The organism is Bradyrhizobium sp. IC4060, from assembly GCF_020193715.1.
In the GTDB taxonomy this organism is placed as follows: Bacteria; Pseudomonadota; Alphaproteobacteria; order Rhizobiales; family Xanthobacteraceae; genus Bradyrhizobium; species Bradyrhizobium yuanmingense.
Genome location: NZ_JADYVJ010000001.1, coordinates 392,694 through 501,569, shown reverse-complemented (window position 1 = coordinate 501,569; position 108,876 = coordinate 392,694). Strand labels below are relative to the sequence as shown.

Annotated in this window: 117 protein-coding genes and 2 pseudogenes (1 of these 119 cut by a window edge); 57 read left to right on the top strand and 62 right to left on the bottom strand. The window is 64.4% G+C overall.

The genetic code is table 11. The annotated features are described in order from the left end of the window. The 4 genes from ppx to I6F16_RS02430 all read right to left on the bottom strand — a co-directional run. Positions 1-1,344 carry the 5' portion of an exopolyphosphatase gene (ppx, locus tag I6F16_RS02445; RefSeq protein ID WP_225114154.1) on the bottom strand. The gene continues 159 nt to the left of window position 1, outside the view, so the window shows 1,344 of its 1,503 coding nt (coding positions 1-1,344); it begins with the start codon at positions 1,342-1,344; its stop codon lies beyond the left edge, outside the window. A 15-nt stretch (positions 1,345-1,359) separates the two neighbouring features. Beyond that, complete coding sequence (locus tag I6F16_RS02440) at positions 1,360-3,549, bottom strand: RNA degradosome polyphosphate kinase (RefSeq protein ID WP_036000566.1); 2,190 nt, start codon at positions 3,547-3,549, stop codon at positions 1,360-1,362. A gap of 146 nt (positions 3,550-3,695) precedes the next feature. Further along, positions 3,696-4,373 carry a DnaA/Hda family protein gene (locus I6F16_RS02435; protein ID WP_225114160.1) on the bottom strand — a complete coding sequence of 226 codons (678 nt, stop codon included), beginning with the start codon at positions 4,371-4,373 and terminating at the stop codon, positions 3,696-3,698. A gap of 92 nt (positions 4,374-4,465) precedes the next feature. Then, positions 4,466-5,008, bottom strand: coding sequence for a CDP-alcohol phosphatidyltransferase family protein (locus I6F16_RS02430; RefSeq protein ID WP_025035876.1), 543 nt, complete (start codon positions 5,006-5,008; stop codon positions 4,466-4,468). A gap of 156 nt (positions 5,009-5,164) precedes the next feature. Between I6F16_RS02430 and purM the strand changes: the two genes are divergently transcribed. Both purM and purN read left to right on the top strand, forming a co-directional pair. Further along, positions 5,165-6,238 carry a phosphoribosylformylglycinamidine cyclo-ligase gene (gene purM, locus I6F16_RS02425; protein ID WP_036000563.1) on the top strand — a complete coding sequence of 358 codons (1,074 nt, stop codon included), beginning with the start codon at positions 5,165-5,167 and terminating at the stop codon, positions 6,236-6,238. Between the two features lie 14 nt (positions 6,239-6,252). Beyond that, positions 6,253-6,906, top strand: a complete 654-nt coding sequence (purN, locus tag I6F16_RS02420; protein WP_225114159.1) for a phosphoribosylglycinamide formyltransferase — start codon at positions 6,253-6,255, stop codon at positions 6,904-6,906. 300 nt (positions 6,907-7,206) lie between these two features. On the opposite strand, the gene I6F16_RS02415 is transcribed toward purN, so the two are convergent. After that, complete coding sequence (locus I6F16_RS02415; protein ID WP_027576280.1) at positions 7,207-7,413, bottom strand: cold-shock protein; 207 nt, start codon at positions 7,411-7,413, stop codon at positions 7,207-7,209. 379 nt (positions 7,414-7,792) lie between these two features. Between I6F16_RS02415 and I6F16_RS02410 the strand changes: the two genes are divergently transcribed. Next, entirely contained in the window at positions 7,793-8,959 is a 1,167-nt protein-coding gene (locus tag I6F16_RS02410) for an autotransporter outer membrane beta-barrel domain-containing protein (RefSeq protein WP_225114153.1), read from the top strand. Positions 8,960-8,976: 17 nt separating this feature from the next. Here I6F16_RS02410 and I6F16_RS02405 read toward each other — a convergent pair whose 3' ends face one another. Continuing rightward, positions 8,977-10,017, bottom strand: coding sequence for a LysR family transcriptional regulator (locus I6F16_RS02405; protein ID WP_036000552.1), 1,041 nt, complete (start codon positions 10,015-10,017; stop codon positions 8,977-8,979). Between the two features lie 68 nt (positions 10,018-10,085). Between I6F16_RS02405 and I6F16_RS02400 the strand changes: the two genes are divergently transcribed. The 5 genes from I6F16_RS02400 to I6F16_RS02380 all read left to right on the top strand — a co-directional run bounded on the left by I6F16_RS02400 (position 10,086) and on the right by I6F16_RS02380 (position 13,679). Then, the gene (locus I6F16_RS02400; RefSeq protein WP_036000548.1) at positions 10,086-10,703 is read left to right on the top strand and encodes a hypothetical protein; all 618 of its coding nucleotides are present in this window, start codon (positions 10,086-10,088) and stop codon (positions 10,701-10,703) included. After that, the gene (locus I6F16_RS02395) at positions 10,690-11,310 is read left to right on the top strand and encodes a GNAT family N-acetyltransferase (RefSeq protein WP_036000546.1); all 621 of its coding nucleotides are present in this window, start codon (positions 10,690-10,692) and stop codon (positions 11,308-11,310) included. The genes I6F16_RS02400 and I6F16_RS02395 overlap by 14 nt, the downstream gene beginning before the upstream one ends. A gap of 25 nt (positions 11,311-11,335) precedes the next feature. Continuing rightward, a complete protein-coding gene (locus I6F16_RS02390) occupies positions 11,336-11,899 on the top strand; it encodes an isochorismatase family protein (RefSeq protein ID WP_036000543.1) in 564 nt (187 codons plus the stop codon). Positions 11,900-11,929: 30 nt separating this feature from the next. After that, entirely contained in the window at positions 11,930-12,100 is a 171-nt protein-coding gene (locus I6F16_RS02385) for a hypothetical protein (protein WP_167361657.1), read from the top strand. 196 nt (positions 12,101-12,296) lie between these two features. After that, entirely contained in the window at positions 12,297-13,679 is a 1,383-nt protein-coding gene (locus I6F16_RS02380) for an aspartate aminotransferase family protein (protein ID WP_036000540.1), read from the top strand. 167 nt (positions 13,680-13,846) lie between these two features. On the opposite strand, the gene rnd is transcribed toward I6F16_RS02380, so the two are convergent. Next, positions 13,847-14,995: a ribonuclease D gene (gene rnd, locus I6F16_RS02375; RefSeq protein WP_225114152.1), complete on the bottom strand. Its 1,149-nt coding sequence runs from the start codon at positions 14,993-14,995 to the stop codon at positions 13,847-13,849. 351 nt (positions 14,996-15,346) lie between these two features. Further along, on the bottom strand, positions 15,347-16,246 hold the full coding sequence (locus I6F16_RS02370) for a LysR family transcriptional regulator (protein WP_225114151.1): 900 nt from the start codon (positions 16,244-16,246) through the stop codon (positions 15,347-15,349). A 103-nt stretch (positions 16,247-16,349) separates the two neighbouring features. Between I6F16_RS02370 and I6F16_RS02365 the strand changes: the two genes are divergently transcribed. Further along, entirely contained in the window at positions 16,350-17,339 is a 990-nt protein-coding gene (locus tag I6F16_RS02365) for a zinc-dependent alcohol dehydrogenase family protein (protein ID WP_225114150.1), read from the top strand. A 76-nt stretch (positions 17,340-17,415) separates the two neighbouring features. On the opposite strand, the gene I6F16_RS02360 is transcribed toward I6F16_RS02365, so the two are convergent. The 4 genes from I6F16_RS02360 to I6F16_RS02345 are packed head-to-tail and all read right to left on the bottom strand — an operon-like array spanning position 17,416 to position 21,429. Beyond that, the gene (locus tag I6F16_RS02360) at positions 17,416-18,747 is read right to left on the bottom strand and encodes an ABC transporter substrate-binding protein (RefSeq protein WP_225114149.1); all 1,332 of its coding nucleotides are present in this window, start codon (positions 18,745-18,747) and stop codon (positions 17,416-17,418) included. A gap of 12 nt (positions 18,748-18,759) precedes the next feature. Then, entirely contained in the window at positions 18,760-19,629 is an 870-nt protein-coding gene (locus I6F16_RS02355; protein ID WP_057028987.1) for a carbohydrate ABC transporter permease, read from the bottom strand. Then, a complete protein-coding gene (locus tag I6F16_RS02350) occupies positions 19,626-20,576 on the bottom strand; it encodes a sugar ABC transporter permease (protein ID WP_225114148.1) in 951 nt (316 codons plus the stop codon). Before I6F16_RS02350 ends, I6F16_RS02355 begins: the two co-directional genes overlap by 4 nt. A 1-nt stretch (position 20,577) precedes the next feature. Continuing rightward, a complete protein-coding gene (locus tag I6F16_RS02345) occupies positions 20,578-21,429 on the bottom strand; it encodes a phosphodiesterase (RefSeq protein WP_225114147.1) in 852 nt (283 codons plus the stop codon). 251 nt (positions 21,430-21,680) lie between these two features. Here I6F16_RS02345 and I6F16_RS02340 point away from each other — a divergent pair, with 251 nt between their 5' ends. Then, a complete protein-coding gene (locus tag I6F16_RS02340) occupies positions 21,681-22,691 on the top strand; it encodes a M23 family metallopeptidase (protein ID WP_225114146.1) in 1,011 nt (336 codons plus the stop codon). 4 nt (positions 22,692-22,695) lie between these two features. Here the strand turns inward: I6F16_RS02340 and I6F16_RS02335 are convergent, their stop codons facing one another. From I6F16_RS02335 to I6F16_RS02320, 4 genes are all read right to left on the bottom strand, one after another. After that, a complete protein-coding gene (locus I6F16_RS02335; protein WP_225114145.1) occupies positions 22,696-22,947 on the bottom strand; it encodes a hypothetical protein in 252 nt (83 codons plus the stop codon). Continuing rightward, positions 22,944-23,273, bottom strand: coding sequence for a hypothetical protein (locus I6F16_RS02330; protein ID WP_225150934.1), 330 nt, complete (start codon positions 23,271-23,273; stop codon positions 22,944-22,946). Before I6F16_RS02330 ends, I6F16_RS02335 begins: the two co-directional genes overlap by 4 nt. A 101-nt stretch (positions 23,274-23,374) precedes the next feature. Next, complete coding sequence (locus I6F16_RS02325; RefSeq protein ID WP_225114143.1) at positions 23,375-23,947, bottom strand: hypothetical protein; 573 nt, start codon at positions 23,945-23,947, stop codon at positions 23,375-23,377. A 12-nt stretch (positions 23,948-23,959) separates the two neighbouring features. After that, positions 23,960-25,432: a protein adenylyltransferase SelO gene (locus I6F16_RS02320; RefSeq protein ID WP_225114158.1), complete on the bottom strand. Its 1,473-nt coding sequence runs from the start codon at positions 25,430-25,432 to the stop codon at positions 23,960-23,962. 197 nt (positions 25,433-25,629) lie between these two features. Between I6F16_RS02320 and aspS the strand changes: the two genes are divergently transcribed. Next, entirely contained in the window at positions 25,630-27,402 is a 1,773-nt protein-coding gene (gene aspS / locus I6F16_RS02315; protein ID WP_225150929.1) for an aspartate--tRNA ligase, read from the top strand. A gap of 165 nt (positions 27,403-27,567) precedes the next feature. On the opposite strand, the gene I6F16_RS02310 is transcribed toward aspS, so the two are convergent. Then, on the bottom strand, positions 27,568-29,532 hold the full coding sequence (locus I6F16_RS02310) for a hypothetical protein (RefSeq protein ID WP_109143973.1): 1,965 nt from the start codon (positions 29,530-29,532) through the stop codon (positions 27,568-27,570). Positions 29,533-29,771: 239 nt separating this feature from the next. Between I6F16_RS02310 and I6F16_RS02305 the strand changes: the two genes are divergently transcribed. Continuing rightward, positions 29,772-32,081 carry an NADP-dependent malic enzyme gene (locus I6F16_RS02305; protein ID WP_225114141.1) on the top strand — a complete coding sequence of 770 codons (2,310 nt, stop codon included), beginning with the start codon at positions 29,772-29,774 and terminating at the stop codon, positions 32,079-32,081. Between the two features lie 352 nt (positions 32,082-32,433). Then, positions 32,434-32,886: a DoxX family membrane protein gene (locus I6F16_RS02300; RefSeq protein WP_036000486.1), complete on the top strand. Its 453-nt coding sequence runs from the start codon at positions 32,434-32,436 to the stop codon at positions 32,884-32,886. Positions 32,887-32,889: 3 nt separating this feature from the next. Here I6F16_RS02300 and I6F16_RS02295 read toward each other — a convergent pair whose 3' ends face one another. From I6F16_RS02295 to I6F16_RS02275, 5 genes are all read right to left on the bottom strand, one after another. After that, entirely contained in the window at positions 32,890-34,005 is a 1,116-nt protein-coding gene (locus I6F16_RS02295; protein ID WP_225114140.1) for a helix-turn-helix domain-containing protein, read from the bottom strand. A gap of 298 nt (positions 34,006-34,303) precedes the next feature. After that, complete coding sequence (locus I6F16_RS02290) at positions 34,304-34,855, bottom strand: dihydrofolate reductase (RefSeq protein ID WP_225114139.1); 552 nt, start codon at positions 34,853-34,855, stop codon at positions 34,304-34,306. A 9-nt stretch (positions 34,856-34,864) separates the two neighbouring features. Beyond that, the gene (locus I6F16_RS02285; protein WP_225114138.1) at positions 34,865-35,887 is read right to left on the bottom strand and encodes a polysaccharide deacetylase family protein; all 1,023 of its coding nucleotides are present in this window, start codon (positions 35,885-35,887) and stop codon (positions 34,865-34,867) included. Between the two features lie 179 nt (positions 35,888-36,066). Next, positions 36,067-36,636, bottom strand: coding sequence for a glutathione peroxidase (locus I6F16_RS02280; protein WP_036022762.1), 570 nt, complete (start codon positions 36,634-36,636; stop codon positions 36,067-36,069). An 89-nt stretch (positions 36,637-36,725) separates the two neighbouring features. Further along, on the bottom strand, positions 36,726-38,249 hold the full coding sequence (locus I6F16_RS02275; RefSeq protein ID WP_225114137.1) for a L,D-transpeptidase: 1,524 nt from the start codon (positions 38,247-38,249) through the stop codon (positions 36,726-36,728). A gap of 208 nt (positions 38,250-38,457) precedes the next feature. On the opposite strand from I6F16_RS02275, the gene I6F16_RS02270 reads away from it, so the two are divergent. Beyond that, positions 38,458-39,006 carry a CreA family protein gene (locus tag I6F16_RS02270; protein WP_036000425.1) on the top strand — a complete coding sequence of 183 codons (549 nt, stop codon included), beginning with the start codon at positions 38,458-38,460 and terminating at the stop codon, positions 39,004-39,006. A gap of 12 nt (positions 39,007-39,018) precedes the next feature. Here the strand turns inward: I6F16_RS02270 and I6F16_RS02265 are convergent, their stop codons facing one another. Beyond that, complete coding sequence (locus I6F16_RS02265; RefSeq protein WP_311735374.1) at positions 39,019-39,228, bottom strand: hypothetical protein; 210 nt, start codon at positions 39,226-39,228, stop codon at positions 39,019-39,021. 415 nt (positions 39,229-39,643) lie between these two features. Here I6F16_RS02265 and I6F16_RS02260 point away from each other — a divergent pair, with 415 nt between their 5' ends. Both I6F16_RS02260 and I6F16_RS02255 read left to right on the top strand, forming a co-directional pair. Continuing rightward, positions 39,644-39,808 carry a hypothetical protein gene (locus I6F16_RS02260; RefSeq protein WP_167361658.1) on the top strand — a complete coding sequence of 55 codons (165 nt, stop codon included), beginning with the start codon at positions 39,644-39,646 and terminating at the stop codon, positions 39,806-39,808. 32 nt (positions 39,809-39,840) lie between these two features. Continuing rightward, on the top strand, positions 39,841-40,203 hold the full coding sequence (locus I6F16_RS02255) for a hypothetical protein (RefSeq protein WP_036022768.1): 363 nt from the start codon (positions 39,841-39,843) through the stop codon (positions 40,201-40,203). A gap of 10 nt (positions 40,204-40,213) precedes the next feature. Here I6F16_RS02255 and I6F16_RS02250 read toward each other — a convergent pair whose 3' ends face one another. Next, the gene (locus tag I6F16_RS02250) at positions 40,214-40,459 is read right to left on the bottom strand and encodes a DUF6719 family protein (RefSeq protein WP_225114136.1); all 246 of its coding nucleotides are present in this window, start codon (positions 40,457-40,459) and stop codon (positions 40,214-40,216) included. 67 nt (positions 40,460-40,526) lie between these two features. Then, a complete protein-coding gene (locus I6F16_RS02245) occupies positions 40,527-41,996 on the bottom strand; it encodes a PLP-dependent aminotransferase family protein (RefSeq protein ID WP_225114135.1) in 1,470 nt (489 codons plus the stop codon). Positions 41,997-42,070: 74 nt separating this feature from the next. Here I6F16_RS02245 and I6F16_RS02240 point away from each other — a divergent pair, with 74 nt between their 5' ends. The 7 genes from I6F16_RS02240 to I6F16_RS02210 all read left to right on the top strand — a co-directional run bounded on the left by I6F16_RS02240 (position 42,071) and on the right by I6F16_RS02210 (position 48,564). Continuing rightward, a complete protein-coding gene (locus tag I6F16_RS02240; RefSeq protein ID WP_225114134.1) occupies positions 42,071-42,796 on the top strand; it encodes a pyridoxamine 5'-phosphate oxidase family protein in 726 nt (241 codons plus the stop codon). 54 nt (positions 42,797-42,850) lie between these two features. Then, positions 42,851-44,128, top strand: coding sequence for an ArgE/DapE family deacylase (locus I6F16_RS02235; protein ID WP_225114133.1), 1,278 nt, complete (start codon positions 42,851-42,853; stop codon positions 44,126-44,128). A 244-nt stretch (positions 44,129-44,372) separates the two neighbouring features. Then, positions 44,373-45,185 carry an alpha/beta hydrolase gene (locus tag I6F16_RS02230; RefSeq protein ID WP_225114132.1) on the top strand — a complete coding sequence of 271 codons (813 nt, stop codon included), beginning with the start codon at positions 44,373-44,375 and terminating at the stop codon, positions 45,183-45,185. A gap of 32 nt (positions 45,186-45,217) precedes the next feature. After that, a complete protein-coding gene (gene kynA / locus I6F16_RS02225) occupies positions 45,218-46,057 on the top strand; it encodes a tryptophan 2,3-dioxygenase (RefSeq protein ID WP_036033884.1) in 840 nt (279 codons plus the stop codon). An 8-nt stretch (positions 46,058-46,065) separates the two neighbouring features. Next, positions 46,066-47,268, top strand: coding sequence for a kynureninase (gene kynU / locus I6F16_RS02220; protein ID WP_225114131.1), 1,203 nt, complete (start codon positions 46,066-46,068; stop codon positions 47,266-47,268). A gap of 140 nt (positions 47,269-47,408) precedes the next feature. After that, a complete protein-coding gene (locus I6F16_RS02215; protein WP_225114130.1) occupies positions 47,409-47,807 on the top strand; it encodes a PaaI family thioesterase in 399 nt (132 codons plus the stop codon). 151 nt (positions 47,808-47,958) lie between these two features. Continuing rightward, positions 47,959-48,564, top strand: a complete 606-nt coding sequence (locus I6F16_RS02210) for a GNAT family N-acetyltransferase (RefSeq protein ID WP_036000398.1) — start codon at positions 47,959-47,961, stop codon at positions 48,562-48,564. Positions 48,565-48,644: 80 nt separating this feature from the next. Here the strand turns inward: I6F16_RS02210 and I6F16_RS02205 are convergent, their stop codons facing one another. The 4 genes from I6F16_RS02205 to I6F16_RS02190 form a co-directional block, all read right to left on the bottom strand. Further along, positions 48,645-48,944, bottom strand: a complete 300-nt coding sequence (locus I6F16_RS02205; RefSeq protein WP_036000395.1) for a hypothetical protein — start codon at positions 48,942-48,944, stop codon at positions 48,645-48,647. 95 nt (positions 48,945-49,039) lie between these two features. Then, positions 49,040-49,726: a DUF2161 family putative PD-(D/E)XK-type phosphodiesterase gene (locus I6F16_RS02200; RefSeq protein ID WP_057029000.1), complete on the bottom strand. Its 687-nt coding sequence runs from the start codon at positions 49,724-49,726 to the stop codon at positions 49,040-49,042. A 98-nt stretch (positions 49,727-49,824) separates the two neighbouring features. Continuing rightward, the gene (locus tag I6F16_RS02195; RefSeq protein WP_225114129.1) at positions 49,825-50,505 is read right to left on the bottom strand and encodes an SDR family oxidoreductase; all 681 of its coding nucleotides are present in this window, start codon (positions 50,503-50,505) and stop codon (positions 49,825-49,827) included. Positions 50,506-50,529: 24 nt separating this feature from the next. Further along, a complete protein-coding gene (locus I6F16_RS02190) occupies positions 50,530-51,273 on the bottom strand; it encodes a tyrosine-protein phosphatase (RefSeq protein WP_036022792.1) in 744 nt (247 codons plus the stop codon). 86 nt (positions 51,274-51,359) lie between these two features. On the opposite strand from I6F16_RS02190, the gene I6F16_RS02185 reads away from it, so the two are divergent. Beyond that, positions 51,360-51,686, top strand: a complete 327-nt coding sequence (locus tag I6F16_RS02185; RefSeq protein WP_225114128.1) for an MliC family protein — start codon at positions 51,360-51,362, stop codon at positions 51,684-51,686. Positions 51,687-51,796: 110 nt separating this feature from the next. On the opposite strand, the gene I6F16_RS02180 is transcribed toward I6F16_RS02185, so the two are convergent. Further along, the gene (locus tag I6F16_RS02180; RefSeq protein WP_036022780.1) at positions 51,797-52,000 is read right to left on the bottom strand and encodes a DUF2735 domain-containing protein; all 204 of its coding nucleotides are present in this window, start codon (positions 51,998-52,000) and stop codon (positions 51,797-51,799) included. A 539-nt stretch (positions 52,001-52,539) separates the two neighbouring features. Between I6F16_RS02180 and I6F16_RS02175 the strand changes: the two genes are divergently transcribed. The 3 genes from I6F16_RS02175 to I6F16_RS02165 all read left to right on the top strand — a co-directional run bounded on the left by I6F16_RS02175 (position 52,540) and on the right by I6F16_RS02165 (position 55,360). Next, positions 52,540-53,574, top strand: a complete 1,035-nt coding sequence (locus tag I6F16_RS02175) for a glutamine synthetase beta-grasp domain-containing protein (protein WP_036000382.1) — start codon at positions 52,540-52,542, stop codon at positions 53,572-53,574. Positions 53,575-53,767: 193 nt separating this feature from the next. Further along, on the top strand, positions 53,768-54,469 hold the full coding sequence (locus I6F16_RS02170; protein ID WP_225114157.1) for a GrlR family regulatory protein: 702 nt from the start codon (positions 53,768-53,770) through the stop codon (positions 54,467-54,469). A gap of 69 nt (positions 54,470-54,538) precedes the next feature. Beyond that, complete coding sequence (locus I6F16_RS02165) at positions 54,539-55,360, top strand: tetratricopeptide repeat protein (protein ID WP_225114127.1); 822 nt, start codon at positions 54,539-54,541, stop codon at positions 55,358-55,360. Positions 55,361-55,462: 102 nt separating this feature from the next. Here I6F16_RS02165 and I6F16_RS02160 read toward each other — a convergent pair whose 3' ends face one another. After that, complete coding sequence (locus I6F16_RS02160; RefSeq protein ID WP_036022783.1) at positions 55,463-55,915, bottom strand: hypothetical protein; 453 nt, start codon at positions 55,913-55,915, stop codon at positions 55,463-55,465. Between the two features lie 303 nt (positions 55,916-56,218). On the opposite strand from I6F16_RS02160, the gene I6F16_RS02155 reads away from it, so the two are divergent. The 3 genes and pseudogenes from I6F16_RS02155 to I6F16_RS02145 form a co-directional block, all read left to right on the top strand. Then, on the top strand, positions 56,219-56,923 hold the full coding sequence (locus I6F16_RS02155) for a hypothetical protein (RefSeq protein ID WP_225114126.1): 705 nt from the start codon (positions 56,219-56,221) through the stop codon (positions 56,921-56,923). A 324-nt stretch (positions 56,924-57,247) separates the two neighbouring features. Then, positions 57,248-57,865 carry a class I SAM-dependent methyltransferase gene (locus I6F16_RS02150; protein ID WP_225114125.1) on the top strand — a complete coding sequence of 206 codons (618 nt, stop codon included), beginning with the start codon at positions 57,248-57,250 and terminating at the stop codon, positions 57,863-57,865. Positions 57,866-57,904: 39 nt separating this feature from the next. Next, a pseudogene (locus I6F16_RS02145) lies at positions 57,905-58,126 on the top strand (GrlR family regulatory protein); the annotation flags it as partial. 60 nt (positions 58,127-58,186) lie between these two features. On the opposite strand, the gene I6F16_RS02140 reads toward I6F16_RS02145, so the two are convergent. From I6F16_RS02140 to I6F16_RS02130, 3 genes are all read right to left on the bottom strand, one after another. Continuing rightward, positions 58,187-59,119, bottom strand: coding sequence for a dienelactone hydrolase family protein (locus I6F16_RS02140; RefSeq protein ID WP_225114124.1), 933 nt, complete (start codon positions 59,117-59,119; stop codon positions 58,187-58,189). A gap of 253 nt (positions 59,120-59,372) precedes the next feature. Further along, on the bottom strand, positions 59,373-60,338 hold the full coding sequence (locus I6F16_RS02135; RefSeq protein ID WP_225114123.1) for an ABC transporter substrate-binding protein: 966 nt from the start codon (positions 60,336-60,338) through the stop codon (positions 59,373-59,375). 208 nt (positions 60,339-60,546) lie between these two features. Next, complete coding sequence (locus I6F16_RS02130; RefSeq protein WP_225114122.1) at positions 60,547-61,299, bottom strand: hypothetical protein; 753 nt, start codon at positions 61,297-61,299, stop codon at positions 60,547-60,549. Between the two features lie 432 nt (positions 61,300-61,731). On the opposite strand from I6F16_RS02130, the gene I6F16_RS02125 reads away from it, so the two are divergent. Beyond that, the gene (locus I6F16_RS02125; RefSeq protein WP_225114121.1) at positions 61,732-63,135 is read left to right on the top strand and encodes a DUF305 domain-containing protein; all 1,404 of its coding nucleotides are present in this window, start codon (positions 61,732-61,734) and stop codon (positions 63,133-63,135) included. A gap of 179 nt (positions 63,136-63,314) precedes the next feature. Here the strand turns inward: I6F16_RS02125 and I6F16_RS02120 are convergent, their stop codons facing one another. Then, a complete protein-coding gene (locus I6F16_RS02120) occupies positions 63,315-64,049 on the bottom strand; it encodes a DUF3750 domain-containing protein (RefSeq protein WP_036000436.1) in 735 nt (244 codons plus the stop codon). 163 nt (positions 64,050-64,212) lie between these two features. Between I6F16_RS02120 and I6F16_RS02115 the strand changes: the two genes are divergently transcribed. Continuing rightward, positions 64,213-64,467, top strand: coding sequence for a hypothetical protein (locus I6F16_RS02115; protein ID WP_036022803.1), 255 nt, complete (start codon positions 64,213-64,215; stop codon positions 64,465-64,467). 564 nt (positions 64,468-65,031) lie between these two features. Here I6F16_RS02115 and I6F16_RS02110 read toward each other — a convergent pair. Continuing rightward, complete coding sequence (locus I6F16_RS02110; RefSeq protein ID WP_036022807.1) at positions 65,032-66,279, bottom strand: glycosyltransferase; 1,248 nt, start codon at positions 66,277-66,279, stop codon at positions 65,032-65,034. A gap of 258 nt (positions 66,280-66,537) precedes the next feature. Next, a complete protein-coding gene (locus I6F16_RS02105) occupies positions 66,538-67,338 on the bottom strand; it encodes a class I SAM-dependent methyltransferase (RefSeq protein WP_225114119.1) in 801 nt (266 codons plus the stop codon). A 66-nt stretch (positions 67,339-67,404) separates the two neighbouring features. Between I6F16_RS02105 and I6F16_RS02100 the strand changes: the two genes are divergently transcribed. Continuing rightward, positions 67,405-67,863 carry an Rrf2 family transcriptional regulator gene (locus tag I6F16_RS02100; protein WP_036000430.1) on the top strand — a complete coding sequence of 153 codons (459 nt, stop codon included), beginning with the start codon at positions 67,405-67,407 and terminating at the stop codon, positions 67,861-67,863. A gap of 74 nt (positions 67,864-67,937) precedes the next feature. On the opposite strand, the gene I6F16_RS02095 is transcribed toward I6F16_RS02100, so the two are convergent. From I6F16_RS02095 to I6F16_RS02075, 5 genes are all read right to left on the bottom strand, one after another. Next, positions 67,938-68,108, bottom strand: a complete 171-nt coding sequence (locus tag I6F16_RS02095) for a hypothetical protein (RefSeq protein WP_157284651.1) — start codon at positions 68,106-68,108, stop codon at positions 67,938-67,940. Then, positions 68,105-69,505 carry an amidase gene (locus I6F16_RS02090; protein ID WP_225173415.1) on the bottom strand — a complete coding sequence of 467 codons (1,401 nt, stop codon included), beginning with the start codon at positions 69,503-69,505 and terminating at the stop codon, positions 68,105-68,107. The genes I6F16_RS02095 and I6F16_RS02090 overlap by 4 nt, the downstream gene beginning before the upstream one ends. A 31-nt stretch (positions 69,506-69,536) precedes the next feature. Then, entirely contained in the window at positions 69,537-70,886 is a 1,350-nt protein-coding gene (locus I6F16_RS02085; protein ID WP_036000352.1) for a TRAP transporter large permease subunit, read from the bottom strand. Further along, positions 70,883-71,485 carry a TRAP transporter small permease subunit gene (locus I6F16_RS02080; RefSeq protein WP_025035930.1) on the bottom strand — a complete coding sequence of 201 codons (603 nt, stop codon included), beginning with the start codon at positions 71,483-71,485 and terminating at the stop codon, positions 70,883-70,885. Before I6F16_RS02080 ends, I6F16_RS02085 begins: the two co-directional genes overlap by 4 nt. Before the next feature lie 114 nt (positions 71,486-71,599). Beyond that, positions 71,600-72,727 carry a TRAP transporter substrate-binding protein gene (locus I6F16_RS02075; RefSeq protein ID WP_036000349.1) on the bottom strand — a complete coding sequence of 376 codons (1,128 nt, stop codon included), beginning with the start codon at positions 72,725-72,727 and terminating at the stop codon, positions 71,600-71,602. A gap of 415 nt (positions 72,728-73,142) precedes the next feature. Here I6F16_RS02075 and I6F16_RS02070 point away from each other — a divergent pair, with 415 nt between their 5' ends. After that, positions 73,143-74,423 carry an amidohydrolase/deacetylase family metallohydrolase gene (locus I6F16_RS02070; RefSeq protein ID WP_225173414.1) on the top strand — a complete coding sequence of 427 codons (1,281 nt, stop codon included), beginning with the start codon at positions 73,143-73,145 and terminating at the stop codon, positions 74,421-74,423. Between the two features lie 60 nt (positions 74,424-74,483). Here the strand turns inward: I6F16_RS02070 and I6F16_RS02065 are convergent. Then, positions 74,484-74,588, bottom strand: a pseudogene (locus I6F16_RS02065) (DUF3750 domain-containing protein); the annotation flags it as partial. 117 nt (positions 74,589-74,705) lie between these two features. Between I6F16_RS02065 and I6F16_RS02060 the strand changes: the two are divergent. Further along, a complete protein-coding gene (locus I6F16_RS02060) occupies positions 74,706-76,328 on the top strand; it encodes an ABC-F family ATP-binding cassette domain-containing protein (RefSeq protein ID WP_225173413.1) in 1,623 nt (540 codons plus the stop codon). Positions 76,329-76,494: 166 nt separating this feature from the next. Here I6F16_RS02060 and I6F16_RS02055 read toward each other — a convergent pair whose 3' ends face one another. The 3 genes from I6F16_RS02055 to I6F16_RS02045 form a co-directional block, all read right to left on the bottom strand. Next, positions 76,495-77,028, bottom strand: a complete 534-nt coding sequence (locus I6F16_RS02055) for a transposase (RefSeq protein ID WP_225173412.1) — start codon at positions 77,026-77,028, stop codon at positions 76,495-76,497. A 180-nt stretch (positions 77,029-77,208) separates the two neighbouring features. Then, the gene (locus I6F16_RS02050; protein ID WP_225173411.1) at positions 77,209-78,261 is read right to left on the bottom strand and encodes a type II asparaginase; all 1,053 of its coding nucleotides are present in this window, start codon (positions 78,259-78,261) and stop codon (positions 77,209-77,211) included. A gap of 292 nt (positions 78,262-78,553) precedes the next feature. Continuing rightward, a complete protein-coding gene (locus I6F16_RS02045; protein WP_036000331.1) occupies positions 78,554-78,802 on the bottom strand; it encodes a hypothetical protein in 249 nt (82 codons plus the stop codon). Between the two features lie 201 nt (positions 78,803-79,003). Here I6F16_RS02045 and I6F16_RS02040 point away from each other — a divergent pair, with 201 nt between their 5' ends. Next, positions 79,004-79,465 (top strand): cupin domain-containing protein, encoded by a 462-nt coding sequence (locus I6F16_RS02040; protein WP_036000328.1) that lies wholly within the window; start codon positions 79,004-79,006, stop codon positions 79,463-79,465. Positions 79,466-79,471: 6 nt separating this feature from the next. Here I6F16_RS02040 and I6F16_RS02035 read toward each other — a convergent pair whose 3' ends face one another. After that, the gene (locus I6F16_RS02035) at positions 79,472-80,434 is read right to left on the bottom strand and encodes an alpha/beta hydrolase (RefSeq protein WP_225114114.1); all 963 of its coding nucleotides are present in this window, start codon (positions 80,432-80,434) and stop codon (positions 79,472-79,474) included. Positions 80,435-80,550: 116 nt separating this feature from the next. Here I6F16_RS02035 and I6F16_RS02030 point away from each other — a divergent pair, with 116 nt between their 5' ends. Both I6F16_RS02030 and I6F16_RS02025 read left to right on the top strand, forming a co-directional pair. After that, positions 80,551-81,228 (top strand): nitroreductase, encoded by a 678-nt coding sequence (locus I6F16_RS02030; RefSeq protein WP_225114113.1) that lies wholly within the window; start codon positions 80,551-80,553, stop codon positions 81,226-81,228. A 133-nt stretch (positions 81,229-81,361) separates the two neighbouring features. Continuing rightward, the gene (locus I6F16_RS02025) at positions 81,362-81,565 is read left to right on the top strand and encodes a hypothetical protein (protein ID WP_036000317.1); all 204 of its coding nucleotides are present in this window, start codon (positions 81,362-81,364) and stop codon (positions 81,563-81,565) included. A gap of 26 nt (positions 81,566-81,591) precedes the next feature. On the opposite strand, the gene I6F16_RS02020 is transcribed toward I6F16_RS02025, so the two are convergent. The 3 genes from I6F16_RS02020 to I6F16_RS02010 are packed head-to-tail and all read right to left on the bottom strand — an operon-like array spanning position 81,592 to position 84,203. Then, positions 81,592-82,710 carry an HD domain-containing phosphohydrolase gene (locus I6F16_RS02020; protein ID WP_225114112.1) on the bottom strand — a complete coding sequence of 373 codons (1,119 nt, stop codon included), beginning with the start codon at positions 82,708-82,710 and terminating at the stop codon, positions 81,592-81,594. Between the two features lie 51 nt (positions 82,711-82,761). Then, the gene (locus I6F16_RS02015) at positions 82,762-83,094 is read right to left on the bottom strand and encodes a PilZ domain-containing protein (RefSeq protein ID WP_036000311.1); all 333 of its coding nucleotides are present in this window, start codon (positions 83,092-83,094) and stop codon (positions 82,762-82,764) included. Next, positions 83,091-84,203, bottom strand: coding sequence for a DUF2336 domain-containing protein (locus I6F16_RS02010; RefSeq protein WP_225173513.1), 1,113 nt, complete (start codon positions 84,201-84,203; stop codon positions 83,091-83,093). The genes I6F16_RS02015 and I6F16_RS02010 overlap by 4 nt, the downstream gene beginning before the upstream one ends. A 296-nt stretch (positions 84,204-84,499) precedes the next feature. Here I6F16_RS02010 and I6F16_RS02005 point away from each other — a divergent pair, with 296 nt between their 5' ends. Then, entirely contained in the window at positions 84,500-85,447 is a 948-nt protein-coding gene (locus I6F16_RS02005; RefSeq protein WP_225141708.1) for an AraC family transcriptional regulator, read from the top strand. A gap of 50 nt (positions 85,448-85,497) precedes the next feature. Then, positions 85,498-86,088 carry an NAD(P)H-dependent oxidoreductase gene (locus I6F16_RS02000; protein WP_225125624.1) on the top strand — a complete coding sequence of 197 codons (591 nt, stop codon included), beginning with the start codon at positions 85,498-85,500 and terminating at the stop codon, positions 86,086-86,088. Between the two features lie 103 nt (positions 86,089-86,191). Here the strand turns inward: I6F16_RS02000 and I6F16_RS01995 are convergent, their stop codons facing one another. The 3 genes from I6F16_RS01995 to I6F16_RS01985 form a co-directional block, all read right to left on the bottom strand. Then, on the bottom strand, positions 86,192-88,273 hold the full coding sequence (locus tag I6F16_RS01995; RefSeq protein ID WP_225173410.1) for a HAMP domain-containing methyl-accepting chemotaxis protein: 2,082 nt from the start codon (positions 88,271-88,273) through the stop codon (positions 86,192-86,194). Between the two features lie 85 nt (positions 88,274-88,358). Continuing rightward, on the bottom strand, positions 88,359-89,144 hold the full coding sequence (locus I6F16_RS01990; protein WP_225128566.1) for a fumarylacetoacetate hydrolase family protein: 786 nt from the start codon (positions 89,142-89,144) through the stop codon (positions 88,359-88,361). A gap of 14 nt (positions 89,145-89,158) precedes the next feature. Next, positions 89,159-89,746: a helix-turn-helix domain-containing protein gene (locus I6F16_RS01985; protein WP_225173409.1), complete on the bottom strand. Its 588-nt coding sequence runs from the start codon at positions 89,744-89,746 to the stop codon at positions 89,159-89,161. A 296-nt stretch (positions 89,747-90,042) separates the two neighbouring features. Here I6F16_RS01985 and I6F16_RS01980 point away from each other — a divergent pair, with 296 nt between their 5' ends. Next, entirely contained in the window at positions 90,043-90,357 is a 315-nt protein-coding gene (locus I6F16_RS01980; protein WP_225173408.1) for a hypothetical protein, read from the top strand. A 139-nt stretch (positions 90,358-90,496) separates the two neighbouring features. Further along, complete coding sequence (locus tag I6F16_RS01975; protein WP_225187077.1) at positions 90,497-91,168, top strand: crotonase/enoyl-CoA hydratase family protein; 672 nt, start codon at positions 90,497-90,499, stop codon at positions 91,166-91,168. Positions 91,169-91,178: 10 nt separating this feature from the next. Here the strand turns inward: I6F16_RS01975 and I6F16_RS01970 are convergent, their stop codons facing one another. Then, positions 91,179-91,619, bottom strand: coding sequence for a DUF1810 domain-containing protein (locus tag I6F16_RS01970; protein WP_225173406.1), 441 nt, complete (start codon positions 91,617-91,619; stop codon positions 91,179-91,181). Positions 91,620-91,825: 206 nt separating this feature from the next. Between I6F16_RS01970 and I6F16_RS01965 the strand changes: the two genes are divergently transcribed. From I6F16_RS01965 to I6F16_RS01930, 8 genes are all read left to right on the top strand, one after another. Next, the gene (locus I6F16_RS01965; protein ID WP_036000297.1) at positions 91,826-92,776 is read left to right on the top strand and encodes a DUF2778 domain-containing protein; all 951 of its coding nucleotides are present in this window, start codon (positions 91,826-91,828) and stop codon (positions 92,774-92,776) included. 66 nt (positions 92,777-92,842) lie between these two features. Next, positions 92,843-93,100 carry a hypothetical protein gene (locus tag I6F16_RS01960; RefSeq protein WP_036000273.1) on the top strand — a complete coding sequence of 86 codons (258 nt, stop codon included), beginning with the start codon at positions 92,843-92,845 and terminating at the stop codon, positions 93,098-93,100. 94 nt (positions 93,101-93,194) lie between these two features. Then, positions 93,195-93,695, top strand: a complete 501-nt coding sequence (locus tag I6F16_RS01955; protein ID WP_225173405.1) for an SMI1/KNR4 family protein — start codon at positions 93,195-93,197, stop codon at positions 93,693-93,695. Positions 93,696-93,880: 185 nt separating this feature from the next. Beyond that, positions 93,881-94,972: a substrate-binding domain-containing protein gene (locus I6F16_RS01950; RefSeq protein WP_057029026.1), complete on the top strand. Its 1,092-nt coding sequence runs from the start codon at positions 93,881-93,883 to the stop codon at positions 94,970-94,972. A 259-nt stretch (positions 94,973-95,231) separates the two neighbouring features. Beyond that, positions 95,232-95,930, top strand: a complete 699-nt coding sequence (gene minC, locus I6F16_RS01945; RefSeq protein WP_036022835.1) for a septum site-determining protein MinC — start codon at positions 95,232-95,234, stop codon at positions 95,928-95,930. 21 nt (positions 95,931-95,951) lie between these two features. Next, a complete protein-coding gene (gene minD / locus I6F16_RS01940) occupies positions 95,952-96,767 on the top strand; it encodes a septum site-determining protein MinD (protein WP_036000262.1) in 816 nt (271 codons plus the stop codon). After that, on the top strand, positions 96,764-97,045 hold the full coding sequence (gene minE / locus I6F16_RS01935; RefSeq protein WP_036033781.1) for a cell division topological specificity factor MinE: 282 nt from the start codon (positions 96,764-96,766) through the stop codon (positions 97,043-97,045). Before minD ends, minE begins: the two co-directional genes overlap by 4 nt. A 176-nt stretch (positions 97,046-97,221) precedes the next feature. Continuing rightward, positions 97,222-97,407: a hypothetical protein gene (locus I6F16_RS01930; RefSeq protein WP_036000257.1), complete on the top strand. Its 186-nt coding sequence runs from the start codon at positions 97,222-97,224 to the stop codon at positions 97,405-97,407. A 21-nt stretch (positions 97,408-97,428) separates the two neighbouring features. Here I6F16_RS01930 and I6F16_RS01925 read toward each other — a convergent pair whose 3' ends face one another. Next, positions 97,429-97,677 carry a hypothetical protein gene (locus tag I6F16_RS01925; protein WP_057029327.1) on the bottom strand — a complete coding sequence of 83 codons (249 nt, stop codon included), beginning with the start codon at positions 97,675-97,677 and terminating at the stop codon, positions 97,429-97,431. A gap of 107 nt (positions 97,678-97,784) precedes the next feature. After that, entirely contained in the window at positions 97,785-98,177 is a 393-nt protein-coding gene (locus tag I6F16_RS01920; RefSeq protein ID WP_036000295.1) for a hypothetical protein, read from the bottom strand. A gap of 127 nt (positions 98,178-98,304) precedes the next feature. Here I6F16_RS01920 and I6F16_RS01915 point away from each other — a divergent pair, with 127 nt between their 5' ends. Beyond that, positions 98,305-99,087 (top strand): SDR family oxidoreductase, encoded by a 783-nt coding sequence (locus I6F16_RS01915; protein WP_225173404.1) that lies wholly within the window; start codon positions 98,305-98,307, stop codon positions 99,085-99,087. 1 nt (position 99,088) lies between these two features. On the opposite strand, the gene I6F16_RS01910 is transcribed toward I6F16_RS01915, so the two are convergent. Continuing rightward, on the bottom strand, positions 99,089-99,319 hold the full coding sequence (locus I6F16_RS01910; RefSeq protein ID WP_057029028.1) for a hypothetical protein: 231 nt from the start codon (positions 99,317-99,319) through the stop codon (positions 99,089-99,091). A 489-nt stretch (positions 99,320-99,808) separates the two neighbouring features. After that, positions 99,809-100,882 (bottom strand): hypothetical protein, encoded by a 1,074-nt coding sequence (locus I6F16_RS01905; RefSeq protein ID WP_225173403.1) that lies wholly within the window; start codon positions 100,880-100,882, stop codon positions 99,809-99,811. A 343-nt stretch (positions 100,883-101,225) separates the two neighbouring features. Here I6F16_RS01905 and I6F16_RS01900 point away from each other — a divergent pair, with 343 nt between their 5' ends. Beyond that, on the top strand, positions 101,226-101,822 hold the full coding sequence (locus I6F16_RS01900; protein WP_167361659.1) for a L,D-transpeptidase: 597 nt from the start codon (positions 101,226-101,228) through the stop codon (positions 101,820-101,822). Between the two features lie 42 nt (positions 101,823-101,864). Here the strand turns inward: I6F16_RS01900 and I6F16_RS01895 are convergent, their stop codons facing one another. Beyond that, a complete protein-coding gene (locus tag I6F16_RS01895) occupies positions 101,865-102,296 on the bottom strand; it encodes a hypothetical protein (protein WP_036000243.1) in 432 nt (143 codons plus the stop codon). A 118-nt stretch (positions 102,297-102,414) separates the two neighbouring features. Then, positions 102,415-102,879 (bottom strand): MarR family transcriptional regulator, encoded by a 465-nt coding sequence (locus I6F16_RS01890; protein ID WP_036000241.1) that lies wholly within the window; start codon positions 102,877-102,879, stop codon positions 102,415-102,417. Between the two features lie 100 nt (positions 102,880-102,979). Between I6F16_RS01890 and I6F16_RS01885 the strand changes: the two genes are divergently transcribed. The 3 genes from I6F16_RS01885 to I6F16_RS01875 all read left to right on the top strand — a co-directional run bounded on the left by I6F16_RS01885 (position 102,980) and on the right by I6F16_RS01875 (position 105,745). Then, positions 102,980-104,902, top strand: a complete 1,923-nt coding sequence (locus I6F16_RS01885) for an FAD-binding monooxygenase (protein ID WP_225113945.1) — start codon at positions 102,980-102,982, stop codon at positions 104,900-104,902. 225 nt (positions 104,903-105,127) lie between these two features. Further along, positions 105,128-105,409 (top strand): hypothetical protein, encoded by a 282-nt coding sequence (locus I6F16_RS01880; protein WP_036000293.1) that lies wholly within the window; start codon positions 105,128-105,130, stop codon positions 105,407-105,409. A 129-nt stretch (positions 105,410-105,538) separates the two neighbouring features. Further along, a complete protein-coding gene (locus I6F16_RS01875) occupies positions 105,539-105,745 on the top strand; it encodes a hypothetical protein (RefSeq protein ID WP_036000235.1) in 207 nt (68 codons plus the stop codon). Positions 105,746-105,787: 42 nt separating this feature from the next. On the opposite strand, the gene I6F16_RS01870 is transcribed toward I6F16_RS01875, so the two are convergent. After that, the gene (locus tag I6F16_RS01870; protein ID WP_036000232.1) at positions 105,788-106,132 is read right to left on the bottom strand and encodes a multidrug efflux SMR transporter; all 345 of its coding nucleotides are present in this window, start codon (positions 106,130-106,132) and stop codon (positions 105,788-105,790) included. Positions 106,133-106,256: 124 nt separating this feature from the next. Here I6F16_RS01870 and pdxY point away from each other — a divergent pair, with 124 nt between their 5' ends. Beyond that, positions 106,257-107,072: a pyridoxal kinase gene (pdxY, locus tag I6F16_RS01865; RefSeq protein ID WP_225113947.1), complete on the top strand. Its 816-nt coding sequence runs from the start codon at positions 106,257-106,259 to the stop codon at positions 107,070-107,072. A 4-nt stretch (positions 107,073-107,076) separates the two neighbouring features. Here the strand turns inward: pdxY and I6F16_RS01860 are convergent, their stop codons facing one another. Beyond that, the gene (locus I6F16_RS01860; RefSeq protein WP_225113948.1) at positions 107,077-108,396 is read right to left on the bottom strand and encodes a hypothetical protein; all 1,320 of its coding nucleotides are present in this window, start codon (positions 108,394-108,396) and stop codon (positions 107,077-107,079) included. A 241-nt stretch (positions 108,397-108,637) separates the two neighbouring features. Between I6F16_RS01860 and I6F16_RS01855 the strand changes: the two genes are divergently transcribed. Next, entirely contained in the window at positions 108,638-108,841 is a 204-nt protein-coding gene (locus tag I6F16_RS01855) for a hypothetical protein (protein ID WP_025035973.1), read from the top strand. Positions 108,842-108,876: the final 35 nt, after the last annotated feature.

Below are 108,876 nucleotides of genomic sequence, written 5' to 3'. Positions count from 1 at the left end.
ACGTGCGGCCGAGATCAGATGCGCGACGCGGAACGCGGCGCCCAGGAGGCGCGCGCGTTCGAGCTGGGCCGGCGTCAGCAGCTCCTGCATGGTGACCGGCGGCTGGTTTTCCTCGCTGAGGCCGGCATAGCGATAGAACACCGACAGGCCGACGAAGGCGCGTTCGGTGTGGGTGATCGCGCCGAAATTGCCGTTGACGACGAGGCTGAGCGTCTGCTCGCCGCGATGATCGGGATGCACGCGCCAGCCGATGTCGGAGAGCAGGCACGCGGTGTGGCGGAGGCGGCGGTCCACTTCCGTCTCGCGCAGCTTGACGACGCGCACCAAGCGGTCGGTCCAGGCAATCAGCTCGCGCGCGTGCCTGGCCGAACGCGACAGCAGCTGGTTCAGCTCCTCCGCCGCGCAGATCAGCCCGTCCTTGTTGCGTTCGGTCTCGGGCAGCTTCTCGTGCAGCAGGCCCTCGCGCACGCCGAAGGTGGAGAACACGATGTTCTTTGGCTTCGCGACGCGGATGATGTGCTCGAGCACCAGCGCCGCATAGGTGAGGAGAGGGCGCCGCGCATCGGCGACGATCTCGATGTCGGCAAGCATGTCGGCGGCGGCGAGGCGCCGCAGGCGGCGCGAGAAGTCGAGCGCCTCGGCAGCCGGAATGGAATAGCCGTGCATCACCTGGAGCGGATAGCCGCTCTGGATGATGTGGATGCGCGCGAGCGCGCGCCAGGTGCCGCCGACGGCATAGAAGGTGCGACCGCGGCCGGCAGTGAGTAACTGGACCCCGTCGATCTCCTCGCGCACGATGCGGTCGGCGCGCTTGAGCGATTTGTGGGCGAGGTCCTGCAGTGCGAGGCCGCCGAGCGGCAACGTCACGCCGCTGCGTACGGCGTTCCTGCGCACGTCGATCAGCTCGAGCGAGCCGCCGCCGAGGTCGCCGACGATGCCGTCTGGATGGTGGATGCCGGAGATCACGCCGAGCGCGGACAGTCGTGCTTCGCGCGAGCCCGACAGGATCTCGATCTTCACCGCGCAGATCCGCTCGGCCCTGGCGATGAAATCGGGGCCGTTGGAGGCGTCGCGGCATGCGGCGGTCGCGATCGCGAACACGCGTCCGACCTTCATCACCCGGCACAGCGCGCGAAACCGTTTCAGCGAGGTCAGCGCCTTGTCGATGGCGTCGGGCGCGAGCAGGCCCGTGCTCTGCACCTCGCGCCCGAGGCCGCACAGCGTCTTCTCGTTGAAGATCGGAATCAGGCTGCGCGCCAGCGCCTCGTAGACGACGAGGCGGACCGAGTTGGAGCCTATGTCGATAACCGCGACGCTCGAGCCGCGCTTGCGCGGCCGCTTCACGTCGCAAATCCCCGATCAGGATTGATGACGTTCGTTCCGGCGCGTGAGACGACGCGGCGAGGATTCCTTGAGCGACTTTCCACGGCCAGACAGACTCGGATTCGTCATGAAGTAGTTGTGGACGTTGAAAGGCTCCTCGCCCTTCGCGGTCTTCATACGCGTTGAAGACCCATCCGGCAACAACTGCCAGCTCTGCTCATTGTCCTTCAGGTTCGCGACCATGATCTGTTCGAGAACCTGCTGATGCACCGTCGGATTTTGCAGCGGACACAGCACCTCGACGCGGCGGTCGAGGTTGCGCGGCATCATGTCGGCGGACGAGATATACACAGCCGCTTTCGCGCTCGGCAGTCCCTGGCCCATGCCGAAGCAGTAGATTCGGCCATGTTCCAGGAAGCGGCCGATGATCGACTTGACGCGGATGTTCTCCGACAGACCGGGAATGCCGGGCCTGAGGCAGCAGATGCCGCGCACCACGAGCTCGACCTGGACACCGGCCTGCGAGGCCTCGTAGAGCGCGTCGATGATATCAGGATCGACCAGCGCGTTCATCTTCATCCAGACCGCGCCGGGACGGCCATGCCGCGCATGTGCGGTCTCGCCCTGGATGTGCTCGATGATGCGCTTGCGCAAGGTCAGCGGCGACACCGCCATCTTTTCCAGATCGCTCGGCGCGGCATAGCCGGTGATGAAATTGAACACGCGCGCGGCATCGCGGCCGATCGTCGGGTCCGAGGTGAAGTAGGAGAGATCGGTGTAGATGCGCGCGGTGACCGGGTGATAATTGCCGGTGCCGGTATGGACGTAGGTCGTCAGGCTGCCGCCCTCGCGGCGCACCACCATCGAGAGCTTCGCGTGCGTCTTCAATTCGAGGAAGCCGTAGACGACCTGCACGCCGGCGCGTTCGAGATCGCGTGCCCAGCGGATGTTGGCTTCTTCGTCGAACCGCGCTTTCAGCTCGATCAGCGCGGTGACTGATTTGCCGGCTTCGGCCGCTTCGGCCAGCGCGCGCACGATCGGTGAATTGTTGGAGGTGCGGTAGAGCGTCTGCTTGATCGCAACGACGTCGGGGTCGCGCGTGGCCTGCTGCAGGAATTGCACCACCACGTCGAACGACTCGTAGGGATGGTGGACGATCAGGTCCTTCTGCCGGATCGCGGCGAAGATGTCGCCGCCATGCTCGCGCACGCGTTCGGGGTGGCGCGGCACGTAAGGGGTGAATTCGAGGTCGGGCCGGTCGAGGCGGGTGAGCTGCGAGAGCTCGTTCATCGCCTGCACGCCGTCGACCAGGAAGATCTCGTCGTCGGCGGCGGAGAGCGCGTGCTGCACGAAGCTGCGCAGCTGCTCCGGCATCTTGGCGTCGATCTCGAGCCGGATCACCGATCCGCGGCGGCGGCGCTTCAGCGCGGTCTCGAACAGGCGGACGAGATCTTCGGCCTCCTCCTCGATTTCGAGCTCGGAGTCGCGGATGATCCGGAAGGCGCCTTGGCCGTGCAGATTGTAGCCGGGGAACAGGCGGTTGATGAACAGGGCGGTGGCCTGCTCCAGCGAGATCAGGCGCACCGTGCCATCCGCCGGCAGGCGGATGAAGCGGTCGATCTTGCCGGGCATGCGGATCAGCGCGTTCATCTGCTTGCCGTCGGCAGCGCGCGTGAGCTGCAGTGCGATGGTGAAGCCGAGGCTCGGAATGAACGGGAAAGGGTGGGCCGGATCGATCGCCAGCGGGGTCAGGAGAGGGAACACGTTGTGGAGGAAGTAGTCCTCGATCCAGGTTCGTTCCGCCTTTGTGACGTCCTTGCCGTCGACCAGCACGATGCCGACCTCGGCCAACGTGGCGCGCAGGTCGCGCCAGATCGCCTGCTGGTCGGAGGCGAGCTGGGAGACGGTGCGGTTGATCAGCGCGAGCTGTTCGGACGGCGTCAGGCCGTCGGGGCTGCGCTCGGCGATGCCCTCGCGGACTTGGGCCTTGATGCCGGCGACGCGAACCATGAAGAACTCGTCGAGGTTATTGGCCGAAATCGACAGGAATCGCACCCGCTCCAGCACGGGGTGGCTCGGGTTGACCGATTCCTCCAGGACGCGGCGGTTGAAATGCAGCCAGGACAGCTCGCGGTTGATGAACCGCTCGGGACTGGACGCGATCGCCGGAAGGCTCTCGGTTTCCGGGGCTTTCTCTTTGGTTTCAACAGCTTGCGCAGAGTCCATCAGAAGTCGGTCCATCCAGTTCACCCCAATTGCGACTCAAGCGCAAAAATCGGCGGGAGCATGTGTTAGAGCGATGACGTTTCGATGACATTGATGTTCCGCCCCCGCGCCGCGTCAAGCGGACTTCGGGGAGGCCTGCGAGCCTGTCAGGCGTCCCGGAGCAGCTCGGCGGCCAGCGCCCGGGTGACGGGACGGCCGAGCCGCAGGGCTTCGCTGTCGAGCAGCTCGACGGCCCGCCGGGCGGCGGCCGAGGACCGTTCCAGGCGCGTCGCGAGGTAGCCGACCACGCTCTCGTCCACATTGAGCTGGCGGTCGGCGCAGAACTTGACGATGAGGCCGCGGAACAGCTGGTCGTCGGGCGGCATCAGTGTGACCGTTGGAACGGCCCGCAGGCGCGAGCGCAGGTCGCGAAGCTCGATCGGAAGCGCGGCCGGCGCCTCGCGGCCGGTGAACAGGACGTAGGCGCCGTCCTCGCGGGCGAGGTTCATCAGGTGAAACAGGGCACGCTCGTCGAATTCCCCAGCCTTGAGATCCTCGACCACCAGCGCGCCGGTGGCGAGCGCGCCGGGCACGTCCGTCGCGGTCAGCGCATTGGCGGTGGTCGAGCGGGCGCCGGCTTCCTCGGCCCAGATCGCGGCGAGATGGCTCTTGCCGCTTCCTTCCGGGCCCGCCAGCGACATGATCCGGTTCGGCCATTCCGGCCAGCCGTCGATGAGGCCTAGACCGGCCGCATTGGCGGGGCCTTCGAGGAAGTTGTCCCGGCTGAGGCTCTCCGCATGCGGAAGCGCAAACGCCAATTGTCGGGGATGAACGCGGCCTGCCACGCTTGCTCTGCTCCATGCCGGCGCGCCGGCCCGCTTGTAGAGATTCGACTTGATGGTGCGGGACTTGGCCTTTTGCTGGGCTGCTTCCTCGCTCATTTGGCCTCGATCGTGCTCATGTGCCGCAGCCACTCGACGAGATAGAGCGACACGGAGGAGAGCGTGAAGACCGTGACGAGACCCATCAGGATGATATCATAAGGCGCGGGCTTGAAGCCGAAGGCAAGCGCCGCCAGCACCAAAGCTGCGAATGCCACTTGTGCCACCGTGTTGAGCTTGGAGACTTTCGACGGCTTCATCTCGACCGGCCGGTCGAACAACCAGGACACGATCACGGCGGCGACAATCATGATGTCGCGCGAGACCACCAGGATCACGATCCAGCGCGGGATCGCGCCCCAGATGCCGAGCGCCATGTAGATCGAGACCAGCAGCGCCTTGTCGGCGAGCGGATCGAGCAGGGCGCCGAGCTCGCTCGTCATGTTGAAGCGCTTGGCCAAAAAGCCGTCCACGGCATCGCTGATGCCGGCGATCAGGAAGACGGCGAACGCCACCTCCATTTGGCTCGACACGATGGCCCAGACGATGATCGGGACCAGCATGATGCGGCCCAAGGTAATGATATTCGGAATACTCACGAAAGCGCTTCCCGGCACCGGTTCTGACCTCAAATCCGGCCCGTTGCAGGCTGAACCGGTTGATATGTCTACATAGTATAGCGGGGAGCGCCATGCGAGCCATTGCGCGTCCCCGGAATTCAACGTAACCAGCCGCAAACCCACTGGAAATCGGGCATGACCGACCGCAAAAACGGCCTCACTTACGCCGATTCAGGCGTCGATATCGACGCGGGCAACCGCCTGGTCGACCTGATCAAGCCGATGGTGCGCGCCACCGCGCGGCCGGGCGCCGATGCCGAGATCGGCGGCTTCGGCGGCCTGTTCGACCTCAAGGCGGCCGGCTTCAAGGATCCGGTCCTCGTGGCCGCGACCGACGGTGTCGGTACCAAGGTCAAGATCGCGATCGAGACCGGCCTGCATGGCGGCATCGGCATCGACCTCGTCGCCATGAGCGTCAACGACCTCGTGGTCCAGGGCGCCGAGCCGCTGTTTTTCCTGGACTATTTCGCCTGCGGCAAGCTCGACCCCGAGGCCACGGCCGCCATCGTCGCGGGCGTTGCGGAGGGATGCCGCGAATCCGGCTGCGCTTTGATCGGCGGGGAGACTGCCGAAATGCCCGGCCTCTACAAGGACGGCGACTACGATCTCGGCGGCTTTGCCGTCGGCGCCGCCGAGCGCGGTACGTTGTTGCCGCGCAAGGACATCGCCGCGGGCGATGCCGTGATCGGTCTCGCTTCGTCCGGCGTGCATTCCAACGGCTTCTCGCTGGTCCGCAAGATCGTCGAGCAGTCGGGCCTCGGCTTCGAGGCGCAGGCGCCGTTCGCGCCGGTGATGACGCTCGGCGGCGCGCTGCTGACGCCGACCAGGCTCTACGTCAAATCCTGCCTGCGCGCGATCCGCGAGACCGGGGCGGTGAAGGGGCTCGCCCACATCACCGGCGGCGGCTTCACCGACAACATCCCGCGCGTGCTGCCGAAGCATCTCGGTGTCGGCATCGACCTGGCACGCCTGCCGGTGCTGCCGGTGTTCAAATGGCTGGCGGCCCAAGCCGGCATCGCCGAGCTGGAAATGCTGCGCACCTTCAATTGCGGCATCGGCATGATCGCGATCGTCGAGCCCGACAAGGTCGACAAGGTCGTCGAAGTCTTCACCGACGCCGGCGAGACCGTGGCGCAGCTCGGCACCGTGATTCCGGCCGAGGGCGAGCACCGCGTCGTCTATAACGGCCATCTCGACATGGCGCTATAATGACTGGCGCCGTGATGAAGCGCCGCGTCGCCATCCTGATTTCCGGGCGCGGCTCCAACATGGCTGCGCTGATCAGGGCAGCCGCCGCCGCGGATTTCCCGGCGGAGATATCGCTCGTCATCTCGAACAAGGCGGATGCGCCCGGGCTCGAACGTGCCAGAGCGAGCGGCGTGACCACCGAGGTGATCGAAAGCAAGCCGTTCGGCAGGGACCGCGCCGGCTTCGAGACGGTGCTGCAGGCCGCGCTCGACAAGCACGGCATCGAGCTGATTTGTCTCGGCGGCTTCATGCGCCTGTTCACGGCCGAGTTCACCAAGGCCTGGTACGGGCGGATGCTCAACATCCATCCCTCGCTGCTGCCATCGTTCCCCGGCCTCGACCCGCACGGCCAGGCCCTGCGCGCCGGCGTCAAGCTCTCCGGCGCGACGGTCCACTTCGTCATTCCCGAGACCGATGCCGGCCCGATCGTGATGCAGGGCGCGGTTCCCGTCAGCGACCACGATACCGCGGAGACGCTGTCCGAGCGCATCCTCGAAGTCGAGCACCGCATCTATCCCGAGGCGCTGCGGCTGCTCGCGGCCGGCAAGGTCCGCATCGAGGGCGATGTCTGCAAGACGGCGGGAAGCGCAGCGTCGGAGAATTTTTTGGTATCGCCGGTGGTGAGTTAGACAGCTCGGGACTCAAGAGCCGTAGAGCAGTCGATCGACCAGTCTGCCGACTTGCCGGGGGTGATCGAACACACCCGCGAATGCCTCGTCGGGAAGGTCCGAGCCGAAAACATCGAACGGCGTGAGTGCCTTCTCGTCGCACGACGAAGCTGGGCGTTGGAGTTCGTCGGCCGTCGTCTCTGGTCGATTGGTGGTGATATTCGTTTCTCCAGCTACGCGCTGTTTTGCTGCAGTTCGAAACAAAATCCCCCGGCAGAGCCGGGGGGCAACGTCATGATCGCTCGCATGCCGCGAGAGACATCAGGAAACCTTGAGGTTCTCCGCGGATGATTTGCCGCGGTTCTCCACGAGGTCGAATTCAACCACCTGATTCTCGTTGAGGGTAGAGAGTCCGGCACGCTCGACGGCGGAGATGTGGACGAACACGTCCTTGTCGCTGCCATTCGGCTTGATGAACCCATAGCCCTTTGTCGGGTTGAACCATTTGACGGTGCCCTTTTGCGGCATCGCTCGTCTCCTCCACTAGATATAAAAACGACGCGGCCGCTTTTTCGCGTGCCACGCCACAAACGGGCTCCCGGAAGTCTGTTCGAGTCTTGAGGCGCAATGTCGCGAAACGCACAGCAAACGGCCAATTCCGATTGTGACCGATATTGCAACATGAAATTCGCCGGCTAGCAAGCCGCGCGCGGATTTCAAGACCAAGCCGGGTGCCTTCAAGCGCAATTTGCGACCTGTGGCAGCAGAACCACAATCGGTGCAATAGCCTCGGCCGTTATGCGCCAACCGGTTGACCCCTCGTGGCAGTTCGGCCCAAATCGCCGCAAGCGCCGCAGACCGTGTTGCATTTTTGCGCGCCGCCACTTCGCTTTCGGGATTCATCGTCATGCGCTGCGCCGCGCAGCTCTCCGGGAGACGGCAGACGATCGGGCTGGACCGCGTCCGGCGGATCGTGGCTGCGCTCGCGATGGCGTTTGCGCTGGTCGTGACGATGGCGGCCGTGAGCCCCGGCTTCGCGCAAAGCACGCCCACACCGACCCCGACGCCCACGCCGACACCCACGCCGTCACCGACCCCGATTCCGTCGCCGACCTCGACCAATCAAAATCAGTCAGCCGGCAACAGCATGCTCAATTTCGGCTCAGGCTTTCTGGAGCGGCTCGGCAATCAGGCCTCCGGCGGCGTCAACCGGGCGTTCCGCACCAATCCGGGCGGCGGCGGCGCCTCGGTGGCTGCGGAAGATCCGCGCTACCGCACCTGGTTCGAGGGCTATGGCCTTTCGGTCCGCACCGATGCGCAAGGCGACTTCGTCGGCGACAAGCGCAAGACCTTCGGCGGCGTTGCCGGCTTTGGCGCGCGGCTCGCACCCGGCGTCAACATCGGATTCTCCGTCGACCACAGCCACACCGACATCGACGTGCCGCTGGCGCTGCAATCCGCAACCCTCGATCTCACCCAGCTCGGCTTCAGCGGCTCCGTCGACAAGGGCCCGTGGACCTGGGCCTTTGCCGTGGTGCACGGCTTCGGCAAGGTCCATTCCAGCCGCGATACCGGCCTTGGCCTTGCGACCGCGCGCTATCGCGCCGCCGTGGACGGCGCGCTGACCGAGATCAGCTATTACTGGACCAAGGACGAGATGCGCATCGTGCCCAAGGGCGCGCTGGAATATGTGCGTGCCACCAGCGCCGCGTTCCAGGAGACCGGCGGGCTCGATCCGCTCAACGTCGGCTCGTCGGCGCTCTCGCGCGCGCGCATCATGCTCGGGGCCGAGGTCGGCCGCTATTTCATCATCGACCAGAAGATCCTGGACCTCTCGGCCTACGGCAAGTTCGTCGACAATTTCCACCAGGACCTCGGATCCATCCAGGTCAGTCTGGGCGCCCAGAACGTCATCGTCCCCGGCATCGGCGAGAGCCGTTACGGCGCGGATGCCGGCGCCTCGGCTTCGCTCAGCCTGACCAACGTGGCGAGGCTCTACGTCAATTACGACGGCAAATTTCGCAACGAGCTCACCTCGCACCAGGGCACGCTCGGCTTCGAATACAAATGGTGAGCTGACGCTCGCCTGCGTTAAGTCGGCGCCGTCGCCACGTATCCCGCCAGGCCAAAGCCCTCGCGCGCCGCCGTCATCATCGGCACCAGCGCGTTCGGATGGATGAACTCGTCGCGGAAGCAGGGATAGGTCCTGGCATCGAAGATCTTCTTCAGCCAGTCGACCACGATCTTGTGCCGCTCGGAGCTGCGGAACTCCTTGTGATAGGTGAGCCAGAGATCGGCGTGATGGCTGACGCCGAGATCGACCGCAACGAGCGGCGCACCGAGCGCGATCGACACCGTCGGCAGGAAGCCGATGCCGGCGCCGCGCTCCACCGCGTAGAGCACGCCCACCGACGAATTGGTCTTGATCCCGACGATGCCTTCGAGCGACTTCAGCCCGAGCACGCGGGCATAGGCGCCGTCGTCGACCTGCGGCGCGCTCTGCTTGATGATGCGGTGATTGTTCAGTTCGGCGAGCGTTGCCGGCACGCCGTAGAGGCTTTCATACTCCTTGGAGACGAAGGGATAGATGTGGAGGCGGCCGAGCTTGGCGACGATCAGATCGGGATTGGTCGGCGGCTCGAGCTGGATCGCGATATCGGATTCGAGCCGCGCGACGTCGGCCTGCTCCATCGCGCAGCGCAGATCGACCGTGATCTTGCGGTACGTCTTCTGGAAGTCGATCAGCCGCGGCAGGATCCAGAAATTGCCGGGGCCTTCCGTCACCGCGACGCGAACGGTGCCCGAGGTGTCGTTCGAGGACCGCGCCGCGCGGCGGAAGACGTTGAAGGCATGACGCTCCATATGCGTGACGTCGGCGATCATCGCAGCGCCTTCGTCGCTGAGCGTCAGCCCGCTCTGGTCGCGCAGGAACAGCTTGCACCCAATGCTCTCCTCGAGCCGGTCGATGCGGCGCATCAGCGTGGTGGAGGTGAGGCCGAGCTCTTCGGCGGCATTCCGAAAACTTTTAAATTTTGCGCACGCTAAAAACAGCTTCAAATCATCCCAGGACGCGCCCAGGGCTTCTTCACGGTGCTGCATCATCGCAGCACCCCGGTGCAATAACTGCTGCATACTCCTGATCCCCAACCGCTAAGCTCGTCGTAGCGGGGCATGAAAGCCTCGAACGATAGAGGCGCGACATGAGTATGGAAAGGGGCACGTTTGCCGCAAGGCATGATTTCGATGCCTTGCCGCTGAGCCCGGACGTCGACGTCCGCTGTGCGCAATTTTCCGAAATTGGAGCGCTTTCGGAGATGGCGCACCGGCTGGTGCCGGGCGTGCAGATCGGGACGGCGGAGCTTGCCAAATATTACGTCTTCGATCCCCAGAGCATCCTGACATTCAGCCGCAAAGGCAAGCTCGTCGGCGGCATGGCCTTCCTGTTTCTCAATGACCGCGGACATGACGCGCTGCTGCTCGACGAGATTTGCCTCACCGCGCCCGAGACGCGTTATCTCGCATCGGCAGACGAAGACGTCGCTGCCATCTACATCTGGGCGATCGCGGCGACGGGCCGCGGCATCGCCGGTCTCGGTAAGGCCGCGGCTCATCTGCGGCAGATAAGGTTTCGCGATGCGGATTGCTATGCGCAGCCGTCAACGGTGGCCGGACGCGACATCATGAAGGCAACAGGCTTTGCGCCCGTCCCGAGCTTCCAACCCGACCTTTGGTGCTACGAGCGGCCCTGGCATCGACAGCCGATGCGCATGCCGGGAGCGATCATCCAATCAAGGAGCTTTGCAGATGCACGGTACTAGGATTCCAGTCGCCAAGCCCTGTTCCCGCGCCATCACCATCCGCCTCGCGCGCGACCCAAGCGATCTCATGCTGGTGACCGCCATCCGCTCGGCGGTCTACCTCGCCGAGCAGGATTGTCCGTTCGAGGAGGAGTTCGACGGCAACGACATGGTCGCGGCGCATTTCATCGGCTTCGTCGGCAACGAGCCTGCGGGCTGCCTGCGGGTGCGCTTCTTCGGCGATTTCGCCAAGGTGGAGCGGCTTGCGGTGCGTCACCAATATCGGCGCTCGCGCGTCTCGTTCAAGCTGGTGCAGGCCAGTGTCGATTATGTGAAGCGCAAGGGCTTTCGCAAGATCTACGGCCAGGCGCAGGACCGGCTGGTCGATTTCTGGGCCCATTTCGGCGCCAAGCCGCTCGGTCACAACCGCAAGATCACGTTCTCGGATTTCTCCTACACGGAGATGCTGCTGGAGATCGAGCCGGGCCCGGACGCCATCACGCTGGATAGCGATCCCTATGTGATTATTCGTCCCGAGGGCGATTGGGACCGTCCTGGCGTGCTCGATGCCTCGGCCGGGCGGGCGGTGACCTCGCCGCTGCGGGACCTCGCGCTCGCCGACCGCTGAAACAGGTGCAGCTGCGCGCAACTCGATGCTGGTTTCAATGCACGATGATCCGCCGATCCTGGTCTGTGCGGATCTTCAGGTCGAGTACCTGACTCCCGGCCGCCGTCACGTTATCCGCGACGGCGATGCGACGGCGGCGCGCTGCCTGGAACTCCTGACGCTGTGGCGCAGCAATCTATGGCCGGTGATGCATCTGAAGCGCATCGCGCAGGCGGCCTGGTTCAATCCGTCATCCAGACTGACCGATTGGATCGCGGAGACCAGGCCACAACCGGGCGAGATGACGTTCGAGCACCCGCTGCCGTCCGCCTACAGCTCGTCGCGGTTTGGCGGCCACATGTCCGCTATCCGCACCACACGCTGCATCCTGATCGGCTTTTCCCTGGACGAGACCATCCTGGCCACTGCCGTCGAGGGGTTTCACCGCAGTCATCGCTACCATGTGATCACCGACGCGGTGGCTTGCCGGCAGCCGGGCACGGACGATGCCGCGGCCTACCGGCATGCGGTAGTGGATGTCATTGCGAATTTTGCCACAGTCCAGTCCAGCGCCGAACTGATCAGAACCAGCGGCGCCGTTGCGGTGTAGGCGGCCGCGGCCGGTCGATGGGGTTGAGAATTGTCGCGGGGAGACGAGCTCAAGGAGCTGGCGAGCGATCTGTCGCATGCCGCCGAGAAGGCGCGCAGGCTTGGGCTGCCTACCACGGTCTACTTGCTCTCGATGGCGCTGATGGAGGTGAGGGAAGCCGTTTCCGCCACCGACGAAGTGGACGACGACGGCGCGGCGTGAGAGCTGCCCAGCCCGATTCTGCGATCCGCGGTCCTGTCATGTGCGGCTTTGTGCATCGCTGCTGAGCGCTTGCCGCCGACGAATTGGCATTGCAAGTTTTGCGTCGTGGCAATAGCCAAGTACTTGAGACAAGTACTCGCCATCGAGTGATGACGCCGGCCCGCCGGCGGCGTGACGCTTTTAGGGATCATCGCAAATGTCCATGCTGCCCAATTCGCAAGAGGCCCGGGATGTGGCCTATCAGCTCCATCCCTACACCAATGCGCGCACGCATCAGCAGGCCGGTCCGCTGGTGATCGAGCGCGGCGAGGGGCCTTACGTCTTCGACGCGTCGGGCAAGCGCTATTTCGAAGCCATGGCGGGCCTGTGGAGCGTCGGGCTCGGCTTCAACGAGAAGCGACTGGTCGAGGCGGCGCACAAGCAGATGCAGGCGCTGCCGTTCTACCATACGTTCTCCGCCAAATCGCACGGTCCGTCGATCGACCTCGCCGAGAAGCTGGTCGCGCTCGCGCCGGTGCCCATGAGCAAGGTGTTCTTCACCAATTCCGGCTCGGAAGCGAACGACACCGTGTTGAAGCTGATCGCCTATCGCTCCAACGCGCTCGGCCAACCGCAGCGCAAGAAGGTGATCAGCCGCCTGCGTGCCTATCACGGCGTCACCATCGCATCCGCCAGCCTCACGGGCCTGCCGAACAACCATCGCTCGTTCGACCTGCCGCTGCCGAACATCCTGCATACGGGCTCGCCGCACTTCTACAAGGACGGCGCCCCCGGCGAGAGCGAGGAAGCCTTCGCCACGCGCCGGGCCGAGGAGCTCGACGCCCTGATCCAGAAGGAAGGGCCGGATACGATCGCGGCGTTCTTCGGCGAGCCGGTGATGGGGGCGGGCGGTGTCGTGGTGCCGCCGGCGACCTATTGGGACAAGATCCAGAAGGTCCTGAAGAAGTACGACATTCTCCTGGTCGCCGACGAGGTGATCTGCGGTTTCGGCCGCACTGGCAAGATGTTCGGCTGCGAGACCTACGGCATCAAGCCCGATGCGATCGTCGTCTCCAAGCAGATCACATCGAGCTATTTCCCGCTCTCGGCGATCATCCTGAACGACCGCATGTTCGAGCCGATCGCGGACGAGAGCAACAAGATCGGCGTGCTCGGCCACGGCTTCACCGCGGGCGGCCATCCGGTCGGCTCGGCGATTGCGCTGGAGAACCTCAAGATCATCGAGGAGCGCGGCCTCGTCGCACACGCGGCCGAGCTCGGTGGCTACATGCAGGGCCGCTTGCGTGAACTCGCCAGCCACCCGCTGGTCGGCGAGGTCCGCGGCGTCGGCATGATCGCCGCGCTCGAGCTCGTGCTCGACAAGGCGCGCAAGACCGCGGCGGCAACGCCGGGCGCCGTCGGCGGCATCGCCAGCCGCATGCTCCAGGAGCGCGGCGTGATCTCGCGCAACATGCTCGATGCCATCGCGATCTGCCCGCCGCTGATCACGACCAAGACCCAGATCGACGAACTGGTGGACGCGATCTCCGGCGTGCTGAACGACATGAAGAGCGAAGTGGCGAAGCTGACGCCGGCGTAAGGCTTCGTCGCTCTCTCCGTCGTCATTGCGAGGAGCTCTTGCGACGAAGCAATCCAGACTGTTTCCGACGAGGGATTCTGGATTGCTTCCCTGAACCTGTCATCGGGCCGCGCTTCGCGCGGAGCCGTTGGCTCGCAATGACGGGAAATCGGCGCGACAGCGTGCCCCTACGCCCGCTGCACCCCGATCACGCGGCCTTTCTCGATCGCGAGCGCGAGCTCGCCGCGCTTGAGCTTCAGCGCGGCGTCGCCGAACAGCTCGCGGCGCCAACCGCGCAAGGCGGGCACGTCGGCCTCATCGTCCGCCGCGATCTCCTCTAAGTCGTCGACGGTCGCGATCACCTTGCTTGCGACTGCGTGGCGCTCGGCGGTCATCCGCAACAGCACCTTCAACAGCTCGACGATGGCGGCGCCGTTGGAATTGTTGCGCGGTTTCTCCAGCTTGGGCAGCTTCGAGAAGTCCCGCGCCAGCCCCCGCTCGACCGCGGCGATGATGTCCGCGCCCCATTTGGATTTCTCGAACCCCTTCGGCACCGAGCGCAGATGGGCGAGCTTCTCCAGCGTGGTCGGCGCGTGGGTCGCGATATCGGTGACGGCTTCGTCGCGCAGCACGCGGCCGCGCGGCACGTCGCGGCTCTGCGCCTCCTGTTCGCGCCAGGCCGCGACCTCCATCAGCACCGCGAGGTCTTTGGGCTTGCGGACCCGCGTCTTCAGGCGCTCCCAGGCGCGCTCGGGATGGAAATCATAGGTGCGGGGCGAGGTCAGGACCTCCATCTCGATGGAGACCCATTCGCTGCGGCGGCGTTTCTTCAGGTCGGCGTCGAGCGCGGCGAACACGTCGCGCAGATGGGTGACGTCGGAGACCGCGTAATGCATCTGCTCCCTGGTCAGCGGCCGGCGCGACCAGTCGGTGAAGCGGTGGGTCTTGTCGGGACGGTGGCCGGTGACCTTCTCGACCAGCGCGTCATAGGCGATGCTGTCGCCGTAACCGAGCACCATCGCAGCCACCTGGGTGTCGAACACCGGGTGCGGGATGATGCCCGCCTGGTGCCAGATGATCTCAATGTCTTGGCGGGCGGCGTGAAACACCTTGAGCACGCCCTCGTTGCCCATCAGCTCGAAGAACGGCTTGAGATCGATCCCCTCGGCCAGGGTGTCGATGACCACGGCTTCCTCGGCGCTGGCCATCTGCACCACGCACAGCAGCGGGTAGTAAGTGGTCTCGCGCAGGAATTCGGTATCGACTGTTATGACGGGGTGCTTGGCCAGCCGGCTGCAGGCAGCCGCGAGGTCAGCGGTGGTGGTAATTAAATCCATGAACGGCCCATGACACTTGGTATCAGCCGTTCCGCCGAAAGTGCTGTGATGTCAAGGGGCTCTAAGCGAATTCGAGCCTTGCATCGGGCCGGAATCGTCCCTTTCCGACGAAATTCCTATTCGTAACGGATCCGGTGCGAGGATTTGCGGGCGCAGGGCAGCGCCACCACGATCACGCACATGGCGACCAAGGCCAATCCCAGGAACTCGAAAACCAACAGATCCACGGCGAAATCTCCAGAAACATTGATAGATTTGTCGGGGGTGCGTTGAGGGTCTGTTAATTCTCGTGGTTACCGGCGCCAGGCCGGGCCGGATGGTGGACGAGAAGTTAATTGGGCGCAGCCATGGTCACGCCATCAGCTTCGGCAAGCCGGTCGCGAGGATGTCCACGGCGGCGCGCACCTTCGGCGGCAGCCGGGGTGAGCGCGGCCAGAGAGCGTGGCACTCGTAGAGGAATTGGGGCTGACTGCTGAAGAGATTGACCAGCGCACCCGTGTCGAGGCGCTCGCGGACCAGCCAATAGGGAAGCCAGGCGAGACCCATGCCTTGTGCCGCGGCATCGGCAATCGCCTCCAGGTCGTCAAGTCGGAGCCGGCCCGATGGCATGATCTCGCGCTGAGGTCCGCCCTCCTGCGGAAAGAGCCACGGCCGGACACGCCCTGAGCCGCGATAGATGATCGCTTGATGGGCGGCGAGATCGTCGAGCGATTTCGGCCTGCCGCTCGTGCGCAAATACGACCGCGCGCCACATACCACCATGCGCTGGCTTGCGATGCGCCGTGCGATCAGGCCGGACTGGTCGTCGAGATCGCCGGTTCGGATTGCCAGATCGTAGCCGGCCTCGACGATGTCGGCAATCGGATCGCCGAACGAGAGGTCGAGTTCGAGATGCGGATATTTCCGCGCGAGCTTCATCAGCAACGGCGCAATGCAGTGCCGTCCCAGCAGGGCCGGCATGGTGACGCGCAGCCTGCCGCGCGGCTCCGACAGCTGGTCGGCAACGACGCTATCTGCGGCTTCGGCCTCGCTCAGCACCGCGCGGCAGCGTTCGTAGTAGGCCTGGCCGGCGTCGGTCAGGCTCTGGCGCCGCGTGGTGCGGTTGAGGAGCCGCGCCCCGAGGCGCTCTTCGAGGAAACGGACGTGCTTGCCAACCATCGGCCCCGACATCTCCAGGGCATCGGCCGCAGCCGCGAACGAGCCGAGATCGACGGCCCTGACGAACACGGCCATGCTGGTCAGGCGGTCCATGATTGAAAACTCCTGGTTTCGACTGTTGGCTTGCTTGGGCGATTTATCCTCTTCGCACGGATCGGCATAGCTCTATTCAGTTCAACTGTTTTGGAGTGCATCCATGGCCCGCGCCGTTCGCTTTTATCGCCATGGTGGTCCCGACGTGCTGCGCATCGAAACGATCGATGTTCCGCCACCGACGACGGGCGAGGTGCAGATCCGGGTCAAGGCACTCGGCCTCAATCGCGCCGAGGCCTTGTTGCGAAGGGGAACCTATATCGAGTGCGCGACATTTCCATCTGGGCTGGGTCTCGAGGCGGCCGGCATCGTCGAAGCGGTCGGGGACGATGTGACGAGCTTTGTGCCGGGCGACATCGTGAGCATCGTGCCGCCGCTGTCGATGGTGCGATGGCCGGCCTATGCCGAGCTCGCGACGTTTCCGGCCGAACTCATCGTGAAACATCCGCCGGAGCTCGGCTTCAAGAAGGCGGCGGCCGTGTGGATGCAGTATCTGACGGCCTACGGCGCTTTGGTTGATATCGCCCGGCTTGCCCGAGGGGACATCGTTGCCATCACCGCTGCATCCAGCAGCGTCGGGCTCGCGGCGATTCAGATTGCGAACCGGGTTGGCGCGACGGCGGTCGCACTGACGCGGACCTCGACCAAGCTTGGGGCCTTGCGCGATGCCGGCGCGGCCCATGTCGTCGCCTCGGACGAAGACGACATTCGGGCGCGGCTGGAGGCGATCGCCGGATCTAACGGGGTCCGCGTCGTCTTCGACGCCGTCGGTGGTCCCGCGTTCGAGCCGCTGACCGCGGCCATGTCGCCGGGCGGAATCCTGATCGAATATGGTGGATTGAGTCCTGAGCCGACGCCGTTTCCGCTGTTCAACGTGTTGACGAAGAGCCTGGTGCTGTGCGGCTACCTCGTGCACGAGATCATCCGCGATCCCGCGCGCCTCGCGCAGGCCAAGGCGTTCATTCTCGACGGGCTGTCGGATCGCACGTTGCAGCCGGTCATCGCCAGGACGTTCCGCTTCGAGGACATCGTCGAAGCGCATCGGTTTCTGGAGTCGAACGATCAGTTCGGCAAGATCGTGGTGACGATCTGATCGAGCGCATTCCCAACGCATTCGGCGCCCCGCATGACGGGGCGCCGAAGCTTGTTCGTGCGATGGACAGCCGATTTTACGGCAGCTTCAGCGACGTCTCCGCATTGTACGGCTTGAGCGTCTCGTCGGCGGCTTTCTGGGCGGCGGCGAGGGCTTCCTTCGGCTGCTTCTTGCCGTTGAGGACCAGCATCACCTCGTCCTCGAGGTTCTTGCGCACCGGCACGGTCTTGTAGGTCGCAAACCACGGCTTTGCGACGTCGAGCTGCTCGACGGCGGTCTTGGCGTCCGGGTTCTTGCCCAGGAATTCGACCATCTCCGGCGTCTTGTAGGCGGCCATGTTTGGCGCGAAATAGCCGGTGGCGCGGCTCCACCAGCCGCTCTTCTCGGGCGAGGTCATCCACTTGATCAGCGTCCAGGCGGCCTTCTGCTTGTCGGCCTCAAGCCCGGCCGGCATGATCAGGGAGGCGCCCCCGATCGGCACCGCGTTGCGGACGTTGCGCGGGATGAAGGCGACCTTGTAGGCGAACTTGGCGTTGTCGCGCACGTAAGTGAGCGAGCCCGTCGACAGCATCATCATCGCGGCATTGCCCGAGATGAAGGAGGTGCTGACGGCGGGACCAGGCGTGGCGCCGGGCGTGTGGACCTTGTGCTTGTAGATCAGGTCGTTCCACCAGGTCAGTGCACCCAGCATCGAGGGCGTGTCGTAATAGACCTCGCCGCCGAACTCCTCGTTGTAGTAGCGGCCGCCATTGCTCATGGTGAGCGTTTCCATCATCCAGCCGCAATAGTCGTAGGCGCAGGGGATCGCGATGCCCCATTGGGTCACCTTGTCGCCCTCGCGCTTGGTCAGCTTCTTGGCCCAGTCGGTGAGCTCGGCCCAGGTCTGCGGCGGCTTGCTCGGATTAAGGCCCGCTTCCTTGGCCTTGTCGGCGTTGATGTAGAGCAGCGGCGTCGAATTGTGGAACGGCACGCCGTAGACCGAGCGGTTGATCACGGCATTGCCGTGCAGCGCCGGGAAGAACTGGCCGAGGAACTGCTCCTTGGTGGTGCCGTCGGCCTTGATCAGCGCATCGAGATTGGTGAGCTCGTTCTCGATCTGCATGTCCAGCAGGAAGTTCGCCGACATGATCACGGCGGCCGGCGGCTTGCCGGCCTTGATCGCGGCGCGGGTCTTGATCAGCGTGTCGTCATAGGAGCCGGTGTAGACCGCAGTCGCCTTGACGCTGGGATGAGTCTCGTTGAACTCCTTGATCAGGGTGCCCATGTCGCGGGCGAGCTTGCCGTCGACGGGGACGGGGAAGAACAGGTCGACCTCGGTCGGACCTTCGGCCTTGGCCGGAACGGCGAGGGCGCCTGCCATGGTGCCTACCATGGCAAGGCCGAGCATGAGCCTGCGGGACAACAGCATCGTGAAAATCTCCTATTTGATGCCTGAGGTGACGAAAGAGCTGATGAAGCGTTTCTGGAAGATCAGGAAGGCGACGAGCAGAGGCGCGATCACCATGAGGGTACCCGCGGCGATCGTGCCCCAGGCCTGCGTGCCTTCGGCGGTCTTGGTGAAAACGGAGAGGCCGATCGTGAGTGGGCGCTTGTCCGGCGAATTGATCACCATCAGGGGCCACAGGAAGTCGTTCCAGTGGCTGGTCACGGAGATGATGGCGAAGGCCGAGAAGCTCGGCATCGACAGCGGCACGTAGATGTGGCGGATGCGCTGGAATAGGCCCGCGCCGTCGATCAGGGCTGCGTCTTCCAGCTCGGTCGGAATGGCCTCGAACGCCTGGCGCATCAGGAAGGTGCCGAAGGCCGAGGCGAAGAACGGCATCATCACGCCGGTCAGCGTGTCGTAGAGACCGAGCTGCGCCACCAGCGACAGATTCGGCACGATCAGCAGCACCGGCACCAGCATCAGCTGCATCAGGAACAGGTAGAAGATCGGCGTCTTGCCGGCGAAGTCCAGGCGCGCGAAGGCAAAGCCGGCCAGCGTGATCGTGACGAACTGCACCAGGAGGATGCCGGTGCAGATGATCGTAGTGTTGAGCGTGTAGCGCGGGAAATCGCCGATCTCCCAGGCGTCCCTGACGTTGTCGAGCGTGGGTTTGAGGCTCGGCATCAACTCGGCCATGGCGTTGATGCCGTCGGAGGCGGGGCGCAGCGTCGCGATGACCATCCACAGGAAGGGGATCAGCCAGACCATTGCGAGCAGCACGGTCAGGGCGAAGCCGAGCTTGGGCGTGATCTCGCCGCGGGTGGCGAGCGGGGCGTCCTTCCACAGCGTATCAAACAGCTTCATGGCCCGCCCTCGCGGCTCGCCATGGTGCGGAAGGACAGCGCGGTGAGGGCCATCAGCGCGGCCAGCGTCAGCAGCGTCGCCGCCGAAGCCTTGCCGATGTCGTAGTGCTCGACCGCCTGCTGGTAGATGTAGAACAGCACGAGGTTGGTCGCATTGGACGGCCCGCCCTGAGTCATGACGAAGACGTGGTCGACCTGCGTCACCGCATTCAGCGTGGCGATGACGGTGACGAACAGGAAGGTGGGCTTGAGCTCCGGCAGGATGATATGGCGCAGCCGCCGATACGGTCCGGCGCCGTCGAGATGCGCCGCCTCCATCACGTCCTCGGGCACGGCCTGGAGGCCGGCGAGGAAGAACAGCATGTAATAGCCGGCGTTCTTCCAGACGGTGATGACCATGATCGCGTAGAGCGCGATGTCGGGATCGCCGAGCCAGTTCGGCAGCACCGGCAGCAGCCGGCCGATGTAATAATCGAGCAGGCCGACATTCGGCAGGAAGATGAACAGGAACAGCGCCGAGGCCGCGACCATCGGGATCAGCACCGGCAGGAACAGCGCGGCACGCAGCGCGCTGTTCACGGCATGGGTGCGCGCCAGCGCCAGAGCGAACAGCAGCGCAAGCGCAATGCTCGGCACCGCCGTGCCGAAGGCGTAGATCAAATTGTTGATGACGGCTCCTGCGAAGGCGGGGTCGGCAAGCACCGCGCTGATGTTCTCAAAGCCGACGAAACGCACCGGCGCCTTCGGCGTCGCGCGCTGATAGAGCGCATCGATCAGCACGCGCCCCATCGCGCCATAGGTGAACAGCGCGAGGAAGACCAGCGAGGGCAGGAGCAGCAGATAGGCCGGCAGCGAGGCCTTGAAGCGGCTCGTGAAGCGCTTCAGAAGGTGCAGACGCGGTGCCGCCGACGTCGCGACCGGGAGAGCCGCGGGTTCAGCGAGGCTCATCTCATCGCGCCCGGAAATTGAGCGCGTAGTCGCGGCCGTCCACTCCCGCCGGCGGCTCGAAGGGGAAGCGCAGACTCTGGTCGAGGAAATCGTGGCTGTGCACGACGAGGTTCTCGTCGTCGATCAGCACGACGCCATAGGCCGGCGGCTCGTGGCTGGCGAGATGCTCGCTGGCCGCAACGTCGAGCTCGAACCAGACCTGGTGGTTGGTGCCGCGCAGCGTCGAGAACGGGATCTTGCCGTAGCTGCCGAAGATCGGCCGGTGCACATGGCCGAAGAAAAGGTGGCGGATCCGCGCGCGATAGGGCGCGATGACTTCCGCGAATTCGGCGCTCTGCTTCAGCGCGATCTCGTCCATGGCGTGGACGCCGACCGGGAAGGGCGGATGGTGCATGAACACGACGAATTCCTGGTCGGCGGACGCGGCGGCGAGCGTGCTCGCCAGCCAGCCGAGGCGCTTTGCGCACATCTCGCCGGCATGGCTGGTCTCGTCCAGCGTGTCGAGGAAGACGAACAGGCCGTGCTCGGTGGTGCGCGTGCCCTGCACGAAGCCGTTGGCATCGCGCGGCGCCGCCTTCAGCGCGTCCAGGCAGGTGACGCGCTTGTCGTGATTGCCGACCATCGCGATGTAGGGAAGTTTCAGCGCCGCCATCGCCTCGGCGAAGTTGGCGTAGGACTCAGGCTCGCCCCAATGGGTGAGGTCGCCGGTCACGACCGCAAACGCAGCGTCGGACTGATGCTTGTTGATGTCGGCGATCGCCGCATCCAGCCGGGCGCGCGGATCGAGGCCGTAGAGCATCGAGCCGGGATTCGCGAGATGCGTGTCGGTGAGGTGGATGAATTTGAAGGGCATGGCGCGCCTAAATCGGGACGGTGGGAGGATCTGCGCCTCCGGCAAGACGGCGCTCTCAGCCCGTTAGAGCGCGTGTGTTTCAGTTTGATGACAGCGGTTCCCGCGGCCTGCTGAAGATGTGGACACGCCTCCGGGGGCAGATGCGACGCGGACGGCGCCTCACGATTGCGCTGCAGTGAAGGAGCTACCTTGCCGTGAAGATGCGGTCATGGTTTGCTGGTCCAAGCCTCATTGCATCACGAGTTTCCCCAATGCCGCCGCGAGTCTTCCGCAAGCTGGGATTGCTTGCTTCTCTCTCCGTCCTGCTTGCCGTGTTGAGCACCGGTCCGCGTGCGACCGCGGCCGAGTTCAACTTCGCCCGCTACAAGGAGACCGATCTCGACGAATTCCTGGCGCGCCGGCGGCCCGCCACCGGCATGGACGTCTACCCAATGTCGCCGCTGAAGCTCGATGTCACGCTGGCCTCTCACGGCGAGCCGTGTGCCAACGGAGCGCTCAAGCGGTCTCTGATCATGAGCGGCTTGCCCAAGCAGGATGCCGACAGCCTGCAGGCGACCAACTGCATCACGGTGCGCTCCGCCAAGGGGCGCGAGCTCAAGGTCTTCATGCAGGACGTGGTTTACGGGTTTCTCCCGAACGAGGTGCCGGTCGGCGGCAAGCTCTCGCTTTATGCGATCCATGCCTTCACCTCGCCCGACGGGCCGGGACTGCTGGTCAGCGAATTCCTGACCCCGCGCAGCTTTCCACGTGCCGACAAGCCGGCGGACACGACGATGACATCCTGCGGATGCTGGACCCACGACGAGCATCCCGGTGTCGATTTCACCGCCGACAAGCCGGGCGCTCCGGTGGCAGCGATGGCGGACGGCGTTATCGTCAAGATCGAGACCGGCGAGCAGGCGCCGGCCGATTTTCCCGGGATCGGCGGCTGCGGCCGATACGTCGTGCTCAAGCACACCTATCCCAATGGCGGCATCGTCTACACGCGCTACGTCCAGCTCGGCCGCGTGGTCGGTCCGAAAGGCGAGACACTTAGGGTGGGAGCGACCGTCAAAGCGAAGGACACGATCGGCGAGATCGGCTCAAACAAGGTGCTGCATTTCGAGCTCCGCCCCGTCGCACCCGGCAACACGACGACGGACAAGGCCTGGAACGAACGCTACGGCAAGATGCCGGACATGGAGTGGTCACGTTACGAGACCGTCGATCCTCAGAAATTCGACGTGGCATCGTTCGGCGGCGTCAGGAAGGCGACGAAGTAGGGGGTTAACGATCGATCGTGCGCAAACGCTCGATTTCGGCGATCAGTCTTGGAATGTCCTGCCGCGCGTGAGCGATGAAGTCCTGATCGGCTTCCGTTGCGCCGGTGAGGTAAATATCCTCGCCTTCGGTCTGGATGAAGTCAGATCCGCTGATATTCTCGCGCGTCTCGATGAACGATTTCCACGGACCGGCGGTAGCCTGTTCGCATCGCGCTTTGATCGCCTCGATCTCGTCGGCAGTGAGTGGATCATTCATGTCGGCGACTCTCCGTTGCCCGCTCGATCTCGCTTCGCAACATGGTCGGCCCACCAGCGGATCCAATCGCGCGCATAGGCCCTGTCGACCGGCGTGATCCAGTCGGCATCCTGGAGTGACAGCTGGAAAGCCTCCAACACTTCGCCGACAAATGGTTTGACATCGATCTCCGCGATATCTTGCGCATCAACCTCGACCACAGGGCCCTTTGCGCCGAGGTGCTCGACTGCATGCGCGTGCTCGGTCAGAAAGAGGGGCCGCCCGGATTCCAGCCTCACGAACATCGAGGCGGCCCAGCCGAGGCCGTCGTCCTGATAATGGATCAACGTGAAGCCGAAGCGTTTTGCGAGGTCTGCGATCCGAATTGCGAGGGAGCAGAGCGGCATTTCGGGTCCGGAGAACCGAAAGTCGTCCGGGAGTTGCGTGATCACGACCGATCGCTCTCAGTTCGCTGGACCAGAGTGACCGAGTGGGCGGACGCATTGCTGCCGGAGATCTCGCGTTTGCGCCGCGTTTGCTCGATGTGTCGATAGAGCCTCTGCAATTGATCGGCGGCTTCAACGCTACCTTGCTGGATTGCATGTTTGAGCCAGCGGACGGCCTCGTCCTGATTGGCCTCAACGGACAGCGTGCCCATCCCGTATTTGATGGCCAGCGCGGTCGTGTAAACCGGTCCGGCTCCGAGTTCGACCGCTTTCAGCAGGTGATCGAAGCACCGCCTGTCCTTCTCGAGATAGGGGAGGTTGCCGAGCCTTCGGTCATACGCGCTACTCAATTCGAGATGCGTTTCGACGTCTGCGGGGGCCATGGTAGTTTCGACCTCATCGATCAGACGATCGACCTCATCACGCACGAGGCCTGCATTCTCGCCCATCTTCGCGAGAATCACGCGTGCGGACATGTTGCCTTCCTCGATCGCTTGGCGAACCAGCGTGAGCGCTTCCGAATAGCGTCGGGCAACAAGTAGTTCCGCCACTTCGAGGCGCCATTCGGGATGCATATTCCGCTTGCCTCACGTCCCGCAGAACGTCTGCAACACGCGCTGATCCGGCAGCGGCGGATCGGCGTAGGCCGCATACTCCGGCTGGTCGTCGAACGGCCTCGCCAGCACCTGCACCAGCTCCTCGAACGGCGCGTAATCGTCGTCGTTCACCGCGGCCTGGATCACGGCCTCGACGCGGTGGTTGCGCGGGATGAAGAGCGGGTTGACCGCGTGCATGGCGGCCTGGCGCTCGGCGGCGGTTTGCGGCTCCAGCGCGATGCGTGCGCGCCAGCGGCCGGCCCATTCGTCGAACGCTGCGGGCTCCATGAACTGGGCGCGCACGTCGGCAGCCTCATCGCCAGTGGCCTCGCCGAGCTTGCGGAAGGTGAGGGTGAAGTCGGCCTGGTTCTTGGCCATAGCATCGAGCAGGTCCTGGATCAGCGCATCGTCGCCGTCGCGCTCCGTGAACAGGCCGACCTTCCTGCGCAAGCCGGCCTGATAGGCCGCGCTGAACTGGTCCGAGAAGGCGCCGAGAATGTCCTGGGCTTCGGCGACGGCCTTCTCCTGGTCGTCCGAAAATAGCGGCAGCAGGCATTCGGCAAGCCGCGTCAAATTCCACAAGCCGATGCGCGGCTGGTTGGCATAGGCGTAGCGGCCCATCTCGTCGATCGAGGAGAACACCTGGGCAGGATTGTAGGAATCCATGAAGGCGCACGGGCCATAATCGATGGTCTCGCCCGAGATCGAGCTGTTGTCGGTGTTCATCACGCCGTGAATGAAGCCGACCAGCAGCCAGCGCGCGATCAGCTCGGCCTGGCGCGCGACCACGGCGGCGAGCAGCGCGTGATACGGCCGCTCGGCGTGGAGCAGGTCCGGATAATGGCGCGTGATGACGTGATCGGCGAGCCGGCGGATCGCCTCGGTGTCGCGGCGGACGGCGAAGAACTGGAAGGTGCCGACGCGGATGTGGCTGGAGGCGACGCGGGTCAGCACCGCGCCGGGCAACGCGGTCTCGCGGATGACGTGCTCGCCGGTGACGACCGCGGCGAGCGAGCGCGTGGTCGGGATGCCCAGCGCAAACATGGCCTCGCTGACGATGTATTCGCGCAAGACCGGGCCGAGCGCCGCGCGGCCGTCGCCGCGGCGGGAGAATGGGGTGGGGCCGCTTCCCTTGAGCTGGATGTCGCGGCGGACGCCGTCTTTGTCGATGACCTCGCCGAGCAGGATGGCACGGCCGTCGCCGAGCTGCGGCACGAAATGCCCGAACTGGTGCCCGGCATAGGCCATGGCGATGGGATCCGCTCCGGCGGGAACCGTCTTGCCGGCCAGGATTTCCGCGCCTTCAGGGGTCTCCAGCACATCAGGATCAAGCCCGAGCTGGACCGCCAGCGGCCGGTTCAGCTTGATCAGCCGGGGCGCGGCGACGGGGGTCGGCGCGACGCGGGCGAAGAAGTTGTCCGGCAGCGCCGAATAGGAGTTCTGGAAGGGGAAATGCACCGTCATGACCTCAAGATAGGGCTGGAACGTCAATCGGCAAAGGTTCGCCCCCGGATAAGCCAAAAATGGGCACCTGAGGTCCAAATCCGGCCGTTCCCTCGGTTGCCGCCCCCGTCCTGCCGGGGTAAACCCTGCCGCAACTTCGGACCGGCAATCACGGGCCGTTCGATTCGCTTCCTTCAGACATTGATTTTGGGACGACCATGCATCGCTACCGGTCACATACATGCGGCGCGCTCCGCGAGAGCAATATCGGCGAGACCATCCGCCTCTCCGGCTGGGTCCATCGCGTCCGCGACCATGGCGGCGTGCTGTTCATCGACCTGCGCGACCATTACGGCCTGACCCAGTGCGTGGTCGACCCGGACTCGCCGGCGTTCTCGCTGGCCGAAAAGCTGCGCTCGGAATTCGTGGTCAAGATGGACGGCAAGGTCCGCCGCCGCCCCGAGGGCACCGACAATGACGATCTGCCGACCGGCAAGGTCGAGGTCTACATCAGCGAGATCGAAGTGCTGGGCCCGGCCGGCGACCTGCCGCTGCCGGTGTTCGGCGACCAGGAATATCCCGAAGACATCCGCCTCAAGTATCGCTTCCTGGATCTGCGTCGCGAGAAGCTGCACCAGAACATCATGACGCGCGTCGAGATCATCAAGTCGATGCGCCGGCGCATGGAGGGGCAGGGCTTCTTCGAGTTCAACACGCCGATCCTGACCGCGTCCTCGCCGGAAGGCGCGCGCGACTTCCTCGTCCCGTCGCGCATCCATCCCGGCAAGTTCTACGCGCTGCCGCAGGCGCCGCAGCAGTACAAGCAGCTGCTGATGATGTCGGGCTTCGACCGCTACTTCCAGATCGCGCCCTGCTTCCGCGACGAGGACCCGCGCGCCGACCGTCTGCCCGGTGAGTTCTACCAGCTCGACGTCGAGATGAGCTTTGTAACGCAGGAAGACGTCTTCGCGGCGATGGAGCCTGTGATCACGGGCGTCTTTGAAGAGTTTGCCAAGGGGAAGCCGGTGACCAAGGGCTGGCGCCGGATTCCGTTCGCCGAGGCGTTGCGCAAGTACGGCAGCGACAAGCCGGACCTGCGCAATCCCATCGAGATGCAGGACGTCTCCGAGCATTTCCGCGGCTCCGGCTTCAAGGTGTTCGCGCGCATGCTCGAAGATCCCAAGAACCAGGTCTGGGCGATCCCGGCACCGGGCGGCGGCAGCCGCGCCTTCTGTGACCGCATGAACTCGTGGGCGCAAGGCGAGGGCCAGCCCGGCCTCGGCTACATCATGTGGCGCGAGGGCGGCGAGGGCGCAGGTCCTCTCGCGAACAACATCGGGCCCGAGCGCACCGCCGCGATCCGCGCGCAGCTCGGCGTCAAGGAAGGCGATGCCGCCTTCTTCGTCGCCGGCGATCCCGACAAGTTCTGGAAGTTCTCAGGTCTCGCCCGCAACAAGGTCGGCGAGGAATTGAACCTCACCGACAAGGAGCGGTTCGAGCTCGCCTGGATCGTCGACTTCCCGATGTACGAGTACAACGAGGACGACAAGAAGGTCGACTTCTCGCACAACCCGTTCTCGATGCCGCAGGGCGGCCTGGAGGCGCTGAAGTCGCAGGATCCGCTGACGATCAAGGCGTTCCAGTACGACATCACCTGTAACGGCTACGAGATCGCCTCGGGCGGCATCCGCAACCACGTGCCGGAAGCCATGGTGAAGGCGTTCGAGATTGCAGGTTACGGCGAGCAGGAAGTGGTCGACCGCTTCGGCGGCATGTACCGCGCCTTCCAGTACGGCGCGCCGCCGCATGGCGGTATGGCCGCCGGCGTCGACCGCATCGTGATGCTGCTCTGTGGCACCACGAATCTGCGCGAGATTTCGCTGTTCCCGATGAACCAGCAGGCCATGGACCTCCTGATGGGCGCCCCGTCGGAAGCCACGACGAAGCAGCTCCGCGAGCTGCACATCCGGGTGAACCTGCCGCAGAAGTGAAGGTGAGGCTACGCCTCTCCTCGTGCGCGGAAAAGCGCGCTCTCTCCTCCTCGTCATTGCGAGCGCAGCGAAGCAATCCAGAATCTTTCCGCGTAACGAGTCTGGATTGCTTCGTCGCAAGAGCTCCTCGCAATGACGAGGAGGAGAGAGCCGCCTGTCTCTTCCCTACAGCCCCGTCGAGGCCTCGATCCTGAACTGCGCCAGCGCGCTCTGCGGGTCGGTTTGCGAGAGCTGCATCAATTGCATCAACGGCACCTTGGCGCGGGGCGTCAGCTTAATGGTCAGCGTCTGCCCCGGCGCTTCCACGAATCCGGCGAGCGCGTCGACCGCGCCCCTGGCATCGCTATTGGTCCCTGCAATCTTCTCGCCTTGCGCCCTGATCATCGCGACGATGGCGCTGCGGGCAGCATCGCGGCTGACATTCTGCATGCGTGCGAACTGCGCCACGACGAGATCGACCACGCCGCCGTCACGCAGCGAGGCCTCAAGCGCGCCGGTTTCGACCAGCGCTGCCTGACCCATCGCCTGCGCCGGGTCGGTCGTGAACAGGCCGCGCGGCACATTGACGAGCGCGACGCGGGTCTGCAGCCTGGCGAGGTTGCCGAGATCGAGCGTAGCGGGGGCGAGCGCGAACGCGCCCGACGATTCCGTCCAGGCCGCGCCGAGATCCAGATCGATCGCCAGCTTGTCCACGCCTGCCACGATCAGCGGCTGCAGCGCCGGATTGTCGGGATCGGTCGGCGCGACCATCTTCACGACCAGATTGACCTTGCTCGGGATCGGCCCGACGAACTCCCCCCAGTTCAGGCTGATCGTATCGATGGTGAAGAGCTGCCGCGTCGTCTTGTACGGCGAGACCACGCCCTTGATCTCGGCACCTTGGAGCACGCGGAATAGGCCGACCATCTGATCGGGCGAGGGCGGCCGTCCCGGCGTTTGGAGACTCGCCGCCCAGCGCATCAGATTTGCCACGCTGAAGGACTTCAACGCGAAGCGGTCCATCTTGAACTGGCCCTGCGGCATCGGGATGTCGAGGCCCTCCAGCGTTATTCTGTCCTGATCGTATTTGACCGCGTCGAGCCGTCCCGTCCCTTGCGGCGTCTCGGCCGTTTGCCGGCCAATTTCGGCCTTGCCGATCTGGAAGCCGTCGAAGAGGTCGGCCACCTTCTCGATCATGTCACGCGACTGTGCCGGCGTTGGGATCGAGCCGTCGGCCGGCACCAGCGCGATGATCTCGGCCGGCCGGAATTTCGAGGGCCGGATGGCAATGTCGTCGAAGGTGAACCCGTCCACCTGCATGCGCATGCCGGGAGCCGCCGTCACGACATAGGAGTTGACCGAGATGCGCCGATAGATCCTGTGAAAATTGTCGTCGTTCGATCCTTGCGGATCGAGCGCAGCCCTCACGGCGGTTGGGTCGAATTCGTAGATGGCCAGGCCGGACAATTCGCCGGTCATCTTCGCGGGCCTGCCCGGCTGGGTCAGGTCGACCGTAAGGGCGACGCGGTCCATCTTCGCCGTTTCGATCTTGCCCCGGTTGACGTTCTGGATGGACACGCCCGAATAGACATAATCACCGCCGCCGGCATTGCCGCCCGCATCGACGTTGACCTCGAGGGTCGGCACCGCGATCTCCGACGCCGAGATGTTCGCGTATTGCGCGAGGATGAAGCGGTACATGTCGATAATCGAGCCGGTCACCGGCGTGCCCTCTGCGCGGGTCGGGCCGGAAAAATTGCGCGCGGTGATCTGCGGGAGCTTGTAGTTCGCCTTCACGGTGATCCGCTCGGTGGATGTAAAGCCGACCTCGACGCCCGACGCCTCGATGCTGTCGGCCGAGAAACGAGCCTCGTCCGGCTGGCGCACACCGACGGCCGTGATCTTGGCGACCTTCAAGGTGGCGAGCTGCGCCTGGGCAGGCTCGACTTTGATGTCCTCCACCGTCAGCGTCCGGGTCGCGAGCTCGAACCCGATCTTGCCATGGCTCGCCTTGCCCCCACCCGAGCGGATCTGCGCGAACACCGCCTCGACCTCGGCGGTCGCCCGGTTCTGCACATACAGATTGAAGCCGAACCATCCGCCCGCGGCGAGCACCGCTGCCACGACGAGGCCGATCAGGATTCGCTTCATTCCCAGCTCCGATTGCCGATTTTGGATCGCGCAACCTGCCATATTCGCGAAACGCCGCGCGGTCCAGAGAAAGCTATGGTTTCAAATATTTGACGGCGCGCCCTGTTGACGGGGATGCAATCGGATGTTGCCACCGGGCCTTCGGCCGTGCTTCATCCCGTTTCCATGACCCGGAAATACGGTCCGCTTGGGCCGTCGAATCGCATTTTTGAGGCCGGTAACGCGAGGCGAGACACCGCATGTCGTCCTATTCTGATGATCTCCACCAGGCGGCGCTCGCCTACCACCGTCTGCCGCGCCCTGGAAAGCTCGAGATCCAGGCAAGCAAGCCGCTTGCCAACCAGCGCGACCTTGCGCTGGCCTATTCGCCAGGCGTCGCCGCGGCCTGCACCGAGATCGCGAAGAACCCGGCCGAGGCGGCCACGCTCACCACGCGCGCCAATCTGGTTGCCGTGGTCTCCAACGGCACCGCGGTGCTCGGCCTCGGCAATATCGGTCCGCTGGCCTCCAAGCCGGTGATGGAAGGCAAGGCGGTCCTGTTCAAGAAATTCGCCGGCATCGACGTGTTCGACATCGAGATCGCCGCCGACACCATCGACCGTGTGGTCGAGACCGTGGCCGCGCTGGAGCCGACCTTCGGCGGCATCAATCTGGAGGACATCCGCGGGCCGGAATGCTTCGAGATCGAAGCGCGCTTGAAGGAGCGCATGAAGATTCCGGTCTTCCACGACGACCAGCACGGCACTGCGATCATCGTCGCCGCCGCCATCACCAATGGTTTGAGGCTGAACGGCAAGAAGCTGTCCGAGGTCAAGATCGTCGCGTCGGGGGCAGGGGCCGCGGCGATCGCGACACTCAATCTCCTGGTCTCGATGGGCGCGCAGCGCAAGAACATCTGGGTCTGCGACATCGACGGCCTCGTGCACGAGGGCCGCAACACCTCGATGGACCGCTGGAAGGCGGTCTATGCGCAGAAGACCGACAAGCGCACGCTCGCCGACGTGATCGGCGGCGCCGACATCTTCATCGGGCTCTCGGCGCCGGGCGTGCTCAAGCCGGAGATGGCCAAGGCGATGACCGACAAGCCTTTGATCATGGCGCTCGCCAATCCGGTGCCGGAAATCATGCCGGAAGAGGCGCGCAAGGCGCGCCCCGACGCCATGATCTGCACCGGCCGTTCCGACTACCCGAACCAGGTCAACAATGTCCTCTGCTTTCCCTTCATCTTCCGTGGGGCGCTCGACGTCGGCGCCACCGCGATCAACGAGGAGATGAAGCAGGCCGCCGTCGAGGCGATCGCGCAGCTCGCGCGCGAGGCGCCGTCGGATGCCGTCGCGCAGGGTTTCGACACCGGCGAGACGCAGGGCTTCGGTCCGGGCTCGCTGATCCCGAGCCCCTTTGATCCCAGGTTGATCTTGCGCATCGCGCCGGCCGTGGCGAAGGCGGCGATGGAATCGGGCGTCGCAACGCGCCCCATCACCAATTTCGACGAATACACCGCGCTGCTCGAGCGCTTCGCCTTCCGCTCCGGCCTCGTCATGAAGCCGATGTTCGCCAAGGCCAAGACCCAGCCGGTGCGCGTGATCTATGCCGAAGGCGAGGACGAGCGCGTGCTGCGCGCCACGCAAGTCGTGCTGGAGGAAAAGCTGGCGCGGCCGATCCTGGTCGGCCGTCCGTCGGTCGTGGAGGCGCGCATCAAGCGCTTCGGCCTCTCGATCCGGGCCGGCAAGGATTTCGACCTCGTCAATCCCGAGGACGATCCGCGCTACCGCTCCTACGTGCAGTCCTATGTCGAGGTCGCCGGTCGCCGCGGCGTGACGCCGGATGCAGCCCGCACCGTGGTGCGCACCAACAATACGGTGATCGCCGCGCTTGCGGTGACGCGCGGGGAAGCAGACGCCATGCTCTGCGGCGTCGAGGGCCGCTACATGAGCCATCTGCGCCACGTCCGCGAGATCGTCGGCTTCTCGCCTGGAATCAGCGACTATGCGGCGCTGGCGCTATTGATCACCAGCAAAGGCGCCTTCTTCATCGCCGACACGCAAGTTCGCCCCCATCCGAGCGCGGAGGAGCTTGCCGAGATCGCATCGCTCGCCGCGGTCCACGTCCAGCGCTTCAACATCAAGCCGAAGATCGCCTTCGTCTCGCATTCGGATTTCGGCAGCTACGACACCGATTCCTCGCGCAAGATGCGGCTGGCGACCCAGCTTCTGAAGGACAAGCATCCGGAGATCGAGGCCGACGGCGAAATGCAGGGCGACACCGCGCTCTCCGCAGCTGCGCGAAGGATGGTGCTGCCGCATTCCAAGCTGGAGGGCGAGGCCAACATCCTGATCATGCCGACCCTGGATACTGCCAACGTCGCCTATCAGATGATCAAGTCGCTGGCGGACGCGCTGCCCGTCGGCCCGATCCTGGTCGGCCCGGCGCGCCCCGCGCATATCCTCACCCCCTCGGTGACGGCACGCGGCATCCTCAACATGACGGCCGTGGCCGTGGTGGAAGCGCAGGAACGCGCCTCGCGGCAGCAGCCGACGTTGTTTACGTAAGGCACCGCTGTCGCGCCGCTGGAGGTGCAATCCTTCTCCCCTTGTGGGAGAAGGTGGCATAGGCGGCCTTCGGCCGCCGTTCTTAGCGACGCCGAAGCGAAGCTTCGGCCGTGGCGCCGGATGAGGGGTTGTTTCCGCGAGTCGGGATCTCGCGAGTTGCCCGTGCCGATAGATACCCCTCATCCGTCTCGCCGCTTCGCGGCGAGCCACCTTCTCCCACAAGGGGGAGAAGGGAAGAGACCGGCAATTTTGAATTCCTATCAGTTCGCCATTTCCCCGTTTGTAAACCGGCGCACGACTCTCCATAATCTCCTCAAGCGTTCTGCGCTCCGAGCTTGCCAAGAGGCCGATCATGCCAGCGTTCGTGACTTTCGGGCGAATCCTGTTCGCCGTGCTGTTCATCTACACGGGCGCGACCAAGCTGTTTGCCATCCAGGCCACCGCCGACGTCATCGCAACCAAGCTCGTGGTGCCCGATGTCGTCGCGCCTTATGCCCAGCAGGTCGAGACGGCGACCGCCATGACCACGCCGCAGCTCTTGGCGATCGCGATCGGCGGGCTCGAGATCATTGCAGGGCTGATGATCGCGCTGAATTTCGGCGCGCGTTTCTTCGCGATGCTGCTGATCGTCTACGTCGCCGTGGCGACCGTCCTGTTCTACGATTTCTGGAACATGGCGGCGCCCGACAACGCCAAGATGCTGGTCGACGCGCTCAAGAACCTCTCGATCATCGGCGCGCTCTGCATGATCATCGGCTATGGCCGCACCACGCGTCCGGCCGAGGCGGCCTACGGCGACGTCTAGCGGTCACTCCGCTCTCGGCGGCGCGATCTCGCGCATCCAGCGGGAAATCGTCGCGCTGCTCGCTCCATCGCTGCCGCGCTGCCGGCCGAGCAGGGCGGCCTCCCGTGCGGCGCGGGGCGTGATGCCGTAGGCGGCCTTGAACGAGCGTGTGAAGTGCGCGTCGGTGCCGAGCTGCCAGCGCCGTGCCACCTCGCTGATCCGGGGGCCCCGCGCGCCCGAATCGGCGAGGTCGAAGAAGGCGCGGTGCAGCCGGCGGCTGCGGATGTAGTCGGCGATGCCGCCGACCGGGGCGAACAGCCGGTACAGCGAGGCCCGGGACAGGCCGAAATGGGCGGCGATCGAATTGGCCGACAGATCCTCGCTGGCAAGGCCAGCCTCGATATATTGGCGGATCCGCATCAAGGACGGGCTTGCCGCGACGCCATGGTCGGCATCGGCCTCGCCCCGTTCGATTTCGTTGCGAAGGCACGCGGCCAGCAGCGACACCGTGCCCTCGACCACGGATTGGCATTCGTCGAGGCTCATGCGCGGGGCAAATTCGAACAGGGCGGTGAGATGCCCCGCCAGCAATCGCGCGATCACGCTGCTGCCCGGCAGCACCAGGCCATGCAAATCATCGACCCGCAAGAGATGGGCGGCGAACATCGGGCGCGGCACGACCAGCGTGACATTCTCGAACGCCGTCGCCTTGGTCTCCAGCGCCTGGGCGAGATCGAACAGGCAGATGTCGCCGGCGCGTACGCGCATCGGCCGTGTGCCGGCAACGCCGTCATAGCCGCCCTTCAGATAGAGCTGGAGGATGATGTGGTCGACGCCGCTGCGCGCGATCGTTTCGGCCGTCCGGCGGAAACGCTGGCCGCTGGCACGGCTCAGCCCGATCAGCACCGGTCCCATGGCGTAGGAGCTGAGGTCGGCGCGAAACGGGCCCGGTTCGCCGGCGGCGAGCTCGTCCACCTCGAACAGCGTGGCGACGGCTTCCCGCCACGCTGCGATGTTCGCCTCCGTCTCCATCTGATCGGCGCTGAAGCCGAATGCCGGCAGCAGGGACGATATCGGGGCGACATCGTCATTCAATCCGGAAGCGTCCGTCGGACTAGTCGTCGTGCAGTCGTCGCTCATTCTGGCCGTGGGTTAGTTTTTGCTCTTTTGTCTCAGTCTATTGATGCGGTGTGTCGCAGCCGTTGGCTCGTATTGACGCCGCGCCGCGGACGTTGGCTATAGCGCCACGACCGCCGTCGGGGCCGATTTTCGGGTCTCGGCAAATATGCTAGCCGGCTTTGCGCTGGCCGGCGGCGGGACCAATTTTAGCACGGCACATCAGCAATATGCGGAACGGTATGATGTTGCAGGTACTGTGCATGGGGTTGTTTTTCCAGTTTGGGTCGGAGCCGGCGTAAGCGCCGCCACTGCCGGCAGGCTACCCCCGCCGCCACGGGGTCACGGTCACTTCATGCGCCGCGTCGAGGAGGTAGGGCGCACCCGGCCTCATCCCGTGCGCAGCCAGCACCTCGTGAGGCGTCCGCTGGGGCACGCCGACGAAGCAGCCCTCGCCGCCGGGCAGCCGCACATGCGGAGCCTCCGACAGCCAGAACGTGTCGTAGCGGTCCATGAACAGGTCGAACACGACCGGTCCGCCGATGACGGCGACCATGCCGGATGCGACGTCGGCGAAGGCGCAGGCCTGCTCGAAGTTCGCATGCTCAGGATTCCACAGCGTCGCGTTCGGCATCTCGGGATCGACGGTGAGGTCCCTGATCTTGCGGGTCAGGATCAGCCGCCTGCGCCTGGCCGAATTCGGCTGCTGCTCGTGCGAGTTGCGGCCGTGCACGATCAGCGCGGCGCGATCGAGCGCCTGCTCGAAGAACCGCTTGTCACCTTCGAATTTCAACGTCTCAGGCATGATGTGCGACGGATCGGCGAGCATGCCGTCCGCGGAGACGATGACGTAGCCTTCGATACGGAAAGACAAGTGCGACGGCTATTCGGAAACGGTGGTCACCACCGAATTGACCGGGCGCTGGCTCACCGTCGGCAGCTTGAGATCCTTGAGCAGCTCCTGGTCGTATTCCGGCAGCGTCGAGGCCGGGAACTTGGCGCGCATCGCGACCACCTTGTAGCCGCCGGCCTTCAGCCGCTTGAGCAGCTCGGGCAGGGCCTCCGCGGTGTGCTTCTGGAAGTCGTGCATCAGGATGATGCCCTTGCCCTTGGTGTCGAGCTTCTTCATCACGGTCTCGACGATCTTCTCGGGCTTGGAAGCCTTGAAGTCGAACGAGTCGATGTCGCAGGAGAAGCTCGCGACATTGCGGTTGCCGAGATAGGTGACCATCTCGGGCGGATGCTGCAGCGCCGGGAAGCGGAAGAACGGCGCGGGCGAGATGCCGCCGAGCGCCCACTTCACCGCCGCAAAGCCCTTCTCGATCTCGTCCTTGCGCTGCGCTTCGTTGAGCTTCTTGTTGTTGAGGTTGGCGTGCGACCAAGTGTGGGCGCCGACGGTGTGGCCGGCTGCGTAGACCTGCTTGAGGACCTCCGGCTCGTAGGTCGCGTGCTTGCCGATGATGAAGAAGATTCCGGTGGTGCATTCGTCCGCGAGCGCCTTCAGCACCGCGGGCGTGTTGCGCGGCCAGGGGCCGTCGTCGAAGGTCAGCACGACCTCCTTGTCGCGCAGGAAGTCGAGCTCCTTGAAATGCTCGAAGCCGAAGCCGGGACCGCCCGTGGTGTCGATCTCGACGGTGCGGGCGACGCCGAGTGCGCCCGGTGTGTTGCAGGCCGCGCGGGCCGGCTGCGGCGGCTGTTTCGGCGGAGGCGGATTGACGAAACCCGCCGGCGCCGCGGCCGCTGCTGCGGGCGCTGGAGCTGCAGGGGACGTTGCAGCCGCCGGTGTTGCCGTCGGCGCGGCTTGCGGTGCGGCCGCGGGCTTCGCGGCCGGCGTCTGCGACCATGCGGCGCCGGAGAGCGCCACCGACATCGCACCTGCTAAAATCAGTCCTGCCGCCACGCGCATGGTGATGTCCCTCGAGATTGATCCCGTTGTTCCGCCGTGGCTTTTCGCCTGCGGCAAAAACCGTCCTGCCCAAAACAATCCTAGCCTAGATGGTGGGCCATCGCCATTGCAACGGCTGTTTGATGCCGCGTCGCAATTGTGCCCAGCCGGATGGCGTGCACTTGAGTCGTGCACGTGAGTCAAGTGTCGGCCAGGGCCCTTGCAATGGCGGTCTTGATCCGCGTGTCGGCCGGCTCGACGGCGGATGGAAATACCTCGGCGATATAGCCGTCGCGGCCGATCAGGTATTTGTGGAAGTTCCAGCGCGGAACTTCCTTCGGTCGGGCTTCCGCGGCCCATTTGTAGAAGGGATGCGCCCGCGCACCGACCACCGCAGCCTTGGCCGTAATCGGGAAGGTAACGCCATATTGGTGGTGTGCGGTCTGCGTGATCTCGCTGCTGCCACCGGGCTCCTGGCCGCCGAAATCGTTGGACGGCACGCCGATCACGGTGAGCCCGCGCCCGCGAAACTCGTTCCAGATTTCCTGCAGGCCGGCATATTGCGGCGTGTAGCCACAGAGCGAGGCCGTGTTCACCACCAGCAGCGGTTTGCCGGTGAACGTGGCGAGGCGGATGTCGTCGCCTGACAATGCGGGGAAGGAGAAGGCGTAGGCCGAGATCCGGCTCATGGCGCCATCAGCGAGGGCGCGCGTGACAGGCGCGAACGCGCCCGCAAGCGTGACGCTCAGCACGGTTCTGCGATTCATCATGACGGCGTCCCCCGAGATGATCCGAGGGCAGATTACTCCGCCACTGCGGCCTCGCGCGTCAACACCGCGTTATCGGTCCTGCGAGAGAGCTAGTACAGGCGGACGATGAAGTCGGTACCTTCGCCGGTCTCGCCCTGGTTGATGCCCTGGTCGGAGACGATGATCGAGCCGCCTGACGTCAGCATCTCGTTGATTTTCGCCATGGTCTCAGTGGGGACCGAGATGCGGTTGAGGGCTTCGGCTGGGCTGTCCGGCGTCACCACCGGTTTTGCGGCGACGGGGATCACGGCGGCACCGCGCTGGCGGCGCGCCACGCGGTTGTCGTCCTCGCGCGCCACGGAACGGGCGGACACGGGCAGCGACACCACCGACCAGTGCAGCGTGTTGGCATCGGCCTTGTCGAGCTCGGCGGTGAAGACATGCGTGCCGAGCGGCCGGTCGCTCGCGGCGATCGTGACAGGCACCTCGAACAGCGGCGCAAAATTCTGCCGCACATAGAGCTTGGAATCCTTGCGGCTGATGAAGACGGCAATCTGGCCGGCCCGCTTGGGTGTGTCCGGCTTTGCCGCCGGCGCAGGATCGGTGAGGCGGCCCTCGTCCTTCTTTGCATCGGGTGCGGTGGCGAGCGCCGGCGCATCGGGTGCCTTCGCGGCTTCCGTTTTGACCGGGTCGACCTTGTCGGCAGGCTTGTTCTCGGTCGCCGGCTTGGCGGCGTCTTCGGACGCAGGCTTGGCCGCTTCGGCCGTCTTGACCTCGTCGGCCGTCGCCGCGGCTTCCTCGCGCGCAGCCGCATGGCCGGTGGTCACGTCCGACAACACGGTGTGGCCGACCGAGGTGCGCAGCTCGACCACGCTGTCGGCGCTGGCCGTCTTGGTCTCGACCGGCTTGGCTTCGGTCGTGCCCTTATCGGCCTTGTCAGCGACATTGGTCTGCGGCGCGAGGCTCGCGGCGGGCTGCGGCGGCACGCGCATGGAGGCGAGCACGGGATGGGAGAAGCTTTGCGGCGACACCTGGCCGGGCGCCACGATCACGCGCGCGCCCATCCTGGTCCAGTTCCACATCTTCATCGCGAACGCCATGGGCATGCGGATGCAGCCATGCGAGGCCGGATAGCCCGGCAGCGCGCCAGCATGCATCGCGACGCCGGACCAGGTGATCCGCTGCATGTACGGCATCGGCGCGCCGCTATAGAGGTTGGAACGGTGGAATTTGTGCTTCTGGATGATGCTGAACACGCCCATCGGCGTCGAGTGGCCCTTCATGCCCGTCGACACCGGTGATTCCGCGAACACGCCGGCTTTGTCGTAGACCGTCATCTTCTGCCGGTCGATCGAGACGACAATGACGAGTGGCCCTTGCGGCTTGGTGCCGGCTTCCTTCTCGACAACGACGTCCTTCTTGCTTGCGGCGCCGCGCTTTTGCGGCTTCTGGCGCGGTATTTCGGGAAGCCGGTTCGGCCGGGCGTAGTAGGGCCGGTCGGAATAGTCCGTCCAGTAATAAAATGCTGCGTTTGCTTCGCTGGTTGCGCCGATCGCACCCGCCGCCGTCAACATGGCGACCTGCCACAGCCGTGCCGGCTTGGCAGGCGAACCCCACCCGTTCACGCTGTTCATCCTCGAATCCATTATCCAAATCAGACGTTAGTCTCGCAAAGGGGATACGCGTTCACCAGCAGCGCGGTTCTGCCATCAGCTACTTTTGTCCAAGGCGTAGCAAAAAAGCCTCACGGAGCGGTAAACGGCGGCCGGGTCCGCTCCTCTGCCGCCTTCCTGACCGCCGCTTGCGTTCCTACATTGCGGGGACTTGTTAGCGGAGAACTTCATGTCATCTCGTTTCCCCGGTCTTTCGAGCATCCGTCTGAAAGGCCTCGCTTTATTCCTCCTGGCTCTGACCGCGCCAATGGCCTCGGCATCTGCGGCCGACGAACCTGATCTGATCTTCCGCCGCTCTACCGTGTTCAAATGGATGAGCCCGAACGACAAGCTCGCGACCTATGGTCTCGACGATCCCGAAGTCGAAGGCGTCGCCTGTCATTTCACGGTGCCGGAGAAGGGCGGCTTCAAAGGCTGGCTCGGCCTTGCCGAGGAGGTCTCGGACATCTCGCTGGCCTGCCGCCAGGTCGGTCCGGTCAAGTTCAAGCACAAAATGGAGCAGGGCGACGACATGTTCCGCCAGCGCCGGTCGCTGTTCTTCAAGAAGATGCAGATCGTGCGCGGCTGCGACGCCAAGCGCAACGTGCTGGTCTACATGGTCTATTCAGACAAGCTGATCGAAGGCTCGCCCAAGAACTCGACCTCGACCGTGCCGATCATGCCGTGGGGACCGGCGGACGCAAACGTCCAGAAGTGCGGCGAGTTCTTCACGCAATGAGGCGCTCCGCGTTCACTCCTGCAACGCGCTCGCGTTCACCCGGCGGCGATCGCGCGGCGTCGCAAGGCGCGATCCGGTCAGTCGCACGAACGTTTGCGGCGCCGCCTCGAGGCCGCGGCTCGATTGCAGCGCCATTGCGCCGGTGCTGCCGCGAATGATCGGTTGATCTGCGCGCTCCGTCGGTGGATTTTCATCGCGCGGCGTTGCGCGATTTCCCGCCATCATGGCCATCCCTCACGTGAATGCGCCCGATGATCCGGGCGTCTCGGTTTCGATGGCTTGGGTCGTTGCTGAACCAATTCCGGTTCGACAGGATCCAGCCTTCTTTTGCCGCCCTTTCAGCAGAAAAACGTAAAATGCATGTGAAGCGCGCGCGGCGGCCGCGTGACAACGCCTGGGCGGGGTGCACGTCCGTGCCGGCGCCGGAACTTGGCAGGCGACTTTGGCCTGCCGCCAGACCTATCTGAAATAACTGGCATTTTCCGAGAATTGTTTCGTCGCCGTGGCCGGGACGAAACAATTCTCACGAAGACGAAACCATTTTCAGTTTTTCGCGCATCACGCGCGAAACCGCCCGTGGTTATCAGGCTCATAACGACGACGGCGCACCGCCGGCAATCGAATTGGGACACAGATCATGCGCGCGCTCAGCTTCATCCTTGCTTTCGGTTTCGTGCTCGCCGGCTCCTCGTTGGCGGGTGCGCCCGACGGCAATCTCCCCGGTGTCGGTACCTTCCAGTACAGCGGCTCGCCCGTTGCGGTTCCGGCCGCTCAGCCGATCATGGTCGCCGCGCGCTTCTGACTGCACACAACGAAACAGCCGGCAAAACTATCATGTTGCTTCGTCTCTGCGCCGCAGCGTTCGTGTCCCTTCTGACGATCAACTCCGTTCAGGCGCAGGTCCGCTCACCTTCCAGGCTACCCGATCCGCGTGGCGAATTCGTGCGCCAGTGTGCGCCGCACATGCTCGGGCGCTGGCAGCATCCGGAAGCGGTCTGCGGCTGCCTGCACGATCACGCCGCCGCGGCCGTCGAGGATCGCGATCTGCGCGAAGCGCTGCTGCGCGGCATCAGCGAGACCGGCGTGCCCACCATCGAGACCGATTGGGTACCGGCCTCCAAGCACAGCGAGATCGGCCCGACCTTCACCAAGATCGCCAAACCGACCCTGCAGTGCATGTTCGATCCGGCGAAATAGTCCCGGATCCTTACTTCGTTTTCGGTCCGTGCCGGGGCACGCAGGAACTCGTGCGCGAGACTCCCTTGTCGGTCATCTTCGCGCCGCGCACTTCCCTGAGCTGACCGGCGGGGCAGGTTCCGTCATCCACGAGCACGCGCTGGCCGAGCTTCAGATCGCCGATGTCCTGCTCGCGTCCGACTGTGGCAGCGGGTGCCGTCGAGACAAGCGCGATGGAGATCAGCAGCGAGAGGCAGGTCGCGTGGCGCAGCAGCATGATGTGAGGTCCCGGAATCGATGCCGCAATCTAGGGAGCGGCGGGCGATTCTGATAGTGAAGCTTCGTCAGGCCCGGCGGGCCGGTTTTCCTTTTGCGGCCAAGGCTGCGCGCGATTCCCTCGCGAGACGTTCCGCGGACGCCACGAGCTGCGGCACGGGATGTCCGGAAAATCCCAGCACGAAGCCGGGCAGGGGACGCCCGCGCGAATAGGTGTCGGCCAATAGCCAGCCTTCGGCGCCGGCCGCCTGCTTGGCCAGCGCCGCCACCGCCGGATCGACGGCAGGATCGAACCGGGCGACAAGATGCAGGCCTTGTGAGGGCACCGGCACCGAAAGCGCGCCACCGGATGCGACTTCCAGCCTCTCGGCGAGCACGTCGCGCGCCTCGCGATAGAGTTTCCGCACGCGCTTCAGATTCGCGGCGAAGGCGCCGGAATTGAGCATGTCCGCCACCGCGCCCTCCATCAGCGTGCCGGGAAAGCGGTCGAGCGCCGCCCGCGCCGTCGTCACGTCCGCGATCAGGCGTTCGGGCAGCGCGCAATAGCCGATGCGCAGGCCCGGAAACAGCGTCTTGGCAAAGGTGCCGAGATAGATCACGCGCTGGAGCCGATCGATGCCGGCGAGCGACATCAGCGGCGCGCCGTCATAACGGAACTCGCTGTCGTAATCGTCCTCGAGCACGAATGCGCCGGCCTGTTTGGCCCAGTCCAGAAGCTCGAGCCGTCGCGGCATCGACATCTGCACGCCAAGTGGAAACTGGTGCGACGGCGTAACGTAGGCCGCGCGCGCGGACGGTGCCGCGATGCGGCCTTTGGCGACGCGCATCCCGTGCTCGTCCACCGCGACAGGCACAGTGCGATAACCGCAATGGACGATGGTTTTTCGCGCGGCGGGATAGCCCGGGTCCTCGCACCAGACCTGGTCGCTGGATTTCAGGATCGCGCTCAGCACGATGCGCAGCGCGTGCAGCGTGCCCGAGGTCAGCATGATCTGGTCGGGATCGCAACGCAGCCCCCGCGCCGACAACAGATGGTCGGCGATCGCAACGCGCAGCTCGCGGCTGCCGCGAGGGTCGCCGTAATGCAGGTGCTCGGTTCCGAATGCGCGCATGCGGCGGCCGACGAAAGCGCGAAAACGCTGCACGGCGCGTTCGTCGATATGGGTGCAGCCAAGCGCAAACGCGCCCTGCTTTGGAGCTTCGAGAACGACCTTCGGCTTGTTCGGCTCGGCGGCGCGCTTGGGGATACGTGCCGCGACGAACGTTCCGGAGCCGACCGTCGCGTCGGCAAAGCCGTCGGCGATCAGGCGCTCATAGGCGGTGACGACGGCGTTGCGGCGGAATCCGGTCTGCCTGGCCAGCGTCCGCGACGGCGGCAGCGGCTCGCCCGGCCTGACCAGGCCGGAGACGATCATCTCGCACAGCGCCTGATAGAGCCGGTGCGCGGCGGAAGCGCCGGCCGTGACGTGAGGGCCGCTGAGATCGAGCGGAAGCTCGGGCGTGGTTCGGGACGACGAATTGGTCGGAATTTTTCGCATGGAATTGGAACTATCGCAGACCAAATGCGCCGCTACAACTGCTCCGGATTTCTTCCATCCGAGCAGGAGCGGCCGTGAGCCAGACCGAGACCTCGAATTCCTATCCGACATCGGCACGCAACCAGGTGAAGCGCCGGCACGACCGCGGCTTCTATGATCACGACACGGTTCACCGCATCCTGGATTCCTCGATGCTGTGCCACGTCTCCTACGCAATCGACGGCCAGCCTTATTGCACGCCAACCTTCTTCTGGCGCGAGGGCACCAGGCTGTACTGGCACGGATCGAGCGCCAGCCGCATGCTACGCAACCAGAGCAAGGGCGAGCGCGTCTGCCTGACGGTCGCCCATCTCGACAGCCTCGTGCTGGCACGCTGCGGCTTCAACCATTCCGCCGACTACCGCGCCGTGATGGCGTTCGGCACAGCCTATCTCGTCACCGACCCCGATGAGAAGGAGCGGGCGCTGATCGCGATGGTCGATCGCTTCTTCCCGGATCGCACCGCCGGCCTGCGACAGAGCACCACGCAGGAAATCAAGGCGACGTCCTTCATCGCAATGGAAATCGAGGAAGCCTCGGCCAAGATCCGCGCCAAGGGCGTCGCCGACGATGACGAGGACTATGCGCTGCCGATCTATGCGGAGCGCATTCCGGTCCGCACCGTGCTCGGCGCCCCCGAACCGTGCCCGCGCCTGCTCGATGGTGTCAGCCGGCCTGCGACTCTGAACGGCTATTCCGAAGGCCGGCTGCTCGAAGATGCATTGCGGGATGCATATTTTCTGGAGTACCCGAACGGCTGAAATCGGCTAGTTTGCGCGCTCCCTGGGACCATTGGAATGTCTGGAGTCGCCCGAATGAATGCCGAAACGCAGCAGAGGATTCTTGACGCCGTCGACAGCGGCTTCGAGGCTCAGCTTGCAACCACCCGCGATTTCGTCGCGATCCCTTCGACCCGCGGGGCGGAGGGACCATGCCAGGACATGATCGGCGATCTCCTGCGCGAACGCGGCTACGAGGTCGACGACTGGCATATCGACGTCGAGGATTTGAAGGACCTGCGCGGCTTCGGTCCGATCGAGCACGATTTCTCGAAGGCGCGATCCGTGGTGGGAACTTACCGTCCGAGAACCAATGGCGGCAAGTCGCTGATCCTGCAAGGGCACTGCGATGTGGTGCCGGCCGGTCCGCTGGAATTGTGGGAAACACCGCCATTCGCGCCCGTCATCAAGGACGGCAAGATGTTCGGCCGCGGTGCCTGCGACATGAAGTCCGGGACGATCGGTGCGCTCTATGCGCTGGACGCGATCAAGGCCGCGGGCTTCAGGCCGACGGCGCGGATCCATTTCCAATCGGTGATCGAGGAGGAGAGCACCGGTGTCGGCGCACTCTCGACGCTGCAACGCGGCTATCGTGCGGACGCCTGCTTCATTCCGGAGCCGACCGGCGGCAAGATGGTGCGCTCCCAGGTCGGCGTGATCTGGTTCCGCCTCCGCGTGAAGGGGCATCCGACCCACGTTGCCTTCGCAGGCTCCGGCGCGAACGCGATCATGGCGGCATATCACCTGATCCAGGCGCTGCAAAAGCTCGAGATCGAATGGAACGAGCGGGCCAAGGCCGACCGTCACTTCAAGACGCTCGACCATCCCGTCAACTTCAACGCCGGCATCATCAAGGGCGGCGACTGGGCCTCGAGCGTGCCGGCCTGGTGCGATGTCGACTGCCGGATTGCGGTGTTGCCGGGCTGGTCGATCGCCGATCACCAGAAGGAGATCATGGCTTGCGTCGCCGCCGCTTCGCGCAACCACCGCTTCCTCGCCAACAATCCGCCGCAGGTCGAATGGTCCGGCTTCCTGTCGGAAGGCTATGAGCTGACCAACGCCGCGGAGCCCGAGGCTGCGTTCGGGAAGGCCTTCAACAGGGTCTATGGCGGTACGCCAGAGGACCTCGTCTTCACGGCGCTGACCGACACGCGCTTCTACGGCCTCAACCACGGCATCCCGAGTCTGTGTTTTGGCGCCACCGGAGGCGAGATGCACGGCTTCAACGAGTTCGTCGACCTGGAGTCATTGAAGAAGGCGACCAAGGCGATGGCGCTGTTCATCGCGGAATGGTGCGGCGTGGAGAAGGCGTAGCGGTCTCCCCATCGCCACTGCGGTAGGGTGGGCAAAGGCGCACTTGCGCCATGCCCACCACCTTTCTCTCGGATGAACCAAGATGGTGGGCACGCTCCGCTTTGCCCACCCTGCGACAGCTCAGCTCGTAGCGGTCGCTGCCCAATCCACCGGCTCTCCCTCAATCCTTTAAGCTTAAAAGAAAGACTAGGATGCCGCCCTGACCGGTGGCAGACTGGCGTTCGGTTAGTCCTCGGGAGCAACAATGCGCGATTGGGATGACGCTTACGCCAATTCGGCCCACATCCCGGGCTCGGACAAGCTGCCGGCTCTGTGGGCGGAGCGGGCGGCGGCCTACCGCGCCGGGCTGAAGGAATTTCGCCCCGACATCGCCTACGGCGCCGGCGAGCGCCAGAGGCTCGATCTGATCCTGCCTGACGGCGACAGCAAGGGTCTCGTCGTCTTCGTCCATGGCGGCTACTGGATGCGCTTCGACAAATCGACCTGGACCGATCTCGCCGAAGGTGCGCGGCACCATGGCTGGACGGTGGCGCTGCCGAGCTACACACTGGCACCAGCTGCCCGCATCTCCGATATCACTGCGGAGATCACCGCCGCGATCGCCAAAGCGGCATCGCTCGTCTCGGGGCCGATCCGGCTCGCCGGCCATTCCGCCGGCGGCCATCTCGTCACACGCATGCTGTGCGGCGACAGCCGGCTCGAGTCCGCCGTCTACAACCGCATCGCCGGTACGCTCTCGATCAGCGGCCTGCACGACTTGCGTCCGCTCCTGAAGACGGGGATGAACGAGACGCTGCGCATGACGATGGAGGAGGCGACGCTGGAAAGCGCGGCGCTGCATCTGCCACGAGGGCGTTCGCCAGTGACGGCCTGGGTCGGCGGCAGCGAGCGGCCCGAATTCATCCGCCAGTCCGATCTGATGGCGAACATCTGGACCGGCTTCGACGTGCCGACGCACCTCGTCGTCGAGCCCGGCCTCAACCATTTCACGGTGATCGACGGGCTCAAGGATCAGTCGTCACAGATCACCGCGCGCCTGATCGGCCTCGATGAATGAGGCCAGGGACGATCGATCGAGAGGGGCCAGCCATGACGTCCAGCGATTACGATCCCACAAGCGAAGGCGCCGAGACCGATTTCACCCGGCGCATGTCCTACGGTGATTATCTCGCGCTGGACGCGATCCTCGGTGCGCAGCATCCGCTGTCGGAGGCGCATGACGAGATGCTGTTCATCATCCAGCATCAGACCACGGAACTGTGGATGCGGCTCGCCATCCACGAGCTCGCGGCTGCGCGCCGTGCGATCTCACGGGATGAGGTGCAACCCGCGATGAAGATGCTGGCCCGAATGTCGCGTATCTTCGAGCAGCTGAACGGGGCCTGGGACGTGCTGCGCACAATGACGCCCAGCGAGTATACCCGCTTCCGCTCGCAGCTTGGACAATCCTCGGGCTTCCAGTCGCGGCAATACCGGCTGATCGAATTTCTGCTCGGCAACCGCAACCACGCCATGCTGAAGCCGCACGCGCACGATGCGGAGACGATCAAGCTGCTCGAAGCCGAGCTCGCGACGCCGAGCCTCTATGACGAGGTGCTGCGGCTTGCCGACCGCAACGGGCTCAAGATGCCTGCTGCGGTGCTGGCGCGCGACGTTCGCGAAACCCACAGCTTCAACGAAGGCGTGCTGCAGGCCTGGCGGATCGTCTACGAGGCGCCGGAAACCCACTGGATGCTCTACGAACTGGCCGAGAAGCTGGTCGATTTCGAGGACTATTTCCGGCGCTGGCGCTTCAACCACGTCACCACGGTCGAGCGCGTCATCGGCTTTAAGCGTGGCACCGGCGGCACTGGCGGCGTCAGCTATCTCAAGCGCATGCTCGAGGTCGAACTGTTTCCCGAACTCTGGCGCGTGCGTACGATTCTGTAGGGATGTCCATGACCCGGCTTCGCGTCTACGACGATACCAGAGCCTTGTTCCATTTGCCTGACGGCGTGATCTATCTCGACGGCAACTCGCTGGGTGCGCTGCCGCTGGGCGTTGCCGAGCGTGTCAACCGCGTGATCACCGAGGAATGGGGCAACGAGCTGATCCGCGCCTGGAATAGTGCAGGCTGGTATGTGCAGCCGCGCCATGTCGGCGACCGCATCGCGCGGTTGATCGGCGCGGAGGCCGGCTCGGTCATGGTCGGCGACACGCTGTCGCTCAAGGTCTATCAGGCGCTAGCTGCCGCGCTCGACATGAGCGTCTCGCGCAAGGTGATCCTGTCGGATACCGGTAACTTCCCGACTGACCTATACATGGCCGAAGGCCTGATCGCGACGCTCGGACGGGGCCATCAATTGCGCCTGGTAGCACCGGAGGAGATCGAGGACGCATTGTCTGAGGAGATCGCCGTTCTGTACATCACCGAGGTCGACTACCGCACCGGCCGCCGCCACGACATGGCGAAGTTGACAGCGAAAGCGCATGCGCTCGGCATCGTCACGGTCTGGGATCTCGCCCATTCCGCCGGCGCGCTGCCGGTCGATCTCGCCGGGAGCGGCGCCGATTTCGCCGCGGGGTGCACCTACAAATATCTCAACGCCGGCCCCGGCGCGCCGGCCTTCCTCTATGTCGCACCGCGCCATGCCGACGGCGCGCGCGCCGCGCTGTCGGGGTGGATGGGCCACGCAAAACCGTTTGCTTTCGAGCTTGCCTATGCGTCCGCGGGCGGCGTCGAGCGCATGCGCGTCGGCACCCCGCCGGTGCTCGCCATGGCGGCGTTGGAGGCCTCGCTCGATATCTGGGACAAGGTCGATATCAAGGAGGTTCGTGCGCGTTCGCTGGCGCTGGGCGATCTCCTGATCGGTGAAGTCGAGCGCCGTTGTCCGCAACTCAAGCTCGTGACGCCGCGCGACCATGAGCGGCGCGGCTCGCAAGTCTCCTTCGCCTTCGCCGGCGGCTACGCCGCGATGCAGGCCCTGATCGCCCGCGGTGTCGTCGGCGACTTTCGCGCGCCCGACATCATGCGCTTCGGCCTCACGCCGCTGTACATCGGCGAGAGCGAGATCGTGCGGGCCGCGGAGATCGTCGAAGAGGTGATTTCAGGGGAGGTGTGGCGACGGCCGGAGTATCAGGTCGTGCATGCAGTCACGTGAGGGTGGTCTCGTGCCCCGGACGCAGTGCAGCGCTTCCCGGCTCTGCGCGCCGATGTCAGCATCGCCATTACCTCGGACGTCATTGCTTTGCGGCTTGAAGCAATTCACGTTGAGCCAACAAGAAGTTGGGAGGAGATCCGATGACGCCGCTCGAGAAACTTAAAGCGATGAAGATGCCGTTCGCCGAACTCAAGGGCGTCGAGTTTGTCGAGGCGGAGAAGGACCACGTGGTGGCGCGGATGACAGTCCGGCCCGAACTCTGCACGCTTTACCACACCATCCACGGCGGGGCCGTGATGGCGCTGGCCGATTCCGTCGGCGCGGCGGCGACCGTGATCAATCTGCCCGAGGACGCCAAGGGGACGACCACGCTGGAGAGCAAGACCAATTTCATAGGTGGGGCCAAGGAGGGGGCCACGGTCATCGCCACCGCGACCCCGGTGCACAGAGGGCGGCGGACCCAGGTCTGGACCACCAGATTGGAAACCGAGGACGGCAAATTGGTTGCGGTGGTGACCCAGACCCAGCTGGTCCTGTGAAACTACGGGACTTTGATTTTATTAACGAATTGGTCGCTTCGGTGCCCGAAACTTGGGCAGGTCTCCGTCTTGAAAATCATGGTGCGATGCACAATATAGGAGGCCTAGGGATTCGAACGCCTCCTCGAGGGACACCAAGAGGAGTTCTGACGTGGTACTTGAAGACACCGTCCGTACCGTTCCCGGCTATGTGCGGACCCTGATCCAGCAGGAAGAATTGCCGCTCCTGCGCGATCACCTGCTGAGGCTTGATGCCGGCAGCCGGCACGACCGTTTCAACGGCTTTCTCGACGACAGCTTCATCGAGCGCTACGCCGCCCGCTGTGCCGAGGACGGCACCGTCATCGTTGCCTATATCGTCGAAGGCGTGGTGCGCGGCGCGGCCGAGCTGCACCCGCCGGAGGACGGTTCCTTGCCGGAGGTCGCCTTCAGCGTGGAAGCCTCCGCGCGCCGCCAGGGCGTCGGCACCGTGCTGTTCCGCCGCCTGATCGCAGAGGCCCGCTGGAAGGGCTACAAGCAGCTGCGCATCACGACGGGCGCGGACAATCATGCGATGCGGGCGCTCGCCAGGAAGTTCGGGGCCCATCTGGCTTTCCGCCATGGTGAATCGACCGGCACGATCGACCTCGCCAAGACGCCCGAGGCCGAGCTTGCCGATCTCGCGGCCTCGCCGTTCACGGCCGGGCGCGCGCTTCTCAGCTTCAACAGCACGTGCTGGAAGCTGATCTCGAGCATGTACGGCAATCGCGCCGCATAACCGGGAAATTGCGGACAGGAATCAAAAAGCGGACCGGCCAGGCCGGTCCGCTTTCGTGTTCGGTGCGATGAAAGGAATGCTCAGCTGCGCGTGCCGGCGCCGAAGCGGCGGACGACGCGGCGTTCGACCACGACGGAGCGCTGCGCGCCCTGTTCGCCGGCGATCACGCGGGTGGCGGTGATGCGGCTGTTGGAGCGGGCCTGCTTCTTCACCTCGGCCTGGACGACGTCGAGCGGCATCCCCATCAAGGCTGCGGCGATCTCGGCCTGCTGCGCCTGGTCGTCTGTGATGCCGACAGCGGCGAAGATCGCCTCGTCCAGGGTCGGGGGATCGTGGCGGACGCGCCGCGTGCCATATTTGGTATTCCAGTCTGCGCTCATAACGGCCTCATCTTGATGCCGGGATACCTAGTGCCGCCAATGTTGCATTGCAATATGAAATCGGTGCGGCATCTCAGCTATGCACCGGTCTGGTGTCACAGCGGTGACGCAGCACCTGCGCCGACCTCCACCCGTTGCTGAGGCCAACGTTTCAGGGCGGCGTGTCCAGCTTCGGTGAGCCGGTAGATTCCCCGCTCCGTGCGTTCGAACCAGCCATACACATTGTTAAGTAAGATCTTGCCGGCATCGGGGCAGCGTTCGCGCAGCTCGCGCACCGGCTTCGGCCCTTCGGCAAGAGCCGACGCGCAGGCCAGCGCCTGCTGGCGATAGGCCGTCATGATCGGTGCGCGGGTGCTGCCGCCGAGCACGGGGTCGCCCTGGCGGCGCTGATGCTCGGCGACGAGACGCGAGCGCACCTTCGGCTCGCGGCGCGGCGCCGCGGTCGGCGGCTTCACCAGCACTTCGACCTGGCCGCGATCGGTCACGCCGAGCATGCCGAAGCCGAGGCGGCGGCAGAGATTGCGATAGCGTGCGTCGCTCTCGCGTCCCTTGCCGCGCGCGGACATCTTCGCTGCGATCCAGACCTCGTCACCGGCCGGCGCGCGATCGACCGCCTGCAGGATCAGCTCGAGATTAAAGGCAAGCTTGAGCTCGCCGATCACCACCACTGGCGGATCGCCCGCGCTGAGGCCGACGAGATCGCAACCACCGATCTCGCCCTTGACCGTGAAGCCGAGCTCTTCGAGGAAGCGTTTGACGGGCAGGTAAAGCGCGGTTTCCAAGGGACGTCCGATCGGAGAATCAGTTGTGGACAGTCTAGAGCCTTCTTGGCCCTGATTGAATCCGAGCCGATGTCTCTAACGTTCCAATCGGAACGCGATTACATCCGTCCACCGACGGGGATTAGGGCGCCCGTGACGCCGCTCGCGGCATCGCTGGCGAGGAACAGGATGACTTCGGCGAGCTCCTGGGGCGTCACCCATTTGGAAAAGTCGGCTTTCGGCATGTCGGCGCGGTTGGCCGCGGTGTCGATGATCGAGGGCAGCACCGCGTTGACGGTAACCTTGCCCTTCCACTCGTTTGCGAGGGCCTCGGTCAGGCGATGCACGCCGGCTTTCGACGCGGCATAGGGGCCCATCCCGTTGCCGGCCTGCAGTGCGCCCATGGCGCCGATATTGACGATGCGGCCGGCCGTGGACTTGGCAAGGTGCGGCAACGCCGCACGCGAGGCGTTGAGCGCGGTCAGCACGTTCAGCGCATGCATGCGCTGCCACGTCGCGATATCGCCGTCGCCGACGGTCTCGAAGGCAAAGCCGCCGGCGATGTTGATCAATGCGTCGAGCCGGCCGAAATGCTTTGCCGCCGCATCGACGGCCGTTTTCGCCTGCGCTGGGTCGGACAGGTCAACGCCCGCGATGTCGATGTGGTCAGCGCTTGCGGCGGTTTGCGAAGACGCGTGATCGATGCCAGCCACGCGCGCGCCGCGTACCAGCGCCGTTTCCGCGACTACTTGGCCGAGCGCGCCGCCTGCGCCCGTCACGATCAAGATTTTGCCTTGCATGATCGTTCTCCCGGCACAGCCGCCCTATGCTTGCAGATAGCGCGCCTTCAGCGCGTCTCGCTCTGCCGTGCCGAGCTTGAGCCCGTCGCGCAAATAGGTTTCGAGATCGCCATATTCGCTGCCGACCGCTTCGAAAGCGGCCGCAAGGTACGAGGCCTCGACGCTGCCGATCGCGTCGAGGACGTCGGCGGGCAGATCGAAGACGTTCGACGGGTCGCGCTTGTAGTGCCGGTTGGTCAAGAGATAATCCTCGGCAATGACCTCGTCCGCCACGCCGAGCGCATGCAGGATCAGCGCGCTGGCGAAGCCGGTGCGGTCCTTGCCGGCGGTGCAGTGAATCACGAGCGGCGCGCGATCTTCCAGCAAATGACCGAACAGCGCGCGGAAGCTGTGCGTGTTGTGGCGCACATAATTGCGATAGGACTCGCGCATGAGCTCGAGCGCCACGGCCGCGGTCAGCGTGCCCTTCGCGAGCTCGGCGCGCAGCCCGGCCACGACGGTCGGCTCGATCGGCAGCGAATGCACCGTGATCTCGTCCACGACGCAGATGCCGGCCGCGCGCTCCTCCAGGCCACGGAAATCGAACGCGCTGCGCACGCCCAGCGCGCGGACGACCTCGATGTCGGCAGCGGTGAGCTGGCCGAGATGGTTGGAGCGGAAGATGTGCCGCCAGCGTGTGGTGCGGCCATCAATGGTCGGGTAGCCGCCGAGGTCGCGGAAATTGCTCGCACCCTGAAGGGCGAGATGGCGGGCGGGGGAGTCCTTCAGGGAGGAGTCTTGCATGGGATCAGCTTGGGTTATGGTTCCACCGGATGCACGTTTGGCGTCCTTGCGGTCTATTACAGGGGGCGATCATGGGCCGGCACAAGGCCATTGTTTTGACGGTCAGCATGCTGGCGGGCGCAATGCTCGGTGCGCGGCAGGCCGATGCGCAGACCTTCCAAACCTACCGCTGCGCCGATGGTACTCAGTTCATCCTGGGCTTTTATGACCACGACAAGCGGGCCTTCGTCCAGATCGATGGCCAGCCGGTTACGCTCGCCAAGCGGCTGGCGGTTTCGGGGATGCGCTATTCGGGGGCGGGAGTCACGCTGAGGATTCCCAAGACCGGGCCCGCTACGGTCAAACACCTGAAGCGGCCGGTTACGGCCTGCGCGGTGGTCGACAAGCCCGGGATCTAGGCGCGGGCGCGCCTGGAATCAAAAAGGGCCGAAACGCCGTTGTTTCGACCCTTTTTCAAACTGCCGCTGCCGCTTGCGAAAGCCCGGCACTGTCAGACCAGCAGCTGGCATCAGCGTTCCCATTTGGGCTTGGCTTCGTCGACCGCATCCTGGTGATACCAGCTGTCGCTGCAGATCGAGACGTTCGCGGGCAGCGAAGCCTGATCGGCGGGAAGGCGGGTCTCGCCATAGCGGCGTCCGGCGAGGGCCGCACGGCCGCCGACGGGGAATTGGTAGATCTTTGCAGATCCGTGACTCAGACCATTGTTCATCATTGCGATTCTCCTTGGTCGAAGCGCCTTGGCCTCCATGGTGCGCCCGACTCGTTCGATTGTGGTTACTGGAATCCCCATATCGGCCGCTCATCCCCGATTGGAAAGTGCTGAAAAGGAAATCAGTTTCCGCTCAATTTGTAGGCAGGAAGCCTTCTGCATCCTCCAAGGCACGCTACCGCTGACCAACGCGTGGGCCATTCCGAAGGTTGCTGAGGAGGGGTGGGGGAGTTTGCGAAAGTTACCGGACGTTGATGCGCGTTTCATCGGCAATGCGCGGTCGGCGTCCGCTGCTTCTAAATCGGGCGTTTTCCGCCGGATTTTTGCAGCGCAGCTTCGCGCCAAGGTGCGCGGCTATGACGCACGGTGCCGTGGAGGGCCCGTCTGTGGCGAAGAGGAGGCGGAAGCGGTGGAAAACCGCCCGTACTGCGGCCTTTTGGCACGCGAAATGCTTGGGAAAGGCTGGCCGATGATGGCCGGGTACAAACGTGCGGGGGCCCTCCCGGGCCCCCAACCTTTCGCATCATCTACAGAGAGGCTCAATGACCAAGTACAAGCTCGAGTACATCTGGCTCGACGGATATACGCCGACTCCGAACTTGCGCGGCAAAACTCAGATCAAGGAATTCGCGTCGTTCCCGACGCTCGAGCAGCTTCCGCTCTGGGGCTTCGACGGCTCCTCCACCCAGCAGGCCGAAGGCCACAGCTCCGATTGCGTGCTGAAGCCGGTCGCGGTGTTTCCGGACGGTGCGCGCACCAACGGCGTGCTGGTGATGTGCGAAGTCATGATGCCCGATGGCAAGACCCCGCATCCGTCCAACAAGCGCGCCACCATCCTGGACGATTCCGGCGCCTGGTTCGGCTTCGAGCAGGAATACTTCTTCTACAAGGACGGCCGTCCGCTCGGCTTCCCGACCGCCGGCTATCCCGCGCCGCAAGGCCCGTACTACACCGGCGTCGGCTACTCGAACGTCGGCGACGTCGCCCGCAAGATCGTCGAAGAGCATCTCGACCTGTGCTTGGCTGCCGGCATCAACCATGAAGGCATCAACGCGGAAGTCGCCAAGGGCCAGTGGGAATTCCAGATCTTCGGCAAGGGCTCCAAGACCGCTGCCGACCAGATGTGGATGGCCCGCTACCTGATGCTGCGCCTCACCGAGAAGTACGGCATCGACATCGAATTCCACTGCAAGCCGCTCGGCGACACCGACTGGAACGGCTCGGGCATGCACGCCAACTTCTCGACCGCCTATATGCGTGAAGTCGGCGGCAAGGAGTATTTCGAGGCGCTGATGGCCGCCTTCGAGAAGAACCTGATGGACCACATCGCCGTCTACGGCCCGGACAACGACAAGCGTCTGACCGGCAAGCACGAGACCGCGCCGTGGAACAAGTTCAGCTACGGCGTTGCCGACCGCGGCGCTTCGATCCGCGTTCCGCACTCCTTCGTCAACAACGGCTACAAGGGCTATCTGGAAGACCGCCGTCCGAACTCGCAAGGCGACCCCTACCAGATCGCTTCGCAGATCCTGAAGACGATCTCGTCCGTGCCGACCGACAAGAAGGCCGCGGCCTAAGATCCTCCCGGCCCGGGCTGGGGGCTGGCCCGGGTTGGCATTCAATCCGCCGGAGCGAAGGCTCCGGCGGATTTTTGCATTTTGATGACAACCGTTCCTGTGCCTGCCGACCCGGGCGCCGCGAAACTTGTCCATCGCCGCCGAAAGCGGGATAGAGTGCATCCGGATGCGCGCAGGGCCGGGGACACGGCTGGTGATTGAAGGCTTCTACAAAGTCAGATTTCAGCTCGGCGATACCGTCGGCCGCAGCGTGATGCATGCCGGCGACGGCAAGATGCTCGGCGGCAATTCGGCCTTCGCCCATATCGGCACCTATGAGAAGACCGACAGGGGCGTCGACATCGTGATCAAGACCGTCCGCCATAATCCCGATCCGAGCTACCGCGCCATGGCAGGCACCGACGACGCAACCCTGATCGCGAAGGGCTGGGCTGACGGCGATCTCTATCGCTTCAAAGGCGAGCTCAAGGAGTTGCCGGGCGTGCCGTTTCAGTCGCTGATGACGCCGATCACGGACGAGGAGGTGCCGATCGCCGGCGGCGTCGGCGAAGCCGGCATCAGCGACGGTCTCTACTCCATCCATTTGCGCATGCTCGACGGCCTCGACGGCGGACTGACCGGAGTGATGCTGCTCAACCAGGGCCGCATCCTCGGCGGCGATGCGGCTTTCTATTATCTCGGCAGCTACACCGCCGCGAAGGGACGCTGGAAGGGCCAGATCCTCAACCAGGAGCACACGCCGGCCAAGGACGATCCGATCTTCGGCGGCCACGAGGTCGGCATCGGCTTCTCCGGCAGCTACGACGCGGAGCAGGCGGTGCTGGAGGCAACCGCGCTGGCCGGCAAGCGGAGCTTGCGCCTGACCGCAGCGCTCAAGCTGATGCATCGCGCCTGAGCCACCCATCGCAGACGCGAACCGACTTGAGCCTTGAATTTGCCGGGCCACAGACGCAACGTGACGATCATGCGGACTTTCCTCCTTGCCATGCTCTTTGCGCTCGCCGCGCCCCTGACGGCGCAGGCGCAATCAGCCGATCTCGTGTTGTGCGACCGTCTTGCCGCCGATCCCAGCGATCCCGACAAGCCGGGCGACGTGAAGGGCGTCGCGGAGATCGCTTCCGCCGACATCGCGACCGCGGTCAAGTTCTGCAAGCAGGCGGCAAATTCCTCGCGGCGTGCGATGTTCGCACTCGGCCGCGCCTATGCGGCCAACCGGCAGACCGCAGAGGCGATCGCGGTCTGGCGCAAGGCGGCCGACAAGGGATCCAGTGCGGCCATGGTCGAGCTCGGTGTTACCTACGCCACCGGCTCGGGCGTCGCCAAGGACGAGGCGCAGGCGCGTAAGCTCTTCGAGAAGGCGGCGCAGGCCGGCAACCCGCGCGGCGTCAGCAATCTCGCAGCGCTCGGTGGCGCAGGTGGCGCCGCGCCGGCCGATCCCGCCCAAGCCCGTGCGCTGCTCGGCAAGGCCGCCGAGACCAATGCGGAAGCGCAGTACCAGCTCGGCCTGATGTTGTCTGAAGGCGATGGCGGCGCAAAGGACGATGTCGCGGCGCGCGCGCTGTTCGAGAAGGCGGCGGCGCAAAACCATCCAGGCGCGCTGGAGCGGATGGGCGCCTTCGCGCAGGAGGGGCGCGGCGGTGCGAAGGACAAGGACGCCGCAAAGGCCTACTACGAGCGCGCCGCCGCGCTCGGCGACGAGGATGCCAAGAAGGCGCTGGAGCGCATTCGCTGTCCCTATGCGATCAAGGACAAGCAGGGCAGGCTGGTCACCACGCTGTGCTTCTAAAGCGCGATGCGATCAGGATGAATCGTCATCGCGCTTTAGCCTATTGTTTGAGCATGATCTTTTCGGAAAACCGCTTCACACTTTTCCGGATCATGCTCTAGTTCACTTCATGTAGTAGGCGAGATCGTTGCGGGCATCGCGGTAGGTGGTCTCGAGATAATGCGGATATTTCCGCGCGGCCTGTTTCACCGCGCGCGCCACGCAATCCTCGAAATCGCCGTTCCAGTCGAAGTGCTTGTTGTAGGCGTCTTCGAATTTGACCGCCGTGATGATGGCTTGCCGGATCGCCTGATCGTCGGCGCGCGGATGAGCGCGCTTCACATAGCCGAACATCGGCCCTTCATGGGCGTGGGCGCGTTCATGGCGGTACTGGATGATGAATTCCTCCGGCGAGAAGGTGCGATTGACCCGCACCTCTTCGGCGGTGGGGCGGCCCGCGATGGCCTCCAGACGGTAGCGTTGGCGCCAGAGCGCGTAGGCGGCATCGAGCAGCGGCTGCTTCGCGGCGCCGGCGATGATCGCGCTGAGCTCGTCTTCGGCTGATTGCGTGTCCATGCGCGATTGGTCGTGCGTCCGTGGGGGCAGGTTCGAGCCTGGCACCGGTCGGCCGAGGAGCTTTTTTCGGAGGCCGGCAAACAAACCTCCAAAACGACCCCATGCACAGTAGCCAAGTCCCTGAAATCATTGACTGCGGGTTTTACGAAGTGAAGTTTTGACCCGTCGGGCAAAACAGGGGCATAATGGCATCACGGCGGGCGGAGGTCCCCGGGGTGGCGATGCGCGCAAAAGCCGATGGCTTCGCTGTGGCGTCGGTGCTAGGTAGCCCGCAATTCATTTTCGATTTGCAGGTTCAAGACGTTGCTGGACGGGCTCTACAAGGTTGAATACGGCGTCAACGATGGGTTCGGCTGCAGCATCATGTGCCTGCACGACGGAAGGATGCTGGGCGGCAATTCTGGCTTCGCGCATCTCGGTACCTATGTCGAGCGCGACGGCGAGATCATCGCCCAGGTCATCACCGAGCGGCACAACCTCGACCCCAGCTACAAGCCGCTGATGGGCGCCGACGTCGCCTCGATCGGAGCGCGTGGCCGGCTCTACGGCAACCAGATCCGTCTCGAGGGCGGCGCGGACACCATGCCCGGCGCCAGGTTCTGGGCCAATCTCACGCGCCTCGACGACGAAGGCTTGCCGCCGAGCGGAACGGTCGGACCGGGCGGCATCGCCAACGGGCTCTATGGGATGGGCTTGCGCGCTCTCGACGGCGTCGATGCTGGACTGTCCGGCGTGATGCTGCTGATCGACGGGCGCATCCTCGGCGGCGATGCGTTCTTCTACTATCTCGGCGCCTATTCCTCGGCGGACGGCCGCTGGAAGGGCGAGATGCTGAACCAGGAGCACACCCCTGCGAAAGGCGAGAACCCCGTGTTCGGCGGCCTCGAGGTCGGCATCGGATTCTCCGGGACCTGCACCGAAGACAGCGGCGAGCTCGAAGGCATCGCGCTTGCGGGGAAGCGAAGCCTGCGGCTTGCGGCCTCGCTCAGGCTGATGCGACGGGCGTAGGACGCACATTCATTGGCTCAGGTGCCCGCTTCGTGAGCTGAAGCAGACCTCAGGCCTCGTCCGAATGTCAGCAAGTTCGCGGGAGTCTCCAATCAAACCCGCTCGCGGTCCTTCTTCAGCAATGTGATAATGCGAATTGCGTGAGACGGGGAGGCCGGACCTATTTAAGCAGCCATGGCAAATTGCCGCTGCACGCCGCCGCCTCAGCGCACTGATTCTGCGGAGATATTTCAGAAACGACAAGCTGCGTTTCAATTCCGGCGAGCCAGTTCTGCAGACTTAAGGCAACGTTGCCAGCTAGTATTTGGAGCACTGGAATTCTCGATGCGTCGTCCTCAGTTCATCGCCGAACATGCGCGGAATGCCCGCGGCCTCCTCGGCCGACTCATTGCCTTCTTAATGGCGCGCGAGACCTGGGGCCAGAATTTGCGCGTGATGGGTGCGCTTGGCATTGAGCAGAACGATGAGGTGCTCGATATCGGATGCGGTCATGGTCGCAGCCTGATGGAATTAGCGGCGAGAGCTCCGCGGGGCCACATCGTCGGGCTGGACCTCTCCGAGCTGATGATTGAGATCGCTGCGCAACGGAACCGGTCGCTCATCGAAGCCGCTCGCGTGGAGTTGGTCCTCTCGACCGCGGAATCGCTGCCCTTTCCGGACGGCGTGTTCGACAAGGTCCAGTGCGTCCACGTGCTCTATTTCTGGAAGGATATCGAGACGTCGCTGCGCGAGATCGCGCGTGTGCTGAAGCCCGGTGGCCGTCTCGGACTGCTGTTCCGGACGAATGCAGACCCGAAAGCGATCGCGTCGTTCCCACCGGAAATCTACACATTTCCCGCGCTGGCCGACGTATCCGCAGCGCTCCAACGCGTCGGTATGGATGTCCATCTCGCGGAGGATAGCGCGAACCAACCCGCTCTTGTGCTGGCGACAAAGCGGTAGGTGAAGCGATCAAGCCATCGCAATCGGGGCTTGGCCTGTCTCGGCGACTATTCCTCGGCGGATGGGCGCTGGAAGGGCGAGATGCTGAACCAGGAGCACACCCCTGCGAAAGGCGAGAACCCCGTGTTCGGCGGCCTCGAGGTCGGCATCCTCTTCTCCGGGACCTGCACGGAGGACAGCGGCGAGCTCGAAGGCATCACGCTCGCGGGAAAGCGGAGCTTGCGGCTTGCGGCCTCGCTCAAGCTGATGCGAAGGGCGTAAGTTGCCGATAATTCCGTCGCATCTGTTCCGAAGGCGACATTCAAGTCGCGCATCTGGATGTCAGCGGCCGGTGCCCCAGGTTTTTTCCAGAAACGCGAAGATTCGTCGCTGCGCCTCGCGGGTTGCGCTTAGGTCGTATCGGTAGATCACTTTAGTGCCACGAAAATCGATCTTTGAGAACCCGTTCAGGTGCTGACAGTCCCAACAATGCGTAGCATTCGGGACGGTGTACCACTCAACGGGCGCACCGGCGTTCTTTGCCGCTTGAAGTTTGGGAATACATTCTTCCGGCGGCGTTTCGGTATCCTTATCGCCCATCAAGACCAGAGTAGGACGGTCAATCTTGGTCTGAACGATTTCATATGGAGAGCCTGCTTTGGGTTGGATTGAGAAGCAACCCGGATACACCGCCACAGCTGCTGTAAATGCTTCACTGCCTGGCGCAGCTGCTCGCCAATTGCTGCTGCTGCCTAGCAGCGCGACCATTGCACCCCAGGAAAACCCTACATGGGCGACTCGTTGCTTGTCGACGAATGGAAAGGCTCGTAGGTGATCAGCAGCCTGAAGAGCATCGCGGACGCCGCGCGGAAAGTTAACGCCCTTCTTCGCTTCCAAACACACCATATCGACATCGCGAGGTCCCAGGGAATCTATCAAAAGCACTACAAAGCCTTGCTGAACCGCAGCTTGCGCCCAGGCGCCCATCGACCTGTTCGGGCCGCCTTTGGTGCGCAGACCGCCGCATTGGTGGTGCAGGACCATCGCAGGAAACGGTCCGGCTCCCTTCGGTTTGAGCAAGATCATACGTGAACCGTCTGCTGGGCTAGCAGACGGCGAATCGGGAAACGTCAGATCCTTTGCGCCTGTAGCGGCAGCCAACAACCCCTGAGCGCTGGCATTATGTTGATTCAGCCAAACAACGGCAGCAATCACGCCGAGCCACTTGGCGAGCGTACGTACTCTCTTGCGGTGAGATTGAATGAAATAATCCATGTTCGCTGGGTTCAAAAACTCCGCCGCCTCATGCCCATTTCCCCTGCTCGAACCGACATCATAGCGGGGCAGACTAGCGCTTCGATAGGGGCTGAAAGTGCTCGCGCATTCAGATGATGCCCGGCCATGTCGGCCTTGGGTCGAAATGCGAAGGAACTCAGGTTGAGCAAATCTTGTCCACTCTACCGCCATAAGCGGACCTCCGACAGATGTGTCGCAACTTCGCAGATCGGCCATAACCGGAAGTGCCACCCTATTCGATCACGTCGTCGGCGCGAGCAAGTAGTGTAGGTGGGACCGTGAGACCCAGCTCTTTGGCCACCTTAAGATTGATCACCAACTCGTATTTGGTTGGCTGCTCAACCGGCAATTCAGAAGGTTTATTACCTTTCAAGATTTTATCGACATAGCCGCCAGCACGACGAAACAAATCGGGGTAATCGGGACCGTATGAAATCAATCCAGCAGGGGTGGCAAATTGTCGGCTGAGATAAATCGCCGGTAGGCGATGCTTCGCCGCCAACGCCGCAACTTGCGGAGCATTGCGCAGGGTCAAAGGATCACCAAAAGGAACGATTGCATCTGGTTGCTGTGCTGCGGCTGCGGCAAAGGCGGTGTCCAGTTCCTCGGCAGTCGCCGCCTCCACAATCACGAAATTCAAGCCTAATTTCCTGGCTGCTTGGGGCAACTCCTCGGCCAATACGAACTTGTGGATGGCATTGCCCGGGTTGGCTACCACAGCGATTTTCGAGGCAGTAGGAACCAGCTCGCGCAATATTTCGATCTGTTTGCTGATGAACTGACCCGGCACGAAAGTCGCGAGACCTGTGATGTTGCCGCCCGGACGCGCAAGGTTATTGACGAGGCCGATCCTGATGGGATCGGCCACACCCACGAATACGATCGGTACGCTGGCGGTTGCCGATTTCAGGGCTACAGCTGCCTGTGGGTTGCCGGCCATAAGAACATCGGCACCAACAGCGACCAGTTCTGCTGCCATAGCAGGCAAGCGATCCTGGGATCGGGCAAATCGGTACTCAAAGGTCAGATTTTTTCCCTCAACCCAGCCGTGGTTTCGCAAGCCGTCGAGCCATGCGCTCTGCCAAGCGGGTGGCAGCTCATTGACAAAGAGCAAGCCTATGCGGCGGCGGATCTCTTGCGCTACCGCTGGTGAAAGTAGCAACGCCGCAGTAGCGGCAATGAACTCTCTCCGCTTCATCCGGCACCCACCAGGATGACAGATCAACGTAGTTACATTTTGTCGCCGGTCCATGCGGCCGAATGTCCGTTTCGGGTCAAAATCCGCGGTCCGACCGCTCTGCTCGTCCGGTCCGGTTTCTCTCCGAGAGCAGGCTTCGCGGCGGTCATGGGCAGTTCGGCTGAGGGCCAATTGACCTGACATTCGATGCAAAAGCGCGTCGGTCCGCTCACGGCGGCCGAAAGGCTCCTGCTATTGGCCCGACGACGTCGCGGCCAGCTGCCGGTCGATGGGATCGAACGAAAATGAAACGAGATGCTACGGATATATCCGCTTCGGAGCGACCATCCTGGCCGATGAGTATCAATCCGGCGCCGCCATTTGCCACATTCAGAATGATCGGCTCGCCGCTCCATGTCTTGACCGGGTCCATTCCGATGATGAGAAATTCGCCGATAGGCTGGTCGAAATATTGAAGACGCAATTGCGGGCCGACTTCGGCCGCAGCGAGTTCGAGGCCGAACTGCTGGGCGCGTGCGTAAACGTTAGCCAAAGTCACGGTATCGGACGTGAATCCAAGCTGCGCAGGCGATAGATCGAGAAGCTCCACATATGTCTTCCGAGAGCTAACGGTGAACGTCGACCTAGCAAGGATTTCAGCGGCTTGACCACCGACATTGCAGCCCTTGCTATCGAGTTCGTTGCGCAAGCCAAGAGAGTCGGCGAAGGTACCTATTGTGATCGTTTTCCATGTCGCAACGTCGCGCGCGGACTTGATAGGCTGTTGCGACGCCGGAGCCGAGCGCGTCTTGAGCTTCAGCTTGTTTTGCAACACGTCGCGCGCCGCGCATTGAGCGGACGCGGCGCTCGCAAAGGAAATGACGCAGGCCGCCGAGAGTATGGAAGCCAAAAGGTAGAGGAAAGGTCGGCTTGCTTGGTTATGACCTGCCGCGCGCCGGGCTCGGCTTGTGAAAATACACATGGCAAATGACTTCTCTGAAACGTTTGGACCGAAAAAGCCCAATTCCGGCAGCGGACGCTGCGCCGACGCGATGCCCTTCTCTTATCCGGCTTCTTCCAACCGTACTCCGTTTAACTAAGACAGCATGTGAACCAGCTCACAGCCTCCTTCGACGCGTGCTTACGCGCTTACATCACCGGCGCCGAACTTGTGATCAACGGCGGCTACCTGCCGCAATAGCCCGCTGCCACGGCGGTACGCGCGCTCAGCATTGCACGGCATACAGCGCGCGTCCGCCGTGATGCAGCTCGATTGAAAAAAGAGTAGGGAGCACGCTTGGCAACGTCTAAACTATCACAAGAGCCATCGCGCTGACATCATGCTCTGGCGTTCTCGTCTCCTACCGCCCGCCTCAATCACGCTTTAGTCACCTCACCACCTGAGGAGCAGAAATTGAACCATCCCGCGCCGCCTCGCTCCTCTGGTTGCCTGCTGGCCCTGATCATCCTCGCACCGGTCGCGGCGCCGGTGCCGGCGCACGCACATGTCAAATGGTTTGCGCCCTATATTGTCGGAGCGCCACCACAGTCGATCGGGGCCACGTTGACCAATGTATGGTTCTGGACCGGCATTGCGCTCGTGCTGGCATTCTTCCTCGCGTCACGAGCCATCGAGAAGTCGAGCGCCGGCGAGACGATCCTGCTGGCCATGGATCGCATCACCGACCCTCTCTGGATGCGCCTCGACGACTTCGTGCGCGTCGTCATCGCCGCCTTCTTCGTGGCGATCTTCGCCGTCGGCGGCGTCTACCTGACGCCAGATCTCAAAACGCCGGCCGAATGGGTGTCCTGGACCCAGCTCCTGGTCGCCGGGTTGATCTTCTCTCGCAAGACGCAGCCACTTGCGGCTCTCGGGATCATCGCCTTGTGGCTACTCGCGCTGCGCGACTATGATGTCTTCCATTTGCTGGACTACCTGGCGCTTGGAGTCGGTGTCGCCGCCTATCTGGTGTTGGAGGCTTCATCCAATCCGGAATGGCGCAACCATCGCTTCGAGGCGCTGCGCTGGGGCGTCGCCATCGCGCTGATGTGGTCGAGCCTCGAAAAGTTTGCCTATCCGGACTGGTTCTACCCGCTCGTGCAGGAAAAGCCCTTCTTGACCTTCGGCATGCCGCGCGACGTGTTTATCCCGATGGCGGGCGTCGCCGAATTCACGATGGGATTTGGCTTGATCTGGACGCCGCTTGTCCGCCGGCTGTCGGCCATCGCTCTTTTCATCATCTTCAACGCAGCGGTCTATCCGTTCGGGCGAACCGACCTGATCGGACACGCGCTCATCATGGCGGTCGTCGTTGCCATTGCTGCCGATCATAGTCGTGAGGTTCATTTCCTGCCCGCACTCAAGCGAAGGCTTGCCGGCGTCCCGACCGGACTTGCGGCGGCGCTAGTCATTTTCACAACGGGTTACTGGGGACTGCACATTGCGATTTATGGCCTCGAAGGAGACATCGGAACGCTGGCTGGAGAGCGGCTGACCCATACGCCGAACCCCGAACATCCGCATGGCATGCACGGCGCTGCGGCGATAGGGTTGACGGCTCCGGATGCCTACCGCGCCGCCATGGACCGCATGCACGGTCCGATGATGCGAGGCATCACCAACGCTGATCCCGATGCAGCCTTCGTGCTCGGCATGATCCCTCACCATCAAGGCGCAGTCGACATGGCCGAGATCGTCCTCAAGTTCGGCAAGGATTCTCGAAACCAGCACTTTGCTCGCGAGATCATCGACACCCAAAGGCGGGAGATCGGCGAGATGCGGACATGGCTCAGTCAGAAGAACATTCCGCAACCGTGAGGAAGGGTGATGAGCGCGACAGGCTCCGTCGTCCTGATTGGTCCCGCTTGAGCGCAACAGATGCTCGGCAGGAACAAACATCACGTCAGTAAGCAGCCAGCTCTTCTATCGATCCAAGCTCTTACGAAAGCACTGAGCAGTCCACAAACGGTGCGGCCAACCCAGCAGTTCGCTCTCCATCACGACAGGCCGGGGGTTACCCCAAGCCGACCGAGGCCAGGTAGCTTGAGCGCCGGGCGTCGGATGTCGATGCCGAGAACGGCGCCGAAGAAATTGATCTCCAGACCTTCGACCCAGCCGAGCGAGAAGCCGATGTATCCGGCAAGCGAGGCGTAGATGCCCGTGCCGGACGCCGTTACGCCGAACCATTTGCCGGTGTACGGGAAGTCCTTGCCGATCGCGGTCGGCGGCAGGACGGCCCGGAGCTCAGGGACGGAATCGAGTGCGGCCTGCACGAAGGTGTTCGAATTGGGCCCAGGCCAGACGCTGTAATCTCCATAGGATCGAAACCTGTAGTTTTCGACCACATGCCTGATCTTCGGGATCAGCGCCTCCGCACGCTCGCCATCGACGGCCACGACGATTTCAGGCACAGCGCCGAACCATCGCCCGTCCGGAGCGAAGCCGTTGGTGCGGATCGGCTCGCCCCAGGCCGTGTAGTCGTACCTTGTGTACGTCGGCGCATCTTTCTCTTTGACGACGATCCAGGTGTGAATCGCGAAGATGCCGCGCCATCTCACCGTTCTTGCTCCGAACACCCGGATGACGGCCTCACGGTGGTCGGTCGCGGAGGTCAATAGACCCGCGCTGGAGCGGTCGGCCGTTTGCCAGTTCTGGCGGCCATCATCCAGCCAAAAATATCTCGCCGCCGATGCGGCAAGCGGTGCGAAGACGAGGAACAGAAAGATGAGCAACGGCTTTTTCAAGGGAGTGGTACGGCGGGGATCTTCGGCAAACATATAGTTCGCATCGATGTCGACGCCATAGCCGCCGCCCCCGGTCGCCGAACGAGCCTGTCACCTCGGTCGGACGGGCACGAGATCGATCGAGTTGTTCCGCAACGGATGGAGCACACGCATGGACATGAAGGAAGCCGCGGCAATGACCGAAGCCTCCGGGCTGACGGACGATCAGGGCGGCATGGAGCGGACTTCAGGCCCGCGGCCGGGTTCCGGAGAGCAAGGAGGAGCTTTTGCTCCGCAGGCCCGCACGCCGTCGCCAGAGCCGGCGAAGCGATGGGCCGACCAGTTGCGCGAGGTGACGGTGAGGGCGCCGTTACGGTCCTTGCTCGTCGCTTTCCTGGCCGGAGCATGGATCGCTCGCCGCCGCTAGGAACTGTGACAAGAAGCAAGCGGTTTCAGACGCTGGCATAGGAAAGGGTGGACGATGAGACTTCTGGTTTTGGCCGCGACTGTCCTTCTGGGCACCATCTCGTTTTCCATGGCGCAAAGCTCAGGAGGCGGTTCGGGAGGTGCTTCCTCCGCTGGAGGGGCGGGCGCAACCGGTTCGGGCGGCGCTGGTGGCTCGACGCTCTCGAACGGGACGACGCTGAGCGGAACCGGCGGTTCGCCGGGGCCCAACACGCTCAATGCAAAAGGGCAGGGAACGACGGGCCAGAGACTCGGCGTGACCCCGTCCGGTCAGGAGGGCGGCGGATCTCGACCGTCTTACAACACGCCAGCCGCAAACGCCGCCGTCCAGCAGCTTGGAAACACCAACACGGGCATCCTTAAGAAGTAGCGGTGATCAAGGCGGCGTGCCCACTCGCTATGGCCGCGCTTTGGTCGACGTCCCCTCGCAGTGGACCAGGAGCAGGCATCTGTGTTGATCGGCCGCAAGGGCTGCTCACCTGCATTGCAACTCGAGCCTTTTGAATCGGCCTGTGCAATTTCGGGCCTAATTGAGAAGGTGTTGGCTTCGCAGGAAGCCAATCGCGCTTGCGACGCCGTCTTCGACGCGGATCGCTTCGCCAAGGCGGTTCGCTCGCTGCTGAATCAACGGATTTCCGGTGGCCTCTGCGATCGCGGCGGCCAGCCAATCGGCTGAAAGGTTCCTCACTCCTCTTGATCTTGGTCCGACGCCCAGATCATCGATGCGCCTTCCCCAGAACGGCTGGTCGCCAAAGAAGGGACAAATGATATTCGGCTTGCCAGCTCGAAGCGCAGCCCCCGTAGTGCCGGCCCCGCCGTGATGGACGCAGGCCGACATCAGCGGGAACAACTGCGCATGCGGTGCGCCTTGGATGAAATGGACGTGACTGGCTCCGAGATCGCCTCGAAGAGCACCGCCGCCGACCGCTAGAACGCCGCGTTTCCCAGCCTTGGCCAATGCCTCCAGTACGAGTTTCGTCAGGGACGTCGGGTCGACACCTGGCATGCTGCCAAAGCCCACATAAACAGGCCGCTCATCGCCCTCTACGAAGCGCTGGAGTTGCGGGTCAGGCTGCCAAACGTCGTCGCCTCCCAGGAACCAGTACCCAGTCACCGCGACAGTATTCGGCCAGTCCGGCGGAACGGGCACGACATGCGGACTATAGGCGTAGAGCGTCGCGCGAGGCCGCAGCTTCTTCTCCGGCGTGTTTGCGAGGTGGAGCTCGGTGGCCCGCCATTCCCCGATCATCCCGCGAAAGAGGGCGTAGGCGCTGTGAGCCATCGCGCTGTGCGTGAGTCTGTTGAGGGGGCCAAGCGAGCGGAACGGCACGAGCGGGCTCGCGAACGCTGCTGTCGGTGTGAAGCCAGGCAGGGGAGAAGCCAGAACGGCAGGGCAGGATAACTTTTCTGCGATATGCGCCGCGGCGATGGCCTTCGGGTGATAGATGATCAGTTCTGGACGAAATCGTCGGGCGGCTTGCCATTCGGCGCTGAGCTGTTGGCGGCCGATCGGCCTGAACTGCTTCAGCATCCTGAAGCCAGCCATAAACCCCGCACCGCCCGCCATTGCCGCCTTGGCTTCCGGGGTTTCCAGGAGGGCGAGATATTCACTCGGAAGATGCGCGAAAGCGATGCCGCGGCTCACGACGAACGATTCGAACTGCGAGGGCGCGGCGATCAGCACTTCGTGCCCGGCCTGCTTCAGACCGAGCGCCAAGGCGAGATAGGGTTGCACGTCGCCGCGGGTGCCTAGTGTATGGATTGCGACTCGCATGCTTCTGACCATTGAGAAATGGATTGGGACGACAACCGCTGCTCAGACAAGCCGCTTCTGATGAAGCTTTGATCTCCCGGAAGGATCAAACTTGCTGGCGGCTCGATAGTTGTTTGTCCCTCCCCAGTTCACTGACCACACCCCACCCATGTGTCGCAATCGGGCGCGAGTTTCTGCTCACTGGTCAGACGCTCCGGTTTCGGGAGATCGAGAGATCGGCCGATAGTGTGACGGCCCGCCAGGCTTTATGTTTGAGCCTCATCGTTCAGCGACGCCAATGAGCGCGGTCGAGCTTATCGGCAGCACCGGACGACCATCGGCTCTGGCCCGCACCTCGGCAATCACCGCCGCCTTTTCGATGTCGTCCAGGCTGGTCCAGTCGGGCGACATGCCAAAGAGCGTGTCAGGCGCGTCGAGCGCCGCGACGTCGAGCAGAAAATCATGAGTCACCGTGTCGATCCGGGGATTGCGATAGCCGGCAGCGACGAGGGCGCGGGCGAAATCGTCCGGATCGCTCAGGGCCTGAACGGCTTGAGGCATTGCCATGCCCGGCCGATCAGGGAACAGCTTTTGCCGCACTTCGCCCAACAGGAGGAAGGTCGCCGCGCCCCGATCCTGCCAGGTCGCAACCACGCCATGCCCGCCGGGGCGCGTCACCCGTCGCATCTCGGCCAAACCCTTGCGCCAATCGGGGAACATGATGACACCGAAGATCGAAAAGACGGCATCGAAATGTGCGTCGGGCAGGTCCAGCGCCTGTCCGTCCATGACCCGCGCCTTCACATTGGGCAGACCAGCAGCTGCGATGCATCCGACCATGCCGGGCGAGAAGTCGGTCGCTAGGACTCGTGCGCCGGTGCGAGCGGCTGCGAGGGCGAGCGCGCCGGTGCCGGCTGCCACGTCGAGAACATGACTCTGAGGCGTCAGGGTTACGCGCGCCAGCGCCTCCTCCGCAAACAGGGCGGTGAAGGGGTGCGCGGTCTCTCGATAATGCCTGGCTGCGCTGTCCCAGTGGTCTGGATCCTCAAACTGTTGCACGTCGGATACCTCACGAGTCATGTAACTTTATATGTATCATGACTGCGTGCCCTTGCCAATGATGGGATGCGTGCGAAAGATCAGCCGATGCGAAACGACAGCCGCCTTTCTCGAATGCTGCATGTGCTGCTCCACATGGCGCGACATGACGGCCCCATGACCTCGGAGGCGATCGGCACGATGCTGGGGACCAATCCGGTCGTCGTTCGCCGCACATTGGCGGGGCTGCGCGATGCGGGCTATGTCCGGTCGGACAAAGGGCATGGCGGCGGCTGGGTCATCGCGTGCGACCTCGAGCGCGTGTCACTTCTCGATGTCTATCGTGCGGTTGGTGGTCCCCGGCTATTTGCGATCGGGAACGAGCATTCCAATCCAGACTGTGCGATCGAGCAACTCGTCAACGCAGCGGTGGACGATGTCCTTCGCGATGCCGAAGCATTGCTGGTCGAACGGTTGGGCGCGGTGAGCCTCGCAGACTTGAGCAAAGGTCTCGACGCGCGCTGCGCAGGCGATCCCAGGTGGCAGCTCGAACGGGTTGGCCGCTAAAGCTCTCTTCTTGTCGTAATTCCGGCTGCTCCGGCCAATGCCGAGAAGTGAAGCGTCTTCTTGCCATGGGGCATTCAGCGAGGCGCGCCGTTCGTCCGCAGGGATCGCACGAAATCGATCACGGCCAGCACCACGACGCAGACAACGATGATGATGAGCGGAATGGCCTTGATCCAGACCAGCAGGATTCCAAGAAATGCGATCATGAGCGCGAGGCCGATGAGTCCGGTGATCAGATTGGTCATCGCACTTTCCTTTTCTCCGCGCCGGGAGCCGAGTTCGATCCGGCGCTCGGGGCGTTGCGCCGACCGCTGCCACGCATGCGCCCAATGGTCTTGATCAGCCAGTGCGCCGTGCGCAAGAGGCGGGCGTCGTTGCCGCGGCGGCCGACGAGCTGGGCGCCCAGCGGAAGGCCCGTTTCTGAACGCATCAAGGGCAGGCTGATGGCGGGCACGCCGAGATAGGTCCAGAGCGAGCAGAAGACCGGATTACCCGTCGTTTCGATTGCGGGCGCCGCGCCCGGTGCCGCGGGCGTCAGGATGGCGTCGTATTCATCGAAAACGTGGTCCAGGGCCTGGTTGAGCGGCGCAATCCCGGCCAGAGCGTTGCAATAATCCGCCGCAAGATGCGCGCGGCCGCGCGCGATCGCCTGGCGTAGCCGCGTGCTCAGTCTGTCGCCGCCGCGTTCGTCATCGCGCCGCAGATTGTGCGCCATATCGACTTCCATGATGATGCGGTGCATGTCGACGGCCCCGTCGAAGCTCGGCCCAAGCTCGACCTCGCTGCACGCTTCGCCCAAAGCGTCGACGAGCTCGGCAAAGGCTTCACGCGTCTCCGGCTCGGCCTGATCCCAGACCGGAGAGCGCACGAAGGCAAATCGCGGCGGCAACGGCGGCTCGCTCGCCGCGACCGCAGAAAACGGCGGGCGTGCAACAGGCCGGGTGTCCGGATCCTCCGGGTCGAAGTCGACCATGACCTCCGCCAGCAGGGCCGCGTCCTCGACGTTGCGCCCGAACACGCCGACATGATCGAGCGTGCGCGACAATTGGAGCGCGCCGCTGCGTGGAATGAGACCATGCGTGGGCTTGAAGCCGACCACGCCGCAGAAGGCGGCAGGGCGGATCACCGAGCCGTTGGTCTGCGAGCCGATGGCACCCGGCACCATCAGCGCCGCGACGGCCGCGGCGGAGCCCGAGGACGATCCGCCGGGGGTGTGATTTGGGTTGTGCGGATTTCGGGTCTTGCCCGGATTGTAGTACGCGTACTCGGTGGTCACCGTCTTGCCGAGGATCACCGCTCCAGCCGCCCGCAGACGCGCCACGGCCGCCGCATCGCGCCGCGGCGTGCGTCCGGCCCACAGCTCCGATCCGAATTCGGTCGGCATGTCGCCGGTGTCGAAGATATCCTTGATGCCCACGGGCACGCCATGCAGCGGGCCTGTGGCCTTGCCGTGCTTGCGATGATCGTCGGCCGCCTCGGCCTGCTGCATCGCGTGGTCGCGATCGAGAAACGCCCACGCCTGGATATCGCGATCGACCTCATCGATGCGCCTGAGGCAGTCGCCGACGAGTTCCACCGAGCTGAGCCGGCCGTCGCGGATGCCGGCCGCAGACTCCGCGAGGCCGAGCGCGTTGAGACTCATGCGCAGCCTCTCGTCGGTTTGCCGGGTCCGCTCATCGCGCCCCATAGAGATAGCTCGGCAGCCACAATGCGATCCCCGGGAAGATGTAGACCAGTGCCATGGTGAGGAAGACCAGGCCGACGAACGGTAGCGCGCCGGAGAAGATGTCGGTCAGCTTCACCTCAGGCGGCGCCACGCCCTTCAGATAGAAGGCGGCCATGGCGACCGGCGGCGTATTGAACGCGGTCTGCGTGTTCAGTGCCACCAGGATGCCGAAGAAGATCGGATCAATGCCGTACTGCGGAAGCAGCGGCAGGAAGATCGGCACGAAGATGATGATGATCTCGGTCCATTCCAGCGGCCAGCCGAGCAGAAAGATGATGATCTGGGTCAGCAGCAGGAACTGGATCGGCGAAAGGTTCATCGAGGTGAAGAACTGCTCCACCACCGATTGTCCGCCGAGCACGGCAAATACCGCCGAAAACGTCCAGGAGCCGATAAAGAGGTAGCAGACCATCGCCGTGGCGCGCACGGTCAGGTACACGGATTCGCGTATCATCTCGTAGTTGAGCGAACGATAGGCAGCCGCCAGCACGATGCTCATGAGGGCTCCCACCGCGGCCGCTTCCGAGGGCGTCGCCAGCCCAAACAGGATCGCGCCGAGCACCGAAACGATCAGCAAGGCGAGCGGCAGGAACGACGTGGCAAGCGCCCAGATGACCTTCGAGGTCGGCACGTCGGTCTGCTCGCGCGGCAGCTTCGGCGCGAGCGCGGGATTGATGATCGCGCGCGTCATCGCATAGAGGACGTACAGGCCGGCCAGCATGAACCCGGGAAAGAACGCGGCCGCGTAAAGCTTGACCGCCGAGACGCCGGCGGTCGCCGCATAGACGATCAGGAGAATGCTCGGCGGAATCAGGATGCCCAGGCAGCCACCGGCGCAGACGACGCCCGCCGACAGCTTGGCGTCGTAGCCCGCTCGCAGCATCGCCGGCAATGCCAGCAGCCCCATCAGCGTGACGACGGCACCGACGATGCCGGTGGCGGTCGCGAACATGGCGCAGGTGATCAGCGTGGCCACGGCAAGTGCGCCCGGCACGTTCTTCATCGACAGCTGCAGCGAGTAGAACAGGCGGTCGAGGATGTTTGCGCGCTCGATCAAATAACCCATGAACAGGAATAGCGGAACCGCCACCAGCACGTCGCTGGATGTGACCTCGAACGTCTTCTGCACCAGAAGCGTGAAGATACGGTTCTGAAAGAAGTCCTGACCGGGGGTGTAGTAGGCGTAATAGCCGAACGAGACGCCCATCGCCATCAGCGTGAAGGCGATCGGGAAGCCGAGCATGATGATGAAGATGAAGAGGCCCAGCATCAGCATGCCGAGTTGAGGATCGGTCATGCGCCTGGTCCCTTCTCACTCTGCGGCTCAGCCGCGTGCTGCTGATGTTCGCGGATGACGAGGCTCTCGGTCTCCTCCACGTCGTGCAGGCGCTGCGGCCATCGACCGGTGCGGATGCACAGCACGCAGCGGATGATCTCGGCGACCCCTTGCAGGAACAGAAGGAAGCCGGTGAGCGGGATCAGCGCCTTCAGTGGAAACACGGGAACGCCGGCCGGACTGAAGATGCTGACTTCGCGGAAGCGCACCGACATCTGGGCGTAGTTCCAGCCCGAATACATCAGCGCCGCGATCGCCGGCAGGAAGAACAGGATATACAGGACGAGGTCCATCGTCGCCTGGGTGCGCGGCGACCAGAGGCGGTAGACCACGTCGGCGCGGACATGGCCGTTTCGCGAGAGCGTGTACGCGCCGGCCATCAGGAACATCGCGCCGTAGGTGATGTAGCTGATGTCGAAAGCCCAGGTGGTCGGCGCACGCAGCACGTAGCGCACGAACACCTCGTAGCTGACTCCCAGCGTGAGAACGAGGATCAGCCAGGCGAACGCCTTGCCCACCCACGTGCTGAGCTCATCGATGAAGAACAGGAATTTCGTCATGCGAGCTGAACTCGCTGCGAGCAGTCCATCCGGATGTCCCCCTCCAACTCGTGGGCGGCGCTTCAATTGCGCCGCCCTCGCGATAAGACCTGACGCGATCCCCCGCGACAGCCGTCAGACCTTGAGCACGCCCGGGAAGTGATGCTCGAAGGCGCCGCGGTAGTCCGTCGCGTTGTTCATGTTGTAGTAAACCACACGGCGCACCCATTCCTTCTGCGAATCCATCACCTTCTTCATGAACGGATCCGAGCCGAGCTGGGCGATCAGACCGTCCCACGCCTTGATCTGCGCGTCGAACACAGACTTCGGTGTGCGCTGGACGTTGACCTTGTCCTTGTTGATCAGCTCCTGCAGGTCCTTCGAATAATAATCCATTGCCTTCCATTCGTTGGCGGAGGACACGGCTTCGGCGGCGTATTGCAGGATCGCCTGCTGTTCCTTCGGCAGCGCGTTGAATTTCGTCCGGTTGAACATGATCTCGAAATATTCCGTCGCCTGATGATGGCTGCCCATCATGTAGTTCTTGGCGACATCCTGCGCGCCGAAGCGCCGGTCCGAGGTCGGATTGTTGAACTCGAACCCGTCGATCACGCCGCGCTCCATCGCGGGTACGATCTCGCCGCCGGGCAGCTGCGCGACCGATGCGCCCATCGCCTGGAAGAGATCGGCGGCCAGACCCACCGTGCGATATTTCAAGCCCTTGAGATCGGCGTCGCTGGTGATCGGCTTCTTGAACCAGCCGAGCGGCTGGGTCGGCATCGGCATGGCGAAGAAGCTCTTGATGTTGACGTTCATGATCTTGGTCTGGAGCTCCTCGAACAGCTCCTTGCCGCCGCCGTTGTGGATCCAGCCAAGGCCTTCGTTGGCGTTGAAGCCGAACACCGGGCCGGTGCCGAACAGCGAGGCGGCCTTGTGCTTGCCGTACCAGTACACCGTCACCGTGTGTGCCGCGTCGATCTGGCCGCCATGAACGCCGTCGAAGACCTGGAACGGATGCACGACCGAGCCGCCGACCAGATAGTCAATGCGCAGCCGGCCTCCGGCCATATCGTTGACGCGCTTCACATAATCTTCGGCCATCTCGTTGAAGACATCGGCCTTGCCCCACGAGCCCTGCATCTTCAGGGTCGCTGTCTGCGCCCGGCTGACTTGCGGCATGGCGATGGTGGCAGCGCCGGCCGCGCCGGCGGTCAGCAGGAATTTGCGACGAGTTGTTCTGGTCTTTTCGGACTTTGCAGTCATGGACGTCCTCCCTGGCGGCCTGATTGTTCGAACGCGTTTCGACGCGCTTGTCGTTGTGAACCGCTGGAGGTATGCCGCATTCCAGCGACTTTGATCACAGTTTGGACGCATTGCCGGCATCCGACAAGCCCCGGTGTCGCATTATTGGTCTTAGACGTTCGACTCCAAGCAGCCGGATATTCACGCGCATGTCGCGGCGCAGCAAAGATGCAGCCGGACTTCTGCCAGTGGTGCCCGCCCGATGCGATTCTGGAAAATTTCGCGGCTCCTCAGGGCTCGCGTGCCGTCATAGGATCGGATCATCCGGGCTTCATTTCCAAGCCCGTTCGTTGTGAACTCGACCTTGGCGGCGAAAGCAGATCTGGACATCCAGCCCGGCCGTTGTCGCGAACAAAAGCACAGAGGGGGGATCATCATGCCTGCGTTGTCACGCCGCGATTTCCTGGCACTCTCGACGGCGGCCGCCGCCGTCGGCCTCGCCGCGCCCGCGCGCGGGGCGATGGGGCCGAACGACAAATACGATCTGGTGATCCGCGGCGGCGAGGTGCTCGACCCCAGCCAGTCGCTGCGCGCCAAGCGCGATGTCGGCATCCGCTGGGGCACGATCGAGGCGGTCCAGGAGGCGATCCCGGCGGAGCGCGCGCTGAAGAGCATCGACGCCTCGGGCAAGCTGGTGATGCCCGGCCTGATCGATCTGCATTGTCACGTCTATCCCTACGGCTCGGCCATCGGCATTCCCGCCGACGAGCTGGTCCAGTTCCAGGGCACGACGACCGTCGTCTCGGCGGGCGATGCCGGCGTCAACAATCTGGCGGCGTTGCGCCGCTTCATCGTGGCCCAGACGCGGGCGCGGATGTACGCCTTCGTCCACATCGCCAATAACGGCCTGTCGGCGTTCCCGGTCGCCGAGCTCCACAACATCGATACAGCGCAGACCGAAGCCTGCGCCATGGCACTGGCCGAGAATTCGGACTTCCTGCTCGGGGTCAAGGTGCGCATGTCGGAAAACGTCATCTTCAAGCATGGGCTCGAGCCGCTCAAGCGCGGCATCCAGGCGTGCGAGATGTGCGGCTGGCCGGCGAAGATGATGGTACATATCGGCGGCGTCGAATCCAAGGAGCTGATGTCGCAAATCCTCGACCTGATGCGCCCGGGCGACGTGCTGACGCATGCCTATTCGGGCGCCCCGAACATGTCGAGCGTGTTCACGAATATCGTTCAGGACGGCAAGCTGCTGCCTGCGGCTCTCGCGGCCAAGCAGCGCGGCGTCATGTTCGACGTCGGGCATGGCGGCGGCAGCTTCGATTTCACCGTGGCGGAAGTGGCGATCCCCGGCGGATGCGCTCCTGATACCATCTCTTCGGACATCCACGTCTTCTCCGGCAATTCGCCGGGGATTCCCTTCCTGCCCAACGTCATGAGCAAGTTCATGACGCTCGGTTTCACGCTGGAGCAGGTGGTCGCAATGGCAACGACCGCGCCGGCGAAGATCATCAGCCGCGCGCCGAAGATCGGCACGCTGCAGGTAGGTGCGCCCGCCGACGTCGCGATCATGGAGCTGGTGGAGGGACCGGTCAGCTTCGTCGACACGCGCAACAACAGGAGGGAAGGGAAAGCGCACCTCAAGCCGATCCAGACCGTCATCAACGGCGTGCCGTTCGGGCGGCCGTATCAGGCGCCGTTCTCAGTAAGATAGAGAGGCGGCGCCGGTCTCAGGTCTCTTCGAGATTCGGCGAAAAGTTCTTACAGGCCGAGCGTTGATCTCCGGGCCTTCGACCCAGCCGATGGAAAAGCCGACATATCCGGCAAGCGAAGCATAGATGCCCGTGCCGGACGCAGTTAGCCCGACCCATTTGCCCGTAGGCCCCGCACCGAGCGGTCACGAGCGAATGGGCTGAATCCCGGCCTGTCCCGGGCTTCCCCTCACGCCCCGCATGGCCTATGACGCTGCAACGCAAAAATCCCCCAAAAGACACGCATGATCCGCCTCGACAACGTCAGCAAGCAAGCCGGCCACCAGATCCTGTTCATCGAAGCCTCCGCGGCTCTCAACAAGGGCGAGAAGATCGGGCTCGTCGGGCCGAACGGCGCCGGAAAGAGCACGCTATTCCGGATGATCGCCGGCGAGGAACTGCCCGACGAGGGTCAGGTCTCGATCGATCGCGGCATCACCATCGGCTATTTCAACCAGGACGTCGGCGAGATGTCTGGCCGCAGCGCGGTGGCCGAGGTGATGGATGGCGCAGGCCCCGTCAGCGAGGTTGCGGCCGAGTTGCGCGAGCTCGAGGCCGCCATGGCCGATCCCAACAAGGCCGACCAGATGGACGAGATCATCGCCCGCTATGGCGAGGTGCAGCACCGGTTCGAGGAGCTCGACGGCTATGCGCTCGACGGCCGTGCGCGCGAGGCGCTGGCGGGGCTCGGCTTCAGCCAGGAGATGATGGACGGGGACGTCGGCAAGCTCTCCGGCGGCTGGAAGATGCGCGTGGCGCTGGCGCGTATTCTTCTGATGCGGCCCGACGTGATGCTGCTCGACGAGCCGAGCAACCATCTGGATCTGGAAAGCCTGATCTGGCTGGAAAAATTCCTGCACGATTACGAAGGCACGCTTCTTATGACCTCGCACGACCGCGAGTTCATCAACCGCGTGATCTCCAAGGTGATCGAGATCGATTCCGGCTCGCTCACCACCTACACCGGCGATTACGAATTCTACGAGCAGCAGCGGGCGCAGAACGAGAAGCAGCAGCAGGCGCAGTTCGAGCGCCAGCAGGCCATGCTCGCCAAGGAGATCAAGTTCATCGAGCGCTTCAAGGCGCGCGCCTCGCATGCGGCCCAGGTGCAGAGCCGGGTCAAGAAGCTCGACAAGATCGAGCGGGTCGAGCCGCCGCGCCGCCGCCAGAGCGTGGCATTCGACTTCCTGCCGGCGCCGCGCTCGGGCGAGGACGTCGTCGCACTCAAGAACGTGCACAAGGGCTATGGCTCAAAGCGCATCTATGACGGGCTGGACTTCATGATCCGCCGTAAGGAGCGCTGGTGCGTGATGGGCGTCAACGGCGCCGGCAAATCGACGCTGCTCAAGCTGGTGGCCGGTGCGAGCGAGCCGGACGAGGGCACCGTGGCGCTCGGAGGCAGCGTCAAGATGGGCTATTTCGCCCAGCATGCGATGGATCTGCTCGACGGCGAGCGCACCGTGTTCCAGTCGCTGGAGGACGCGTTTCCGACGGCGGGGCAGGGCTCCTTGCGCGCGCTCGCCGGCTGCTTCGGCTTCTCCGGCGACGACGTCGAGAAGCGCTGCCGCGTGCTCTCGGGCGGCGAGAAGGCGCGCCTCGTCATGGCCAAGATGCTGTTCGACCCGCCGAACTTCCTGGTGCTGGACGAGCCCACCAACCATCTCGACCTCGCCACCAAGGAAATGCTGATCAATGCGCTGTCGGATTTCGAGGGCACCATGCTGTTCGTCTCGCACGACCGGCATTTCTTGGCGACGCTGTCGAACCGCGTGCTGGAGCTGACGCCTGATGGCATCCACCAATATGGCGGCGGCTACACCGAATATGTCGCGCGCACCGGCCAGGAGGCGCCGGGGTTGCGGAGCTAGTGAGGGCGGTAGCCCGGATGGAGCGAAGCGCAATCCGGAATCCGTGTGCGACGTCGGCGCTCGTGTCGTGCCGCGGGACCATCCCTGGATTGCGCTGCGCTCCATCCAGGCTACGGGCGGCCGTGATGGACCGGTAGCCCGGATGGAGCGTAAGCGTAATCCGGGATCAGTCTCCGCGTTCACCAAAGCTGCCGCTTATCTCGCCGGCTCCTCCCCAATCGGGAGGTAGAATACCAGCGCGAACGTAGTGATGGAGCGAGCTGTAGGGCCACTCAATCGCCGCTGCAACGAGCCCGTGCTTGACCGGAGTGTAGTGAATGTAATCGGCGCAGCGCTCGAAATCCGCATCGTTAGGAATTGTGTGTTCCCAAAATCGCCGCTGCCAGAGCGCGTACTCGCCGCGATGATTGCGGCAGATCGGTGCGCCGGAAGCTGCCAGCCGGTGTGTGAAGGCACTCTTGATGCGCTTCCAACGACCCGAGAAGTCCGAGTCACTATCGGGGAGCCTCATAATGACATGCAGGTGATCAGGTAGGATCACGATCGCATCAATCTCGAATGGTCGTTCGGCACGCGTTACGCGAAATGCGCTGCGGAGCTCGTCGACATGATCAACCAGCACGGATGACATTCGATCGTCCAGCGTGACGGTGAAGAAGAACATCCCGCCGGGTACGAAATTTCGCCGATAGCGAACCATGCGAGGGACTTTCCCGGATTGCGCTTCAGTCGGGCGAAGGATGGGCCGAAGCCCGGATGCCGCGCAGGGCAATCCGGGGAGTGCTACAGGGACAGTCGTGCCGGTGCTTGGTCTGCCCCGGATTACGCTGCGCTTCATCCGGGCTACAACTGGGGCGGCCCTCCGGGTCCGGATCATGCTCTAATAGGCGTAGAACATCCGCTGAATGTCCTTGGTGTCGGTCGTCCTGGTCAACGCCAGCATCAGCAAGATGCGCGCCTTCTGGGGATTGAGCGTATCCGAGACGACGAAGTCGTGTTCATCGTCCTTGGCCTCGCCATTGCGCGCGACGATACCGTTGCCGACACGGCTGCTGCGAACGATCACCACGCCCTTCTTGCGGGCATCGTCGAGCGCCGGCTCGACCGCCGGGCGGGCGAGGCTGCCGTCGCCTACGCCGGCATGCACGATCCCCTTGGCGCCGGCGGCGACAAAGGCGTCGATCGCGACCCGGTTCATGTTGGCGTAGCCGTAGACGATGTCGACCTGCGGCAGGACATCGAGCTTGGATACGTCGAATTCGGAATCCGCCGTGTGCCGGCGGGTCGTTTGGCGATAGAAATACGGCTTGTTGCCCTGCATGTAGCCGAGAAAGCCGAGCTCAGGCGTGCGAAAGGTGTCTGCCGTGGACGTGTTGTTCTTGGTGACGTCGCGCGCGGCGTTGATCTGATCGTTGAGGGCGACGAGCACGCCCTTGCCCACGGCTCCTTCACTGCCTGCGAGGATCACCGCATTGAAGAGATTGATCGGGCCGTCCGCGCTGATCGCGGTCGATGGCCGCATCGCACCGACGACGACCACAGGCTTCTTGCTCTTGACGACCAGATTCAGGAAATAGCTGGTTTCCTCGATCGTATCGGTCCCGTGTGTGATCACGATCCCGTCCACGTCGTCCTGCGCGAGGAGCGTATTGACGCGCTTGGCGAGCTTCAGCCAATAATCATTGTTCATATTCTCGCTGGCGATCTGGAAGACCTGCTCGCCCTTGACGTTGGCCACGGTTTTCAACTCGGGGACGGCGTTCAAGAGGGTCTCGATGCCCACCGTGGCTGCGGTATACCCGATGACGGTGGTGCTGCTCGCCCCGCTGCCGGCGATCGTGCCGCCGGTTGCGAGAACCATGACGTTGGGCAGGCCGGGGCCTCTCGCGTTGGCAACGTCAACGATCATGAGCAGCGCAAAGAGCACGCTCATTATCGCCATCATGTGATCACGCACGCGGAACTGCAACATCTCGTCCATCCTTTGCTGGAAGCCTCGTTGATGCGCCCCGGTTCGCTCAGCGTCGCATCATCTGTCAGCCGCTGCGTTCTGTCTAGGGTCGCGGCGCGTTTGCTTTACGCGCTCAGCGCGTGTCGGAAACTGGCGGTGGGGAGGCACCAAAAAGCAAATGGCCGGGACATTCTCGCGCGAAGACGCGCTTCTGCCCGGCCATGACGGCATTTCGCTTGTGGCTTTGCTGAAAAAGCCGGGAACGGACTGCGCGTTACGCGCTGGTCTCGCACTTCTTCATGAAGCTGTTCTTGGCGGCGCCGGCGAGCGGCTTGCCGTCGGCGCTGACGGCCTTGGGCGCGCAGGCGTCTTCCTTGCACTTCTTCAGAAACGAGGTCTTGGCGGCGCCGGCCAGCGGCTTGCCGTCCTTGCCGACGGCCTTGCTCTCGCAGGTTTCTTGCGCAAGGGCCGAGCCCGCTGCGAAGGTGGCAACGATCGCAGCGAGAAAAATCCGTTTCATCATGGGGGTCTCCTGAACCAGAAATGGCCGGGAGAGTGGAGCCGGGAATCGTGGCGCAATCAAGCAGGATGAGCACTGGGCGCCCGGTCGCCCGCTGATTTTTGGGCGCCAGCTCGGAAGATGTCGCCTCTGTTGCAGTGCTCGCTGACCGCATCGGGCGATCCTGCTAGCGTCGGTCCCTTGAGATGGAGAGGAAGCATCGTGATGGACGCCGCGATCCCGCACGACCAGGCAGCCGATCGGCATTCCCACCTGGTTCGACCCCAAGACATGGATTGGCAGAAGACGCGCTTTCCGGGCTGCGAGGCCAAGACGCTACTGTTCGATCGCCGTACGGGGCTGATGACCGCCTTGATGCGTTTTGCGCCAGGATCGGTGCTGCCCGATCACGAACATGTCGGCATCGAGCAGAGCTGGGTGATCGAAGGCGCGCTCGTCGACAAGGAGGGTCCAGCCAAGGGCATTGCCTGCAAGGCCGGCGAATTCATCTGGCGCGAGGCGGGGAGCCGGCATGCCGCTTGGTGCCCCGACGGCGCGTTGATTCTGGCGATCTTCCAGGTGCCGAACAAGTTTTTCGAGGCCGACGGCCGCGTGGTCGATGCCGCTGGCCAGGACTGGGATGAGACCTGGGGGCACACCGCGGCGCAGCGGGCGCAGAGCGCCTGATCGCCTTCACGCGCCGCGCATCAGCAGCGCCTTGAAGTCGGCCCGCGCGCGCTGCGCCTCAGTGCGCGCGACGTCGGAGGCGTCGCCCATGCCGAAATAGCCATGGATCAGGCCGGGGCCCTCATGGTGCTTGACCTTCACGCCGGCGGCCTCCAGCGCCCGCGCATAGGCGGCGCCTTCGTCGCGTAGGGGATCGAACCAGGCGGTGGTCACGACCGCGGGCGCGACGCCGGCCAAGGAGGCGGCCCGCAGCGGCGAGACGCGCCAGTCGCCGGCGTGTGCGGGATCGGCGAGATAATGGCCGCAGAACCATTCCATCGTCGCCCGCGTGAGGAAGTAGCCCTCGGCGTTCTCGCTGCGCGAGGGATAGCGCGCGTTCTCGCGCGCATCGGCATAAGCGCCGACGACGTCGGTGACCGGATAGACCAGCAGTTGCGCGGCGAGCTTGATGCCGGCCTCCCGGCAGGCGATCGCGCTCGTCGCTGCGAGATTGCCGCCGGCGCTGTCGCCGGCGACGCCGAAGCGCGTTGCGTCACCGCCAAATTCCGCGACGCGGCCAAACACGTCGCTGACCGCGGCGAAAGCATCCTCGAAGGCGCCGGGAAAGCGCGTCTCGGGCGGGCGGCGATAGTCGACGGAGACGACGACCGCGCCGGTCTCGATCGCAAGGTTGCGCGCCTGCCGGTCATGGGTTTCGAGATCGCCCGCAACCCAGCCGCCGCCGTGGAAGAACACCACCGTCGGTGCCGGCGCGGCGCCGACCCGATAGACCCGTGCGGGAAGCAGACCGGCGCCGCCTTTCACCCTGATATCCTCGACGCTATCGACCGGCGGCGGCGGAATGGCGGCACGCGAGGCAGCGAGTGCGCGCAAGGAATCGCGGGCGCTCTGTGGCGTCATGACCGTGGGATCGCGCATCGGCATGAGCGGAATGATCTGGGCGATGACGGGATCGAGCGGTGCGGCCATGGACTTTCCTCACAGGGTTCTTGGTCTTGCTTGGCCCTTTAGCATAGGTTTTGCGGGCCGCATCGGCAACCGGCGTGCGTCGCAAGGCCGGACGAACGGGCAGGGAGGTTCACGAGGTGGAATTCGAGACGCTGGTCCAGTCGCGCCGCAGCGTGCGTGGCTTCAAGAACGAGCCGGTGCCGCGCGCGGTGATCGAGGCGATCATCGAGAGCGCCAAGCGCGCGCCCTCGTCGATGAACACCCAGCCCTGGCATGTCCATGTGCTCACGGGTCATCCGCTGGAGGAGGTGCGTCGCCGCAACATGTCGGAGATGGCCGGCGGCGCCAAGGTCAAGCGCGACATCGTCAGCCATGGCGAATACCAGGGCGTGCATCGCACCCGGCAGGTCGACATCGCCAAGAAGCTGTTCGGCGCGATGGGAATCGCACGCGACGACAAGCCGATGCGGCAGGACTGGGTGCTGCGCGGCTTTCGCCAGTTCGACGCGCCGGTCTCGCTGGTGCTGACCTATGACCGCGTGCTCGATCCCGGCGCGGTCTGCCACTTCGATCTCGGCGCGCTCTGCTACGGCATCGTGCTCGCGGCGTGGGACCGCGGGCTCGGCTCGGTCATCAACGGGCAGGGCATCATGCGCTCCGACATCGTGCGCGAGGTCGCCGAGATTCCGGAAGACGAGGTCATCATGACCTGTGTCGCGATGGGCTATCCCGATGACGGCTTTGCCGCGAACGCCGTGCGCTCGGACCGCGAGCACAACCACCAGTTCGTGCGTTACGTGGGTTTTGCCGATTAGCACGAGCAAGAGGAGATTATTCTCTGGCGGAAAATTTTTGGTGCGGTGTCGCGAGTGGCCTCTTGCATTCTCGAAGTCGCGGGAGGAACAATATGCGGACTGAGAGGTTTGTTGCTGGCGCGAGGGAATTGATATGCGGCGGCTGGCTAGCCTGGTTCGGCGGTTCTTCGGTCCGCGACTGCGGCCCAAGATCGACGATGATCCAAGTCTTCCTTTCACACCCGAAGAGTTCGGCCGGCTGATTCGCAGCGGCCGGCACGAGGACATGAAGCTGCTGGCCGACGGGCTGGCCTGCCGCTCCATCCCGCGCCGCGCCAGCCATCGTGCGACGCATTAGGCTGCGCTCGAGACGGGTCACAGCGCTCACCGCGTGAGCGCGACCTGCTTGAACGCGCGGACTAGCGCCTTCTCCAGCTTGCCTGTCATCTCGCACAGAACGTCGTAGGCCTCCGCGCGCGGCATGGTCGGCTTGTAGTGCCGGTGCTCGATCAGGGCTGCGAAGATGTCCGAGATCGTTAGAATCCTGACGATATCGCCAATGCTCTCGGCGCAGAGCGCATCGGGATAGCCGCTCCCGTCGAGGTACTCGTGATGATGGCGGACGGCATCGAGAATCTCCGGCGAGATCCCGTCATGGTCCTTGAGAAACGTATAGCCGGCGGCGGGATGCGTTTCGATCAGCGCGCGCTCGGCGGCATCGAGGCGGCCCGGCTTGTCGAGGATGGCGAGCGGAATCTGCGCCTTGCCGATGTCATGGAACATGGCCGCCGAGTAGAGACGTTCCAGGTCGGCCCTGCCGACGCCAAGGCTCAGACCGAAGTCGATGGCGACACCGGTGACGAGCAGGCAATGCTGATAGGTTCCTTCGTGGTGCCGCCGCACCGTCATGAGCCACTCCGTCAGGCCATGCCGGGTGATGCGATCGGCGATCTGGCGCCCCGCTTCCTTGGTGGCGTTGACGTCAAGCGGCTGGCCCAGGGTGACGGAGGTAAACATGGATGCGATCGCGGTCGCGGCGGTCTCGACGGCAGTGTCGGCCTGCGCGCTCTCGCGCGACGCGGCCGAGAGCGGATCAGGCGGATCGGACAGCGCCGCCAGCAGCCTCGCCCGGTTGATGGTGCCCGGAAGGACCAGTGTCGCTCCAAGCGCATAGGCCTGCGAAACGGCGACATGCGAGGTGTGCTCCAGCAGGAAAATCCGCTTCTTCGCCTTTGCGAGCTTGCCCGCCCGTTTCTTGATCGCCGCGATATTGTCGACATCGCGAAGCTCGGCGCGAATGACGATGGCGGACGGCACCTCTGACAGCTTGGCCTCGGCGTCCAGCCGCTCGCCCGCGACGGCGAAGCGTTGCTCGAGGAGCGAGCACACACCGGCCAGCTTGTCGGACGTGTCGGCCAGCACATGAACGAATGGGCGCGGCGCTGCAGCGACCGCGACGCCGCCAAGGCTGGTGGGTTTGAGTGTGGTTTGCGCGTTCTGCACGGATATGCCCCGGAATAGCGCGGGCTCCAATCGATGGGTCGAATTCTCGGTCTATTTGGCCTGATCGGAGCTCTGCGCTGCGGCAGCCGGCGCAATCGCCTGCTTCTTCTTGCTTTGTGCGGTGACGAAGTGGATGCCAGCGGTGGTGCCGTCGATCCAGACCAGCTCGCAGCGCCGGTAGGCCAGGCCCGTCGACGACAGCAGCATGAAGAATTCCTTGGCCTGGAGCACGTCCAGCGTGCCCTCGACCTCGACCTTCGCGCCCGTCTGCGAGACGTCGAGCAGGACGCAGCTGCGCCGCCAGGTGCCGTCGGATCCCATGAGATTGACCGGCTGCCTGTGGTCCATTTTCACGCGAAAGGCTTTGCGACCGTCGAACTTCATCGGCTAACCCCCATCTTTTTTGCGTCGCGATGTCCCCGGCCGCACTCCTTGGCGTTTGCGGCAATTTCGCCCCATCGCACCGTCCACTGGCTGGTCGACAGCAGCAGCGTCTCGAAAATGTGCTGCGCGCGTTCGCGCTCGGCGAAAGTAAGCCGTGTGCCGCTGCGGTTGCTCAGGATGGCGAGCGTGGTCTGCCAGTTCAGCCGCGAGGCGCGGCAGGCCATGACGAGAGCCTCGCAATCCTCGTCGGTCATGACATGCTCGACGATCTCGATGGGAGCGCCTGAAAGCACCGACAGCGCGGTGATGAGGTTGGCGGTCTCGCCGCGGATGGCGAAGCGGTTCACCGTGGAATCGTTCAGCTTGCCGATGCGGCTGAGTGCAACGATCTCCGGTCGCGCGATCGCATAGGCCGCCGCGGAGGGTAGCTTGGTGACGATGGGTGCGGCCGTTGCGGCTTGAAGCGAGACGGTGGCGTTCAGGCCGATGCCGGATTTCGGCGCCGGTGAGGCCGACAGCAACTTCCGCATGACTGTGTCGGGCGTGTCGGGCCTGAGCGCCAGTGCCTTGGTGAGTTCGTCATCCACCAGGCACTTCTCAACCAGCGCAACGTAAGCGGCTTCGGAGAATCTTGCCTCGCTGTTGCCGATCAGCGCAAGACAAACGCTGGAAGTGCCACCCTTGATCAGCGTCTCCATCACCCGTGGATCGATCGGCGCGCGGCCGGCGATGGCACATTGCTGCCGTACGCCGCTCGCGGCTGCGATCAGTGTGAGATCGGCCGTGGACAGCGACCGCGAGCGGAGCAAAACGGGGCAGGCGACTTCCGGGTCGCGGTGCGAGGCGAGACGTCGCACGGTGTCCGGCGGAGCCGCCTTGAGCTCTGCGAGCGCCGCGCTGACATCGATCAGCGCGCTGGCCTCAACCCGCTCGATCAGTCGCACCAGGACGCCGTCGACCACACCGGCGAGCAATTCCTGGGATCGACCGCGGCTGCTTGTGAGCAGTTGCAAAAGGCCGAAGAGAATGCGGGCGCACCGGTCCAGCGGACACGTTGCGACCGCGTTCTCCAATTCGGCCAGATTGTCGGCAGGCGAATTTGCCGTCATGGCAGGAGCCTGAAATGAAATAAATTGCACAATCAAACGACGGTTATTCCGCCGCAAAGGCGTTAATTTGAATCTTAAATGGCAACGGCTTCGGTATTGGCGCACCGCCTCAATCGCAGGAAACGCTATCGAAATTCGGCGAGACAGGGTTGTCCCGGATTGTTCTTTCAACCGGCCCGTCTCCAATTGATCAGGGCACGTTAGGATCGATTCTAACGAAATAACCGAAGGAGGCAGCGAACGGCACCCCGCGGCCGGACGCACATTCAGAGCGGCGCGGCATTTCTCATATTTCCATGAACAGCATTGACGATGTGCCGAGGTCGGCACTCAAAACATTTCGTTTTTCAGACGTCGACGAATTTCGAAGCGCTATACGCGGGCTGAATTTCGAATTCACCCCTTTTGTGCGGAAGATTTCGGCTGAGCAGACGATCCTGGCCCTACCGGGCTGCGACGTGAATTTGACGCGCGCGTTTCCGCGGGTGGTTGACGCACAACTCGTGGAGAATTGCACGGCGATCGGCTTCACGATAGACGATCTCAATGTGCCAATTCGCTTCAACGGCTCGCAGCGGGCGCGACCCGTCGTGGTCATCGGCAACGGTGGGGCGGCCTACACCACCGTCGAGGAGGTGCAGCGGCAAATCGCCTCGGTGGTTTTCCGGCCGGAGGTGAGGGATCGTGGCTGGCCGTCCACGCTCTCGAGCTTCAAGATTTTTGAGATCTCCACGGCCGGCTTGCAGCGATTGCGCGGCGTGGTTAGGGAGGTGCTGGCCGAGGCGGCCGGCCCGATTTCGGCACCGGAGCTCTTGTTGAAGGGCGCGGCGATGAAGGAGTCCCTGCTCGGAGCCGTTGACGAGGCCTTTGCGACGATCGTTCCGGCCCGCTGGACCTTTGCACCCAACGACGGACGGAATCTCAGGATCTTCCAGGATATCCGCGCGCTGCTGTCTGACGACCTGTCGGAGCCGATTTATAGCGACGAGATCGCGCGCAAGCTGGGGCTGTCCGTTCGGACCATGCACGACGTCGTGCGCCGCTATCGCGGCATGAGCCTGCACCGCTATTTGCGTCTGCATCGGCTGTGGCTGGTGCGTCGGCGCCTTCTCGCCGGGGCCGATAGCGTCAAGGCGGTCGCGCTGGCGTATGGCTTCTGGCATCTCAGCGATTTCTCAAGAAGTTACCGTGACCAGTTCGGCGAGACGCCGTCGCAAACACTGGGCCGTGGTCGCGGAAGGTAGTGCGACAAATCGGGTAGGGCTGGACGCCGGTTTCGTGCTACCGTCCGGCCATGAGCAATCGCATTCTCGTTCTCTACGGTTCTTACCGTTCCGACCGCATGGGCATCCGCCTTGCGAATTTCGTCATCAACCGGCTGCGCGATCGCGGCGAGGACGTCGAATTCATCGACGCCAAGGCGATCGGGCTGCCGATGCTGGACCGCATGTACAAGGAACATCCCAAGGGCTCGGCGCCGGAGGCGCTGGAGAAGCTGGCCGGGCAGATCCGCGGCGCCGACGGATTCGTCTTCGTCACCGGCGAGTACAATTGGGGCATCCAGCCCGGGCTGAAGAACCTCACCGATCATTTCCTGGAGGAATGGTTCTGGCGCCCGGCCGCGATCGTGAGCTATTCGGCCGGCCGGCTGTCCGGCGCGCGCGCAGCGACCGCCTGGCACGGCACCCTCTCGGAGATGGGCATGGTGGTGGTATCGAGCACCATCGGTGTCGGCCCGATCGCGCAGACGCTGTCGGAAGCCGGCGAGCCGATCGGCGACGGCGGCAAGGCCCTGGAGCGCTCGTTCCCGCGCTTCGCCGACGATCTGACCTGGTGGATCGAGGCGGCGAAAGCGCAGCGCGCGCGCAAGGCGCCGCCGTATTGAGGTCGCGTAGCCTGGATGGAGCGACAGCGTAATCCAGGGTCTCGCGCGTCAACGGCACTGTCCCGGATTGCGCTGCGCTCCATCCGGGCTACGACTTCGCGTGCTACGCCGCCCGGACCTCACCGAGGAAGCGCTCGAACTGGCCGGCGAGATCGCGCGACTGGGTCGAGAGCTGCTCGGCCGCGCCCAGCACCTCTCTTGCCGCGGCGCCGGTGTCGTCGGCGGCGCGCTGCACGCCGGAGATGTTGCTGTTGACCTCCTGGGTGCCGCGGGCAGCCTCCTGAACGCTGCGGGCGATCTCCTTGGTCGCCGAGCCCTGTTCCTCGATCGCCGCGGCGATGGCGGTGCCGATCTGGTCGATCTCGGCGATGACGTCGGCGACGTTGCGGATTGCCGCCACCGTCTCGTCGCTCGCGGTCTGGATCGCGGTGATCTGCTCGGAGATCTCGGTCGTGGCCTTGGCGGTCTGCCCGGCCAGCGACTTCACTTCGGAGGCGACCACGGCAAAGCCGCGGCCGGCCTCGCCGGCACGGGCGGCTTCGATGGTTGCATTTAGCGCAAGCAGGTTGGTCTGCTCGGCGATGCTCTGGATCAGCGTCACGACGTCGCCGATCTTCTGGGCGCCTTCGGCGAGCGTCCGCGCGGTGTCGCCGGTGCGGCGGGCATTGTCGACGGCACGGGCCGCGATCTCGGTGCTTTGGGCGACCTGACGCCCGATCTCCGCGATCGAGGAGGTCAGCTCTTCGGTGGCGCTCGCGACCGTCTGCACGTTGGTCGAGGTCTGTTCGGAGGCGGCGGCGACCACGGCGGCCTGGCTGTTGGTCTGCGCCGCCGTCGAGGTCATCGACTGTGCGGTGCTTTCCATTGCAGCAGAGGCCCGCGACAGGCCGCCGACCAGCTCGGTCACCTTGGCCTCGAAGGCGCGGGTGAGATCGTCGAGCGCCTGGGCGCGGCGCATCTTGCCGTCGTTCTCGGCCTGCTTCTCGGCCGCGAGCCGATCGGCGCGGATCATGTTGTCCTTGAACACCTGAACGGCCGCGGCCATCGCGCCGATCTCGTCGGAGCGCTCGGCGCCCGGAATGCTCTCCGCAACCTCGCCGTCGGCGAGCCGCGACATGCGCGTCGTCAGGCCGACGATCGGCGCGCAGACGCGGCGGCGAACCGTCACGATGAGGCCGGCGCTGGCGATCAGCACGGCGACAAGGCCGACGAGCGCGATCGTGAAGCTGGTGTGCGCGGCCGACGAAGCGCCGGCGAGAATCTGCTCGGCGTTGTCGTAGAAGGCGTCGCGGACGCCGATGATGGTGCCGAGGCCGCGCTGCGTGGCGGCGTAATAGGTGTCCATGTCGTGTTCGTACTTGCCGGTGATCGCGCCGTCCTTCACCAGCTTGAGCTCGCGGCCGAACTCCTCGACATAGATCGCGTTGAACTTCTCCAGGGCCTCCGCGACGTTCGCCGGCGTTGTTGGATTGCCGCGCAATTCCTGCAGCGACATCACGACCTGATCGTTGCGGCCCTGCGAGCGGGCAATGTCGGCCTTCTCGGCGTCGGTCGCCGGCTTCTTTCCGCCGAGGAGATTCTTGTGCAGGCTGGAGTTGAAGCCGCCGACGTCGCGCAGTGTCATCGCGACATTGGCGTAGCTGGCCTGCCGGTAGGCGTCACCGTTCAGGATCGCCATGCGGCGGACCTGCTCGTTGAGCAGCGCAGTCACGCCGCCGTTGAGCACGGCATTGTCGGCGACGATCTTCTTGGCCGCGTCTTTGCGCGCCTCGGCGGGACCCGCCAGCGCCTTGTCGATGGCCTCGCGCAACGCGGTGAACTTCGCGTTGATGCCGTCGATGTTGCTGCCGATCGTGGTGCCGTCGTCGAACGGGCCGGGCAGCTCCTTGCGCAGTGCATTCATCTTGTCGCGGGCGCGGTCGGTCTGCTTGCGCAGCTTGTCCTGCTCGGCCAGCAGCGCAGGGTCGATGGCCGCGGGTCCGTAAAGGATGTTGGTGGAAAAGCCGCGCTCCGGATTGAGATAGCGCGGGATGTCGCTGACCGCACGGACGATTGCGAGCCGCCCCTGCGCTTCAGTGATCCGTTCCATGGTCTGGTACTTCGTCGCGGCGACGTAGACGGCGAGGCCGCCGCCGACGGTCGAGAGCGAGACGATGGCGCTGGTCAGGAGCGTACCGATTTTCATGATCTGTCCGGCAAATAACGGAGAAGTATTTTGCCCGGACGATAGGGCGGCCATGTTAATCTGCGGTTTACGCTCCCTGGCCGGCTCAGCTGTAGGTCGCGCTGACCGATCCCAGCGGACCAAAATCGGCAACGTAGGTCTCGCCAGCCTTGGGCCGGAGCATACCGGTCAGCGTGCCCGTGCTGATCGTCTGGCCGGCCTTGAGACCGATGCCGGTCCGCGACAGCTCGTTGGCAAGCCAGGCCAGCGGCACCAGCGGATGGTCAATCGCCTCTGCAGCGGAGCCGCGGCGCCTCTCGATGCCGTTGCAATTGAGGACGACATCCTGAGTGGCGACGTCGCGGCTGCGCCAGTCGGCGATGGGCTCTCCGAGCACGATCGTTCCTGATCCGGAGCCGTCGGCCATGATCGCCGGCATCGGTGGAAACGCCGCATCGTGAATGAAGCGGCACTCCGCGAGCTCGATGCCGGGATGCAACGAGACGACGGCGTCGCCGACCTCGTCCACCGTATAGGGCTTCGCGCGCGGTGGCAGATCGGCGCCGAGACGCGCCTGGAACTCGACTTCGGGGATCGGGCTGCATTGTCTGGCATGCTCGACGCTAGCGGGCGAGCTCTTGATCAGGGGCGCGAACACCCGCCCATAGATCGGCGCGGAGATGCGAAGCTGACGCTGGAGCCCCGACTTCATGCCCGCGATCTTCCAGCCGACGACATCCCAGCCGAGTTCTTCTTCCACCATCTGCGCGACTTGGTACGCCGTGTCCGCATCCGGTGGGACCAGCCGTTCGTCGAGGCCGCTCTGTTGCCGGCCCTCGCGACGCAAATCGGCGAGCTGACGGGCGAGTTCGCGTTGTCGGGACAAGTCCATTGCGCGTCTCCAATCTATTTGCTTGTGCGGGCGAGGGCGGCTGCGAGGACGATCTCCAATTCCTCCTGGACCTGATCGAGCGCGTCGGCGCTGCGGCTGGCGCGGCACATCGCGACCGTGCCTTCGATCGAGGCGACGACAAGCGTTGCAAGCCGCTCGGCGCGCTCGGCAGCCAGTCCTTCGCGCAACAAGGCTGCTTGCATGATCCGCCGCCAATCGGCGAACACGCCGTCGGCGAGGTCGAGCAGGTGCTGCTGCGCGGCCGCGTCGTCCTTGTCGCTGGGCTCACCGACATAGCGATCGACCGCCACGGCGAGCACAGGGCAGCCGGCCTCGAAGCCGGTTGCCTCCAACTGGCGGTGCCATGATGCGACAAAAGCCTTGAGGCCGCCGATCACGCCGCGTTCGTTCATGGCTTTCTCCAGAGGAATGGATACCTGCCGGCCGGCGAAGGTCACGGCTTCGGCGATCAATTGCGGCTTGCCGTCGGGGAAGTGGTGGCTGATCGAGCCGCGCGGCGTCGCTGTGTGGCGGACCACGTCGCGCATGCTGGTGGCGTTGACGCCGCGGCGGCTCATCAGGTCGGCGGCGCCGGCGATCATCCTGTCGCGTGTGGTGGCAGTCATCGGGAATCCTGCAATTGGCCATCTCCATCTAGACTATGACACTTGACATAGGCAAGCCGTGCTGAGATATGACGAGTGTCATATTCGTGGAGAGGTGCCGATTTGACCATCATTACCGTCACCGCACCGGCCGGACGGCTCGGCCTGCCGCAGCGCCGGCAGCTTGCGGAAAGCCCTGACCGACGCCGTGCTCGAGCCCGAGGTCGGCCAGAGGGCGCCGGCGGTCCGAATGGGGTTTCAGGTGCATTTCCACGACCTTCCGGTCCGACAGCATGGCGATCGGCGGCCGGTTGCTGTGCGACCAGGACAAGCCGCGCGACATCATCACCGTCAACATCGCCGTCATGAACGCGGCCTGGCCGGCGGAGGTGCGCGCCGAGGTGATCCGCAACGTGCTGGCGCGGCTTGCGGAGGCCTGCGGCATGCCGGCGCCGTCGCCGACCTGGTGGGTCAATTTCGAGATCATCGATGAGGGAAGCTGGGGATCGCGCGGCGGGGTGCTCTCGATCCTTCAGCTGCTGGATTCCGGCGTGTTCACGCCGGCCCGGATCGAGGCGATCCGCGCGGCGCTTCAGCAGCCGGCCTGACTTGCTGCCAACACCAACAATCGGGAGACGAGCACATGAGCGAAGGTCAGATCGGCACCGAGGTGCACGGCCACGTCCTCAAAATCATCATCGCCAACGCCGCGAAGAAGAACGCGTTCACGCCTGCGATGATGGAGCAATGTCCGATGCACTCACCGAATTGCACCACAACGAGGCCTATCGCGTCGGCGTGGTCTGCGCCGAGGGCGGGGATTTCACTGCAGGTCTCGATATGCCCAAATTCTTCGGTCCCACCGCGGAGAAGCGCAACACCAAGGACGGCAATGTCGACCCGTTCGGGCTCAACAAGCGCTGCCGCAAGCCGATCGTGACGGCCGTGCAGGGTATCGTCTACACCATCGGCATCGAGCTGATGCTCGCCGGTGACATCGTGGTTGCGGCCGACGATGCACGTTTCTGCCAGATGGAGGCGAGGCGCGGCATCGCACCGCTGGGCGGCGCGCATTTCCGCTTCCTGTCGCGGGCCGGCTGGGGCGATGCGATGTATCATCTGTTCCTCTGCGACGAGTTTTCGGCGCAGCGCGCGCATGCGATCGGTCTCGTCCAGGAGGTCGTGCCTGCAGGCGAGCAGATCGAGCGGGCGATGACGCTCGCCGCCATGATCGCGCGCAATGCGCCACTCGGCATCCAGGTGACCAAGGAAGCGGCGGCGAACTATGTCGAAGCTGGCGAAGCGGCTGCGATTGCCTACATCCCGAAAATTCGCGATCGTGTGCTCGGCAGTGCCGACGCCAAGGAGGGCATCCAATCCTTCATCGAGCGTCGCGCGGCCGTCTTCCAAGGACGTTGATCGGCGCCTGCTAATGCCGGGCCTGATCGAGCCTTTCGAGGATATCCAGCGTGGCGCCATCGCGTTCGCCTGCGAAATATCGGGCGAGCGCCTGATCGAAGACGGGCTCGTCGGAGACCGCGCCGAACAGCGTCATCGACGAGCGGAATTTGGCGTCATCCGGCGCGCCGAGGATCGCGTTGATGGTCCGGCCCTCGACCGCGAGCACCAGCTTGGTGCATTCGATCAGCCGGCCGCCCAGGATAGGGTGGACGAGATAGGCCTCGGCCTCCGCGCGGGAGCCGATGGCATATCGCTGCGACATGGCGCTGGCGCCGAGACCTGCGACCTGGGGGAAGATGAACCACATCCAGTGAGTCTGCTTCCGGCCCCTAGCCAGCTCGCCCAAGATGTCGCCATAGACCGGGTCCTGGGCCTGGACAAAGCGATCGAGATCGAACGGATCGGTCATTGGATACCTTAGGGGATACCTTTGGAGGGCCTTGGCGGCCCCGATTATGCCTAACTTTTGGCTCCCAATGTGGTAGCTGGTATAGAGTCTCTCCGGGTGGGGGTGGGTAAGCCCCCGGGGGTCGATTTGGGGATCTGATGGTTTCCGACGCAGCACACGCCGAGAGGCTGTTGTCGCGCCGCCGTGTCGGGCGGGCTGAAACGATTCTGCTGTCTGTGGCCGCGATGGCGCTGGCGCTCGGCGCCGCCGCGTGGGTCGCCGATATCAGCGATTCGACCCCGCTGGTCTCCGCGGCGTTGCCGCCGGCCAATGCCCCCTCATTCGAGGACCGTTTCGCCTCGGCCTCGGCCGGCCCGTCGCCGCGCGAGCTTGGTCTGCGGGTGCTGGAGCGCTCCGCGGTGAATGCAGCCCAGCTCAAGCTGCGGGATGCCAAGGCGATGCTGGCCCAGAAGCTCCAGGGCGACGACTGGCGCTCGATCCTGACCGAGGACGACCGGTACATGACCGAGGAGGCGAGGCGCTCGCAGCGCGCCGACGCCATCCCCATGCCGCGCGCGCGTCCGGTCCAGGCGGACTTCTCCGCTCAGATCGCATCCAGCCAGGCCTATGCGGACACCAATCTCAGGGTCGACAACCGCAATTTCTTCGAAAAATTCACCGACAAGATCAAGCTGGCCTCGCTGACGCCCGGCGACGGCCTGCTCGGCAGGGGGCCGGACCTCGCCGCGCTCGGCTACGATTCGCGCACCGCGGTCTATGACATCTCGGCCAAGGCGGTCTATCTGCCGAGCGGCGTGGCGCTGGAAGCCCATTCCGGCCTGGGCGCCCTGATGGACAATCCCGACCATGTCGACCGGCGGATGGTCGGCGCGACGCCGCCGGCGATCTACGATCTGAAGCCGCGCGAAAAGCCGTTCCACGGCGTCCGTGCGCTGCGCATGACCCCGGTCGAAGGCACCAGCGCGCTCGGCCGCGTCGGGCTGCTCACGCACAATTACCTGCTCGGGCCGCGCGGCGATTCCAACGGCTGCGTCTCGATCAAGGACTATGATCGGTTCATCAAGGCCTACGACAATGGCGAGTTCAACCGCCTGGTCGTGGTGCCGAGTCTGCGCGGCGCGGCGACCGCCTCGCAGCGCGCGAGCACCGATTCCTGATATTCGCCTGCGACGGCGGGGCTGCCGTTTCCCCTTCGTTAAGCCGTCCTCGTCCAGAAGCAGCACATGAGCGATCCATCCAATTCCGAGACCCCGCTGCGCACGACGTTCAAGATCAAGCTGAACGGCGACACGCTGGCGATCGCGACCGTCGGTCAGGCCTATCAATTCCTAACCAACTTCAAATCGGTCGAGTGGATGGAATTTCGATCGCTGCACGAGGACGCCGTCGCGGCCCTGGAAGGCGCCGCCGGTAACGCCATGCTGGCGGTGCAGGCAACCAACGCCGTGCGCGCGCTGTTCGTCAGCGCCAAGCTGCTCTGAGAGAATCTCTCCCTCTGGCCTGATCCGTCGCCCTCGAACCCACTGCAAGGCGGGTGCGACGAAGGCTTGCGCGTCCGCGCCAGGGAGAGGGAATATGAAATTGGCAGAATTCATTGCAGGCATCGACGTTGGCGCGGAGCAACCAACCGAAGCCGCGCTCACCGCCTTCGAGACGTCCATCGGCTGTCGCTTGCCGGACGACTATCGCCGCTTCCTGCTGGCCTGCGCCGGCGGCTATCATCAGGGGGGCGCCGACTTCAGCTGGCCGCATGGGGACTGGGCGGGTTCGGTGCAGGAGGTCCTGGGATTGCGGTCCGACGAGTGCTCGCTGGTGCAGACGCGCCAGACGCCGCAATGGCCGACTGTCGATGAGCTGTTGTGGATCATGAGCGACCACGGCGGCAATCCGATCTGCATGACGATCGACAAGGCCCATTTCGGCGAGATCTGGTTCATGGACCACGAGATGGCCGAATACGAAAAGCCCTGGACACTGGCGCAGGCGATGTCCGATCAATGGGGCTATGTCCTGCCGCTAGCACCGACGTTCAGCGATTTCATCGCCGGCCTGTACGAGGAAGCAGCGGCCGCCTGAGGCGAGGCCGGGCCGAGCGGGCGGGTCCGCCGCGACATGCTGGGTCCAGCTGGTCCACGGTATCCGGTGCAGGCCCGACCTTTCTTTTCCGTCGCTTGAACTCCGCTCCCGGAACGGGCAAACGGTTCGCCAAGAAACCGTGGCCCAGGCCATCCATTCGACGCTGAGTTCAAGGGAGACCCATCATGAAACGCCGTACATTCCTCCAAGGTGGTGCGGTCGCCGGCGCGACCACGCTGGTTGCGGCCCCTGCGATCGCGCAGAGCATGCCCGAGATCAAATGGCGCCTGACGTCGAGCTTCCCGAAATCGCTCGACACCATTTACGGCACGGCGCAGACCTTCGCGAAATATGTCGCCGAGGCCACCGACAACAAATTCCAGATCCAGACCTTCTCGGCGGGCGAGCTCGTGCCCGGCCTGCAGGCGCTCGATGCGGTCAGCACCGCATCAGTGGAGATGGCGCAGACGCCGCTCTATTTTTACATCGGCAAGGAGCCGGCGCTGGCCTATGCCACCGGCGCGCCCTTCGGCATGAACCATCGGCATCAGGAATCATGGTGGCACTTCGGGGGCGGCGCCGACCTCACCAACGAAGCGCTCAAACCCTTCAAGGCGCACGCCATCCTCTGCGGCAATTCCGGCACCCAGATGGGCGGCTGGTTCCGCAAGGAGATCAAGTCCGTCGACGACCTCAAGGGCCTGAAATTCCGCATCGCCGGCATGGGTGGCCATGTGCTGGCAAAGCTCGGGGTCGTCCCGCAGCAGATCGCGGGAGGCGATATCTATCCGGCGCTGGAGAAGGGCACGATCGACGCGGTCGAATTCGTCGGTCCTTATGACGACGAGAAGCTCGGCTTCTACAAGGTCGCCAAATACTACTACTTCCCCGGCTGGTGGGAAGGCGGTGCCATGTTGCACATGATCGTCAACGACGAGAAATGGAATTCGCTGCCTAAGCAATATCAGGCGATCGTCAACCAGGCGGGCGCGGCGGCCGGTGCGTGGATGCTCGAGAAATACGACAGCGTGAACCCCGGTGCGCTAAAGCGGCTGATTGCGAACGGCACCGAGCTGAAGGCGTTCCCGCAACCGGTGCTGGAGGCCTGCTACAACGCGACCCAGGACCATCTGAACGAGCTCGCCGCCAAGAGCGACCTGTTCAAGCGGACCAAGGAGAGCCACGACGCGTATATGAAGGAGGTGCTGTTCTATACGCAGATCGCGGAGAATTTCTACGACAACTATCTGCTCAGCAAGACGCGCAGCAAGACCTGAGCGGAAGAGGCGAGGGCGCGGTGTTTACGCCGCGCCCAGCTTCGTAGCCCGGATGGAGCGCAGCGCAATCCGGGAGAGTGCCGGGTGATGCGCGAGACCCGGATTGCACAAACGGGCGGCGCTTTCGCGCCGACCGTTGGCTCCATCCAGGCTACGGGACCGCGCATCCACTCACGTAACCCCACGGAGACATTAACCAGCCATTAACCATATCGGCCGCATCGTTAACCATTCAATAACAGGGAACGAGTCGGCCGCCATGGAGGCTGCAGCAAAGGTCCAACGTCAGATGGTGCGCCTGCGCGGGCGCTCCTATGTGGCTTTCGTGTTCACGCCGACGGTTCCCGTGCAGGACTGGCTGCACGAGATCGACGCCACGATTGCGCGCTCGCCCGGCTTTTTCGCCGGCCGGCCGGTGGTGATCGACCTGTCCTCGGTCGATCTCAGCCAGGCCGGCATCGGCCATCTGCTCACCAGCCTGCAGGACCGCAACATCCGCGTGCTCGGCATCGAGGGCGTGGAGGAGGGAAGGCTGACGCCGATGATGCCGCCGCTGCTGTCGGGCGGACGCAGCTGCGTGGTCGAGCCGAGCGCGCCGAAGAAGGCCGAAGCGAAGGTCGAGACCAAGCCGACGTCGCTGCTGCTTGAAAACCCCGTGCGCTCGGGCCAGACCGTGATCTTCCCGGAAGGCGACGTCACCATTCTCGGCTCGGTCGGCTCGGGCGCCGAGGTCGTCGCCGGCGGCTCCATCCATGTCTACGGCGCGCTGCGCGGCCGCGCCATGGCGGGCGTCAATGGACACACCAGCGCGCGCATCTATTGCCAGAAGATCGAAGCCGAACTGCTTGCAATCGACGGATTTTATCAGACCGCCGAGGACATCGACGAGGCCCTGCGCGGCAAGCCGGCGCAGGCCTGGCTGCAGGGGAATACCATGCGAATTACAGCACTGAACTGACCAGCAAAGGAGACATTTCAGATGAGTAAGGTACTGGTCGTGACATCAGGCAAGGGCGGGGTCGGTAAGACCACGACCACCGCCGCGCTGGGAGCTGCCTTGGCGCAGCGCGGCGACAAGGTGGTCGTCGTCGATTTCGACGTCGGCCTGCGCAACCTCGACCTCGTGATGGGCGCCGAACGCCGCGTCGTGTTCGATCTCATCAACGTGGTGCAGGGCGTCGCCAAACTCCCGCAGGCGCTGATCAAGGACAAGCGGCTGGAGAATTTGTGGCTGCTGCCGGCGTCCCAAACCCGCGACAAGGACGCGCTGACGGAGGAGGGCGTCGGCAAGGTCATTACCGAGTTGCGCAGCCGGTTCGACTGGGTGATCTGCGACAGCCCGGCCGGCATCGAGCGCGGCGCTTCCATGGCGATGCGCTTTGCTGACGAGGCCGTGATCGTCACCAATCCGGAAGTCTCCTCGGTGCGCGATTCCGACCGCATCATCGGCATGCTCGATTCCAAGACGGTGCGGGCCGAGAAGGGCGAGCGCGTCGAGAAGCATATTCTCATCACTCGCTACGATCCCTCACGCGCCGCGCGCGGCGAGATGTTGACCATCGACGACATCCTGGAGATCCTTGCCACGCCCTTGCTCGGCATCATCCCCGAGAGCCAGGACGTGTTGAAGGCCTCCAACGTCGGCACGCCTGTGACTCTGTCGAATGCCGATGGAGCGCCGGCACGAGCCTATATGGACGCCGCTAAGCGCCTCTGCGGCGAGAACGTGACAATGCACGTTCCTGCCGAGCGCAGAGGATTTATGGACCGGCTGCTGCGACGGAGGGCTGCATGAGCATGGGTCTGCTTCGACTCCTCCGCGGCAAGAAGGCCACAGCACCCGTCGCGCGCGAACGGCTGCAGATCCTGCTTGCCCATGAACGTGGAATGCGCGGCCAGCCCGATCTGCTCGGTGTGCTGCGTGAGGAAATTCTCGCTGTCGTGTCCAAACATGTGACGCTGGACCCGACCAAGGTCATCGTCCGGCTCGAACGCGGCGACGAGGTCTCGACCCTCGAGGTCGACATCGAGGTGCCCAACGATTTCGAGGGCAAGAAGGTGGCGGTCGCGTAGGGGACGCGGCCCGCAGACTCCCGTTTTGGGGTGGGTGAGAAGGCGGTCCGCCGGGCATGGCGGGCCGCCCTTGTCTTGCCGCTCACATCGATTGGACGGAACGCGCCCCGCGCCTCGACCGTTGTGAACCACCCGCGGCAGCGTTGCACCGCGGCTGGTCAGACGGGAGAGCGCCCATGATGTCCGAGGTCCAGGTCCATACACTTGCCCGGCAGATGCTCGAACAGCACGGCTTTGCTGCGATCGCGAAGGCCGCTGAGCAGGCTCAGGCCTGCGAGGGCCGCGGCGAGGCCGATGAGGCCAGGGAATGGCGTCACATCGTGGACGCCATGAAGATCATGCGCGGCCCGCATCAGAGCTGACATCCGAAGGCGCGAGCCCCTTCAACGCTCGCCGCGATCGCCGCCTTGGGACGAATTGCGGTTCTGTGTCTGCGGCTGCGCGCGCTCGCCCGATTCCTTGCAGGGCAGCGGTTCCCACGAGCCGTCCGGCGCCTGCTGATAGGCACTGCAGGACGGCGAGGTGGACTTTTCCCCGCCCTTCTGGGCGTCGGAATTTCTCGCCAGTGCGGGCGCAGTCAACACCGCGGCGGCTGCAATCGCGCCGGCGAAAACGAAATGGATACTCCGCATGAGGACCTCCTGTTCGAATTCGGAAAGAGGCCGCATGCTGTGAAAAATTATGACGATTTTGGGCCGCGGCAGAGGTTCCGTCGCGGCGTGCTTAACGGGGCGGCGCGCTAGCCACCCTTGCTGCGGATCAGGCCGGCGAGATTGGTCTTCTGGGCTTCGCACCAGCCGGACATGCCGAGGCGGCGCTGGTCCATGTCGGTCGCCTGGGTCGCGATCGCGACCTCCGCCATCAGGTCATCGTCCTGCTTCTCGCCCATCTTGCCGCCGGTATGCAGCCAGGCGATCGCCTTGCGCACCTTCTCGGTGGTGCCGTCGGGTAGGTGCATCTGCTGCGCCCTCTGCACGAGGTCCTGATAGGCGAGATCGGTGTTGGGGCACTCGACCTTGGCGGCGAAGGCCTGCAAGACCATCGTCACATAGGTCGATCGCGGCGGCGCATCGCCCGCGAGGGCCGGCGCGGCCAACAGCAACAGGCCCGTCATCAGAAAACCGGTGCGCATCCCTGGGACCTCCTCCATTTTATCGAGAGGCTAGCGTCCGGCGCGCCGCTCGGCAATGGGATCGGGACACAATTGTCGCCGATCGGCCCAGTAGGCTAACCTGCGCTCCCCAGCATCGGAGCGCGATATGAGCCTGTTCAGCACGCCGTTCGATCCCACACGCGACACCGCGCTCGTCACCGGCGCAGGCAACGGCATCGGCCGCGCGATCGCGCTCGGCCTGGTCGGCGAGGGCGTCCGCACCGTGTTCGCGGATGTCAGCGCGGAGCGGGTGCGTGCCGCGATCGGCGCGAGCGAGAGGCCAGGTCTCGCCGTGCCCTGGGTCGGCAATCTTGCCAGCCTCGAGGCCTGCGATGAGCTGCTGTCGGCCGCACATTCCGCGCTCGGCGAGGTCACGCATTTCGTCCACAGCGCCTCGCCGCCGCGGCGCGAGGCCGATCATGTGCTCGCGGTCGATCGCAGCACCTGGCAGGAGATGCATGCCGTCAATCTCGATGCCGGCTTTCACCTGGCGCGCGAGCTCGCCAAACGGCTGATCGCGGCGAAGCGGCCGGGCTCGTTCCTGTTTCTGACGTCGCTGCACGCAGGCACGCCGCGCAACCTGGCGCATTACTCGACGGCAAAGGCCGCCGTGGCGATGCTGGTGAAGGAGCTCGCGAAGACGCTCGGGCGTTACGACATTCGCGTCAACGCGCTGGTCCCCGGCGCGGTCGCAGCCGGCGGGTTCGTCGCCGATCCCGCGCTGGCGCGGCATATTCCGCTCGGGCGCCTCGGCGAGGCCGGGGATCTCGCCCCGATGGCTCTCACGGTGCTGTCGAACAAGCTGTCCGCTTATGTCACCGGCGCAGCCTTCGTCGTCGACGGCGGATTGTCGCTGACGAACTGGTTCGAGGCGCCGGTGCTGGATTAGCCTAGCGCTGCCAGGCCGGCACCGGATCGAGCGGCGTGCGATAGACCTCGTTGTGATCGCGATCGGTGACGCGCACCGCGCAACCTTTCTGCTGTAGTTCGGGCTTCACCTGCGACAGCTCGCAAGCCAATTGGTCGGCGCGATCGGAGGCAACCTCGATGTCTTCGAGGATGATTCCACCCTGGTTCTTGAACTCACCACCAACCACGAGATCGAAAGAATAGTAGGGCATCCGAATTCCCCGGTGTGACGATCTGAGCTTCAGTGCAAGTCTCAACACATGTCGGATGGTACCACTGAGTCGACATCTATCGAATGAACAGAGCGCGCAATCTCTGGGCTTATGGCGCAGAAATGATGTGCAACGTGTGGGCTCGTTAAGAATTTATTAAATATACCCGCGCGATCATTAGGCATGGAATTGCAGCAGAACCGGGCTCCGGGAACCGGCAGCTGCAAGAGAAGGCCGCCGGCATAGATCCCGACGGCCTTTTCTCTTGAGCGAGACGTCGCTCACCGTAATCGCCCGGAGTTAACGCTTCACATCGACTCGGACAGCGTGCGTGAGCGCGTGACAGCAAGGCTGCGTCGTTGCTCTAAAGCGCGATGCGATCAGGATGAATCGTCATCGCGCTTCTGGTTGTTGTTGTTTGAGCATGATCGTTTCGGAAAACCGCTGCGCACTTTGCGCTTACGCGGCCCTTCGGGTTCGGATCATGCTCTAGCGCAGCGGCATCGGCGGACGCACGATAGGTCCGTCGTCATCAGCAACGGCTTGCGTCGTCGTGGTCGGCGCAGCCGGCGGCGTGGCGGCGGCGGCCTGCGATAGCGGCGGCGGAGGCGCGAGCGGTGCGGGCGAAGAGGCCGGCGTGTAGGTCCGCGTTACAGGCGGCTTGGGCTTGCGAACCGGCGCCGCCGCAGGCTGCGGCGGGAGCGCGGCTGCGCGTGGGCGCGGATCGACCGGCGGCCTCGCCTCGGTGGCCGGCTTCGGTGCGGGAGGCCTCGCCATCTCACGCGCCATCTGCTCCTGTCCGGCTTTCAACTCGGCGATGTTGGCCTTGAGCTGCTCGATCTGCTGCGCCATGGCGGCGAGATCGCGTGTCATCGATTGCACCGATTGCGCCGCGTCGACCGACTGTGGTGCCGCGGGCGCAGTCGCAGCTAGCTGAGCCGCGGGCGGCGTCGCAGCTTGATCTGCGGTTTGGTTGGGCGTGGCTTCCGCTGCGGGCGGCGCAGCCTGGGCGGCGGCGACCGGCGCGCTTTGCTGCGGTGTCGCAGACAACAACGAGGTCGTCGGGAGCAGCGAGGTCAGCACCGGCGTCCATTCGGCCAGTAACTGCTTTGCTGTGTCGCCGTGCTTCTCCCAGGCGATGCTGGCGGCCACGCTGGCGCCGGCAAGCAGGAACGTGACGAACGCCCCGCGCAGCCACTTGCCGACCGAGGACCGCTTCTTCATCACGGGACCATCGCTGGACGTGACGCGGACAGCGGTGTCGATCGACGGTGCCGCAGTGGATTTTCCGTAGACGACGTTGATGCTTGGCTCGGGCGCGCGCGCCGGCTCCAGAGTGAACTTCGGCGTGACCTTGGGCTGCGGGGCAAACTTGGGTTCCGGGGCAAACCTGGGCTCCGGACGCGGCGCGATCTCTGGCGCCAGCGCAGGCGACACGCTGGCGGGGCGCGAGGCCCGCACGATCTCGGGCGAGATCTGGACCGCGTCGTGAGGATCGTTGTCCTTGACCGTGTCTTTCACGATCTCATCGACGATTTGCTTGGCGTTCAGCGTCGCGAGCATCGCAGCTCCTTTGAAGCCCAGTGTTCGAGGTTAAGGCATCCGCATTGGCGCGGGGCTGATCCGAGGTGAGGCCATACCCGGTCCCCATGTCGCACGAGTCCAGCCGGGTTTGACCAAAGCAAGGCGAGGGGATGGAGATGATGCGACACTCTTCCGCCCTTTGTGGTGATGGAACCCAATTTGCCGAACACGCGCATGTGTTCCTGCACCGCCTTGTTTTCAGCACGATTTTGGCAATATCTGGTGACGGCGGGGGCGTCGTTATTCCGCTATCGGGGGGCCGGCGGTGCCAAGATCTCTACTCGTTTTGTTCGTCGCAGCCTTGCTGCCGCTGGGCGGCTGCATGCAGACGACACTTTCGCCATCGACGGATGCGAGCATGACGCCGCGCGACCGTCAGTTGCTCGCGCACGCGCCTTACGCCAAGGCGAACGTGCCCCAGCAATATCTGCGTCACATCGTCGATTACCACCGCAAGGAGCAGCCGGGCACGATCCTGGTCGATACCGACGCGCGCTACCTCTATTACGTGCTGCCCGAGGGCAAGGCGATCCGCTACGGCGTTGCCGTCGGCGAGGAAGCCATGGCGTTCTCCGGCGTCGCGCGGGTCGGTCGCTTGGCGGAATGGCCGGACTGGGTTCCGACCGCGGATATCCAGGCGCGACTCGGTCCCTATCCCGCGCGCGTTCCCGGCGGTCCCGCCAATCCGCTGGGCGCGCGGGGCATCTATCTCTATGTCGGCAACAAGGACACGCTCTATCGCATCCACGGCACCAACCAGCCCGAATATATCGGGCAGGCGATCTCGTCCGGCTGCATCCGGATGCGCAACGAGGACGTCATCGATCTCTACGACCGGGTGAAGCTCAATTCGATGGTCGTGGTGCTGCCGCCGGGGCAGAGCGCGCAGGCCGCGGCGGGCGGGCGCTGGCGCGGCTGAGGTCTGCGCCGGTCAGTTCGAATTTAGGTGCGTTGTCACGCTCTAGTTCTCAGGCCGGGCCACCCGCCATTGCAGCGTCGTGGCGTTGCCGTTGGCGTCGCCCGGCGCCTTGTCGGCGGGCGAGGTGTAGAGCGGGCGATAACGGTAGGCCCACATCTTGCTGCCGTCGTTGCGGTTGATCACGGTGAAGTCGCCGACGGCCCTGGCGTCGGCCGTTGCGGCGAGCGGCACCCAGCTCTCGATGCACTTGCCGTTGCAGTTCGACGTCTTTCCCGTGGTGTCGCGCTCATAATAGTAGAGCGTCATGCCGTTGAGATCGACGAGCTTGGGCCCCTGCTTGGTCAGGATGACCTTCGCGGGAGCCGTTGGCGCCTCGACCTTCGGCGGAGGAGGATCGCCGCCGCCATGGCCCCCTGCGACCGCCTGAACGGTCGAGAGCGCGACGGCCGCGGCCACAACGAGGAACCTGAACATCCGAAACTCCGCCCCGCAAAGTTAATCGCGCGTTAAGCGCCCCAATGCGGCCGACGTTAGCAGCCGAAGGTTAGTTCCTGGTTTCGTGCGCTGCGACAATTACGGACATGGTCCGCGATCAGAGCTGCGCATCGCGCAGCGGCGCGCGGCTGAGCTCGTTGCCGGCGGCGATGGCCTTGCGCAGCAGCCGCATCAGCTCCTCACCCTCTTTCGCGCTGAGGCCGCGCAGCATGATGCGCTGCGCGGATTCGACGGCCGGGGTGATCTTGCGCAGCGTGCGGCGGCCCTCGTCGGTGATCTCGAGCTCACGCGCGCGGCGGTCGCGGCTGGAGGGGCGCCGCTCCGCGAGGCCCTTCTGGACGAGGCGATCGATCACGCCGGTGATGGTGGTGCGATCGTAGGCGATCAATCCGGCGAGCGTCACCTGATCGAGCCCCGGATTGGCCTTGATGGTTGCAAGCGCGGCGTATTGCACCGGAGTGAGATCGAAGCCGGCGTCCTCGACCTCGGCCAGGAACACCGCGACCGAGATCTGCTGGAAGCGGCGTGCCAGATGTCCGGGCATGTCGTTGTTGTCTTTCACCGAGATCTCCTCCGGGGCAGAGCGGTGCGGATCATTGACAAGTATACTGATAGTCAGCATACTGATCAATAAGAAACAGAATTTGGCGGGAGAGGTGCTCATGCAGTTCCATCTCAATGGATTTCAGCCGGGCGACCCTGAAATCGCCGATCCTGCCGCGCGCGTTCAGGCATCGGGAGCGGCGGGCGCCGTGCCTGGCGAGGTCGATGTCCTCATCGTCGGCTGCGGGCCGGCCGGCCTGACGCTCGCCGCCCAGCTCGCGCAATTCCCCGACATCAGAACCTGCATCGTCGAGCAGAAGCCGGACCGCCTGCTGGTCGGTCAGGCCGACGGAATCGCCTGCCGCACCATGGAGATGTTCCACGCCTATGGCTTCAGCGAGCGTGTGCTGAAGGAAGCCTGTTGGGTCAACGAGACCACGTTCTGGAAGCCGGATGAAGCGGCGCCGGAGAAGATCGTCCGCAGCGGCCGGGTGCAGGACGTCGAGGACGGGCTGTCGGAATTCCCGCACCTCATCCTGAACCAGGCGCGCGTCCATGATTGCTTTCTCGACGTCATGCGCAAGTCGCCGGCGAAGCTCGCGCCGTATTACAGCCGGCGCGTGCTTGATGTGAATGTCGATCCGGCCGCCGGTGCCGACGATCATGCCGTGACCGTGCGCCTCGAACGCGTCGATGCCGCGAACGAGGGCAAGGTCGAGGCGATCAAGGCCCGCTACGTCGTCGGCTGCGACGGCGCCCGCAGCACGGTGCGCAAGTCGATCGGGCGCGAGCTGCACGGTGATTCCGCCAACCACGCCTGGGGCGTGATGGACGTGCTGGCCGTGACCGATTTTCCGGACATCCGCTTCAAGTCGCTGATCCAGTCGGCCAAGGACGGCAGCCTGCTGATCATTCCGCGCGAAGGCGGCTACATGGTCCGCATCTATGTCGAGCTCGCCAAGCTCGATGTCGGCGAACGCGTTGCCAATCGCAACATCACCGCCGATGACGTGATTGCGAAAGCGCAGCGGGTCCTGAAGCCGCATCGGCTCGAGGTGAAGGAGATCGCCTGGTGGTCGGTCTACGAAATCGGCCAGCGCCTCACCGACAAGTTCGACGACGTGCCGGAGGGCGAGATCGAGACGCGCCTGCCGCGCATCTTCATCGCCGGCGATGCCTGCCACACCCACAGCCCGAAGGCCGGGCAGGGCATGAACGTTTCAATGCAGGATGCCTTCAATCTCGGCTGGAAGCTCGCCGCCGTGCTGCGGAGGCAATGTGCGCAAAGCCTGTTGCATTCCTATTCGGCCGAGCGCCGGGCAGTCGCGAAGGAGCTGATCGATTTCGATCGCGAATGGGCTGATATCCTCGCCTCCGCCGCCAAGGCCGGCGGCGCCGATGCCGCCAAAACGCAGGACTATTTCGTCCGGCACGGACGTTTTACCGCGGGCACGGCAACGCATTACAAGCCGTCGATGCTCACCGGCGCGGCCACGCATCAGCACCTCGCGCAGGGCCTCATTATCGGCACGCGCTTCCATTCCGCGCCGGTGATCCGGCTGGCGGACGCCAAGCCGGTACATCTCGGCCATGCCGCACGGGCCGATGGCCGCTTCCGCATCTACGCGTTCTCGCCCGATGAGAACCCGGCAGCGTCGGGCTCGGCCATTCGTGCCTTGTGCAATTTCCTCGCGGAATCCCGGAAGTCACCTATCCGTCGATATACGCCTGTTGGGGCTGACATCGACAGCGTGATCGATCTGCGCGCGGTGTTTCAGCAGGACCATCGCGAGCTCGCCATCGAGGCGATGCCGCCGATGTTGCTCCCGAGCAAAGGCCGTTACGGCTTGTACGACTACGAGAAGATGTTCTGCCCGGATCTCAAGAGCGGCCACGACGTCTTCACGATGCGCGGCATCGATCGGACAGCCGGCTGCATGGTCGTGGTGCGGCCCGACCAGTATGTCGCGACCGTGCTGCCGCTCAACGATTTTGCCGGGCTGGCCTCGTTCTTCGACGCATTCATGCTGCCGGCGAGGTGACGCCGAAAGCGCCGCGCGGGCCGTTCCGCCCGCGTTTCCGCCGCCGAGCTCTGGCTAGCCGCAACGAAAGCCCGGCCTTGGTGCCGGGCTTTCCGCTCCCGCGCGATCGGGTTCCGTGCGCGTACAATTTAAGAAAGTTCTTCGCGGGCAGATTTCATCGATCGTAATATGTCTATCCAAAGCTGTAAGCATCCACTCGGGGCAGCGGGGCACCGGAGGATGACGATGAGACAGAACCAAGCGGAGACGCGCCGTCAGCAAAATGTCGCGAAGCGGTCGATGACCAAGGAGGCCAAGCAGCTGGCCGGCCTGATTGCCGGACTGCGCGAATCCCTCGAGGAGATCCACAAGGAGCGGGCGGGCACCAAGCTGTCGGGCGCAGAAATGGGACTACTCGATGAGCGTCGCAACAATCTGCTGCTCACCATCGCAGCCCTCAATGACCGCCTTTCGGCGGTGCAGGGCCTGATCAATCTCGGCCGCCCGCACATTATCCGCGTGCACTAGCGCCGATCCGAGGCAACGAGATCGGCTCTGTTGCGACGGCACGGGGCCGGCCACAGGCCTCGTGGATGGCACCAAATTGCCACGCTCCCGGCGAATTGCCGCCAAAGCCCGCTGCCACGACAAGGCCGGGTGCAGGGCGACGCAAGGGGATGCGAATTGGCCTACAAGATGGTCGCAGAACGCGACAACGAGAAGTACAGTTTCGCCCGCGAGAGCCGGTTGCTCATCGTGGCGAAGGCGAAAGTGTGGGCGAGCGAGGGGTGGCGGGTGGTCGTCACCGACCAGGATGGCAAGGCCTACGCGCCGTCCGAGCTCGATCAGCTGTCCGCAGCGTGATGGTGGGGCGCGACCTCTTGCTCAGAGTCGGCACCGCGCGCATCAACGCACGGTGGTCTCCGAGAACAGGTTGATGATCACCACCCCTGATACGATCAGCGCGATGCCGACGAAGGCTGCGGCGTCCAGGATCTGACGGAACAGCACGAAGGAGACGGTGGCGGTCAGGATGATGCCGACCCCGCCCCAGATCGCATAGGCGATGCTCAACGGGATCACCCGAATCGCCACCGAGAGCGCGTAGAACGAGGCGACGTAGAACAGCACCATCGCCAGCGTCGGCCAGGGACGGGTGAACTGCGCGGACTGCTGCAGGAACGCCGACGCGGTGACCTCGAACACGATGGCGAGGGCGAGAGCCGTATAGGCGTTGAAGACGGAGGTCATGCGGAGGCTGTGTCCGGGCCGACGGATGGCTGACGTGCGACCGCAAATATCACGCGGGAATGACGAGTCCGCGACAGGACGCAGCGCTTGCGTCGCCCGAAGTTTGACTCTACGGACCTCTTTCATGCTCGTCATCTCCATCCAGAGCCAGGTGGTCCACGGCCATGTCGGCAACAGCGCGGCCGCCTATGCCATGCAGGCGGAGGGCGTGAACGTCGCTGCGGTGCCGACGACGCTGCTGTCCAACCATCCGCGCTATCCGAGCCTGCGCGGACGGGTGCTGGAGACCGAGCTCGTTGCCGATCTCCTGAGGGGAGTCGAGGAGCGCGGCCTGTTCGACGAGGCCGCGGTGGTCGTCACCGGCTATCTCGGCTCGCCCGGCAATGCCGCCGTCATCGCCGATTTCGTCGAGCGGGCGCGCACGCGCAATGGGAAGCTCGTCTATCTCTGCGATCCCGTGATCGGTGACGACGGCCGCGTCTATGTCGCGGACGGCATCCTGGACGTGCTCCGCCACCGGCTGCTGCCGACGGCGAACCTGACGACGCCGAACCAGTTCGAGCTCGAGCTGCTCTCTGGGGCCGCAATTGCCGACGCCGAGAGCCTCAGCGCGGCCTGCGCGGTGCTGGCTGGGGCAGGCACCGACGTCGTCGCCACCGGCTGCACCCTCGCTGACACGGCGGCGGGGCAGGTGGAGACGATCCTGTGCACTGATGGGCGATTGTCGCGCTTTGCGACGCCGCGCCTGCCGATCCGTCCCTACGGCACCGGCGATCTCCTCACCGGTCTGATCGCGGCTCATCTGGCCAAGGGCGAAGCAATGGAGTTGGCGGTACGGCGCGCGGTCGACACGGTCTTTGCCGTGCTGGTGCGCACGCAGGACGCCGGCTCGGCCGAGATGCGGCTGGTGCCGCTGCCGACGGCAGAGCGCAAGCCGTAAACCGTCAGGTCGCGCGCTTGCCGGCCGATTGCGCCGACTTCTGCGGCTTGGCCGCCGGGCCCTTCTGCTCGCGCGCGACGTCGGCCTTCGGCGGCTTGGCGCTCGCAAGGCCCTGTGTCTTCTTCGGCTTAACGCCGGCAACGTCCTTGCGGTCGGAGGTGCCGCGCTTCGAGATATATTCCTGGCCGTCGATCGGGCCGACATGGGGCGGATCGCGGCCGAGATAGGGTCGGCCGATGCCGTACGCCTTGCCGTTGGCATCGACCCACTTCCACAGGATTTCGGTCGAGACCCAGCGCTGCGCCCTGTTGCTGCCTTGCGTGCTGACGATGTCTGCCGCCATGCCGTGACCGTAGCCGCCGCGCGTGCTGCCGCCGTGATAGGAGCGGTTGGAGGCGGCCTTCAGGCCGCTCGCGATCGACTGGCGATAGTCGTCGCGGAACGCGCTGGTGATGCCCGGCGACAGGCCGGCGGCTTCGGCCGCGAGCATCATGCGGAACAGCTTCTGCTTGAAGCTCTTGTCCATGCCGCCGATGACGTAGTCCATCATCGACATGCCGGCGCGCTCGGCCGCATGCGGATCCTTCCAGGTGAAGTCCTGATCGACCAGCTTGGTGAAGCTGCGCATCACCGTGACGGTCTTGCCCTTGCGCTTGATGGTGACTGCGCGCCGCTCCTGCACCTTCATCGTGTCTTCCTTGGCGGTGCGCTGATAGAGCGCCCAGAGGTAGCGGTCGATGCAGGCCTCCATGACGAAGCATTCGTCGAGCACGGCGATGTTGTCGGCAGGCGGTGACGCCTTGCGCGCAGGCGCAACGGGGTCGCTCGCGATCGCCGCGGCCGACAATGTGTCCGTCGTCACGATCTCGGTGGGATCGGTGGATGCGAGCTTGACGGGCTCCGCCACAGGGGCGGGGGCAACCTCGCTGACGACGGGCTCCGGTTCAGGCAAGATCGACGGCGCGGGCACGGCTTCCACCGGCAGGATCAGCGCCGGGTCGGCCGAGGCAAGCTTGATGGTGGAGGCGGGCTCTTCCGGCGTTGCCTCTGCCGGCGCGGGAGGGTCGGGCAGCGCAGTGACGGTGGCTGCGATGTCGGCGGTCAAGGCGAAGCGGTCCTCAAGGGTCGCAGCGCGCGGCACGTCGGCGAGGTCGATGCGGCCGAGATCCTTGGCATGATCCTTGGCGCGCGAGATGGCGGCCGCATTGGCGGCGCTGTTTTCGATGAGCGCAGGCGCATAAGCGGAGAGAGACAATGCCAGCCAGCCGGCGAGAACGGCCGAGGGACACGACACCGCCACCAGAAGAGACCGCCGATCGTTCATGATCCCTGCCTCCAAACGGTCTGCTCGAACAATCTTGCCCGAACAGTGATGATGCAAACAGTCTGACGAAACAGTCGCACGGAAAGGCACGCAGCACGTCGATTGTTCGGGCCACGGTGTGGCGGCGCAATGGCGCAAATCGGGGATTGCGGGCTTTTCGGGGCAACTGTGGCCGAGGTGCAACGCCCGGTTCCATTTGACGTTGCCGCAACTTTGTTGCGGCTGGTGCGTTGGAGGCGCCATGACGCATCCCTCGCTTCGTCCCATGGACGCCTTCGACCCCACCGAGCCCGCCATCCTGCACGATCGTCTCTCCGACACGATCATCACCTGGACCGCCGACCAGGCCGAGGACTACCGCCGCGCCAGCCGGCCCGGCGCGGATGGAACCGTGGCCTGGAAGACCTATCTCTTCGACGGCTGGGGCAACGTGCTTGGTGGCTGAGCGGCTCCTCTGGAGGCGCCGCGTCGCAGCCGGCG

Bases quoted from the DNA above. Each gene is read 5' to 3' on its own strand.
- I6F16_RS02440 (WP_036000566.1), bottom strand. From the start codon at position 3,549: ATGGACTCTGCGCAAGCTGTTGAAACCAAAGAGAAAGCCCCGGAAACC.
- purM (WP_036000563.1), top strand. From the start codon at position 5,165: ATGACCGACCGCAAAAACGGCCTCACTTACGCCGATTCAGGCGTCGAT.
- purN (WP_225114159.1), top strand. From the start codon at position 6,253: ATGAAGCGCCGCGTCGCCATCCTGATTTCCGGGCGCGGCTCCAACATG.
- I6F16_RS02415 (WP_027576280.1), bottom strand. From the start codon at position 7,413: ATGCCGCAAAAGGGCACCGTCAAATGGTTCAACCCGACAAAGGGCTAT.
- I6F16_RS02410 (WP_225114153.1), top strand. From the start codon at position 7,793: ATGCGCTGCGCCGCGCAGCTCTCCGGGAGACGGCAGACGATCGGGCTG.
- I6F16_RS02405 (WP_036000552.1), bottom strand. From the start codon at position 10,017: ATGCAGCAGTTATTGCACCGGGGTGCTGCGATGATGCAGCACCGTGAA.
- I6F16_RS02400 (WP_036000548.1), top strand. From the start codon at position 10,086: ATGAGTATGGAAAGGGGCACGTTTGCCGCAAGGCATGATTTCGATGCC.
- I6F16_RS02395 (WP_036000546.1), top strand. From the start codon at position 10,690: ATGCACGGTACTAGGATTCCAGTCGCCAAGCCCTGTTCCCGCGCCATC.
- I6F16_RS02390 (WP_036000543.1), top strand. From the start codon at position 11,336: ATGCTGGTTTCAATGCACGATGATCCGCCGATCCTGGTCTGTGCGGAT.
- I6F16_RS02380 (WP_036000540.1), top strand. From the start codon at position 12,297: ATGTCCATGCTGCCCAATTCGCAAGAGGCCCGGGATGTGGCCTATCAG.
- rnd (WP_225114152.1), bottom strand. From the start codon at position 14,995: ATGGATTTAATTACCACCACCGCTGACCTCGCGGCTGCCTGCAGCCGG.
- I6F16_RS02370 (WP_225114151.1), bottom strand. From the start codon at position 16,246: ATGGACCGCCTGACCAGCATGGCCGTGTTCGTCAGGGCCGTCGATCTC.
- I6F16_RS02365 (WP_225114150.1), top strand. From the start codon at position 16,350: ATGGCCCGCGCCGTTCGCTTTTATCGCCATGGTGGTCCCGACGTGCTG.
- I6F16_RS02360 (WP_225114149.1), bottom strand. From the start codon at position 18,747: ATGCTGTTGTCCCGCAGGCTCATGCTCGGCCTTGCCATGGTAGGCACC.
- I6F16_RS02355 (WP_057028987.1), bottom strand. From the start codon at position 19,629: ATGAAGCTGTTTGATACGCTGTGGAAGGACGCCCCGCTCGCCACCCGC.
- I6F16_RS02350 (WP_225114148.1), bottom strand. From the start codon at position 20,576: ATGAGCCTCGCTGAACCCGCGGCTCTCCCGGTCGCGACGTCGGCGGCA.
- I6F16_RS02345 (WP_225114147.1), bottom strand. From the start codon at position 21,429: ATGCCCTTCAAATTCATCCACCTCACCGACACGCATCTCGCGAATCCC.
- I6F16_RS02340 (WP_225114146.1), top strand. From the start codon at position 21,681: ATGCCGCCGCGAGTCTTCCGCAAGCTGGGATTGCTTGCTTCTCTCTCC.
- I6F16_RS02335 (WP_225114145.1), bottom strand. From the start codon at position 22,947: ATGAATGATCCACTCACTGCCGACGAGATCGAGGCGATCAAAGCGCGA.
- I6F16_RS02325 (WP_225114143.1), bottom strand. From the start codon at position 23,947: ATGCATCCCGAATGGCGCCTCGAAGTGGCGGAACTACTTGTTGCCCGA.
- I6F16_RS02320 (WP_225114158.1), bottom strand. From the start codon at position 25,432: ATGACGGTGCATTTCCCCTTCCAGAACTCCTATTCGGCGCTGCCGGAC.
- aspS (WP_225150929.1), top strand. From the start codon at position 25,630: ATGCATCGCTACCGGTCACATACATGCGGCGCGCTCCGCGAGAGCAAT.
- I6F16_RS02310 (WP_109143973.1), bottom strand. From the start codon at position 29,532: ATGAAGCGAATCCTGATCGGCCTCGTCGTGGCAGCGGTGCTCGCCGCG.
- I6F16_RS02305 (WP_225114141.1), top strand. From the start codon at position 29,772: ATGTCGTCCTATTCTGATGATCTCCACCAGGCGGCGCTCGCCTACCAC.
- I6F16_RS02300 (WP_036000486.1), top strand. From the start codon at position 32,434: ATGCCAGCGTTCGTGACTTTCGGGCGAATCCTGTTCGCCGTGCTGTTC.
- I6F16_RS02295 (WP_225114140.1), bottom strand. From the start codon at position 34,005: ATGAGCGACGACTGCACGACGACTAGTCCGACGGACGCTTCCGGATTG.
- I6F16_RS02285 (WP_225114138.1), bottom strand. From the start codon at position 35,887: ATGCGCGTGGCGGCAGGACTGATTTTAGCAGGTGCGATGTCGGTGGCG.
- I6F16_RS02280 (WP_036022762.1), bottom strand. From the start codon at position 36,636: ATGATGAATCGCAGAACCGTGCTGAGCGTCACGCTTGCGGGCGCGTTC.
- I6F16_RS02275 (WP_225114137.1), bottom strand. From the start codon at position 38,249: ATGAACAGCGTGAACGGGTGGGGTTCGCCTGCCAAGCCGGCACGGCTG.
- I6F16_RS02270 (WP_036000425.1), top strand. From the start codon at position 38,458: ATGTCATCTCGTTTCCCCGGTCTTTCGAGCATCCGTCTGAAAGGCCTC.
- I6F16_RS02265 (WP_311735374.1), bottom strand. From the start codon at position 39,228: ATGGCGGGAAATCGCGCAACGCCGCGCGATGAAAATCCACCGACGGAG.
- I6F16_RS02260 (WP_167361658.1), top strand. From the start codon at position 39,644: ATGCGCGCGCTCAGCTTCATCCTTGCTTTCGGTTTCGTGCTCGCCGGC.
- I6F16_RS02255 (WP_036022768.1), top strand. From the start codon at position 39,841: ATGTTGCTTCGTCTCTGCGCCGCAGCGTTCGTGTCCCTTCTGACGATC.
- I6F16_RS02250 (WP_225114136.1), bottom strand. From the start codon at position 40,459: ATGCTGCTGCGCCACGCGACCTGCCTCTCGCTGCTGATCTCCATCGCG.
- I6F16_RS02245 (WP_225114135.1), bottom strand. From the start codon at position 41,996: ATGCGAAAAATTCCGACCAATTCGTCGTCCCGAACCACGCCCGAGCTT.
- I6F16_RS02235 (WP_225114133.1), top strand. From the start codon at position 42,851: ATGAATGCCGAAACGCAGCAGAGGATTCTTGACGCCGTCGACAGCGGC.
- I6F16_RS02230 (WP_225114132.1), top strand. From the start codon at position 44,373: ATGCGCGATTGGGATGACGCTTACGCCAATTCGGCCCACATCCCGGGC.
- kynA (WP_036033884.1), top strand. From the start codon at position 45,218: ATGACGTCCAGCGATTACGATCCCACAAGCGAAGGCGCCGAGACCGAT.
- kynU (WP_225114131.1), top strand. From the start codon at position 46,066: ATGACCCGGCTTCGCGTCTACGACGATACCAGAGCCTTGTTCCATTTG.
- I6F16_RS02215 (WP_225114130.1), top strand. From the start codon at position 47,409: ATGACGCCGCTCGAGAAACTTAAAGCGATGAAGATGCCGTTCGCCGAA.
- I6F16_RS02205 (WP_036000395.1), bottom strand. From the start codon at position 48,944: ATGAGCGCAGACTGGAATACCAAATATGGCACGCGGCGCGTCCGCCAC.
- I6F16_RS02195 (WP_225114129.1), bottom strand. From the start codon at position 50,505: ATGCAAGGCAAAATCTTGATCGTGACGGGCGCAGGCGGCGCGCTCGGC.
- I6F16_RS02185 (WP_225114128.1), top strand. From the start codon at position 51,360: ATGGGCCGGCACAAGGCCATTGTTTTGACGGTCAGCATGCTGGCGGGC.
- I6F16_RS02180 (WP_036022780.1), bottom strand. From the start codon at position 52,000: ATGATGAACAATGGTCTGAGTCACGGATCTGCAAAGATCTACCAATTC.
- I6F16_RS02175 (WP_036000382.1), top strand. From the start codon at position 52,540: ATGACCAAGTACAAGCTCGAGTACATCTGGCTCGACGGATATACGCCG.
- I6F16_RS02165 (WP_225114127.1), top strand. From the start codon at position 54,539: ATGCGGACTTTCCTCCTTGCCATGCTCTTTGCGCTCGCCGCGCCCCTG.
- I6F16_RS02160 (WP_036022783.1), bottom strand. From the start codon at position 55,915: ATGGACACGCAATCAGCCGAAGACGAGCTCAGCGCGATCATCGCCGGC.
- I6F16_RS02150 (WP_225114125.1), top strand. From the start codon at position 57,248: ATGCGTCGTCCTCAGTTCATCGCCGAACATGCGCGGAATGCCCGCGGC.
- I6F16_RS02140 (WP_225114124.1), bottom strand. From the start codon at position 59,119: ATGGATTATTTCATTCAATCTCACCGCAAGAGAGTACGTACGCTCGCC.
- I6F16_RS02135 (WP_225114123.1), bottom strand. From the start codon at position 60,338: ATGAAGCGGAGAGAGTTCATTGCCGCTACTGCGGCGTTGCTACTTTCA.
- I6F16_RS02130 (WP_225114122.1), bottom strand. From the start codon at position 61,299: ATGTGTATTTTCACAAGCCGAGCCCGGCGCGCGGCAGGTCATAACCAA.
- I6F16_RS02115 (WP_036022803.1), top strand. From the start codon at position 64,213: ATGGACATGAAGGAAGCCGCGGCAATGACCGAAGCCTCCGGGCTGACG.
- I6F16_RS02110 (WP_036022807.1), bottom strand. From the start codon at position 66,279: ATGCGAGTCGCAATCCATACACTAGGCACCCGCGGCGACGTGCAACCC.
- I6F16_RS02105 (WP_225114119.1), bottom strand. From the start codon at position 67,338: ATGACTCGTGAGGTATCCGACGTGCAACAGTTTGAGGATCCAGACCAC.
- I6F16_RS02100 (WP_036000430.1), top strand. From the start codon at position 67,405: ATGCGAAACGACAGCCGCCTTTCTCGAATGCTGCATGTGCTGCTCCAC.
- I6F16_RS02095 (WP_157284651.1), bottom strand. From the start codon at position 68,108: ATGACCAATCTGATCACCGGACTCATCGGCCTCGCGCTCATGATCGCA.
- I6F16_RS02090 (WP_225173415.1), bottom strand. From the start codon at position 69,505: ATGAGTCTCAACGCGCTCGGCCTCGCGGAGTCTGCGGCCGGCATCCGC.
- I6F16_RS02085 (WP_036000352.1), bottom strand. From the start codon at position 70,886: ATGACCGATCCTCAACTCGGCATGCTGATGCTGGGCCTCTTCATCTTC.
- I6F16_RS02080 (WP_025035930.1), bottom strand. From the start codon at position 71,485: ATGACGAAATTCCTGTTCTTCATCGATGAGCTCAGCACGTGGGTGGGC.
- I6F16_RS02075 (WP_036000349.1), bottom strand. From the start codon at position 72,727: ATGACTGCAAAGTCCGAAAAGACCAGAACAACTCGTCGCAAATTCCTG.
- I6F16_RS02070 (WP_225173414.1), top strand. From the start codon at position 73,143: ATGCCTGCGTTGTCACGCCGCGATTTCCTGGCACTCTCGACGGCGGCC.
- I6F16_RS02060 (WP_225173413.1), top strand. From the start codon at position 74,706: ATGATCCGCCTCGACAACGTCAGCAAGCAAGCCGGCCACCAGATCCTG.
- I6F16_RS02055 (WP_225173412.1), bottom strand. From the start codon at position 77,028: ATGGTTCGCTATCGGCGAAATTTCGTACCCGGCGGGATGTTCTTCTTC.
- I6F16_RS02050 (WP_225173411.1), bottom strand. From the start codon at position 78,261: ATGAGCGTGCTCTTTGCGCTGCTCATGATCGTTGACGTTGCCAACGCG.
- I6F16_RS02045 (WP_036000331.1), bottom strand. From the start codon at position 78,802: ATGATGAAACGGATTTTTCTCGCTGCGATCGTTGCCACCTTCGCAGCG.
- I6F16_RS02040 (WP_036000328.1), top strand. From the start codon at position 79,004: ATGGACGCCGCGATCCCGCACGACCAGGCAGCCGATCGGCATTCCCAC.
- I6F16_RS02035 (WP_225114114.1), bottom strand. From the start codon at position 80,434: ATGGCCGCACCGCTCGATCCCGTCATCGCCCAGATCATTCCGCTCATG.
- I6F16_RS02025 (WP_036000317.1), top strand. From the start codon at position 81,362: ATGCGGCGGCTGGCTAGCCTGGTTCGGCGGTTCTTCGGTCCGCGACTG.
- I6F16_RS02015 (WP_036000311.1), bottom strand. From the start codon at position 83,094: ATGAAGTTCGACGGTCGCAAAGCCTTTCGCGTGAAAATGGACCACAGG.
- I6F16_RS02010 (WP_225173513.1), bottom strand. From the start codon at position 84,203: ATGACGGCAAATTCGCCTGCCGACAATCTGGCCGAATTGGAGAACGCG.
- I6F16_RS02005 (WP_225141708.1), top strand. From the start codon at position 84,500: ATGAACAGCATTGACGATGTGCCGAGGTCGGCACTCAAAACATTTCGT.
- I6F16_RS02000 (WP_225125624.1), top strand. From the start codon at position 85,498: ATGAGCAATCGCATTCTCGTTCTCTACGGTTCTTACCGTTCCGACCGC.
- I6F16_RS01995 (WP_225173410.1), bottom strand. From the start codon at position 88,273: ATGAAAATCGGTACGCTCCTGACCAGCGCCATCGTCTCGCTCTCGACC.
- I6F16_RS01990 (WP_225128566.1), bottom strand. From the start codon at position 89,144: ATGGACTTGTCCCGACAACGCGAACTCGCCCGTCAGCTCGCCGATTTG.
- I6F16_RS01985 (WP_225173409.1), bottom strand. From the start codon at position 89,746: ATGATCGCCGGCGCCGCCGACCTGATGAGCCGCCGCGGCGTCAACGCC.
- I6F16_RS01980 (WP_225173408.1), top strand. From the start codon at position 90,043: ATGGCGATCGGCGGCCGGTTGCTGTGCGACCAGGACAAGCCGCGCGAC.
- I6F16_RS01975 (WP_225187077.1), top strand. From the start codon at position 90,497: ATGTCCGATGCACTCACCGAATTGCACCACAACGAGGCCTATCGCGTC.
- I6F16_RS01970 (WP_225173406.1), bottom strand. From the start codon at position 91,619: ATGACCGATCCGTTCGATCTCGATCGCTTTGTCCAGGCCCAGGACCCG.
- I6F16_RS01960 (WP_036000273.1), top strand. From the start codon at position 92,843: ATGAGCGATCCATCCAATTCCGAGACCCCGCTGCGCACGACGTTCAAG.
- I6F16_RS01955 (WP_225173405.1), top strand. From the start codon at position 93,195: ATGAAATTGGCAGAATTCATTGCAGGCATCGACGTTGGCGCGGAGCAA.
- I6F16_RS01950 (WP_057029026.1), top strand. From the start codon at position 93,881: ATGAAACGCCGTACATTCCTCCAAGGTGGTGCGGTCGCCGGCGCGACC.
- minC (WP_036022835.1), top strand. From the start codon at position 95,232: ATGGAGGCTGCAGCAAAGGTCCAACGTCAGATGGTGCGCCTGCGCGGG.
- minD (WP_036000262.1), top strand. From the start codon at position 95,952: ATGAGTAAGGTACTGGTCGTGACATCAGGCAAGGGCGGGGTCGGTAAG.
- minE (WP_036033781.1), top strand. From the start codon at position 96,764: ATGAGCATGGGTCTGCTTCGACTCCTCCGCGGCAAGAAGGCCACAGCA.
- I6F16_RS01930 (WP_036000257.1), top strand. From the start codon at position 97,222: ATGATGTCCGAGGTCCAGGTCCATACACTTGCCCGGCAGATGCTCGAA.
- I6F16_RS01925 (WP_057029327.1), bottom strand. From the start codon at position 97,677: ATGCGGAGTATCCATTTCGTTTTCGCCGGCGCGATTGCAGCCGCCGCG.
- I6F16_RS01920 (WP_036000295.1), bottom strand. From the start codon at position 98,177: ATGCGCACCGGTTTTCTGATGACGGGCCTGTTGCTGTTGGCCGCGCCG.
- I6F16_RS01915 (WP_225173404.1), top strand. From the start codon at position 98,305: ATGAGCCTGTTCAGCACGCCGTTCGATCCCACACGCGACACCGCGCTC.
- I6F16_RS01910 (WP_057029028.1), bottom strand. From the start codon at position 99,319: ATGCCCTACTATTCTTTCGATCTCGTGGTTGGTGGTGAGTTCAAGAAC.
- I6F16_RS01905 (WP_225173403.1), bottom strand. From the start codon at position 100,882: ATGCTCGCGACGCTGAACGCCAAGCAAATCGTCGATGAGATCGTGAAA.
- I6F16_RS01900 (WP_167361659.1), top strand. From the start codon at position 101,226: ATGCAGACGACACTTTCGCCATCGACGGATGCGAGCATGACGCCGCGC.
- I6F16_RS01895 (WP_036000243.1), bottom strand. From the start codon at position 102,296: ATGTTCAGGTTCCTCGTTGTGGCCGCGGCCGTCGCGCTCTCGACCGTT.
- I6F16_RS01885 (WP_225113945.1), top strand. From the start codon at position 102,980: ATGCAGTTCCATCTCAATGGATTTCAGCCGGGCGACCCTGAAATCGCC.
- I6F16_RS01880 (WP_036000293.1), top strand. From the start codon at position 105,128: ATGAGACAGAACCAAGCGGAGACGCGCCGTCAGCAAAATGTCGCGAAG.
- I6F16_RS01870 (WP_036000232.1), bottom strand. From the start codon at position 106,132: ATGACCTCCGTCTTCAACGCCTATACGGCTCTCGCCCTCGCCATCGTG.
- pdxY (WP_225113947.1), top strand. From the start codon at position 106,257: ATGCTCGTCATCTCCATCCAGAGCCAGGTGGTCCACGGCCATGTCGGC.
- I6F16_RS01860 (WP_225113948.1), bottom strand. From the start codon at position 108,396: ATGAACGATCGGCGGTCTCTTCTGGTGGCGGTGTCGTGTCCCTCGGCC.
- I6F16_RS01855 (WP_025035973.1), top strand. From the start codon at position 108,638: ATGACGCATCCCTCGCTTCGTCCCATGGACGCCTTCGACCCCACCGAG.